This is a genomic window from Nocardioides ferulae, from assembly GCF_003660455.1.
GTDB classification, from domain to species: Bacteria; Actinomycetota; Actinomycetes; order Propionibacteriales; family Nocardioidaceae; genus Nocardioides; species Nocardioides ferulae.
Map to the genome: position 1 here is coordinate 1 of NZ_QZVR01000014.1, position 83,046 is coordinate 83,046.

An 83,046-nucleotide genomic window follows, 5' to 3' on the forward strand; every position below is an offset into this window, starting at 1 on the left:
TTCGAGGGCGAGGATGTCGGCGACCCGGTCGACCAGGGCGTCGAACCAGACCGCGTCGCCGGCGGTCACCTTGGCGATGATGTGGCGGAAGCCGTGTTCGTCGGTCTTCGAGAGCTTGACGTAGCGCTCGTGGCGGGCACGTTCACGCCGTGATGCGTGGGCTTCGGGGTCGGCCTCGATGATCTTCGCGGCGACCAGGTCGAAGACCTTGCCGGGTGCGACCCGGCCGATCGCTTTCGCGACCGCCCGGTCGACCAGCCCCACCTTGTCGGCGGGGAGGTTGCGGGTCATGACCGCGACCCGCCGCGCGATCCACGGCTCCGCAGCCAGGGCTTCCACGACCGCCCACGTCTTCGGGAGGCGGTGTTGGAGGTCGAGGGTGTCGGCGATCAGGGCTCGGGCGGTGGCGGCGTGGGTGTGGCGGGCCATGCCGAGTTCGGCGATGCAGTGCTCGCGGAGCTCGGGGGTGCCGTCGCCGCCGGGTTGGGTCATCGGGTCGACCAGCCCGGCGAGCTCGCCGGCGGCTTCGCGGACCGGTTCACCGTGCAGGGTGGCCCAGTGGGCGGCGAGTCGCATTTCGGTGACTTCGGCGGCGCGGCGGGTGGTCATGGTCTGGGTGGCCGCAGCCAGCGTGGCCCGTGCGTCGAGATCGGTGATCTCGTGCGGTTGGGGGTGCTGGCTGGTGGGCATGGGTCTAGTCTAGTCCGAACAGGTGTTCGAGACAAGGGTTGTGGTTGGGGTTGTGGGTGGGTGTGGGGGTCTCGGCAAGCTCGACCACCGGAGGCTCGACCACCGATCGGGTCCGATCGCCGCAAAGGCCCGGGTGAGTCGGCGTGTGTCGTCGGAGATCACGACCGGAGTCCGGACCGCTCCTGCTGCTCCCCGTCCCGATGGTTCGACCCGGTCCCGATGGCTAGGCTCACAGCGGCATCCCCGGAAGGAGTCGACATGGCAGAGCTGCTGCGCACCCAGGACCCCGCGCTGGTGTCGCTGGTCGAGGGACTGCTCGGCGAGGCGGGCATCGCGGTGCACGTCGCCGACCGCCACATGAGTGCGCTCGAGGGCGGCATCCTGCCCTTCCGGACCCGCCTGCTGGTGCCCGACGAGCAGGCGGCGGCCGCGCGGGAGCTGCTGGTCGACGCCGAGCTCGGCGACCTGCTCAGCTCCTAGCCAGGATCAGACCAGCGGCAGCCGCTTCTGCGAGCGGGGCAGCTGCGCGTAGCCGCGCTCGACCGCCTTCCGCAGGTGCTCCTGGGGCCAGGGCCACTCGGCGGCGTCGAGGGCCTGGTCGAGCTGCACCCCCCGCGACGCGAGGTCGCGGATCGTCTCGGCCACGACGCCGAGCAGACCGCGCTGCTCCTCGACGAAGTCCCGTCCGACCGGGGCGCCGTGGCCCGGCACCACCACGCTGGAGTCGGTGGTGAGCGCCAGCACGACGTCGAGGCTCAGCGGCCAGTCCATCGGGAAGCAGTCGTCGCCGAGGCCCGGCACGGCCACGCCGTCGGTGGCCGTCTCCTCGACCAGGTCGCCGGCCAGCAGCACGTCGGCGTCCGGCACGCGCACGATCAGGTCGCCCTCGGTGTGACCGCGGCCCGGATGCACCAGCTCGACGAACCGGTCGCCGAGGTCGAGGGCGAGCGCGGAGGAGAAGGTGTGGTCGGCGGGGACGATCTCGGTGGCGAACACCTCGTCGTGGTGCGGGTCCGCCGGGTCGCCATAGAGCTGCTCGCGGTCACGCAGCCCCGACGGCACGGTGTTCGCGGCCGCGACCTCGTGGGCGTGGATCGGCACGTCGCCGTACGCCGCCCGGAAGGTGCCGTTGCCGAAGACGTGGTCGAAGTGCTCGTGGGTGTTCACCAGCGCCACCACCTCGCCGGCGCCGAGTCCGCGTACGTCGTCGACCACCCGGCGGGCGGCTGCCGCCGAGGAGTGCGTGTCGACGACCAGCAGGCCGTCGCTGCCCCCGATCGCCGTCACGTTGACGTCCCACCAGGCGTAGCGGGCCACCCAGATCCGGTCGGCGACCTCGTGGAAGCCCGAGTCGGGGGCGGGGGCACGCTGGGACAGGTCGCTGGGGTCAGGCATACGCTCAGGCTAGTAGCATTGGCACTCAGTGCCACTGAGTGCCAGGGCACCCGGCCGGACCGAGGGTGAGGAGGCGAGAAGTGCAGGAAGACCGCAAGCTCGCGGTGCTCCGCGCCATCGTCGAGGACTATGTCTCGACCGAGGAGCCGGTCGGCTCCAAGGCGCTGGTCGAGCGGCACCGGCTGGGGGTCTCCCCGGCCACGGTCCGCAACGACATGGCGGTGCTCGAGGACGAGGGCTACATCACCCAGCCGCACACCAGCGCCGGACGGGTCCCGACCGACAAGGGCTACCGCCTGTTCGTCGACCGGCTCACCACCGTCAAGGCGATGACCACCGCCGAGAAGCGCGCGATCTCGACCTTCCTCGAGGGCGCCGTCGACCTCGACGACGTGGTCAACCGCTCGGTGCGCCTGCTCTCGCAGCTGACCCGGCAGGTCGCCGTCGTGCAGTACCCCACCCTCTCGCGCTCCACGGTGCGCCACATCGAGCTGGTGCTGCTCAGTCCCAACCGGCTGCTCGCCGTGCTCATCCTCAGCACCGGTCGGGTCGAGCAGCGCCTGGTCGAGCTGGCCGGCGAGATCACCGAGGACGAGCTCTCCGACCTGCGCAGCCGGGTCAACCGGGCAGCCATGGGCCAGACCATCGCCGCGGCCGCCCAGGCCCTGCGCGACATCGTGCCACCGGTCGACGGCGACACCATGAGGTCGGTGGTCGAGGTCCTCGTCGACGCGATGGAGGACCACCGCTCCGACGAGCGGATCGCCGTCGGCGGCGCCGCCAACCTGGCGCGCTACGGCGACAGCTTCGACTCCGCGGTGCGGCCGCTGCTCGAGGCGCTCGAGGAGCACGTCGTGCTGCTCAAGCTCCTCGGCGAGGCCCAGACCGGCGGCGCCGTGACCGTGCGGATCGGTCGAGAGGGCCCCTACGAGCAGCTCTCGTCGACCAGCGTCGTGGCCACCGGGTACGGTCCCCGGGACGAGGCGCTGGCCACGCTCGGCATCGTCGGGCCGACCCGCATGGACTACCCCGGCACCATGGCCGCGGTGCGCGCCGTCGCCCGCTACGTCTCGCGCATCCTCGACGAGGGCTGAGTCCCACCCGCTCGCGCCCCACGCGCTCTCCCGCCGATCTCCCCGCACCGACACCGCAGAAGGACCCATTCGTGAGCCAGGACCTGTACGACCTCCTCGGAGTCGCCCGCGACGCGGACGCCGACACGATCAAGAAGGCCTACCGGCGCCTGGCCCGCAAGCTGCACCCCGACGTCAACCCCGACCCGGAGACGCAGGAGAAGTTCAAGGAGGTCACCCGCGCCTACGAGGTGCTCTCCGACCCGCAGAAGCGGGCCGCCTACGACCGCGGCGGCGACCCGTTCGGCGGCGCCGGCGGCTTCGGTCAGGGGGCCGGGTTCTCCTTCACCGACATCATGGACGCCTTCTTCGGTGGCTCGGCCGGCGGCGCGGCGTCCGGACGCGGTCCCCGGCCGAGGGTACGCCGCGGCCAGGACGCCCTGATCCGGCTCGAGGTCGACCTCGCCGAGGCCGCCTTCGGCGTGACCCGCGAGCTCAAGGTCGACACCGCGGTGCTGTGCACCACCTGTCACGGCGAGGGGGCCGCGCCCGGCACTCACCCGGTGCCGTGCGAGACCTGCCGTGGGGCCGGCGAGGTGGCCCAGGTGCAGCGCTCGTTCCTCGGCGAGATCCGCACCCTGCGGCCCTGCCCGGCCTGTCGCGGCTTCGGCTCGGTGATCCCCGAGCCCTGCCGGGAGTGCTCCGGCGACGGCCGGGTGCGCTCACGGCGCAACCTGACGGTCAAGATCCCGGCCGGCGTCGACACCGGCACCCGGGTCCAGCTCGCCGAGCAGGGCGAGGTGGGCCCCGGCGGCGGGCCCGCCGGTGACCTCTACGTGGAGATCCACGTCGCCGAGCACCCCACCTTCACCCGGCAGGGCAACGACCTGCACTGCATGGTGGCGCTGCCGATGTCGGCGGCCGCCCTCGGCACCACGCTGACCATGCCGACGCTCGAGGCCGACGTGGCCGCGGCGACCGCCGAAGGCGGCGGCACGCCCGATGCCGCGCTCGAGACCTCCTTCGAGCTGGAGGTCCGCCCCGGCACCCAGTCCGGCACCCAGCAGGTGCTGCGTGGCCGCGGCGTCCCCGGACTGCGTGGTGGCCGCGGCGACCTGGTGGTCACCATCGCCGTCGAGACCCCGACCCGGCTCGACGCCCGCCAGGAGGAGCTGCTGCGCGAGCTCGCCGCCCTGCGCGGCGAGGAGCAGCCCGACGGTCAGGTCAAGCCGGGCTCGAAGTCGGTGTTCGGCCGGCTGCGCGACGCGCTGAACGGACACTGAGCCGGCAGCCGCCGAGCGGAGCCGCCATGTCCCTGCCCGTGCATCTGGTCCCGTCGCTGGCCGGTGTCGCCGTCGGCGACCCGGTGAGCGTCGAGGGCGACGAGGCCCACCACGCCGTCGCCGTGCGCCGGCTGCGGGTCGGCGAGCAGGTGGTGCTGACCGACGGTGCCGGCACGTCGGCGCGCTGCGAGGTCACCGCCACCGGCAAGCGGGTCTTCACCGGCCGGGCCGTCGAGGTGTCCGTCGACGCCGCCCCGGCGCCGGAGGTCGTGGTCGTCCAGGCCCTGCCCAAGGGCGACCGCGGGGAGCTCGCGGTCGAGGTGCTCACCGAGGTCGGTGTCGCCCGCATCGTGCCGTGGGCCGCGGCCCGGTCGGTCGCGGTGTGGAAGGGAGAGCGCGCGGTGAAGTCGCTGGCCCGCTGGCGCGCGACCGCCCGGGAGGCGGCCAAGCAGGCGCGCCGCTCGTGGCTGCCGGAGGTCGACCCGCTGGCCGGCACCGACGACGTGGTCGCCCTGCTCGCCGGCGCCGACCTCGCCGTCGTGCTGCACGAGGACGCCTCCGGCCCGCTCGCCGCGCTCACGGTCCCGACGGCCGGCCGGATCGTCGTCGTGGTCGGTCCCGAGGGTGGTCTCACCGGCGACGAGGTCGCTGCCTTCGCCGCCGCCGGCGCCCACCCGGTACGCCTGGGCAGCGAGGTGCTGCGTACCTCCACCGCCGGGCTGGCGGCGACCGCCGCCCTGCTCGCCCGCACCACCCGCTGGGGCTGATCAGCCGGGCGCCGTGGTCACTGCACCACGATCGTCTTGGTGTCCTCGGTGGGGCCGCCGCCCTCGCCGCCCGACGGGTCGTCGGTCATCGCCACGAAGGTGTACTCGCCCGGGGCGAGCCCGGAGAGGTCGATCTCGGTCTCCCAGGGGTAGAGCTTGTCCATCCAGCCCTCGGCGGTGCTGAAGCCCTTCTTCACGACCGTGCCGGAGGCGTCGCGGACCTGCCAGGGGACCGTGGCCTCGAAGCTGCTCGCGACGCCGTGGGCGTGGACGGTGCCGCTGACCGTCGCGCCCTCCTCGGGGGCGGTCACGTTCACGAACGCCAGGACGTCGAGCTGCGGCGCCTGCTGCATCCCGCTGCCGCTGTCGACACCGAGCAGCATCGCCGGCTCGCCGTCCAGCACCGTGCGCATCGGCGCGCGTTCCTGCTGGACGCCCTGCAGCGTGTAGACGAGCGCCTGCACGGCCAGCCGGGCCTCCTGGCGGCTCATCCCCGCCGGCCGCTCGGTCCAGGACGCGTCCGGCAGCTCCACGACCAGCTCGCCGCCGTCGTAGGTCACCGCGGCGAGCTCACCGCCGGCGGGGAACGGGCTGCGGTAGTCGGGGTCGATCGGGTCGCCCGACGTCACGACGGCCGCCGCTCGGGCCAGCGGGTCGTCGGCGCCGACCCGGTGGAACTCGCGGAACAGGCGGGGACCGATCGGGGTGTCGCCGAGCAGGTAGACCGGCACGGTCGTCTGTTCCGTGCCCGGGTCGTCCGAGCTCGCGGGGTCGTCGGCCGTGGGGTCCTCGCTCGGGTCGGCGCCCTGGCCCGGGTCGGCGGCGCCGCTGCTGCCGCCGTTCACGGGCGTCGGGTCCTCCGCGCGCGAGTCGTCCTCGCCGCACCCGCTGACTGCGGCGAGCGCCAGCATGGCGGTGAGGGCGAGTGAGACGGTGCGGCTTCTGACGGTCATGGCTCCATCCTTGGGGGATGCGGACGCCGACTCCACCACCCGGCCGCGCGTGTCGGGGAGACAAACGGCGCGTGGGGCAGGTCGCGGGCGTCGGGGCTGGTGCGGTTGCATGGGTCGCACGGTGGGACGTGCGGCGCCCGCGCCCGGTTGAGGCCGGCGCCCGAGCGAGACCGAACCGTGATGCTTGACCTCACCAGGCACACCGACCCGAGGAGACCAGATGCCCCCGACCAGCCCGCCCGGAGCCCGCGAGGACGACTGTCTGTTCTGCAAGATCGTCGCCGGTGAGGTGCCCGCCGACGTGGTGCTCGAGACCGAGCAGGTGCTCGCGTTCCGCGACATCAACCCCCAGGCCCCCACGCACGTCCTCGTGGTGCCGCGGGCCCACCATCCCCACGCCGCCGCCACGGCCGGCGCGGACCCGGCGGCGATGGCGGCGCTGGTCGCCGCGGCCGCGGAGATCGCCCGCCTTGACGGCCACGAGGACTACCGGCTGGTCTTCAACACCGGCGCCGGCGTCGGCCAGACCGTCTTCCACACCCACCTGCACGTGCTGGCCGGTCGGCCGATGACCTGGCCGCCCGGCTGAGCCGGAGCGTTCTGCAGCCTCACCCGCCGAGCACGGCGCCCACGACCCGGGCGAGGTCGCCGAGCACCGGGAGCGCGAAGACCCCGAGCAGCACCCAGGCGGTGAGCCGGTGCAGTCGCTTGCCAGGGTCGAGGGCGCCCGCGAAGTCCAGCAGGGCTCCCTCCTGCGTGTGGTGGGTCAACCCCGACCGGCGGGCGTGCGCCGGCAGGTGCGAGCCGGGGAACCAGGCCGGCTCGAGCCCCGGGTCGTGGAAGTCGCCGTCACGCTCCCAGTCCCAGTCCTCGCCGAAGTCGGGCTCCCGGTCGCCGGGCGGAGTCCCAGGAGGACCGGTCATGGCGACACGGTACGCGGCGCACGGCGGGCGTGCCGCCGGTCCGGAACAACCCGGTGGGAGGCATCGTTGCCAGTGCGTAGCATTGAGAGCCACTCGTCATCAACCGCACCCCACCAGGAAGGGTCGCCCGCCCGGGCCTCCATGACCGACACTCCCCAGGATCAGCCGCAGGCCGCGACCGGCGCCGGCGTCCCTCCCGTGAAGCACACGACCCGCCACACCGTGGTGGTCCCCAACAGCGTCAACATGGTGAGTCTGCTCGGCCCCGGCGACGAGCACCTCGCGATCGTCGAGCGCTCCTTCGGGGCCGACGTGCACGTGCGCGGCAACCGGATCACGCTCTCCGGCGACCCCGGTGAGGTCGCACTGGCCGAGCGGCTGCTCGACGAGCTGGTCGCGATCATCCGCACCGGTCAGGGCGTGACGCCCGAGACCGTCGAGCGGGTGCTGTCGATGCTGCGTGCGGAGACGACCGAGCGCCCCGCCGACGTGCTGAGCCTCAACATCCTGTCCAACCGGGGCCGCTCGATCCGGCCGAAGACGCTGAACCAGAAGCGCTACGTCGACTCCATCGACAAGCACACGATCACCTTCGGCATCGGCCCGGCCGGCACCGGCAAGACCTACCTGGCGATGGCCAAGGCGGTGCAGGCGCTGCAGTCGAAGAACGTCAACCGGATCATCCTGACCCGGCCGGCGGTCGAGGCGGGCGAGCGGCTGGGCTTCCTGCCCGGCACGCTCAGCGAGAAGATCGACCCCTACCTGCGGCCGCTCTACGACGCGCTGCACGACATGATCGACCCCGAGACGATCCCCAAGCTGCTCGCCGCGGGCACGATCGAGGTGGCACCGCTGGCCTACATGCGAGGGCGCACCCTCAACGACGCGTTCATCATCCTCGACGAGGCGCAGAACACCTCGCCGGAGCAGATGAAGATGTTCCTCACCCGGCTCGGCTTCGGCTCCAAGATCGTGGTCACCGGCGACGTCACCCAGGTCGACCTCCCGAACGGCACCAAGTCCGGTCTGCGCGTGGTCGAGGGCATCCTCGACGGCGTCGAGGACGTCGTGTTCAACCGGCTCACCAGCCACGACGTGGTCCGCCACAAGCTGGTCGGCCGGATCGTCGCGGCGTACGACGCGTGGGACGCGGTGACCCAGACCGAGGCGCCCGCTCACCCGGCCCGGGCGCGCTCCCAGCGTCCCCACCAGGGGCAGGGCTCGTGAGCATCGAGATCCTCAACGAGTCGGGCCTCGAGCTCGACGTGCGCCGGCTCGCCGAGCTGAGCCGGTTCGTGATGGACCGGATGCGGGTGCACCCGATGGCCGAGCTGTGCATCAAGGCCGTCGACGAGGCCACCATCGCCGAGCTCAACGAGCAGTGGATGGACAAGGAGGGCCCCACCGACGTGCTGGCCTTCCCGATGGACGAGCTGCGGCCCGGCCTGGTCGACGAGGACCCCGAGGAGGGGGTGCTCGGCGACCTGGTGCTGTGTCCCGAGATCGCCGGCCGTCAGGGCGAGACGGCCGGCCACGGCCGCGAGGCCGAGATCGAGCTGCTGACCGTGCACGGCATCCTGCACCTGCTCGGCTACGACCACGCCGAGCCCGAGGAGCACCGCGAGATGTTCGGCCTGCAGGATCAGCTGCTCACCGCCTGGCGCTCGCGCGCCGGCGACGAGGACGCCGCCGACGCGTCCACGCCGGCACCGTGAGCGCCTTCGAGGTCTGGCTGGTGGCCAGCGTCGCGGCGCTGGTGCTGCTGGCCGGGCTGTTCTCGGCCGCCGAGGCCGCGCTGGCGTCGTTCTCCCATGCGCGGGCCGAAGAGCTGAAGGCCGAGGGACGGGCCGGGTCGACCCGGCTGTTGACCCTGCTCGACGACCCGCCGCGCTACCTCAACACCGCGCTGTTCCTGCGGTTGCTGTGCGAGGTCTCCGCGATCGTGGTCCTCGCGCTCCAGGTCGAGGACTGGTACTCCGACCGTTGGTGGCCCAGCCTGCTCACCACGGTCGGCGCGATGCTGGTGGTCTCGTTCGTCGTGGTCGGGGTCGCGCCGCGCACCCTGGGCCGTCAGCACTCCGAGACGGTGGCGCTCGCCTCGGCGGCGCCGCTGGCCGCGATGACGCGCGTGCTGGGCCCGCTGCCGAAGCTGTTGATCCTGGTCGGCAACGCGATCACGCCGGGGCCGGGATTCCGTGAGGGTCCGTTCTCCACCGAGACCGAGCTGCGCGAGATGGTCGACTTCGCCGAGGCGTCCGCGGTGATCGAGTCCGACGAGCGCCGGATGATCCACTCGGTCTTCGAGCTCGGCGACACCATCGCCCGCGAGGTGATGGTGCCGCGCAACGACGTGGTCTACATCGAGCGCTACAAGAACCTGCGCCAGACGCTCTCGCTGTTCCTGCGCAGTGGCTTCTCCCGGGTGCCGGTGATCGACGACAACCTCGACGACGTGGTCGGCTTCGCCTACCTCAAGGACATCGTGCGCCGTGACTTCGAGGCCCCCGACGTCGAGTTCACCCAGCACATCGACGAGGTCATGCGGCCGGCATACTTCGTGCCCGAGTCCAAGCCGGTCGACGAGCTGCTGCGCGAGATGCAGGCGAAGCGGCAGCACATCGCCGTCGTCGTCGACGAGTACGGCGGCACGGCGGGTTTGGTCACGATCGAGGACGTGCTGGAGGAGATCGTCGGCGAGATCACCGACGAGTACGACGAGGAGCAGGTCGCCGTCGTGCAGATCGACGACGACACCGCTCGGGTCTCGTCGCGCTACCCGATCGACGACCTCGACGAGCTGTTCGGCTTCGACGTCGACGAGGAGGACGTCGACAGCGTCGGCGGCCTGATGGCCAAGCACCTCGGCCGGGTGCCGATCCCCGGCTCGGCGGTCGAGGCGCACGGCCTGCGGTTCGAGGCGGAGGGGCCGTCGGGGCGCCGCAACAAGGTCGGCACCGTCCTGATCCGCCGGGTGGTGGAAGCGGCCGGCACGGATGCCGGCGACGCCGACACCAACCGGTCCGACGCCACCGGACCTGTCGAGGAGCCCGTCCGTGACTGAGTCCGCACCTGCCGCGCCGGCCGAGCTGTCGGCGGAGGACCGCAAGCTGGTCACGCTCGCACGCGCCACCCGGGCCCGCACCGGCACGGCCGAGGGTGCCGCGGTGCGCGACGCCGACGGGCGCACCTATGCCGCGGCCACCGTCGACCTCCCCTCGCTGCAGGTCTCGGCGGTGCAGCTGTGCATCGGCATGGCGTTCGCCTCCGGCGCCAAGGGCCTCGAGGCCGCGGTCGTGCTGGGGGAGCGCTCGGCGCTCACCGATGCCGACCTCGCCGCGCTGCGCGACCTCGGCGGCCCCGGTGTGGTCGTGCACCTCGGTGCCCCCCGGGGCACCGTGACCGGCACCGTCACGACCTGAGTCATTGCCGGGCCGGCCGCGCTACCAGTTCGACGGCACGCGGTCGACGAGTTCCTCGGGGGCCAGTGAGGCGAGCGCGCGTCGGATCGAGGTGACGATGGAGGCGGCGGCGAAGCCGTCACGGCGCGAGCCGGCGTCCTGCTCGCGGATCGCGGTCGCAAGCCGCTGCACCGCGGAGTCAGCGGCGAGCAGCGGCTCCGGCTCGGCGGTCGGTCCGTCCAGCGAGCGGAGCAGTGCCGCGGTCTCCTGCAGGGCGTGCCCCGCCGGCTCCTGGAGGGAGGGCCCGCCCTCCCCGCAGGTGCGCAGCAGGTGGCCGCGCGCCGTCACCAGCGACGAGACGTCCTCGACCAGCAGCGAGAGCTGCTGCAGGGCCCGGGCCTGGGCGTGGTGCTGGTCGGTCTCGTCCTGCCAGCGCTGGACCCGCCAGTTTCCGTGCCGGGACTCGCTCAGCTCTCCGATGACCTCCTCGAGCTTGCGCACGCCGGGCAGCAGGTCGCGGCGCCGCCGAGCCCAGTCGGCGTCGGTGAGCTCCTCCTCGCAGAGCAGGCCGTCGGCCAGTGCGTCGAGCTGCTCGGCGAGCAGCGACCGCATCCGTTGCTCGGTGCGCTCGGTGCGCAGCAGCGGCAGCGGCGGGAAGAGCAGGTTCACCGCCAGCCCGATCGCCCCGCCCAGGGCGGTCAGCCCGAGATAGGCAAGCGGGTAGTGCACCGGGTCGCTGCCCCCGACCAGCAGCACGAACAGCCCCGACACCGGGACCCAGCTGCCCATCGAGCGCAGGAACGGTAGGCCCGCCAGCAGCGTGCCGGCCCCTACGACGACCGCCAGCGACACCACCACCGGCAGGTCGAGCAGCCGCACCGAGAAGGCGAGCGAGGCGCCGAGCAGGATCGCTGTGACCGCCTGACCTCCCTCGCGCAGCGACCGGGCCACGGTGTTGGTCACCGCCACCACGGCGCCCAGCGGGGCGTAGTACGGATAGTCGGCCAGCCAGCCGCCCGCCTGTCGCACCGCGATCCAGGCGATACCTGCCGCGATGGCGGTCTTCGCAGCCAGCGTGACCCGCGGATGCTCCGCCAGCCAGTGCCGCAGGACTTCCCGCCATGCTCCCCGCGGCGCCTCCCTCGGCGCCCCCTTGAACAACGTCTCCGAACTCACCGGTCGATTCGTCCTTCCTCCCCTCCCGGCTCGATTCCCCGAGCCGGGAAGCTCCATGCCCTGGTCGAATGTGGGAGGGCCTCCGAAAATGGTTAACCACACCGACATGCACCGGGAGTAGGTTGAGCGCCGTGACTCGCGAGAGCGCCTGGGCGGAGCATCGCGCAGCCGTGGAGAGGCTGCGCGCGTCGTACGCCGCGCTTCCCGCCGACGTCCCGGTGCGCCTCGCCAAGCGGACCTCCAACCTGTTCCGCCCCCGCGCCTCGGTGGACACCCCCGGGCTCGACGTCTCCGGGCTCGGCGGCGTCATCGAGATCGACCCCGACTCCCGCACCGCCGAGGTGCAGGGCATGTGCACCTACGAGGACCTCGTCGACGCCACGCTGCCGCACGGGCTCGTCCCGCTCGTGGTCCCGCAGCTGCGCACGATCACCCTCGGCGGGGCGGTCGCCGGCCTGGGCATCGAGTCGACCAGCTTCCGCAACGGACTGCCCCACGAGTCGGTGCTCGAGATGGACGTCTTCACCGGTGCCGGTGAGGTGGTCACCTGCCGTCCCGGAGACGACCTGTTCGACGCCTTCCCCAACTCCTACGGCTCCCTGGGCTACGCCACCCGGCTGCGCATCGAGCTCGAGCGGGTGCCGTCGTACGTCGCGCTGCGCCACGTCCGCGTCGAGCCGCACCTGCTGGTCAAGACCGTCGAGGAGATCGTGCGCACCGGGGCGCTCGACGGCGTCCGGGTCGACGGACTCGACGGCGTCGCGTTCGCGCCCGACGAGGTCTATCTGACGCTGGCCGCCTGGCGGCACGACCCGGGCCCGACCAGCGACTACACCGGTGAGCTGATCTACTACCGGAGCATCAGGGAGCGGTCGACCGACCTCCTCACCACCTACGACTACCTGTGGCGATGGGACACCGACTGGTTCTGGTGCTCCGGCGCCTTCGGGGTCCAGCACCCCCTGGTCCGCCGAGCCTGGCCGCGCCGCTGGCGCCGCTCCGACGTCTACCACCGGCTGGTCGGGCTGGACCGCCGGTTCGGCATCGCCGACCGGCTCGACCGCCGCGCCGGCCGGCCCCTGCGCGAGCGCGTGATCCAGGACGTCGAGGTGCCGCTCGACCGGCTGCCGGAGTTCCTCGGCTGGTTCGACGACGAGGTCGGCATGCGACCGGTGTGGCTGTGCCCGCTGGTCGCCCGGCGGCCCTGGCCCGGCTACCCGCTCGCCCCCGGTGAGGTCTATGTGAACGTCGGCTTCTGGGGCACCGTCCACGTCGGCCCCGACGCCGTCGACGCGCCCCGCAACCGGGCCATCGAGCAGCGGGTGCACGAGCTCGGCGGACACAAGTCGCTCTACTCCGAGGCGTTCTACGACCGAGCCACCTTCGACCGGCTCTACGGCGGCGCGCACCTGGCCGCCGTGAAGGCCCGCTACGACCCCGACGACCGGCTGACCAGCCTCTACGACAAGGCGGTGAAGAGACGATGACCATCCTCGAGCGACCCACCATCTCCATCGGTGAGGCCGTCGAGTCGCTGCTGCGCGACGGACTGCCCGTGCGCTTCACGGCGTACGACGGCAGCAGCGCGGGGCCACCGGACGCGAGCATCGGCCTCGAACTGCGCCACCAGCGCGGGCTGGCCTACCTGCTCACCGCGCCGGGCGACCTCGGCATGGCGCGGGCCTACGTCTCCGGTGACCTGGCGGTGCACGGGGTGCACCCCGGCGACCCCTACGACGCGCTGACGCTCCTGATGAGCCACCTGCGGTTCCGCACGCCCTCGGCGACCGAGGCCGTGACGATCCTCCGCGGGCTGGGACTGTCGAACCTGCGGCCCCCGGCACCGCCGCCGCAGGAGCACCTGCCCCGGTGGCGCCGCACCGTCGAGGGGCTGCGCCACTCCCGTCGCCGTGATGCCGGGGTGATCCAGCACCACTACGACGTCTCGAACCGGTTCTACGAGCGGGTGCTGGGCCCCTCGATGACCTACACCTGTGCGGTCTACCCCGAGCGGGACGCCTCGCTGGAGGAGGCGCAGGCCGAGAAGTACGACCTGATCTGCCGCAAGCTCGACCTGCGGCCGGGGCAGCGGCTGCTCGACGTGGGCTGCGGGTGGGGCGGCATGGTCCGGCACGCCGCGAAGCACTACGGGGTCCGGGCGCTCGGGGTCACCCTGTCGCGGGAACAGGCCTCCTGGGCGAAGGAGGCGATCGACGTCGAGGGGCTCGGCAACCTGGCCGAGGTGCGCCACAGCGACTATCGCGAGGTCCTCGAGACCGGTTTCGACGCGATCAGCTCGATCGGTCTCACCGAGCACATCGGTGTGCGGCAGTACCCCGCCTACTTCGGGTTCCTGCGCGACCACCTCAAGCCCGGCGGCCGGTTGCTCAACCACTGCATCACCCGCCCGCACAACCGGCGGCACGAGACCGGCGCCTTCATCGACCGCTACGTCTTCCCCGACGGTGAGCTGATCGGCTCCGGCACGATCGTCACCGCGGCCCAGGACGCCGGTTTCGAGGTCATGCACACCGAGAACCTGCGCCAGCACTACGCGCTGACGCTGGCCGCGTGGTGCCGCAACCTGGTCGAGCACTGGGACGACTGCGTGGCCGAGGTGGGCGAGGGAACGGCACGGGTCTGGGGCCTCTACATGGCCGGGTCGAGGGTGGCCTTCGAACGCAACGAGATCCAGCTGCACCACGTGCTCGCGGTGAACACCACCAGCGACGGGAACGACGGTGACTTCCCGCTGCGTCCCACGTGGTGAGCGAGCGATAGCCTCGGGCCCGTGAGCACCCGCGCCCTGCACTACCCCGCCGAGGTGCTGCGGCGCGAGCAGCTCTCGCCCCACCTGGTCCGGCTGACCCTCGGCGGTGCCGGGCTCGCCGGGTTCGCCTCCACCGGCGTTCCCGACGAGTGGGTCGGCCTCGTGGTGCCGGGGCAGTTCCAGAGCCGCTACTACACCGTGCGCGACTGGTCGGGAGGCGAGCTGCTGCTCGACGTCGTCGTGCACGAGACCGGGCTGGTCACCGAGTGGGCGGCCCGCGGCGACGAGATCGTCGGCGAGCAGGTCACGATCACCGAGCCCAAGGGCTCTTTCGCGATGCCCGACGGGGCCGCCTGGCTGCTGCTGGTCGGCGACCTGACCGCGCTGCCCGCGATGGCCCGGATCGCCGAGACCGTCACGACGGCCTCGCAGGTGCCCGTCCGGGTCTGGGCCGAGGTGCCGGACGCCGACGAGGTCCGCGGCCTCGGCTACCTGCCCGCCGGGGTCGACGTGAACTGGCTGGCGCCTCCCGGCCCCGAAGAGAGCCGGTTGGCCGAGGTGGTCGAGCGGATCGACTGGCCGGACGGTGCCGGCTACTTCTGGATGGCCGGCGAGTCGGCGCAGATGCGGGCGATCCGCAAGCACCTGATGCGGGAGCGGGCGCTGCCCAGCACGGCGTACGACGTGATGGGCTACTGGCGCGGCGGCGCGAAGCGGCAGCCGCGCGCGGTCGACCCCGGTCCGATCTGGCGGGCCGGCAAGGCGGCGGGCAAGAGCGACGAGCAGATCTGGGCCGACTACGACGCCGCGCAGAGCGGGACGGGAGACCGATGAGCGACACCCCCGAGCACCGCAGCGGGTTCGCCTCGTTCGTGGGGCGGCCCAACGCGGGCAAGTCGACGCTGACCAACGCGCTGGTCGGCAGCAAGGTCGTGATCACCTCCGACAAGCCGCAGACCACGCGCACGGTCGTGCGCGGCATCGTGCATCGTCCCGACGCGCAGCTGGTGCTCGTCGACACTCCCGGGCTGCACCGTCCCCGGACCCTGCTGGGCGAGCGGCTCAACGACCTGGTCAAGACGACCTGGGCCGAGGTCGACGTGGTCGCGGTCTGCTTCCCGTGCAACGAGAAGCCGGGCCCCGGAGACCGGTTCCTGCTCACCGAGCTGGCCAAGGTGCGGCGCACCCCGAAGGTCGCGGTGGCCACCAAGACCGACCTGGCCACGCCGGAGCAGATCGCCGACCACCTGCTGGCGATCCAGTCGCTGGGCGCGGAGACCGGCATCAGCTGGGCCGAGATCGTCCCGGTGTCGGCGGTCGCGGGCGACCAGGTCCAGCTGCTCGCCGACCTGCTGGTCGGGATGCTGCCGGAGGGACCGCCGCTCTACCCCGAGGGCGACCTCAGCGACTCGCCCGAGGAGGCGATCGTGGCCGAGCTGATCCGCGAGGCGGCCCTCGAGGGGGTCCGCGACGAGCTCCCGCACTCGATCGCGGTGGTGGTGGAGGAGATGGGCCTGCGTGAGGGACGGCCGGCCGACAAGCCGCTGCTCGACATCCACGCGTTCCTCTATGTCGAGCGCTCCTCGCAGAAGGGGATCGTGATCGGTCACCGGGGCACCCGGCTGCGCCAGGTCGGCTCCACGGCCCGGCAGCAGATCGAGGCGATCCTCGGCACCCCGGTCTACCTCGACCTGCACGTCAAGATCGCCAAGGACTGGCAGCGCGACCCCCGTCAGCTGCGCAAGCTGGGGTTCTAGCCGGGACGCGCCAGCGGACCGGTCAGTCCGGCACCCAGCACAGTCCCCAGGTCTGCCCGGCCGCCCACTGCTCGGCGGTGGGCCACTCGTAGCCCCACCGGAAGTCGAGGGGGTCCTCGGCGGCGGCCCGCCCGGCGTCCTCGCACGGGGTCTCGCCGCGGGCGCTGGCCTCGTCGGGGCCGGGATAGCTCTCGTCCTCGAACGGCACCGTCGCGACGGCCCGCCACGCGTGCTCGGCCGAGCAGATCACCCGCCGGAAGTCGCTGGTGCCGGGCTCGGCGGTGGCACACATGCCGTAGGCCGCCCGCCGCTCGGGGTCGGCGAGCAGCCCCCGCGCGGGCTCGGTCAGGCGGGCCAGGCGTCCGTCGGTCGCGACCGCGATGACGTCGCAGCGGAACCAGTCCGCTCCGGCGTCGGACTCCTCGACGGTCGGGGTGAACCAGACCGCACGCAGCATCGTCAGCCGCAGTTGATCCTGGCTGCCGCCCAGGAACCGCGGCAGCCGCTCGGGGCACCGGCCGGCGACCTGCTCCTGCACGTGGTCGGAGTCGACCGCGAGGAGGTGGCCGTCGACGACGCTGTCGAGCTCGCCCACGGCGTAGGTCTCGGCCGAGTGGGGGCGCGAGCAACCGACCGGCGTGGAGCTCGTGGTCGGCGCGAGCGCCTCATCGAAGCCCAGCCGGTAGCAGGCGCCGGGCTCGGGGGGTGCCGGTGGCTCCGGCACCGGGGCGGGGTCGCCGGCGAGGGCGCTGCTCGATGCCGGATCTCCGGCGCCGGCGCCGTCGTCGCCCCCGCTGCAGCCGGCGAGCGCGAGCGCCGTGGCGACCGCGGCGAGCGTGCGGGCCGGCCGGGTACGCCGGGCGGTGGCGGGCGCGGGCATCAGTCCGGGGTCTTCGCCCAGCAGACGGAGCGGCGGTTGCCGGCCTCCCACTCGGCCTCGTGGAACCAGGTGTAGGCGAACTCGTAGTCGACCGGGTAGCCGAGGATCGCGCCCACCGACTCGGAGCAGAAGTCACGCGTCGTCACCTCGACGACACGGTCGCCGGGGTAGGGCTCGTCGGGCTCGCCCACCTTGATCGTGCTGACCGCTCGCCATTCGTGCGGCTCCGAGCAGGGCACCCGGGTGCCTCCGGCGAGGGTGGGGCCGACCGCGCACACCATCCACTCGTCCTTCGGCTTGCCGGTGAGCAACCCCTTCGCGTCCTCGGGGAGCGGGAGGTACTCCTCGCTGTGCTCGCCGCCGCCGACCACGTCGCAGCGGTACCACCGGGCGCCGTCGTCCCAGGCCTCCACCGACGGGCGGAACCAGGCCCAGGTGAGCAGGGTGCGCATCACGAGGCTCTCGTCGGCGCCGAGGAACTTGGCGAAGGCGTCCGAGCAGGTGCGGTAGGCCCAGGCGCCGACCTTCTCGGAGTCGTGCGCGGCGTCGTCGAACTGCTCGGGAAGCTGGCCGACCGCATAGGTCTGCGCGGTGTGCTCCTCGGCGCAGTCGACGATGCGGGTCGCGTTGCTGGGCTGCGCGACGTCCTCGGGGGCGAGCAACCGGCAGGCGCCGAGCACGGGCGCCTCGACCGCGTCGACCTGCTCGGGGTCGATGTTGCCCCCCTGAGCCGGGTCGTCGGAGCAGGCCCCGAGCAGGGCGAGGACCGGCAGCACGATCAGGATCAGGCGAGCCCGCGAGCCGAGCGCGGGACGGGCCACGAGGCGGGCGTGCGGCACCGGACCTCCCTCGCGACGGCGGCCTCCTGACGGTCGGCTCTCCGCGCGGATCCTACCTGTCCGCCGGGGTGGTCAGCCGGTGGTGCGTCCGCTGGTGAGCACTGCGCCCGAGGTCGCCCAACGGAGGAGGCGCGGCGTGTCGTCGGATCCGGTGCCCGCGACGACGACGAGCGCCGCTGCGGAACGGCCGGCACCCACTCGCCCGAGACCGCAGTGCACGGCAGCTCCCACGGTCCGGCACGCCGAGCCGGGTGATTCGACGAGTCTTGCTCCCACCGGCAGCGTGGTCACCAGCTCGACGCGGTTGGCGGCCGCCGGGCCGTCGTTGGCCACGAACAGGCGCAGTGCCACCTGGTCGGCGGTGGCCGCGATGATCTCGACGTTGCGCTGCACCGACAGGTCGGCCGGACGGCTCACCGCCTGCCCGGACGTCGAGGCCGGGGGCCGAGCCGCGCTGTTCGTGGCTGTGCTCGGGCCGGTGGGCTGCGGCGCTGGGGTGAGCAGCACGAACGCCGCGGCCGCGAGCGCCAGCGGGCCCAGCAGCAGGCCCAGGACCTGGACGGTCAGCCGCACGGGCACCCGGCGTGGCGCTGCTCGTGTCTGGTGTTTCTCGCCCGGCTCGGCCACGGGGTCCCCGGCCCCGACCTCGCCGGGGGCGGGGCGACGCGGAGCTGGGACCACGGCGCCGTCGGGTGGCAGGTCCGGAACCAGGCGCAGCGGCCGGTCGCCCAGGTCGGTCGGCCCACGGGAGCTGTGGGTCATGCCCCCACGATGCCCCGCGCGTGCGCGGCGCGTCCGGTGCTTCGCCGAGTCGTGGCCGAGCTGTGGAACGCCCGACCGCTGCCGGGATCCTCGTCACCGAGCCGTGGGCGTGCCGTGGTCGTGTCGTGCCGTTCGCGTTCCGTGGGGTGGTGCGGCGCCCCGGCGGAGGACGAGGTCAGCCGCGGTTCTTTTTCGCCGTCGCCTCGCCGCCCTTGCGCCCGGCCTCCTTCTTCTGGGCGGTGGTGCCGCCCTGCGAGGGGTCGCCGCCCTTGCCGCTGCTCTGCCCGCCATGCTTGGAGGCGTCCGGTGAGTTCGCGATCCGGGCCGCCCGCTGCTTCGACATGCCCTTGTCCTTCAGGGCCTCGTACTGCTTCTCGTTCTTCACGTTCGCCGACTTGCTGGGCATGACTGCCTCCTGAGCTCTTCGGATTCTCGTGTCCGACTCCGGTACCCGGGTTGCGGGTCCTCATGACCGCCGAGGGCGGCGCCGCATGATCGCCACCGCCACGGGAACCGATCGGGCATGACCGATCTCGCCATCCGGCTGAAGACCCAGGGCTTCCGCGCCGTCGAGACCGACCGTCAGGCGCGCCGCGGCGGTGACAGCTACGAGTCCCGTCTCCTGGGGCGCCGCGCGGTCGTCCTGGGCGGCGAGGCCGGTGCTCGCCTCTTCTACGACGAGCGCCTGGTCTCACGGGCCGGTGCGATCCCGCCGCCGCTGGGCTGGCTGCTGTTCGGCCGGGGAGCCCTGCACGCGCTCGACGACGAGGCACACCGCCGCCGCAAGCTCCCGCTCCTCGACGTGCTCGCGCCCGGTCCGACGGCACCGCTCGTCGGCGCGGTGGCCACCCGGCTGGAGCAGGCGGTGCCTGCATGGGGCCGCCGCGAGGTGCGGCTCTTCCCGGAGCTCGCCAACATCTACGGCACCGCCGCCCTCGGTTGGGCCGGCATCGAGTGCCCCGCCCGCGAGGCCACCCACTGGAGCCTGGAGCTGGCTCGCATCGTCGACGGGTTCGGCTTCGCCGGCTCCGCCTACCCGCGCGCCTGGCTGGCACGTCGCCGCTTCGAGCGCTGGGCGGCCGGCCTGGTCGACCGGACCCGCGCCGGAGAGCTGACCCCTCCCGAGGGGTCGGCGCTCGCCGTGCTGGCCGGGGGCGACCTGGACCGGCACACCGCCGCCGTCGAGCTCGGGAACCTGCTGCGACCGACGGTCGCGGTCGCCTGGTTGGGCACCTTCGCGGCGCTCGCTCTCGACGAGCAGCCGCAGTGGCGGGAGCGGCTGACCGCACCCGACGGCGACCGCGACCGGCTCGCCTTCGCGCACGAGGTGCGGCGCACCACCCCCTTCGCCCCGGCCCTCGCCGGCCGGGCCCGGGCCGCTGCCCGGCACGAGGGCGTCGCCGTGCGCGCCGGTGACCAGCTGATCCTCGACGTGCGGGGCATCAACACCGACCCGCGGCTCTGGAACGCGCCCGAGCGGTTCCGTCCCGAGCGGTTCCTCGACCTCGAGCCCGGTGCGTTCGCGATGGTGCCGCAGGGCGGCGGTCATCCCAGTGGCCACCGGTGCCCGGGCGAGCCGCTGACCCTGCGCCTGCTGGCCGAGACGCTGCGGGTGCTCGCCGCGACCGACTACACCGTGGCCTCCGCTCGCGCGGTCGACCTCTCGCGCATCCCGACGCTGCCGCCCGAGGGGCTGCGCCTCACCGGGGTCCGGCAGCGCGTGCCGGCGCAGTGACGTCGGCCCCCGACCCCCATTTTCCGAGACACCCACCGATCGACGAGGAGCAGATGTGAAGGCAGTCACCTGGCACGGCCGCAAGGACATGCGGGTCGAGGAGGTCCCCGACCCGACGATCCAGGAACCGACCGACGTGATCGTCCGGATCACCTCGACCGCCCTGTGCGGCTCCGACCTGCACCTGTACGACCCCCTGACGCCGTTCATGACCCCCGGCGACGTGGTCGGTCACGAGCCGATGGGCATCGTGGAGGCGGTCGGGGCCGAGGTCACCTCGCTGAAGATCGGTGACCGGGTCGTGGTGCCGTTCAACGTCAGCTGTGGCACCTGCTGGATGTGCGGGCAGGGCCTGCACAGCCAGTGCGAGACCACCCAGAACCGCGAGCACGGCACCGGTGCCAGCCTGTTCGGCTACAGCAAGCTCTACGGCCAGGTCCCCGGCGGCCAGGCCGAGCTGCTGCGGGTACCGTTCGGCGACACCCTGCCGATCAAGGTTCCCGACGGCCCGCCGGACGAGCGGTTCCTGTTCCTCTCCGACGTGCTGCCCACGGCCTGGCAGGCCGTCGAGTACGCCGCCGTCCCCGACGACGGCACGCTGCTGGTGCTCGGCGCCGGGCCGATCGGCGACATGGCCGCCCGGATCGCCAAGCACCGGGGGCTGCGGGTGATCAGCGTCGACCGGGTGCCCGAGCGGCTGGCCCGGGTGGCGAACCGCGGGGCCGAGATCATCGACCTCGAGGAGGCGGGCGGCGACGTCCCGGACCGGGTGCGCGAGCTGACCGGTGGCCGTGGCGCGGACTCGGTCATCGACGCCGTCGGTCTCGAGGCACACGGCTCGCCGCTGGCCGAGGCGGCGATGAAGGCGCTGGCCCTGCTGCCGAAGAAGATGCAGGGAGCGGTGATGACCAACGCCGGCGTCGACCGGCTCGAGGCGCTCTACCTCGCCTTCGAGTCGGTGCGCCGCGGTGGCACGGTCTCGATCTCGGGGGTCTACGGCGGCGCCGCCGACCCCATTCCGATGTTCCAGCTCTTCGACAAGCAGCTGCAGCTGCGCATGGGCCAGGCCAACGTGCGGCGCTGGAGCGACGACATCCTGGCCCTGCTGCAGGAGGACACCGACCACCTCGGCGTCGAGGACTTCGCCACCCACCGACTCCCGCTGGAGGAGGCGCCGAACGCCTACGCGACGTTCCAGGCCAAGGAGGACGGCATGGTCAAGGTGGTCTTCAAGCCCTGAGCGTGAGCCTGCCCCGGTCGTCGCTGCACGACGTCGACACACGAACCCCGCCGCACGCCCTGTGGGTGCGGCGGGGGTTCGTGCTCGTGCTGGCCGCCTTCGTGGCGGCCGGACTGAGCGGCGTCCTGGGCGTTCGCACGGCCACCACGACCGCCACCTCCGAGGACTGGCGGCTGGAGTTGCGTCACGCAGCGGTCGCCCGAGCCGGCCTCGACGTGCCGTGGGAGGTCACGATCGAGCACGTCGGGGGATTCACCGACGACGTCGTCCTGTCCGTCACGGGCGACTACCTCGACATCTACGAGACCCAGGGGTTCGCCCCGGAGCCGGTGGAGATGGTCCGCGACGGCAGCACGCTCTACCTCACCTTCGCGCCGCCGCCCGCCGGCGAGACGTTCGTCGTGTCCTACGACGCCTACATCCAGCCGGCCAGTCAACGAGGGGCGAAGGCCACCCTGAGCGTCCTCGACGGCGACGTTCCCGTGGTCTCCCTCGACTTCGAGACCAGGCTGCTGCCGTGAGCCGCGGTGTGCGGCGGGGAGGTGCGGCCCCATGGAGATCGTGATCCGGGCCCTGGTGATGTTCCTGTTCCTGTGGGCGATCACCCGGGCCGTCGGCCGGTCGACGCTGGGTGAGCTCAGCACCTTCGAGCTGCTGCTCTTCGTGACGATGGGCGACCTCGTGCAGCAGTCGATCACCCAGCAGGACTACTCCGTGACGGCCGGGGTCCTCGCCGTCGGCACCTTCGCGCTGCTCACCGTGGTGCTGTCGTGGACCCAGTGGCGCTTCCCGCGGACCCGGTCGGTGCTCACCGGCCGGCCGGTGCTCGTGCTCCGTGACGGCAGGCCGCTGGAGGAGGCGATGCGGCGGCAGCGGCTCTCCGTGGCCGACCTGCTCGTCGCAGCCCGCGAGCAGGGCATCCGCCGCACCGCCGACATCGAGTACGCCGTGCTCGAGGCCGACGGCCGGATGTCGTTCTTCACCCGCGGCGACGACGCCGACGGCGCGGCCGACAAGCCGCCCGAGGGCGAGTGAGCGGACCGTCGAGCCGCCGCGCGGTCTCGTGACGTCTCACTCCATCAGCAGTGCCGCCAGGGTGCCGCCGAGTTCGTAGGCCGCCTCGCGCTCGGGCTGTCCGACCTCGCCGAGGACCTCCAGCACCGGCGCCGCCTGGCGCCAGGGCAGCGCCTGCACGATCGACTGCACCGAGCGCACCGCGCCGGTCGTGTCGTAGCGGCCGTGGACCCACAGCCCGTAGGGCTTGCGGCCGCCCGTGCCCGAGCCGGCCGACCCGTCGTCGGAGAGCGCCCCGCCGGCGTCGAGGAAGATCGTGTCGAAGAAGTGCTTCAGTGCGCCGGACATGTAGCCGAAGTTGGCAGTAGTGCCCAGCAGATATCCCTCGGCGGCGAGCACGTCGTCCGCGGTCGCCGCCAGGGCGGGACGGACCACGAGGTCGACCCCGCTCACGGCGTCATCGCGGGCCCCGGCGAGCACCGAGTCGGTGAGGGCCTGGACCGAGGCGGTGGGTGAGTGATGGACGCACAGCAGGCGGGGCATGCCACCACCCTAGGTCGGAGTCCGGGGCGTGCCGGCCGTCATCGTGCCCCGAGGGCGGCGTGGTTGCCGGGCCTGCTCCACCGCGCTGTCGGCCTGTTCATCGTCGGCTCCGCCCTCACCGGGGCTGGGCTGCTGTGGTGGGCGGTCTCGGCCAGCACGCCGCAGGCGGTGCAGAGGCCGACCCAGGGGGTGGTCCTGGGGGTGTGGCGGGTGCTCTACGACACCCAGGCGCCCTCGACGCCGGTGCTGCTGGCCGCCGCCGGGCTGGCCCTGATCTTCGCCGCGGGGGTGGCGGGGGCGGAGCGCCGGATCGCGAACCGGGCCCGGCGCAGCGACGACGGGCGGCGGATGCCGCTGGCGCCCAAGGTCGTGATGGCGCAGACCCGCGGTGTCTACGCCGGCCCGGTCACGGTCACCGTGCTGGTCCCGGCCCACAACGAGGAGGCGTGCCTGGCCCAGACCCTCGGGGCGCTGCTGCAGCAGTCGCATCGGCCCGAGCGGGTGGTGGTGGTCGCCGACAACTGCACAGACGCCACCGTGCCGATCGCCCGCGCCATGGGCGTCGAGGTGATCGAGACCGTGCACAACGCCCACAAGAAGGCCGGGGCGCTCAACCAGGCGCTGCGTCAGATCCTGCCCGGCCAGGGCGACAACGACGCGATCATGGTGATGGACGCCGACACGACGCTCGACGACGGGTTCCTCGAGCACGCCGTGGGCTGGATGACGCGGGATCGCGCGCTGATGGCGATCGGGGGCCTCTTCTACGGCGAGCAGGGCTGCGGGCTGCTGGGCCTGTTCCAGCGCAATGAGTACACCCGCTACTCCCGGGACCTGCGCCGGCGGCGCGGGCGGCTCTTCGTGCTCACCGGCACCGCGTCGATGTTCCGGCCGCGCGCGATGCGCACGGTGGCCGCGGAGCGCGGTCGGAGTCTGCCCGGGGTGCCCGGTGACGTGTACGACACCTTGGTGCTGACCGAGGACAACGAACTGACGCTCGCGCTGAAGTGTCTGGGGGCACTGGTGATCTCGCCGCCGGAGTGCACGGTGGTCACCGAGGTGATGCCGACCTGGTCCGCGCTGTGGGCGCAGCGGCTGCGCTGGCAGCGCGGCGCGCTGGAGAACCTCAGCGCCTACGGACTGCGCCCGCAGACGTTCCGCTACTGGGCGCAGCAGTTGGGCATCGGCTACGGCGTGATCGCGCTGTCGACCTACCTGCTGATGATCGGGCTGATGGTGCTCTCGCTGGACACCTGGGTGTGGTTCCCGTTCTGGCTCGGAATCGGTGGGCTGTTCGTCGTCGAGCGGCTGGTCAGCGTCTGGCGCGGGGGGTGGCCGGCGCGGGTGCTGTCGCTGTCGCTGTTCCCCGAGCTGTTCTACGCGCTGTTCCTGAACCTGGTCTTCCTCAAGGGGATCCTGGACATCTCGCTGAACCGCGAGGCCGCGTGGAAGCACGTGGTCGTGTCGGCCACCGGTGTGCGGGTGGGCCAGTGACCGGGCCACGGTGGTCGCCGTGACCTGGTGGGGCATCCTGCTGCCGGAGTCGCTGGTGCAGTCCCGAGGTTTCGCTGTGCTCTCGGCCTTCGTCGCGATCAACACCGTGATGTACGTCGCGCTCGCGGTCGGCAAGACCCTGCCCAAGGTCTATCCGCGTGACTGGCTCCCGCGGCGCTACCGACGGGGGGAGACCCGGAGCATCGATCCCGACGCCCCCGCCTAGGCGCCTCGGTGGCCTGGGCTGGCCTTGCCCTAGCGGTCGACGGAGGTCTCGGACGGCGATCCCTCCGCCTGCTGACGCAGCTCACGGCCCCGGGCGATGTCCTCGGCCTCCTTCTTCTCCGCCTTGGCGATGTTGCGGGTGTCGCGCGGCGGCAGCTGGATGGTCTCCTCGGCCGGCAGCCCCGACTGCAGCTCTCGGCCACGCTCGAGCTCGGCGTCGAGCTCGGCCCCGAACAGGAGCGCGATGTTGGTCAGCCACAGCCACAGCAGGAACGCGATGACACCACCGAGAGCGCCGTAGGTCTTGTCGTAGGAGGAGAAGTTCGAGACGTAGAAGCCGAACCCGGCGGAGAGGAGCACCCAGGTCAGGATCGCCAGCATCGCGCCGAGGCTGATCCAGCGGAACTTGGGCTGCTTGACGTTCGGGGTGGCGTAGTAGAGCAGCGCCACCATCAGCACGACGAGGGCGGCCAGCACCGGCCACTTGGCGATGTTCCAGGCCAGCACCACGCCGTCGCCGAGCTCGAGCGCCTTGCCGACCGACTCGGCGACCGGACCGGACACGACCAGCATCAGCGTCGACACGGCCGCCAGCACCACGAGGAGGGCCGTGAGCAGCAGCATCGCCGGCCGCAGCTTCCAGACGGGGCGGCCCTCCCGGATCTCGTAGACCCGGTTCATCGCACGCCCGAACGCGCCGACGTAGCCGCTGGCCGACCACAGCGCACCGGCGAGACCGAGGATCAGCGCCACCCCGGCGGACTGGTTGCCGGCCAGGTCGAGCAGTGGCCCTTCGATGTCCTCGACCATGCTGCCGCCGCCGAGGTCGCGGACGATGTCGAGCAGCGTCTCCACCGATGTGGTGCCCTGGCCGACCAGTCCGAGCACGGAGGTGAGGGCGATCGCCGCGGGGAAGAGCGCGAGCACGCCGTAGTAGGTGAGCGCGGCGGCCAGGTCGGTGCACTGGTCGTCGCCGAACTCGCGCACGGTCTTGCGCAGCACGTAGCGCCACGACGGCTTCGTCAGGTCGGTCGGTGAGTCGGGCTTGCCCTCGTCGTCGGGGTCGGCGTCGGGATGGGGTCGCCCGGTCAGCGGCTCCTGCGTGTGGCGGCTCATGACGCAGAGGTACCCGCGGCATCGAGCCGGCACGCCTGCGGCGAGCCGGGGCGGGCGGCACGAGCCGACCACACCGGCCGGCGTCACAGATTGGGCTGTCCCCGCGCGGGGTACGGAGCGGTCATGAGTGTGAACCTGGTCCGTGACCTTGCGGCCGTCGGCGAGAACCGGTGCTGACCCCGAAGGCGCGCGGCGCGCTGAGCGCCGCCGTCAACGAGGCCCTGTGCGCCGGCCTCGCCGACGACCGGTGCGACTGGCCCGTCGCCGAGTCCGGCGACGACGCCGCGCTGACCCTGTGGACGCTCTACGAGCTGCACTACCGCGGCTTCGAGGATCTCGCCGACGAGAGCCTCGAGTGGCACCCCGAGCTGCTCCGTCTGCGTCGGCTGCTCGAGCGTGACCTGGAGAGGCGTCTGCGCGAGCGCTACTCGGCGTACGCCCCACATCGCAGCGCCGACTTCGCCGACGACCTGTTCGCCTACGTCAGCTCGCACGACGGTGCGTCGGTGGCCGCGCACGTGCACCGGCACGCCGACCGTGAGCAGGTGCTCGACCTGCTGCGGGTCCGCTCGATCTACCACCTGAAGGAGGCCGACCCCACGGCGTGGGTGGTCCCGCGGCTGCCGGTGGGGCCCAAGGCGGCGCTGGTCGAGCTCCAGTACGACGAGTACGGCGTCGGCGATCCGAACCGGCTGCATGCCCACCTGTGGGCACTCGGCATGGAGGCGGCGGGGCTGCGCGCCGACTACGGCGCCTACCTCGACGAGGTGCCGCTGGAGGTCCTCGAGCAGAACAACGCCATGTCGCTGTTCGGCCTGCACCGGCGGCTGCGCGGCGCTGCGCTGGGACACCTGGCGGCCTTCGAGGCCACCAGCTCGATGCCGTCGCGGCGGATGGCGCAGGGGCTGGAGCGGCTGGGGCTCCCGGCGGAGATCGTCGACTACTACACCGAGCACGTCGAGGCAGACGCCGTGCACGAGCAGCTGGCCGTGCGCAACATCTGCGGCCGGCTGGTCGAGGTCGAGCCGGGCGTGGCCGACGACGTCTTCTTCGGAGCGTTCACCTGCCTGGACCTCGAGGACCGCTTCGCGCGATGGATGCTCGCCCAGTGGGGCGTGAGCGAGGGCCAGGACCCCGACGAGGAGCGCGACGTCGCTCCGGGGAGTGCGGCGTGAGCGAGAGCCGGACCTTCGAGCACCCCGACATCGTGCTGTGTCCCGGCGGGCCGATGCTGCTGCGCGGGGACCACGTGATCCAGGACGCCGACGGCGTCAGTCACCGCACCGAGCGGCCGGTCAGCGCCGTCTGCCGCTGCAGTCGCTCGGCGAGTCTCCCGTGGTGCGACGGCACGCACAAGGTGCTGCCGGAGAAGCTGCGGCCGACCTGAGCCCGAGCCCGGCGACACCCTGGGTCAGCTTGAGGGCCAGACGGGGTTAGAACGCCGCGAGCGCCGTGGTGTCCGGGCAGTCGATGATGAAGTCGGTGAGGCGCAGCATCCTGTGATCTTGCCACGAGCCGGGCAGGCTCAGGGCTGGTCCAGCCGGGCCAGCACCCCTCTCTCGAACCGGCGGATCTCGCCCAGCGTCAACGACCCGAGCCCGGCCAGGCCCTGGCCGATCCGCTCGGCCTGCGCCAGGCTGCCCAGCTGCAGCACCGCGGAGCCGCCGGGAAGCAGGTGGGCGGAGGCGGCGGCCACACAGGCCCAGGCCACGTCGAGGCCGTCGTCGCCGCCGTCGATCGCGAGCAGCGGGTCCTCCGGGAACCGGTTCGTCTCGGTGCGGCGGACCCAGGGCGGGTCGGCGATCACGACCGAGAACCGTTCGCCGGCTGCCAGCACCTCGTCGATGCGCCCCTCGCGCACCTCGACCAGGTCGGCGATGCCTGCGGCCGCCGCGTTGCGGCGGGTGAAGTCGCAGGCCACCGGGTTGAGGTCGACGGCGACCAGTCGCCGGCGGACCAGGGCGGCGGCGAGGAGGCCGATGTGGCCGGCGCCGGTGCACAGCTCCAGCATCGGGCCCTCGGGCGCGCTCCCGGCGAGCTCGGCGGCCCACTCCGACTGGGCCGCGGTCCACGGGCGTGGTCGCAGCACCCGCTCGTCGAAGGCGATGTCGAGCTGTGGGCCGTCACCGGCGAGCGGGCCGAACCTCAGCCGCTCCTCGACCGGGGTGTCGGCGGCGGAGGAGAGGGTCATGGTGCGGTCCTGTCGACTCGGGTGAGCAGGGCCCGGGGGCCGTAGCGGCGCAGCCGGTCGTGCAGCAGCGCGGCCCGGGCGGCGTTCATGCCGGGGGCGCCGTGCACGCCGCCGCCGGGGTGCGCCGAGGCCGAGCCGAGGTAGAGCCCCCGGACCGGTGTCTCGGCGCGACCCAGGCCCGGAATCGGCCGGAAGAAGAGCTCCTGCTGGATCTGGGCGGTGCCGCCGTTGATGGCTCCGCCGACCAGGTTGGCGTCGCGAGCCTCGAGCTCGCGAGGTCCCAGGATGCGGCGCGACAGGATCCGCGACCCGAAGCCCGGAGCCAGCCGTTCGATCCGGGCCTGCATCCGGTCGGCGAACCGTTCGCAGTCGTCGCGGTCCCAGACGCCGCGCACGCTCCCGTCGCCGGCATCGCGCACCGACTGCTGCGGAACGTGGGTGTAGGCCCACAGCGACTCGGTGCCGGCGGGGGAGCGGGTCGGGTCGCTGGTGGTCATCTGCCCGGCGAGCATGAACGGTGCGGCGGGGATGGTGTGCGAGGTGACCTGGTTGAGCGCTTCCGACATCTGCTCGACGGAGTCGGCGACGTGGAAGGTGCCCGGTGCGTGAGCCGGCGACTGGGCCCACGGGATGGGGCCCGAGAGCGCCCAGTCGACCTTGACCGTTCCGGGGTCGAGCTGGAAGTGGCGCATCCCGCGGACGGTGCGGGCCGGAAGGGCCTCGAGCGGCACCAGGCCGCCGTAGAGGTTCGAAGCGACCACGTCGGCGACGACGGCCTTGTCGGCGGCGAACCGTTGGCCGTCGCGGGTGCGGACGGCGACCGCGCGGCCGTCGGCGACCTCGACCGCGGTCACCTCCGCGTCGCACTGGATCTCTCCGCCGAGTGCGCGCACCCGTCGGGCGAGCGCCTGGGTCAACTCACCGGCGCCGCCCTCGGGGACCGGGAAGCCGACCGTCTGGCCGAGCATGGTCATCACGATGCCCATCAGGCCGGACCCCGCGGCGTTGAGCGGGATGTCGGCGTGGCCGGCGTTGCCGGCGAGCAGGATGCTCGGCGCGAAGCCCTCGAACCGCTGACGGCCGATGTCGGCGACCGGGGTGAGCAGCGTCTTCACGAACTCCAGTCCACCGACCCGACGCAGCTTGGCGAGAGCGGAGAGCCCGGGTCGCACCGGCGGGAAGGGGGTGAGCAGCGCCTGCACGAGGTGCTCGCCGATGACGTCCCACTCGGCGCAGAGCTCGAGCCAGGCGTCGCCGTCGCCGGGCTGCTGCTCCTCCATCAGCGCGGCCGTCACCTGCCGGTCGCGGTGCAGCACCGCCCACCGGCCGTCCGGGAGGGGATGACCGAGCACGGCGGGGGCGTGCAACCAGCGCAGGCCATGCTCCTCGAGACCGAAGCCGCGGATCGTGCGCGAGGTGGCGGCCAGCGGATAGAACGCGCTGAACGTGTCGTGCACGAAGTCGGGGTGCACCTCCCGGTCGCTGCGCACCGCGCCGCCGACGTCGGGCTGGGCCTCGAGCACCAGCACCGACCAGCCCTGGTCGATCAGGTGGTTGGCCGCCACCAGGCCGTTCGGACCGGCGCCGACGACGACGGCATCGTAGGAGCGGGTCACCGGCGACTCACTTCGCCCGGCGCTCGACGAGGAACGACAGCCGGCGCAGCGCCTCGACGTTGCGCCAGTGCAGCTGGACGTCGCGCAGCGGCTTGGGCATCAGCCGCCCGGGACCGGAGCAGGCGTCCTCCTCGATGGTCACCTCGGTGTCGGTGCCGACCGGACGCAGCCGGAGCACCACGTCGGCCTCGCCGGCGGGCCACGCCCGCGCTCGGAGCCGCAGCAGGCTCGGCGGCTGGCACTCCACCACCGAGGTGGTGTCGTCGATCAGCAGCGGCCAGCTGCCCACCGAGTGGTGGAGCCGGGCGCCGTGCTCGGGCCAGTGGTCGTCGACCTCACGCATCCGGGAGGCACCGACGACCCACAGTGGGTAGAGCCAGCCGTCGGAGAGCACCTCCCAGACCTGCTCGGGCGTCGCCTTCATGACTCGGGTGTTGGTGCTCATCGAGTGCTCCTCACGCCGCGTGGACCACGGCCGCGGGGCCGCCCAGCCGCCTGGAGTCGGGCTGTTCGGTGGTGTCGTCGGTGTCGTCCCCGGCCAGGAGGCCGATCAGCAGCATGGCGCCCAGGCCGACCACGATCAGGCCGATCACGAGCGCGAACACGATCGTGCGACGCGAGTCCTGCTGTTCGGGCATGGGCGTTCTCCTCTGCTGCGCGGGGGTGTGCAGCCGACCTGTACCCGCCGGGGTTCGCGACAATCGGGACCGGCTCGCCCGGTCTGGTCACACCGGGCCCCGGCGGCGCACCGGGTCCCCGTCGCGGACGCCAGGGGCGCGGGGAGCGGACGTGGGTTACCCTGGTCGTCGTCATGACCTGCCAGCGCCTCCTCCTTCGCTGCCGCAGCGAGGTCTGAAAGCCGGACCCCTCGCTGCGGAGTCCGCTGCTGCCGCCGGCGCCCAGACGAACCCCAGCGAGGACCTCTCATGACCAGCACCGAGCGCCCCGTCGCGCTGAGCAACACCACCAACGTCCAGCAGCCGAGCGGCATGCCGATCGAGCGCTACCGGGCCTTCGTCCCTGTCGACGTGCCCGACCGCACCTGGCCGACGCGAAAGATCACCCGTGCCCCGCGCTGGCTCTCCACCGACCTGCGCGACGGCAACCAGGCCCTGATCGACCCGATGACGCCGCTGCGCAAGCTCACCATGTTCGAGCTGCTCGTGCGGATGGGCTACAAGGAGATCGAGGTCGGCTTCCCCAGTGCCAGCCAGACCGACTTCGACTTCGTGCGCAAGCTGGTCGAGGAGGACCGGATCCCCGACGACGTCCGCATCTCGGTGCTGACCCAGGCCCGTGAGGACCTCATCGAGCGGACCGTGCAGTCGCTGGTCGGCGCCGACCGGGCCACCGTGCACCTCTACAACGCCACCGCGCCGCTGTTCCAGCGTGTGGTCTTCGGGGTGACCCCCGCGGAGTGCAAGAACATCGCCACCCACGGCACCGGCCTGGTGATGAAGTACGCCGAGCAGCTGCTCGGCTCCGCGATCGGGGAGTTCGGCTACCAGTACTCCCCGGAGATCTTCACCCAGTCCGACACCGACTTCGCGCTCGAGGTCTGCGAGGCGGTCTCCGACGTCTGGCAGCCCGAGCCGGGCCGCGAGATCATCTTGAACCTTCCGGCCACCGTGGAGATGTCCACGCCGAACACCTACGCCGACCAGATCGAGTACTTCGGCAGGGGCCTGACCCGCCGGGAGGTCTCCGCGATCAGCCTGCACCCGCACAACGACCGGGGCACCGCGGTCGCCGCCACCGAGCTGGCGCTGATGGCCGGTGCCGACCGCGTCGAGGGCTGCCTGTTCGGCCACGGGGAGCGCACCGGCAACGTCGACCTGGTGACGCTGGGCATGAACCTGTTCAGCCAGGGCATCGACCCGCAGATCGACTTCAGCGACATCGACGAGGTCCGCCGCACCGTCGAGTACTGCACGAACCTGCCGGTCCACCCGCGCCACCCCTACGCGGGCGACCTGGTCTACACGGCGTTCTCCGGCTCCCACCAGGACGCGATCAAGAAGGGCCTGGAGGACCTGGAGCGGCGGGCGGCCGAGCGCGGCATCTCGGTGCGCGAGATCGAGTGGGAGGCGCCCTACCTGCCGATCGATCCCAAGGACGTCGGCCGCACCTACGAGGCCGTGATCCGGGTCAACAGCCAGTCCGGCAAGGGCGGGGTCGCCTACATCCTCAAGGCCGACCACAAGCTCGACCTGCCGCGCCGCGCGCAGATCGAGTTCAGCCGCGTGGTCCAGGAGCGCACCGACACCCAGGGCGGCGAGATGACCCCGGAGGAGATCTGGTCGGTCTTCTCCGCCGAGTACCTCCAGCGGGAGACTCCGCTGAAGCTGAACTCCGTGCACACCTCCTCGGCAGCCGGCGAGAAGGACGCGCTCAGCGTCAACGTCTACGTCGACGGCGAGATCCGCACGCTCGAGGGCAGCGGCAACGGGCCTATCGCGGCGTTCGTCGACGCGCTCAACCGGCTGGTCGCCGACGAGCAGGCCGCCGGCAACCCGGCCTACGCCGAGCGCGGCGACGTCCGGGTGCTGGACTACGCCGAGCACGCCCTCTCCGAGGGCGGCGACGCGATCGCGGCGGCGTACGTCGAGTGCGCGGTCGGCGACCGGGTGCTCTGGGGCGTCGGTCTCGACCCGAACATCGTCACCGCGTCGCTGAAGGCCGTGATCAGCGCGGTCAACCGCGCCTGACCGACTCTGCTGATCGGGGTCAGCGGGCCGCCAGCGGCAGCCGCACGGTCACGGTGGTGCCCCGGCCGGGGTCCGAGGCGACGGCGATCTCGCCGTCGTGCGCCTTGACGATCGCGTCCACGATCGACAGGCCCAGGCCGGTGCCCTGGATCGCCAGCTTCTGGGTGATCGAGGAGCGGAAGAACTTGGTGAACAGCCCCGCCTGCTCCGCCACCGGGATGCCGATGCCGGTGTCGCGCACCTCGAGCACGGCGTGGGTGCGGTCGGCGCCGAGGCGGCAGCTCACCGAGCCGCCGTCCGCGGTGAACTTGACGGCGTTGCTGAGCAGGTTCATCAGGACCCGCTCGAGCTGCACGGGGTCTCCGGTCACCAGCACCGGGTGGGGCACGACCTCGAAGGCGACCTCGAGCCGGCGCCCGGTGAGCAGGGGCTTGAGGGACTCCTCGCTGGCGTGCACGGTGGCGGCCAGGTCGTGGGTCTCCCGCTCCCATCGGGTGTTGCCGCCGTCGAGCCCGCTGAGCACCAGCAGGTCGTTGCACAGCACGATCAGGCGCTGACCGTTGCGGGCGATGGTGCCGAGCATCGACTGCTGTTCGGGCCGCGGCTCGACGATCGAGCCGTCGAGCAGCATCTCGGTGTAGCCCACGATGCTGGTGACCGGCGTGCGCAGCTCGTGGGAGACCGTCGAGACGAACTCGTTCTTGGCCTCGTCCAGCGCGCGCAGCCGATCCACGGCCTCGCGCTCCTTCTCCAGCGCGGTCACGAGGAGCTCCTGGCTGTGCCGCTGCTCGGTCACGTCGCGGCCGACGCACAGGAAGCCGACGTTGACCGCGGAGGAGTCCTCGGCGGCCGACAGCGACATCGACACGATGGAGCGCCGTCCGGTGCGGGACACCCAGGTCCAGTCGCCCGCTCCGCCCTCGCCGGTGACCTGGATCTCCGCGAGCAGGAGGGCCAGCGCCTGGTCAGCGTCGGTGGCGCTGGTGCGCTCGAGGAGCTCGGCGTGGTCGAGGATCCGGTGGAACGGGCTGCCCACCAGCTCCTGCTCCTCGAAACCGAGCAACTGCCGGGCGCCGGTGTTGGCGACCGTGATCCGGCCGTCGGAGCCGATGCCGATCAGCGCGGTGCTGATGGCCGCCTGCATCAGGTGGGTCACCAGGCCGGCCGAGGCGCGTTCGGCGGTGACGTCGACGCCGGTGATCACGACGTACGTCGCGAAGCCGAGCTCGTCGCGGACCACGTTGCTGTTCCAGACGATCCGCATCCGCTCACCGCTGCTGGCGACGGCGTCGCCCTCTCGGACGACGGGCGCGCCGGACCGGTTGGGCCAGAGCAGCAGGGCCTGCAGGTCCGCCGGGGACGTGGCGGCGAGCGGGGTGTCCCAGACCGGGCGTCCGACCAGGTCGTCCGCGGCGTAGCCGGTCAGATCGGTGGTGGCCGCGTTGACCCGCACGATCCTGCCCTCGAGGTCGGTGAGCAGGATGATGCAGGCGGTGGTGTCGAGGGTGGCGCTGGTCAGCTTCTCCGCAGACTCCAGTCGCCGGCGCGCGTCGTACTCCGCGGTGACGTCGAGCAACTGGGCGGAGAACACCGGGTGCCGGCCGCCCGAGAGCAGGGACAGGGCGAGGTTGACCCGGCCGTGACGGCGCTCGGTCACGGCACCGAGGTCGGCCTGGCCGCGCCAGCCGTCCAGGGAGCCCTCGGCGAGCCGGCGGGAGACCCCCAGCAGCTCGTCGTGGCGGAGCACCTCGTCGAGGGCGCAGCCCATCAGGCGTTCGCGACGGCCGCCCAACATCGCGACCGCCGCGTGGTTGAGGTCGACCACCCGCAGCCGGTCGCCGTCGCTGGACAGGAACAGCATCCCCGAGAGCGACTCGGTGAAGTTGCGCCGGAACAGTCGCTCGTCGGCGCTGATCCGGCGCAGCAACGCCGCGCGCTGCTGGACCGCGATCGCCAGCGGCAGGCTGAGCAGCGCGGTGACGAGCATGTAGGCCTGGGTGAGTGAGCCGGCGGCCTGGGCGCCGATGTCGTCGAGCAGCGACGGCACGCCGAACGGTCCGGACTCCCGCGAGCTCAGCAGCGACACCGCCAACCCCAGGAAGGCCAACTGCCAGCTCACCACCCGCACGTCGAACCGGAGCGCCGCCCAGACCGGGAACAGCAGCGGTACGAAGGTCAGCGGGAGGTGCTGCTCGGGGCCGAAGACGAGCAGGGTGGTGAGACCGAGCGCCGCGCACTGGACGGCCAGCTCGGCACCACGTCCCCGCCGGCGCTCCTGACCGAAGGTGAGCGCCACGGGGACCAGCACCAACACCGCGGCGCCGTGGGAGGCCACGATCGACCCGAACGTGGCCAGGACCGCGCCGTCGGACCAGCCGAGCAGCGGCGCGGCGCCGATGAACACGGCGGCGGTCGCGCCGCCGACAACGGAAGCCAGCAGCAGGCGCAGGAAGTCGTCCTGGCCCTCCAGACGTGGGCGGTCCGTGGCCTGGCGCAGCACGTAGCCGGCGACGACCGCCTCGGTCGCGTTGCCGACGCCGTAGAGCACCGCGGCCGGGATCTCGCGTCCGCCCGCCGCGTTCGCGACGACGCTCAGCCCGACGACGAGCAGCCAGAGCAGCGGCCACCGGCGGTGGGGGGAGAAGCAGAACAGCGCGACCGTGATCCCCGCGGCGGGCCAGAAGGTGGCGACCGGAGCGCCCTCGTGGGAGAGGATCACCGAGGTGGTTCCGACCGCGAGGATCGCCAGCAGTACGAGGAGCGTGACCGGCCAGCCGACGGCCCGAGCGGTCACCTTCTCCACCGGTCCAGTGTCGAGCATCAGGGCGTCTACGGTGTGGCTTTTGCCGGACCTGCCCTACACGCCCGTGTGGCCCGGCCCGAAGGCGGCTACGCTGCGCGACATGCTGGTCTCCGAGCGCATCGGTCAGTTCTTCGTCGAGACCGACTCCGGTCGCGACCGGCTCGAGTACACCGAGTACGGCTCCGGAGACGCCTGGGTGGTCCTGCTGCACGGGCAGCTGATGCCACGCCGGATGCACCAGCCCCTGGCCCGGGCGCTGGCCGCCGAAGGGCTGCACGTGGTGACCCTCGACCTGCTGGGACACGGCCGCTCCGACCGTCCCGCCGACCCGCTGCTCTACTCGATGACCGCGTTCGCCGAGCAGGTGGTCGCGCTGCTGGACCACCTCGGCGCGCCGCAGGCGGTGATCGGCGGAACCTCGCTGGGAGCGAACGTGTCGCTGGAGGTGGCGGTGCTCGCACCGGCGCGGGTGCGCGGGCTGATCTTGGAGATGCCGGTCCTCAACAACGCCCTGGAGGCGGGCATCCTCGCGTTCGGACCGTTGCTGTTCGCCGCCCGGTTCCTGCCGTTCACCGTCAACGCGGTGCGTCGGCTGACCCGACCGGTGCCGCGCGGCATCGTGCCGTTCTGGGTCGGCATCGGTCTCGACACCTGCGACCAGCGCCCGGCCGCCCTCGGCGCAGCCGTGCACGGCATCTTCTTCGGCCGGATCGCGCCGTCGGCGAAGGAGCGGCGCGGCATCCGCGCCCCCGCCCTGGTCGTCGGCCATCCGGCCGACCCGATCCATCCCGCCGCCGACGCGGCGATGCTCGCCGACGAGCTGCCGCACGCGACGTTCGTCAAGGCCCGCAGCATCGTGGAGTGGCGCAGCCGCCCCGAGCGGCTCAACCACGAGGCGTCCACCTTCGCGCTCGGGTGCTGGAAGGCGCAGCGCCGCCGCCGCGCCGGCGGTTGAGCCGGAGCCGGCTCCGGCGGTCCGGGGTTGGCACAATGGCCGGGTGCCGCTCTACCGCGACGAGGCGATCGTGCTGCGCACCCACAAGCTGGGCGAGGCCGACCGGATCATCACGCTGCTCACCCGCCAGCACGGCCGGGTGCGTGCGGTCGCGCGCGGAGTCCGGCGGACCACCTCTCGCTTCGGGTCGCGGCTGGAGCCGTTCACCCACGTCGACCTGCAGCTGGCCGAGGGCCGCAGCCTCGACACGATCACCCAGGCCGAGACGCTGAGCCCCTTCTCGGCGGGACTCGGCAGCGAGTACGACCGCTACACCGCCGGCACCGTGATGCTCGAGACCGCCGAGCGGCTGGCCGCCGAGGAGCGGGAGCCATCGGTCCAGCAGTTCCTGCTCCTGGTCGGCGGGCTGCGGGCGATGGCCTCCGGCGAGCGGAAGCCGGGGCAGGTGCTCGACTCCTACCTGCTGCGCTCGCTGGCGGTCGCGGGCTACGCGCCGTCCTTCGCCCACTGCGCGCGCTGCGGCCTGGAGGGCCCCCACCGGTGGTTCAACCCGTCGATGGGCGGCGTGCTGTGCGCGACCTGCCGGGTCCCGGGCTCGGCCAGCCCCGCCAACGAGACCGTCGTGGTCCTCGGCGCGCTGCTGGCCGGTGACTGGCCCGTGGTCGAGGCCGCCGACCCACGGCACCTGAAGGAGGCCAGCACCCTTGTCGCGGCGTACCTCGCCTGGCACCTCGAGCGCGGGCTCCGCTCGATGGCCTACGTCGAGCGCTGAGCCCGGCGCCGTAGGCTGCCGGCCGTGAGACGCGCGGTCCGGCCACCCACCCCCCACCCCTCGGGAGAGACCCCGCCACAGGTGCCCCGTGAGCTGGTCCCGCGGCACGTGGCGATCGTCATGGACGGCAACGGCCGGTGGGCCAAGGAGCGCGGCCTGCCCCGCACCGCTGGGCACGAGCAGGGCGAGAGCTCGCTGTTCGACGTCGTCGAGGGCGCGATCGAGATCGGCGTGAAGGCGATCTCGGCCTACGCGTTCTCCACTGAGAACTGGTCTCGCTCCCCGGAGGAGGTGCGCTTCCTGATGGGCTTCAACCGGGACGTCATCCGGCGCCGACGCGACGAGATGCACGAGCTCGGCGTCCGCGTGCGGTGGGCCGGCCGGGCACCGCGGCTGTGGAAGTCGGTGGTCCGTGAACTGCAGGTCGCCGAGGAGCTGACCCGCGACAACGACGTGCTGACGCTGACGATGTGCGTGAACTACGGGGGCCGGGCGGAGGTCGCCGACGCGGCCCGGTCGATCGCCCGGGCGGTCGCCGAGGGGCGTCTGAACCCGGACAAGGTGGACGAGAAGGTGTTCGCCCGGCACCTCTACGTGCCCGAGCTCCCCGACGCCGACCTGGTGTGGCGCACCTCCGGCGAGCAGCGGCTGTCGAACTTCATGCTGTGGCAGGCGGCGTACAGCGAGTTCGTGTTCTCCGACGTCCTCTGGCCCGACGTCGACCGGCGCCATCTGTGGGCGGCGATCGACACCTACGCCCGTCGGGACCGGAGGTACGGCAGCGCACGCTGAGCGGGCCGGCGTCGCAGAATCCGGTGGGGAGACGTCAGTCACATCACTTCGCTGCGTGGCCTTGGCCGATCTGCGAAGGTGGTCCCTCGCATGGAGGAGCGATTGGGGGGCCGGATGCGCGGACTCGGAGCGCTGCGCCCCGCCGAGGCCGCCCGGGGGTTGCTGCTGACCGGTGAGCCCGATCCACGCCTGCTCCAAGGCAGCCTCGTCATGTTCGTCCTGGTCGACTTCGCGGTCCGTGACGCCTTCACTGCCCAGGTCACCTGGCCGATGACGGGCCTGGCGCTGACCGTCGTCGTGTGGGCGCTGACGTTCGCGCTGCCATGGGCGCGCCTGCCCCTGGCGGCCCATGCGCTCGTGCCGCTCTTCGACATCGCCGCTCTGGGGCTGGTCCGGCTGACCCCGAGCGGCTCCGCGGCGGGAATCCTCGTCGTGGTGCCGGCGCTGTGGTTGGGTCGGCAGTTCGGCCGCCGTGGGGCGCTGCTCGGCGCCCTCGCGGTGCTGGTGCTGGCGTCCGGCCCGGGGCTGGCGGTGCACGGCGTGACGTCGCTGGAGCTCTCCCGGGCGCTGATGATCGCGGTGATCGCCGGCTGGGTCGGGCTGGCGGTCGCCCTGGGCCTGGAGCGGGTGCGCATCGAACGCGATGAGGCCGAGCGACGCCGGGTCGAGCTCGCCGAGGCGCTGGCGGTGATCGAGCACCAGCGCCGGGTCTCCGAGGCGATCCTCGACACCGTCGACGTGGGCCTGGTGCTGCTCGACCGGTCCGGGGGCTACACCGGCATGAACCGGCGGCACCGCGACTTCATGCGGCTGGCGTTCCCCCAGGGGCACGGGGGAGTGGCCGGTCAGCTGGGCATGGTCTTCGGGCCGGACGGCCAGACGCCGTTGACCCGCGAGCAGATGCCGAGCTTCCGAGCCACCCGGGGCGAGGAGTTCGACGACGAGCGGATCTGGGTCGGTGAGGACCCCCGCACCCGTCGGGCACTGTCGGTCTCCTCGCGGAGCGTGCGGGACCCCCACGGCGAGCTGGTCGGGGCGGCGCTCGCCTACAAGGACGTCACCGACTTCATGCAGGCGCTCCAGGTCAAGGACGAGTTCGTGGCGTCGGTGAGCCACGAGCTGCGGACGCCGCTCACCTCGATCGTGGGCTACCTGCAGTTGCTGCTCGAGCGCGAGGACCTCGACCCGCAGGCGCTCGACCAGCTCCACGTGGTCGAGCGCAACGCCGACCGGCTTCGGCGGCTGGTGGGCGACCTCCTGCACACCGCCCAGCTCGACGAGGGGACGGTGAAGCTGGTGCGCGCGCCGCAGGACCTGGCCGAGATCGTCCGGGAGTGTGTGCGCGCGGCTGAGCCGGCGGCGCGCCAGGCAGGGATCGAGCTCACCTGTGCCACCCCAGAGACGCTCACGACCCTGGTCGACGGGGAGCGGTTCGCCCAGGTGGTCGACAACCTGCTCAGCAATGCCGTCAAGTACACCCTGCCCGGCGGCCGAGTGGACGTGGCGCTGACCCAGGACGGCAGCCGGGTCGAGCTGAGCGTCCGCGACTCCGGCATCGGCATCGCCCCGGCCGACCGCAAGCTGCTGTTCCAGCGGTTCTTCCGCTCGCGGGAGGCCGAGGAGCGCTCGATCCAAGGAGTCGGCCTGGGCCTGTCGATCGCCAAGGCGATCGTCGAGGGCCACGGCGGACGGATCGAGGTGGAGAGCGAGCTCGGTCGAGGCAGCGTCTTCCGGATCCGGCTGCCCATCGATCAGCAGCCGGCCCGGGCCGTGCCGAGCGCCTGACCCACTCGGGTCAGGACTCCGCGCAGGTCGGGCAGGTGCCGAAGATCTCCAGGGTGTGGCTCACGTCGGCGAACCCGTGCCGATCGGCGATCGCGCGCGTCCAGCGCTCGACCGCGGGGCCCTCGACCTCCACCGTGGCGCCGCACGAGCGGCACACCAGGTGGTGGTGGTGGCTGCCCGAGCAACGGCGATAGACCGCCTCGCCGTCCTCGGTGCGCAGCATGTCGACCTCCCCGGCGTCCGCGAGCCGCTGGAGGGTGCGGTAGACCGTGGCGAGACCCACCGGGTCTCCGCGACGGCCCAGCAGTTCGTGGATCTCCTGGGCGGAGCGGAAGTCGTCGCACGCGGCCAGGGCCTCCGACACGGCCCGGCGTTGCCGGGTCGGCCGCAGGGGAGCGCTCTCGGCCGGGGGCTCAGTGCTCGTCATAGTGCTCTCCGTGCGGTGCATGGCGATGGCCGTCGTGCACGTAGTCGACGTGGTCGCCGTGGGGGATCGCCGGGTGGCCGCAGTCGGGGCCGTGCACGTGGTCGTGGGCGTCGATGACGAGGTGCTCGTCGGTGGGGAGCGCCGGGAAGGGCCGGCGCCGGCGCTGCCGTCGGCGCAGCAGCACCCCGACCGGCCAGGTCGCCACGAAGCAGGCCAGGGCCAGCAGCACGATCGCCGGGCCGGGGGCCACGGTCAGGTCGTGCTCCTCGGAGAGGTACGCCGCGACCAGCAGGCCGCCGACCCCCGCACCGGCGCCCACCGCGACCGCACCGCCGATCGTGGCGCGGAACGAGCGGGCCAGCTGCTGTGAGGCGGCCACCGGCACGATCATCAGCGCCGAGACCAGGAGCAGCCCGACCGTGCGCATCGCGACCGTCACCGTCACCGCGGCCAGCACCGCGACCAGCAGGTTGTAGCCCCGGACGTTCAGCCCGGCCACCTTGGCGAAGTCCTGGTCCTGCGCCACCGTGAACAGCTGGGGCAGCAGGCCGAGGCCGAGCACCACGATGACCAGGGCCAGGCCCAGCGTGAACCAGATGTCGCTGATCGAGATCGAGGTGATCGAGCCGAAGAGGTAGCGCTGGAGGGTGACGGCGCCCTGCTCGGCCAGACCGGTGATCATCACGCCTCCGGCGAGACCGCCGTAGAAGAGCAGCGCGAGCGCCAGGTCGCCGCTGGTGTGACCGCGGTCGCGGATGGCCTCGATCGCGACGGCGCCGAGCACCGCCACCGCCACCGCCGTCCAGGTCGGGGCGAACCCCGTCCACAGTCCCAGGGCCACGCCGGTGACCGCGACGTGGCCGAGACCGTCGCCGAGCAGCGCGAGCCGGCGCTGCACCAGATAGGTGCCGATCACCGGGGCGGCCAGCCCGGTCACCAGCGCGGCCAGCAGGGCCCGCTGCATGAAGGGTTCGCGCAGCAGCTCGATCACCAGGTCACCTCCTCGTCCCGTCGGTCCATCGGGGCGATCACTCCGGGGTGGTGGTCGTGCCGGCCCGCCTCGGGGTGGTGGTGGCCGTGCGCGTCGTCGACGGCCAGCGGTGGCCCGTCGTAGACCTTGCACCCGTCGCGCAGCACCACGGTGCGGTCGACCAGCGGCGCCAGTGGGCCGAGCTCGTGGGTCACGAGCACGATCGTGCTCCCGGCCTCGGACAGGGCGTGCAGGGCCCCGGCGAGCGCCTGCTGGTTGGGCAGGTCGACCCCGGCGGTCGGCTCGTCGAGGAAGAACAGGTCGGGTCCGCCGGCCAGGGCCCGGGCGATGAGCACCCGCTGCTGCTGACCGCCCGAGAGCGTGGCGACGCTGTCCTTGGCCCGGTCGGCGAGGCCGACGAGCTCGAGGGCCGACTCGACGGCGGCCCGGTCGGCGCGGCTCGCCGGGCGCAGCCCGCGACGGCGGGTCAGCCGGCCCGACGCCACCACCTCGCGCACCGAGGTCGGGACTCCGCTCGCTGCCCCCGCGCGCTGCGGCACGAACCCGAGCCGGTGCCAGTCGCGGAACGACTCCAGGGGGGTGCCGAAGAGCGTGAGGGTGCCGCGGGCCAACGGCCGCAGGCCGGTCAGTGCCCGCACCAGCGTCGACTTGCCGGAGCCGTTGGGGCCGAGCAGCGTGACGAACTCACCTGACCGCACGGTCAGGTCGACGCGCCGCAGCACGGGACGGCCGGCGATGACGACCGCGCCGTCGCGCAGGTCGATGACGGGAGAGTCGGGGACGCTCGGGTCGCTGGGCGAGCTGCTCAACAGCGGTTCGCCTCCCGCAGCGCGGTGAGGTTCTGGCGCATGAGGGAAAGGTAGTCCTCTCCGGAGGTCTCGTCGGAGAGCCCCTCGACGGTGTCGAGCACCCCCGTCTCGACCCCGGCGTCGCGGGCCAGGGTCTCGGCGACGTCGGGGCTGACCAGGGTCTCCGAGAACACCGTGGTGACGCCCTCCTCCTCGATCAGGTCGGCCAGGTCGGCCAGCGCGGCCGGTGTCGGCTCGGAGTTGGGGGAGATGCCGTTGATCGACTCGAGGTGGAGGCCGTACTTGGCCAGGTAGCCGAACGCGTCGTGGTTGGTGACCACCGTGGTCACCTCGCAGCCGGCGAGCGCCTCGGCGAACTCCCGGTCCAGCGCCTCCAGGTCGGCCCGCAACGTCTCCGCGTTCGCCCGGTAGTCCGCGGCGTTGTCGGGGTCGATCTCGGCCAGCTGCTCGGCGACCGCGTCGCCGACCTCGGCCATCCGCAGCGGGTCGTGCCAGAAGTGCGGGTCCTCCTCGCCGTGGTCGTGGTCCTCGTCTTCGGCGTGCTCGTCCTCGTCGTGGTCGCTCTCGGCGAACGGCACCAGGTCCACGACCTCGGCCACGTCGAGCAGCCGGCCCTCGGCGGTCTCCTCGGCGGCCTCGTCGACGCCGGGCTGCAGGCCGCCCACGTAGACCAGCAGTGCGGCGTTCGCGACGTCCGCGGTCTGCCCGATGCCGAGCTCGGCGTCGTGCGGCTCGGCGCCGGGGGCCGTGAGGTTCTCGACGCCGAACCCGTCGCCGGCGACCCGGGAGGCGACGTACTCCAGGGGGTAGAGACCCACGGCGATGGTCCGGGAGTCAGGCGCCGCCGCGTCGTCCTCGGTGAGGGCGCCGCACCCGGTCACGGTGAGGGTCAGCGCGGCTGCGGCAGCGGGGAGGGACAGGCGGGATCGCATGAGAATCATTCTCACACCTGGTGAGAATGATTTTCAAGTCGGGGTCGCCGGTGCGTAGGTCGGGCGTGATGGTGGGCACTAGGCTGCCGGGGTGCTGGTGGTGTCGAGGTTCCGCGTGTCCGATGACGAGGCCGAGGTCTTCCGTGCCGACCTCGAGGCCGCTCGCGCCACGCTGGCCGCCCGGCCCGGGTTCGTGTCGGCCCAGATCGGCCGGAACCTCGACGAGCCCGAGCTGTGGGTGCTCACCACCACCTGGGAGAACGTCGGCGCCTATCGCCGCGCGCTGTCGTCCTACGACGTCAAGCTCGGCGCGGTGCCGCTGCTCAGTCGAGCCCTCGACGAGCCCAGCGCCTACGAGCCGGTCGAGCCCGGCACCTCGTTGAACGTCGATCGCGCGCGCTCGTTAGGCTGAAGGCTTCCCCGTCCGCCCGGGGCCGGCAGCCGGCCGGCCGTGACCGCAGGAGCATCCCCGAAGTGGCCAAGCCGCCCGCATCCACCGTCGACCTCGTCGTCTCCCTCGCCAAGCGTCGGGGCTTCGTCTACCCGTGCGGCGAGATCTACGGCGGCACCCGCTCGGCGTGGGACTACGGCCCGCTCGGCGTCGAGCTCAAGGACAACATCAAGCGCCAGTGGTGGAAGGCGATGGTGCAGGGCCGCGACGACGTCGTCGGCCTGGACTCCAGCGTGATCCTGCCCCGCCAGACCTGGGACGCCAGCGGTCACGTCGAGACGTTCTCCGACCCGTTGACCGAGTGCCAGTCCTGCCACAAGCGGTTCCGCGCCGACCACATCCAGGAGGAGTACGCCGAGCGCAAGGGGCTCGACGACCCCGACGCCGTCGCCTTCGCCGACATCCCCTGCCCCAACTGCGGCACCCGCGGCGCCTGGACCGAGCCGCGGCAGTTCTCCGGCCTCCTGAAGACCTTCCTCGGTCCGGTCGAGGACGAGACCGGCCTGCACTACCTGCGTCCCGAGACCGCTCAGGGCATCTTCCTCAACTTCGCCAACGTGGTGACCAGCAGCCGGTCGAAGCCGCCGTTCGGCATCGCCCAGATCGGCAAGAGCTTCCGCAACGAGATCACGCCGGGCAACTTCATCTTCCGCACCCGCGAGTTCGAGCAGATGGAGATGGAGTTCTTCGTCAAGCCCGGCGAGGACGAGGAGTGGCACCAGTACTGGATCGACGAGCGCACCCGGTGGTACGTCGACCTCGGCATCTCGCCCGACAACCTGCGCCACTACGAGCACCCGAGCGAGAAGCTCTCGCACTACTCCAAGCGCACCGTCGACATCGAGTACCGCTTCCGGTTCGCCGGCTCGGAGTGGGGTGAGCTCGAGGGCATCGCCAACCGCACCGACTTCGACCTCTCCACCCACGCCCAGCACTCCGGCCAGGACCTGAGCTACTACGACCAGGCCACGAACGAGCGCTACGTGCCCTACGTCATCGAGCCGGCGGCCGGGCTCTCGCGCAGCCTGATGACCTTCCTGGTCGAGGCCTACTCCGAGGACGAGGCCCCCAACACCAAGGGCGGCGTCGACAAGCGCACCGTGCTCCGGCTCGACCCCCGGCTCGCGCCGGTGAAGATGGCGGTGCTGCCGCTGAGCCGCAACGCCGACCTCTCGCCGAAGGCCCGCGACCTGGCCGCCGAGCTGCGCCGCAACTGGAGCGTCGACTTCGACGACTCCGGCGCCATCGGCCGGCGCTACCGCCGCCAGGACGAGATCGGCACCCCCTACTGCGTGACCGTCGACTTCGACACCCTCGAGGACCACGCGGTGACCGTGCGCGAGCGCGACAGCATGCAGCAGGAGCGGGTCGGCCTGGACCGGATCACCGCCTACTTCGCCGAGCGGCTCGTCGGTTGCTGAGTCACCGGGGTGTGACCCGGGGCACAATCTCCGCATGAGCGTCCGCACAAGCCGACCCGGCCTCCGGCACCGACTGGCCGTCGCGCTGCTCGCGGCGCTCACGCTGAGCGCGTGCTCGGGCGACGACGACGCCGGCGCCGAGGACACTCCGGCGCCGGTGGCCACACCTGACGGCTCGACGACCAGCACCCCGACCGGCACTCCCACCGCCGAGCCCAGCCCGCCGGCGTACCTCCCGGTGCCCGACGGGGTGGAGCTGACCGAGCCCGGCAGCGAACTCCCGCTCGACGAGTCGGCCGTTGTGGCCTGGCGGCCCCGGCAGAACCTGACGGGCGTCATCGAGGTGAAGGTCGAAGAGCTGCTGCGCACCACGCTGGAGGAGTCGTTCGAGGGGTGGCAGCTCGACGAGCAGGTCACCGAGCCGCGGCCCTACTTCGTCACCGCCAGGATCCGCAACGTCGGCGACTCCGACCTGGGCGGCCAGCGAGTGCCGCTCTACGTCATCGACGACCGGAATCGGCTGATCGAGTCATCCCGATTCGCCGACCGCTTCGCGGCCTGCCCGAGCACTCCGTTCCCGAAGAAGTTCGAGTCCGGCGACCGGATCGACGTCTGCCTGGTCTACCTGGTGCCTGACTCCGGGCGGCTCGAGGGCGTGAGCTTCCGCCCGCACGAGGAGTTCAACCCGATCACCTGGACCGGTCGGATCCAGCCGCTGGCGAAGCGGGGCACGCCGGCGGACGGTGAGAGGTCGAAGGGGCCGAACGGCGGTCGGGGCGGCGCCCGCTGACGCCGACGGTTTGGGGCCCTCACGGGCGTCCGGGAGAATGGCCCCCATGCCCGCTCTGCCCGACTCGCTGACGCTGGGGTCGCTGCGCGTCGAGACCCCGGTGGTGCTGGCGCCGATGGCCGGGGTCACCAACGCCGCCTTCCGGCGGCTGTGCGCGGAACAGGGCGCGGGCCTCTACGTCTGCGAGATGATCACCTCCCGCGGGCTGGTCGAGGGCGACCAGCACACTCGCGACATGCTCGTCTTCGACGAGGCCGAGACCCGGCGCTCGGTGCAGCTCTACGGCACCGACCCGGCCTATGTCGGCAAGGCCGCCGAGATCCTCTGCGCCGAGTACGGCGTCGCCCACATCGACTTGAACTTCGGCTGCCCCGTGCCGAAGGTCACCCGCAAGGGGGGCGGCGGAGCACTCCCGTGGAAGCGCGGCCTGCTGGCCGCGATCCTCGAGCACGCCGTCGCGGCGGCCACACCGTACGACGTCCCGGTGACCATGAAGACCCGCAAGGGCATCGACGAGGCGCACCTGACCTTCCTCGACGCCGGGCGGATCGCCCAGGAGTCCGGCTGCGCGGCGATCGCGCTGCACGGTCGCACCGTGGCGCAGGCCTACTCCGGCACCGCCGACTGGGAGGCGATCGGCGAGCTGGTCGCCCATGTCGACATCCCGGTGCTCGGCAACGGCGACATCTGGGAGGCCGCCGACGCGGTGCGCATGGTCGAGCAGACCGGTGCCGCGGGGGTCGTCGTCGGGCGCGGCTGCCTGGGCCGGCCCTGGCTGTTCCGCGACCTCGCGGCGGCGTTCGCGGGGGAGCGGGTCTCCACCCTGCCCACCCTCGGCGAGGTCGCGGCGATGATGCACCGCCACGCCGAGCTGCTCGCCCAGCACATGGGGGAGGAGCGCGGTTGCAAGGAGTTCCGCAAGCACGTCTCGTGGTACCTCAAGGGGTTCCGGGCCGGTGGCGACCTGCGCCGCTCGCTCGCGTTGGTGCAGACGCTGTCCGAGCTCGACGGGCTGCTGGCCCAGCTCGACCCCGCCGAGCCGTTCCCGGTGCACGAGCTCGGTGCTCCGCGGGGTCGTCAGGGGTCGCCGCGTGAGCGGGTGGCGCTGCCCGAGGGCTGGCTGGACGACGCGGACGGTGCCGGATGTGCCGTGCCGGAGGACGCCGCTGCCGGTTCGGGCGGCTGACGGCCCGCCCCGGCGTGAGCAGCGACACGGATGTTTTAACGCTCAAGGATTGGGCTCGCCTGCCGACCTGTGGTTTGGTGAGTCCCGCGCCGGACCACCGTGACCATCTCGTGACCTCGGCGCCGCCCCCGTTCGCAACAGCAAAGGACCCAACGCTGTGGCAGAGCATCGCCACAAGCGGGAGACCAATGCCCGCCGCAAGCCCCGTGCCGTGCTGGTCGCCGGCCCCGTCGCGCTCCTGGCCACCGCCTCCGTCGTGAGTCTCGGCGTGCTCGGTGCCGACCCGGTGCCGGGCGACCTGCTCGCGCAGGACGTCGCCGCCAGCGCGGGCGGACAGATCGACCCGCCCGCCGTCCCGGAGCGACAGGTCGTGCTCTCGCGTGCCGGCTCGCGCATCGAGCGGGTCGAGAAGCCGACCCAGGTCGAGTTGCTCACCGCGCCTGCGGCCACCCGGGCCGCCATCGGCAAGGCCGAGACCCGGCTGTGGACCACCGCCGCGCTCAACCTGTGGACCACCCCCGCCGAGAGCGCCACCAAGGTCGGCGTCCTCGACGAGGGCGAGAAGGTCCTGGTCACCGGCCGCAGCCTGTTGGGCCGCGAGGAGATCGTGCTGGACGGCGTGGCCCGCTGGGTCACCGCCGGCTACCTCAGCGACGAGGAGCCGGTCGCCGGCCTCGGCGCCGACTGCACCAACGGCACCTCGGTCCCGAGCGGCGTCAGCCCCAACATCGTCAAGGTCCACCAGGCCGTCTGCGCCGCGTTCCCCACCATCACCACCTACGGCACGTTCCGCAGCGACGGTGAGCACGGGCAGGGCATCGCGGTCGACATCATGGTCAGCGGCGCCCTCGGCTGGGAGGTCGCGGAGTTCATCCGCGCCCACTACGCCGAGCTCGGGGTCAGCTACCTCATCTACTCCCAGAAGATCTGGTCGGTGGAGCGCTCCGGCGAGGGGTGGCGGGGCATGTCGGACCGGGGGTCCGCGACCGCCAACCACTACGACCACGTCCACGTCACGACGTACTGAGAGGCCGACGGGCCTCGGGTTTGGGCGGGCCGGCGGCCGGTCATGATGTGCGTGTCCTGCGCATCGAAGGAGACGCACATGCCTACCCTGCGCCCGTCTCGGGGGCCCCGACCGGTCGCCGGCCGTCTTCGGCCGACCCTGGTGCTTGTCCTGGCTCTGCTCGTGGCTCCGGCCATGGCCGGTTGCACGACCGAGGTCTCGGCCGGGCCCAACCGCTTCATCAGCGAGGAGCGGCTCGAGGAGGCGCTGATTGAGCAGATCACCGCCGAGGCCGGTCAGGCCCCCGACGACATCGACTGCCCCGAGGGGCTCGAGGACGAGGTGGGTGACAAGGTGACCTGCCTGCTGACCGCCGGAGTCGACGAGCTCGACGTGTGGGTCGAGGTCACCTCGGTCGACGGCGAGATCATCAACTTCGAGTCCGAGATCGGCCAGGTCAAGGCCCCGGAGGGTGGTGCCTCGTGACGACGGCGCTCGCCCAGGAGTTCGCAGCGGCGGTGGCTCGGGCTGCGGAGGGCACGCCGTACGTCGTGCGGCCGGACGACGAGGGCTTCTCGGTCGCCCTGGACGTCGTGGACGCACGATGGATCGGCCTGCTGAACGCGGCGGGCCTGCAGAAGGCCTACGTCCATCATGTGCGGGTGCGCGATGACCGCAGCTACACGATCACCGACGACGCCCGCACCGTGGAGTGGGTGGCCGGCACCCCGCGGATCGCCGCGTCGGCCGAGCGCCAGGTCGGGCGGGTCATCGAGTTCGGACACCAGACGGTGTGGGCCTTCGACGAGCACGGACGCTTCGGCGTCCAGGCGGACTTCCAGTTCGACTCCGAGGAAGGTCGTGACCTCATCAACGGCGTCGCCGGCCAGCTCGGCCTCCAGCTCCGACGCGGCGGCATCGAGAAGGGTGCCATCGCGATCGCGGCGCTGACGCTGGGCGGCCTGCTCGTGGGCGGCGTCGTGGCCGTCGTGCTCCTGCTGCTCGGCTACCGCTGATCGCCTGACCCGGCGTCGTCCCAGGTGACGTCGTCGTCGGGAACCACTCGGATGCTGGCGACGAATCGCTGGAACTCGGGCCCCATCGCCGGCAGCTGCTGGTAGGTGCAGCTGAGCGTGTAGATGACCACGACCCGCTTCGTCGGGTCGTCGACGTCGATCAGGCCGGCGACCACCTGCGCCTGCCGGACGTCGAAGCGTCGGCCGTCGACCACGACCGTGGCGCCGATCGACTGCGCGACGCTGGGGGTGTGCTCGCCGCCGGTCACCCGTCGCTTGATCAGCTCCACGTCGGTGGCCCCCTCGGCGCGGAGCTTGGCGAGAGACTCGTCGGCGATCGCCTCGATCGGTGTGCCGTCGTTGCGCCAGTCGCCCGAGACGGCGATGGTCGGCACGTAGTCGCCGTCCAGGCCCCCGCGGACGGCGAGCAGTGCGGCGTTGCTGACGCCCCAGGCGGCCGGGTCGACCGCTCGCCACTCGGGGCCCGGGAGCTGGAGCCGCAGCGGGACGGGCAGTGCGGCGTCGGTCGTCATCCGAGGACTCCTCCGATTGCGTCGATCAGGTCTCCGCCGGTCTCCCAGATCTCGGGGAAGTCGAGGGTGATGCTGCCCTCGATCTTGCCGCCCAGGCCCAAGGCGACACCGCCGGAGCCGCCCAGAGTGAGCTTGCCGTCGTCGAACCCGACGTCGGCGTGGCCGCTGACCCCCACGCCGTACCACCCCTCCGCCTCCACCTCGCTGCCGACCCCGGCCACCTCCGCGGCGAGTCCCCCCTCGATCTTGCCGCCGGCGAAGGCCTCACCGCCCGTATGCACCCCGGTCGAGTCGATGGTGGCGTGTCCGCCGGCGGTCGCCTCGACGGACGCCGCGCCGGACAGCGTCACCTCGCCGGGCCCGTACTCGCCCTTGACCTCTCCCTCGGCGCCGACCAGGGTCGCGGTGCCGTCGAGGTTGAGGAAGAGGCCCTCGCTGTTGATGGTCGCCTCCGCCGAGCCGTCCGCACCGAGGACGGTGACCGTGCCTTCGCCGGTGACGTGCACGTCGCCGTAGTAGTCCTCGAACTCTCCCTCCGCCTGGTAGACCCAGGCCTCACCCTCGAGCGAGCCGAGGCTGAGCTCGAACGGGCTCTCGTGCGGGTCGTCGTACTTGCCGTCCTCGCCCTTGCGGGGGTCCTTGCCGAAGGTGTCCTCCCACCAGGGCCAGTTGAAGCTGGGGCCCTCCGCCGAGCCGTCGGCGCCGAGCAGGTCGTCGGAGCCCTCGGTGCGCCCGCCCTCCAGGATGCCGAGCTCCTTGAGGGCGGCGGCGCCCGCCTCGTCGAGCGCCGTGCGGGCGTCGTCGAGGATCTGCTGTGCCTCCTCGCGCAGCGCCTCACCCGGGTCGACGAAGGTGCCGGGGTGAGCGGGGCCGATCGTGGGCACGACGGTGGTGCCGCCGCCGATGCTGGGCACCGTGAGCGGGGGCCGGCACTGGCTCGCGTTGTAGGCCTCGACGGCGGCGTTGTAGGCCGCGACCGCGTCGGCGGTGGCCTGCTCGCCCTCCTCCCACTTGGCGATGGCGTCGGCGGCCCGGGCCTGCGCCGTGGTCAGTGCCCCGGCATAGGTCGAGATGGAGGTGCCGGCGGCCTCGAGGAGCTCGACGTAGGCACGCCACTTGGCCTGCTCGTCGGCGAACGACGCGGCGTACGCCGGCTGGCCGAGGCCGCCCTCCCAGCCCGGCGTCGTGATCGCGTCGACGTCGTCGGCGAGGCCCGACACCCGTCGTGCCTCGTCGGACAGGAGGGTGGCTGCCGCCTCGACCTTGGTGGGCTCTCCGACGATGAGCTTCTTCGGGTCGGTGGTGGAGCCGAGCGCGGCCCCGGCGGGGAGGCTCATCTCTCGGCTCCCGGCGTGGGCGACCCGGACGAGTTCCCCATGCTGGGGAACAGGGGCTCACCGGTGAACGGGCTGAGGAAGTCCAGGCCGACCGCCTCGTCGGTGGACTCGTAGTCCGCGGCGGCGGTCTCCAGGCCGTCCGCCAGCGAGGTCTGCCCGTCGGTGAGCGCCTGGTGCGCCTTCTCGCACTGGTCGGCGACGGCCGTGAGCCAGGCGGCCAGCTCGACGTGGCCGAGGACGGTGGGGTCGTTGCCCGACAGGTCGACGGCCTGTGACCCCAGGCCGTCGATGACCCCCTGGTGAAGCGCAGCCGCTGCGCGCAGCTCGCCGACGAGAACGTCATAGCTCATGTGCGGCCCCCCTGGTCCCGAGTGTGGTCGCGGGTGTCCTTCCCCACATCGCCGAGGACCAAACGCCCCTGGAGCGACGTCCGGAGGGGGTGCCGCCCAGTAGTCTCGCGCCGAGATGGAGTCACTGGAGCTGTACGACGAGGCCGCCCGCGAGCGACTGGTGCCCGAGCCGCCCAAGCGCGTGGCTGCTCCCGAGCGCACGCCCTTCGAGCGTGACCGGGCCCGCGTCGTCCACGCCGCGGCCTCGCGGCGTTTGGCTGCCAAGACCCAGGTCGTCGGCCCCCAGACCGACGACTTCGTGCGCAACCGGCTCACCCACAGCCTCGAGGTGGCCCAGGTGGCCCGCGATCTCTCCCGGGCGTTGGGCAGCCAGCCCGACATCGCCGAGACCGCGGCGCTCGCCCACGACCTCGGCCACCCGCCGTTCGGCCACAACGGCGAGCGGGTGCTGGCCCAGTTAAGTGAGCCCTGCGGCGGCTTCGAGGGCAACGCGCAGACCCTGCGGCTGTTGACCAGGCTGGAGGCGAAGACGTTCGACGCCGACGGTGTCTCGGTGGGCCTGAACCTCACACGCGCCACTCTCGACGCCTGCACGAAGTACCCCTGGCCGCGGTCGGCCGCCGAGACCCCCCGTGGCGTGCACGCCGACGGGTCGCCGCGCACCGTGCTCAAGTTCGGCGTCTACGACGACGACCGTCCCGTCTTCGACTGGCTGCGCGCCCCCGCCCCCGCCGACGGGTCGGGCAGCCGTCGCTGCCTCGAGGCGCAGGTGATGGACCTCGCCGACGACGTCGCCTACTCCGTGCACGACGTCGAGGACGGCATCGTCGCCGGCCGCGTCGACCTGACCACCGTCGACTGGCCGGCGGTCTGGGAGACCGTCCGTGCGTGGTACGTCCCCGGAGCCGACGACGCACTCCTCGACACGGTCCTCGCCGGCCTGCAGCAGCAGGACAGCTGGCCGCGCTCGGCGTACGACGGCAGCCGACGCAGCCTGGCGGCCCTGAAGAACCTCACCAGCGACCTGATCGGCCGCTTCTGCGGCGACGTGCAGCACGCCACCTTCGCGGCCGCCGAGGGCCCGTTCGTGCGCTACCGGGCCGACCTGGTCGTTCCCGAGGCCACCCGGCTGGAGATCGCCGTGCTCAAGGGGGTGGCGGCCCGCTACGTCATGCAGGCCGAGGACAGAGTCGCGCTCATGGGGCGCCAGCGTGAGCTGCTCGCCGAGCTGGTGACCGAACTGGCACGCCGCGCTCCCGACGGGCTCCAGCGTCCGTTCGCCGACGACTGGCGCGAGGCCGCCGACGACGCCGGCCGGCTCCGGGTGGTCGTCGACCAGGTCGCCTCGCTCACCGACGCGAGTGCGGTCGCCTGGCATCGGCGGCTCTGCGGCTCACTAGGGTCGGTGCCATGAGCGCCCCACTGGTCTGGTTGCCGTTCGAGCCTGCCGAGCTCGGTGATCCGCCCACCGGCTTGCGCTACGAGGTGGTCGACCCCGCCCGCGCGGTGCCGGCGAGCGTCGGGGAGGTGGCGTTCTACGTCACCCCCTACCGGATGAGCCCCGACGTGGGCGAGGTGCTGCCGCGGATGACCGGGCTGCAGGTGGTGCAGACGCTCTCCGCCGGGGTCGACAACGTGCGGGCGATGGTGCCGGAGGAGGTCAGCCTCTGCAACGGTCGCGGCATCCACGACACCTCGACCGCCGAGCTGACCCTGACGCTGGTGCTGGCCGCCCTCCGTGGCATCCCCGAGTTCGTGCGCGGCCAGGACCGGCGCGAGTGGTCGCCCCAGTGGCGCCCGGCGCTGGCCGACCGCCGGGTGCTGCTGGTCGGCCATGGAGCGATCGGCGCCGCGATCGAGGCTCGGCTGCTGCCCTTCGAGGTCGAGGTGGTGCGGGTGGCCCGGAGCGCCCGCGAGGGGGTGCACGCCTGGTCGGAGCTGCCGGACCTGCTGCCACTGGCCGACGTGGTGATCCTCATCGTGCCGCTCACCGACGAGACGCGGGGCCTGGTCGACGCGGCGTTCCTGGCCCGGATGAAGGACGACGCCCTGCTGGTCAACGTGGCCCGCGGCGCCGTCGTCGACACCGCCGCCCTGGTGGCCACGTTGCGGTCCGGCCGGCTGCGTGCCGCGATCGACGTGGCCGACACCGAGCCGCTGCCGGCGGAGAGCCCGCTGTGGTCGGCGCCGAACCTGTTGATCTCGCCGCACGTGGGTGGTGCGAGCAGCGCGATGTGGCCGCGGGCCTACCGGCTCGTGCGCGACCAGCTGCACCGCTTCGCGGCGGGGGAGCCGCTCGCGAACGTGATGCGCGGGGCCTACTGACCGACCCGGTGGGAGCGGCGGACCGTAGGATCGCCACCGTGGCCGGCCGGATCCGTGAGGAGAGCATCACCGAGGTGCGCGAGAAGGCGCGCATCGACGACGTCGTCTCCTCCTACGTGACGCTGCGCAACGCCGGCGGCGGCTCGCAGAAGGGCCTGTGCCCCTTCCACGACGAGAAGTCCCCGTCCTTCCACGTCACGCCCAGCCGCGGCTTCTACCACTGCTTCGGCTGTGGCGAGGGCGGCGACGTGATCAGCTTCGTGATGAAGATCGACGGGCTCACGTTCGGCGAGGCCGTCGAGCGGCTGGCCGACAAGTACGGCGTGCAGCTGCGCCGCGAGGAGGGTCTGCCCGGCCAGGGGCGGGAGGAGCGCCCGAAGGGACCGCCGCGGACCCGGCTGATCGAGGCGCACCGGGTGGCGCAGGAGTTCTACGCCGACCAGCTCACCTCGCCCGACGCGATGGTCGCCCGCCAGTTCCTGCACGAGCGCGGCTTCGACCAGGACGCCGCCGCCACGTTCGGCATCGGCTTCGCTCCCCGCGACGGCGAGGCGCTGCTGGGCCACCTGCGGCAGAAGGGCTTCACCCAGGAGGAGATGGTCGTCGGGGGACTCGTGGCGCTCGGCCGCTCGCCCTACGACCGGTTCCGGGGGCGGCTGCTGTGGCCGATCCGCGATGCGAGCGGCGACACGATCGGTTTCGGCGCGCGGCGCATCTTCGACGACGACCGGATCGACGCGAAGTACCTCAACACCGCCGAGACGCCGATCTACAAGAAGAGCCAGGTGCTCTACGGCCTCGACCTGGCGCGGCGCGACATCGCCCGCAGCTCGCAGGCGGTGGTGGTCGAGGGCTACACCGACGTGATGGCCTGCCACCTGGCGGGCGTGCCCACCGCGGTGGCCACCTGTGGCACCGCCTTCGGCGACGACCACGCCCGGGTGCTGCGCCGTTTCCTCAACGACCACGAGGAGTTCCGCGGCGAGGTCATCTTCACCTTCGACGGCGACGCCGCCGGGCAGAAGGCGGCGTTGCGTGCCTTCGACGGCGACCAGAACTTCGTCTCCCAGACCTACGTTGCCGTCGAGCCCGACGGCCTCGACCCGTGCGACCTGCGGCTGAAGAAGGGCGACGGCGCGGTCCGGGAGCTGGTCGCCCGCCGGGTGCCGCTCTACCGGTTCGTGCTCTCGAACGTCGTCAAGAAGTACGATCTCGACCGCGCTGATGGGCGGGTCGATGCTGTGCGTGAAGGGGCTCGTCTCGTCGCTTCGATTCGAGACACGTCCAAGGTCAACAACTTCGCCCGCGAGCTCGCCGGAATGGTCGGGTACGACAACGACGAGGCTTCAGTTCTCGCTGAGGTACGCCGGGCCGCCGCGCGGGGTGGCCGCGACGCGCGGGGCCCCGAACGCCACGCACGGCCGGGGCAGCAGGCTGCCGGACGGGACGCGGCGCCCGTGCCGGCGGCCCCGGAGGCGCCGCGTCGGCCGCTGCCCGACCTGCGGGACCCCCGGTTCAAGATCGAGCGCGAGACGCTGAAGCTGGTGCTGCAGCACCCGATGGCGATCGGCCGCACCACCGCCGAGGTCGGCTCCGACGACTTCACCCACCCCACCTACCGCGCGGTCTGGGAGCTGGTCGCCGCGGCCGGCGGGCCCAGCGTGGGCTCCGGCGACGCCGGCTGGGCGCCGCGCATCCGCGACGCCGCGGGCGACCCGCGGCTGGCCTCGCTGGTGACCGAGCTCGCCGTCGAGCCGCTGCCGACCGCCAAGGAGCCCGACGCGGCGTACGTCGCCGTGCACGTCTTCCGGCTGCTCGAGCTCACCGCCCTGCGCCGGATCGCCGAGGTGAAGTCGCGCCTGCAGCGCACCAACCCCGTCGACGACGCCGCCGACTACAACCGGATGTTCGGCGAGCTCGCCGCCCTGGAGCAGCACCGGCGGATGCTGCGCGAGCGCACCGTGGGAGACCAGTGAGCGCACGGTCCGGCGACAGGACGCGAGGAGGAGGAGCGGGATGAGGGTGCTGCCGAAGCGAGAGCGACCGCCCATCGAGGTGCGGCGTGGGGAGCGGGTGCTCGCGTGGGCCCGGGCCACCGACGGCGCGGTGGCCGGCACCCGCGAGGCGCTCTACCTGGCCAGCGACGGCGGCGACGCCGACCGGATCCCCTGGGAGCAGGTGCAGGCCGCCGACTGGGACCGTGACTCGGCCGAGCTGAGGGTCAGCGAGGTCGGCACCTGGGGCGCTCCCCGGCCCGAGCACCTGCTGAGCATCGAGGAGCCGGGCCGGCTCCTGGAGCTGTTGCGCGAGCGGGTCACCACCACCGTGCTGCTGCAGCGGCACGTGCCGATCCACGGTCGCCGGGGCGTGCGGGTGGTCGCGCGCCGCGCGCCGACCGGGGCGCGCGAGGTGACCTGGGTCTACGAGTTCGACGAGGGCGTCGACCCCGACGACCCCGAGGTGCGGGACGCCGCCGAGGCGGCGCTGGCCCAGGCCGTGCGCGACGTGGGCATCGACTGACCCCGGTCTCCCGGGTCGAGCCGTCCCCGATTTTTCTCGGCCTCGCCGCCTTGCTAACCTGTGCGCGCTGCACCGCGATCCCCTGTAGCTCAACTGGCAGAGCATTCGGCTGTTAACCGGAGGGTTGTTGGTTCGAGTCCAACCGGGGGAGCCAGAAGAGGGCCTCTGACCTGGATAAACGTCCAGGCAGGGGCCCTCTGAGATTTGAATCTGATGACGAAACTGTCCAGAAACAGGCCAGTAACGCTCGCGGCCAAGACCTCGAGAACGCTCTGCGCGGGGCAGAGTGCACGCCGGGTATCGAGCGCTCCCGTGCGGGGGGACTTCGTGGGGCGACGGTCAGGTAGAGGGCCGGAACTTCTCGAGATGGACGGTCAGATCGGGCGCGACCGTGGCCTTGTGAACGTAGAAGTCGCGGGTGATGTCGCTGTCTTCGTGACCGAGCTGGGCCTGGGCAGCGTCGATTCCCACTTCACGGTCAATGAGGGTGGCCACCGACCTGCGGAAGGTGTGGAAGGTGACCCAGTCGTAGGCGGTGTCGTCGACCACCTGGTTCCACATCCGTTCCCAGTTTGAGATCTGCCGCCAGGTTCCGCGGCGGGTCGGGAACACAGCGCCGTGCGGGTTGGCGTGGTTCTCAACCTGGCGCCGTAGCAGGATCCCGACGGCGAACGGTGGTAGGAACAGGGTGCGGTAGCCGGCGCTGGACTTGGTCCACGGTTGCCGGAAGGTGCCCACACCGGTCTCGGTGATGATGGTTCCGGACACGGTAAGTGTGGGATGTGTGGCTGCCAGATCGATCTCGGAGTAGATAAGCGCGCCGATCTCGCCGATGCGACAGCCGGTACCCAGGATGAGGTCGACAGCGTCCATGAGATCGGTGGTCGGCCGTGGGCCCGGTCGCTTGCTGCTGGTCGACTCTGCGACGAGGCTGCGGATGTCCTGGATCTGGTCCATGTCGAGGTACTCGATCTCGCGTCGCGGTTTCGATATACGCGCAACGTCCCGCACCGGGTTCGAGGCCATGACGTCGTGACGGACGGCCACGGCGAACATTCCGTGGAGGACCTTGCGGAGCATGGTGGGGCTGAAGCCAAGGGCGGCTCGATCTTTGACGACGCGGTCAAGGGTGCTCGTCCGGCAATCGCGCAGCCGTCGCTCTCCGATCACGGGCACGATCTGGTTGTTCACCGTGCTGCGGTATGCCTTGAGGGAGTTCGTAGCCACTTGCTGCGCCTCTTTCTCTCGCAGCCAGAAGACTGCGAGTTCAGCCACCGTGGTCAGCGGAGTGAGTTCGTTCTCGCTGGCCTCGGCGCCGTTGAGCTCTTGGAGCTTCCGGATCAGAGCGGTGCGAGCAGCCTGGGCGCTGTCAGCGCGGGCGCGGACGCGTGCCACTCGGCCACTGAAGTACACATAGTTAGCGGAGGCCTCATGGGTGCCGGCGGCGGTCTTGGAGACGCCGATCGTGCCCCAGGTGCCTGGCGGCATCGGCGGGCGCGGCATCAGCCGGCCTCACTCGATGCGGGCTGGTCGATCCCGAACGGGTACTTGCCGATCATGCGGGCCTTCCGGATGGCGCGTTGCGCGGTCGTTCGCTAGAGGGTATGCGTGCTAGGCAGTTCGGGGATCTGTGTGTTGGTCCAGGTAGGTGTCCACCTCGGTGCGTCGGTAGCGAAGAGCTCCGCCGACTTTGATGGCCCGAGGGCCCTGCTTGCGGGTGCGCCACTGGTAGAGCGTGCCTCTGGGAATCCCGAGCCACTCTGAGACCTCTTCGATGGTCAGGAGCGGGTCGTAGCCCGCCGTCACCGGCGACAACGCCGGGGTTTCTACCTGTCGGTCGGCGCTTGTATCGCGGGCTTTGCGAGCGCGTTCTGCCGCTTCACGTGCTTGTTTCTGTGCTGCTGTCGGTCGTGCCATCGTGCATCCACTCCGTTGTCTCGCCGGTGACTGCTTACGGTCACCTAGGGGAAGGAAGGCGGCCGCAGCGATCAACGCAGAAGGAACGGGTCCGAAGTGACCCTGGGCAGCGGTTGTGCGATGCCGCTGGACGGATCGCCCGGCGCCTCCGCGTGGAGTGGTAGCCGTGGCAAGGGTGGTCTTGGACATAGGTTCCTCATCGTGATTGGGCACCGCCGAACCGTTGTGGGGGTGTAAAGGCCGGCTCGAGCAGCGAGCGTCGACGCGTGGGCAGCGGGTTCAGGGCCGGGGAAGTTGCCGCGACATCGAGCGATCGATCGGGGCCGTTGGCGATGGTCAGGTCAGCAGTTGCTGCAGCCGTTGCACTGGCGGATACCGTCGTTGCACTCGCTGTACGCAGGGACTCCCGCACTGGTCGCGGTATCGGTACGTTGCGGCGGGCAAGGATGTCGGCCGGACTGACCCAGACGACGTCGCCTTCCGGCGGATTAACGACCAAGCCGGCTTCGATGTCGTTGTGGGCGCGGATCGAGAGTGCCCGTGCAGGCCCGGTGAGACCTGCCGTGTTGCCTTTCTCGGCGACGACGTGCGCGAGCTCGGCGCCGGCCCTGATCGCACGGAGGGTCGCAAGGGCGGCTTGGGGGAGTCCTGGCCGGGTGGCGATGACTTCCGGCGCCGGGAGCGTGGTGGTGTTGTGGGTGATCTGGCGGTACGCGGCGCGGACCTCCGCGGCCGCGCGCGCCAACGGCTCCTCGAGGCGAGCGCCCGGGGGAGCAAGGTCGCCCCAGCGGCCGGCTAGGTTGCTCCAGGAGCGGCCTGCTTCGACGATCGCGGGGACCAGGCGGTCCGAGGTCTCGAGGATGCCGGCGGTGGCGGCCGCGTCGACGAGCACCATGCTGGCGCCGGCGACGAGTCCTTGGGTGCGGGTGATGAGCAGGAGGTTGGCCGGCGCGAGGTCGCGGGCCAGCGCGCGGTGGGACTGGATGTCCCAGTTGGCCAGGGCCTGTGCCAGGCGGCCGGGGTCGTCGACGGGCCGGATCGCCTCGCCGGCGAGTGTCTGGGCGAACCGGTCGGTCAGGTAGCTGCGCGCAGTGTTCTCGCACGCAGACATCCGGTCTACCCAGACCCCGGTGGGTGCGATCGCGTAGGGGGAGTGGTGCTGGGCCAGCTGGACCCGGCGGCCCGAGCCGCGGGCGTCGTTGACGCGGTCGCGGCCGTTTTCGTGCAGGGCGACGATGACGGCGTGGGCGGTCAGGTAGAGACCGTGCATGACTCTGGTCCGGGCTGCCTCGAGGTCGCGGTGGGCCTCGGTCTGCTCGTGCGGGACCTCGGCGCTGTAGCGGCGCACCAGAGCCGCGGCGTTGAGGAGATTCTGGGTCATCTGGTCGACGCGGGGGTTGGTCGGGCCCGGACCTGGCCAGGCCTTCCGGCCGGACAGGCTGGACGCGATGGTCGAGGCTTGCGCCGACAGGCTGGTGATGGGCCGATCGCACTCGTCGACGCCAGGTCGGCGACCCGGTAGCGAGGCCCACAGGTCCTCCGCGGCCGCGACTATCGTCGGCCAGCTCCGCAGGAGCGTGCCGGCGTCATCGCCGTCGACGTCCATGAGCAGCTGGCGGGCCAGGTAGTCGACGTCGAAGAGCATCTCGCCGACGGTGCGTACGTCACGCGAGGTCATCGGGATCTGGTCGACGTCGAAGAGCTCCTCGTCGATGTCGGCGTACGCCAGGCGCAGGTCAGTAGCCAAGGCCGCGGGCTTCCCGGATGAGGTCGCACAGGTCGACGACCAGCTGCGAGCCGTGGACCATGTCCGGCTGGTGCAGCGGTAGCGGGCGGGTCAGCTCCTCGGCCTCGGTGAGCAGCTGCAGGGGCGTTCGTTCCTCGAGGTCGGGGAGCGGGTCGACGTCGGGTAGCTCGTAGTCGTCGGGCAGCAGGGCGCTGGCCTGGGAGTGCGCGAGGTAGACACCTAGCCCGAGGTCGTGGAGCGGGGAGTCGGGGGCGGCCTCGCCGGCGTCGCTCCACACCTGGGCAGCGGCCTGGTGCAGCAGCTGAGCGATCGAGCCGAGGCGGTCCCAGGTGGCGTCAGCGTTGAGGGTGTCCACGGGTGTTCCTTTCGGTCGGAGGTCGGTCTGGCCCATGAACCCACGTCCCGGCCGCGCGCCCGCAGCGCCGAGCAGCGGGCTGTGGATAACTCGGGGTGCTGTCGGCACCTGGGCACAAACTGGTCTCGTTCGCCTATGTCGTTCGGCGGTTGCCGGACGATCACCGCGAGCAAAGTCAAGAGATCCGCACTAGTGCTGCAAGATGGAGGAGGGTCGAGATGAGGTTCCCGATGACCGTGCTGAGACCCGTGACGCTGGCGTCGGCACTGCTGGTGAGCTTCGTCCTCACCGTGGTGGTGTGCGCCCTGCTCCCGCCGGCGCTGGGCCTGGTGGCGTTCATGGCTGCGTGCGGCGTGCTGGTCGCGCTGGCGCTGGGGCAGCTGCACGAGCCTGCGGTCGCGGCGTTGACCAGGTCGCGGCCGGCGACGGAGGCCGAGTTCCGGGTGATGGCGCCGGTGCTGGCCGAGCTCGGCGGCCGCGGCGTCGACGTGGCCTCGCTGTTGGTGCGCCGGGTACAGCGGCCGAGCACCCCGGTGGCGGTGGCGATCGGCCGGCGCACCGTGGTGGTCAGCCCTGGGCTGGTCGAGGCGACGTACCGCGGCGATGTGACCGACACGGAGGCGGCCGCCGCGCTGGCTCATGCGGTCGGCCGGCGCCAGGCGATCCGGCCGAGACTGGAGTTGGCCGTCCTCGCGGCGACGACGCCGTGGCGGGTGATGGTGGCGACGTTCCGCGGCGTCGGCCGGGCCTTCGCCTGGCTTCCGTTCATGCGGCTGGCCTGGACGCTGCGCGGCGCCGTGGGAGCTATCTGCGTGCTGCAGTCGGTCGTCGAGGACCGGGCCTGGGCCGGTCTGCTCGGGGGCGCCGTCATCGCGCTGACCTATCTGGTGCCGGCGGCCGGCCGGCGGATCGAGCTCCATACGGAGGCCGAGGCCGACCAGTTCGTGCTCTCGCTCGGCCTCGGTCCCGTGCTGGCAGGTCTGCTGCGGCGCTACGGGCACCCGATGACGCTCGAGCGGATGCAGCGCTTGGAGACGGCCGTCGAGCAGCCTCAGCGGCCGCGGCTGCACCTGGTGCACGGCTGAGGCTGTTCTCTGGCGGTGCGGCGGCCGGCGGCGGGTTACTCGTCGTCCTGGAAGCCGGACGTGGAGTGGTGCACGCAGCCGCGGCCGTCGCCCTCGTGCGGCTTGTGGTTCATGCAGGGCAGCGATCCCAGCTTGTGTGAGCAGTCGACCCAGCGGACGGTCGAGGGTCCGGTTGTCGGCGCGAGTGCGGTAGCCATCGGGGCCTCCTATCGGCGTGGGCCGCGGCGGCGGCCGAGCTGGGGCCGCTGGTAGGCGGCGGTGTCGGTGTGGTCGTGCTGGCGGCCGGACCGGTGGACCTGTGCGATCTCGGCGTCGGGGGAGAGGCTGGTGTCGGCGGCCGCGGCCTGGGCGGCTGCCTCCTCGCTGGCCCTGATCTCCTCGGCGCGTTGTCGCGCCTCTTCCTCGAGCGCGGCTTCCTCGCGAGCGGCGTCACTCACGTGAACTCCCATGGATCCCGTGGACCGGCACCGGCTGCGCCGGTCCTCCTGCTCACCTATGTGCGGACCGAGTGCCCGGGCGATCACCGCGGTCTGACTGGATTGAAAGCCGTGGGGCACTGGCTTAGGCCGGCTGGGCCAGCAGCGTCGCCGCCCAGCATCTGTGCCGTGTGTTCGAGGACGCCGTGGAAACCGGTCCCGCTCGGGTGATCGCAGCACGGGTGGGTGTCGAAGCCCTCGTCGACGACGATGCGGTGCAGTGGCCACCGCAGGCACGACAGCGCCGGTCGGCGTGGGTGGGGCACCCCTCGACCGCCACGGCGCAGGGCAGGCACGCCGCGGTCGGCCGGGGAGTCACCTGGTGGTCGCGGTCCCAGTCGTGCCGCTGGCGCAGCAGCGTGGCGGTCTGTTGCCACAGCGCCTGCTCGACGTGCGTCGGCGCCGGTCGTCCGAGCGCCTGGTCGACCGCGGCTTTGAGCAGCTGTTCACCGCGGCCGAGGACGCGCTCGTCGACGCCCCGGCGGTAGCACCAGCGGGCCAGCGTCTTCGCGGCCGTTGCTCGTCCATGCCTGGCCGTCCCTCAGCAGGTGCCCCACAGGCCGCTGTCGGCGTCCTGGGCATCGTCGGCGGCCGCGGAGTACGACTCTTCGCGGGCGAGGTCCTCGGCAGCCTCGTAGCGGCGTGCGGCGCCGCGCGCCAGGAGCTCTTGGGCTACGTCGACGCCGGCGTGGTCGACGTAGCGCAGCAGCCGGTCGTACCGGTCGCGGTCGGGCTGGCCGCTGTCGGTGACAAGCTGGACGGTGCTGCCGACCGGCGCGAGCTCCTCGAGCAGGTCGGTTGCCTGGTCGGCGTAGCACTCCGCCGGCGCCGGCGGGTGGGCGACTTCGGGGGCGTCGATGCCGAGCAGGCGGACTCGGCCGAGCTCGCGGCCGCCGAGGTCCTCGATTCGCAGCGTGTCCCCGTCGACCACGGCGGTCACCCGGACCTGGGTGGCCTTGCCCTCGGACGGGTCGGGGCCCGTGGAAGCGCCGGGGAGGGCGGCCTGGATGCCACCGGCGGTGAGCACGGCGATCGCCGCGGCCGCGAGGCCGATGACGGCCTTCACCGGGCGACCCTCGGCTGCGGACGCTCGCCGGCGACCGGAACCGCGCGCTCCTGCGCCCGAGCGCCGGGGGAGCGGTAGCCGGGCTCGGGGACCTGCTCGACGACATCTGCCCCGCTCGTGCCGGCGCCGGCCGGCTCCTCGGGGAGCTCGGCCGCAATCTTATCGGCCAAGTCGCGCAGCGGTGGGGTCTTCTCGATGCGCCGGGTCGCGTGGAGCACGGTCGTGTGGTCGCGGTCGAAGAGACGCGCGATCGTCGGCAGACTGTGCCCGTGGATGCGGGCCGCCGTCATCGCCACCGCACGGGCGTCCGCTGCCGCCCGGCTGCGGTCGGTACCCAGGAGGACCTCGGGCGTGGTGCCGAAGGCCTCCGCGGCCGCCACGACGGCATGCTCGACCGGGCCATCAGGCTCGAAGGTCGACGCCGGCGGATCCTGGTGGAGGCTGACCACCGTGGCCTCGGGGTGGGGGAGCCGGGCGGTGTAGCGGTCGTTGACGTGCTCACTGACCCGGGCCGCGGCGTCGGCCAGCGGGGGTCGCTCGGCGGTGCGGCGCACGGCGTGGATCACCGAACCGTGGTCCTTGTTGAAGTGCTCGGCGATCGCCGGCAGGGACAGGCCGACCTCGCGGGCGGCGGTCATGGCCACGGCGCGGGCATCGCTGACCGGACGGCTGCGCTCGGCGCTCAGAACCGCCTCCGGGGTGGTGCCAAACATCGGCGCAGCCGCGTTGATGGCCAGCTCGCACACCGCAGCCGGGCCGGTTGCCGGCGCCGCCGGCATGGTCTGGTCGACCTGGACGGCCAGGACGCCCACCAGCGACCGCAGCTGTTCGGCGTCCAGCGGCGCGATCAGGCCGGTGACCTGGTCGTGCTGCCCGCGGCCGGCGGCATCGAGGACGAGGCCAGCCAGCTGGCGGCCACCCTGATCGAGGTCCATGCACGTACTCCCGCCTACCGCGCCGGCGACCCGCTGGCCGGGGCCACCTGACGAGGCACCTGATCGCGGCCCTGCTCGGCCATCCGCTGGCGAGCGTTGTCGGTGATCTCGCTAGCGATGCCGACCGACTGCCGGGCGTTGGCCGCGGCGTGGTCGACGACGTTCTCAAGCAGGCGCACGTCCTCGTCGGCGCGGCCGAGCTCCTTGCCGGCCGTCGCGATGCTCCGCTCGAGGGTGACCGGCTCCAGTAGCGATGCCGGCGTTGCCTGGCGCGCCGCGGCGCGGGCGCTCTCGACGTGCCGAACCGCTGCGCGCGCAACTGGCTTGGCGAGGATGACCATCTCGCTGACCACCGCGATTCTCGGTCTAAGGTCAGCCAGATCGGCGACGACCGCGGAATCGAGCCCGTCGGCAGCGGAGAGCAGATCGCCCAGCGCAGCAAGAGCTTGGACGGCAAGGTCCAGATGGCCGTAGACACCGTGGATGAGGTGCTTGGCATCTTCACACCGCGTCTGCAGCCCGTCCAGGTGCTCGCCGGCTGCCTCGAGGTAGTGGTCGCCACGGTCACTGAGGCGGGCCCTGGCCGAGTCGAGCTCAGCGTCATCCAGAACCCGGAGCGCGGAGTTGATCGTGGTGTGCAGCTCGTCGACGACCCGGCGGGCGCGTCCCACGGCCTGCTCGGCCGTGAAGACTGCGTCTGCGGCTTGCAGAGCGATGTCGGTGGTCATGTCGGCTCACCGCCTCCCGTGTCTTGCGGGGGCCTGCTGCTCGACGGGGGCAGGACCTCGCGGAGGCGGTCGAGCGCGGCCCGGGCCTGCTCGAGGTGGTTGCGGGCCTCCTGAACCGGGTCACGGTCGGCCGCGGAGGAGGGAGAATCGGTGGGCGTGCTCATGGGCAGCTCCTTGGTTGACCGGGGTCATGTCTCGGTCACCAAAGGAAGGTCGACCCGCTTGGGCGATCACCGAGTGCGAAGAGATATTGCGGGCCTCAGGCGCCGCGGTTCACCCAGGGCAGGGGACCACCAGGTCAGGGCTGGTCCCAAGGCATCGACTCCTGTCCGACGTCGACGCCCTGGCTGATGATGTGCGCGGTGGCGTTGCGGGCGGCGTTCAGGTGCTTGTGGAGGTCGACCGCGAGTCCGCGGGCCTCCTCCAGGTGAGACGCGCGACGCCGATCGCCATGGCTGGGTCGGATTCGTCGTCATCGCGTCCATGCTGAGGACCTGGTCGGTCAAGGCCTGCTCGGGCATGCTGGTCAACTGTGAGACCGCCTGGGGTGGGCGCCGCGGCGAGGTCGGCAAACTCCGCGAGCTGGCGAGGCGTGGAACGGAGGCTCCGGAAGGGAGATTCTCGCTGCGAGTTCTTGGCTGTCGACCGCTCTGAGTCCGCTCCCTCCACGGAGGGTCGCCGGCATGATCAGGTGCCCGTCGGGTACATGTTAGACGTGGATACGGATACAGAAGGGCGACGGCGTCCGCGGATGCCTTCGAAGGTCTCGGGTCTGCTCTACGGTCTAGGATTCGGCGGCTTCATAGACGGCATCGTTCTGCACCAGATACTTCAGTGGCATCACATGGTCAGCCACGTGGAGGAATATCCGGCGGACACCGTGGCGGGCCTGGAAGTGAACACCTTGGCTGACGGCTTCTTCCATATGGCGACGTGGGTCTTGGTCCTGGCTGGATCGATCGCGGCGATCAAGGCTTGGCGTGAAGGCCGTTTCGCTCCGAGTTGGTCCTTCCACTTCGGCCTCGTTCTGGCGGGGTGGGGGATGTTCAACCTGGTTGAGGGAATCGTGGATCATCACCTCCTCGGTGTGCACCACGTGCGCGACGACGTCGGTTCCCCGCTGTCGTGGGACCTCGGGTTCCTGGCGTTCGGTGCGCTACTGCTCGTCGGCGGGTGGCTGCTGCACAAACGAGGTATAGCGGCGATGGAGCGTCGAGCACGAGGAGGTGAAGAGCGGGCGTCGGTGGGCCGCTGACGGGCGGGCTGCCGCCCGCACCTGATCTGGCGCGGACCTGAGCTATCCCAAGGGCAGGGACACATAGCCGCGGATGGGGCCGGAGCGGAGTCGAACGGCCGAGTCCAGGTCGACATCCCAGTCCGGCTGGCGGGCCAGGAGCGTCTGCAGGGCGATGCGCGCTTCGAGACGTGCCAGCGCCGCGCCGAGGCAGAAGTGGATCCCGCGTCCGAACGCGACCTGCCGTTCTGGTGCGCGATGCAGGTCGAACTGATCCGCCTTGGCGAAGACTTGGTCGTCGCGGTTGGCGGATCCGAACAGAAGCAGCACGGTCTGGCCAGTCGCCATGTCTTGTCCGTGCAGGTCGACCGGGCGGGTCAGGGTGCGCGAGAGGCCCTGGACGGGGGAGTCGTAGCGCAGCAGCTCTTCGACGGCGCCGGGGACGAGGTCTGGGCGGTCCGCCAGCTGCCGGCGGCTATCGGCATGCTGAGCGAGCACGACCGCGCTGTTGGAGAGCAGGTTCGTGGTGGTCTCGTGTCCGGCCACGAGCAGCAGCAGGCAGAACCCGAGGAGTTCCTCCTCGGTGAGGCGTTCGCCGTCGGCGTCGGCCTGGACCAGCGCGCTCATGAGGTCGTCCTGCGGGCGCGCGCGTCGTTCCGCGAGAAACCCTGAGAAGTACTCGTACAGCGATGCGGCGGCGTCGAGTCCGGGGCCGAACTCGCCACGGGTGGGGTTGGACTGGATGAGGGTGGTGGACCAGATGCGGAACCGGTCGCGGTCGGCCCGTGGTACGCCGAGCATGTCGGCGATCACGATGGCGGGGAGGGGGCCGGCGAATCTGGAGACGAAGTCCCATCCGCCCGAATCTGGGGACTCGTTTAGAAGGTCGTCGACGATGGTGTGGATGTGCGGCTCCAGTGCGTTGATCCGCCGGGGGGTGAACGCCTTGCTGACGATCTTGCGCAGCGCGGTGTGCCGCGGCGGGTCCGTCATGATGAGCATGGGCAGGAACAACTGGGTCATGTCCACCCCGGGAGGGGTCGGGAAGATCCCCGACGCCGAGGAGTACGTCGCCGGGTCGGCGAGAGCTGCGCAGACGTCGTTGTAGCGGCTGAGCACCCAGGTGTTCGCCTGCACCGACCAGTAGGCGGGGGCTTCATTGCGGAGCTCTCGATAGATGGGATAGGGGTCGACGATGATGTCGGGATCGAACGGGCTGTAGGTCAGTTGCTGACTGCTCATCGGCACTCTCCAGGTGGTGTTCATCGTGTGCCTTCTGCGGAGGCGCCCGTCCACGCCGCTGCACTCCTGTCGGGGACTGGCGCAACTCGCCTGAGGCTTGCTGCGAAGGTGGTGATTCCCATCAGGCCAAGGACCCCAGAGGCAAACTCTCGTTTGCAACGGCGCGTTTGTACTGCGAGTACAACACACCCAACCGCTCAGGTCGAGACCCCTGTCGGAGTCGAGGGTCGTCCGCGGCTTGGCTCAGAGCGGCCACCGAGCAGGTTGGCGGTCGTCGGCGGCCGCCGACGGTGGGCCGTCACGTTCGCCGCGCGGCTCGTCTCATGATGAGACCGAGAGCTGCTGTGACGGCGATCAGATCCTGGCTCATCAGCGCGGCCGGCATTCCCAGGATCCGCTGGGGGATGCGGTGCTGATCGTAGGGTGAGGTGTCGGGTATGAACAGGGTCAGGTTGAAAGGTGCCCAGCGGGCGATCGGCAGTAGTGCGGCGGCGGTGATGAGTCGTTCAGAGGAGGGGTCGTGCGGCCGGCGGCTATGCAGCAGCCAGAGCGCCACGAGTCCTTCCGTTGTCGCGCTGACGACCTCCGACGTGCCGTGCCAGCGGGCGTGTGGCCCGTACTCGGGGCCGAAGGTATGGCGGCGGTTCCAGTCTGCGAGCCACGGAAGCGTGGCCGAGGCGACAATGGATCCAGCAATCAAACGCAGGCCAAAGCTGGCCACCCCAGCGTGGGCCCCAGGGACCGGCCAGCCCTCGTTCACAACGAGCTCCTTCTGTCGTCGGAATGCCCCCTTGGCTCAGCTCGAGACTCGGCTGGGGCCGCTACTGCGCCGACGCCAGTCGGCAGCCATGCGACTCATGGTGCCCAGAAGCGTCGGCCTCATGCCGCCGACCGTCGGTGCGTTCGTCGCCCGGGACCCACTTCCGTGACTCGCGTTGGCCGGTCGGCTGCCGCGACTAGGAGGGGTGAATGTGCGCGATGGGCAATCTTGCCTGTTCGGCAATCGCCTGGGAGGCTGGTGCCGTGATCGAAGGCCTGAGGGGGAGGAAGCGCGCGGCGACCGCGCAGGCGCTTGCCGAGGCTGCCTTCCACCTGGCGAAGGAACGCGGCCTGGGCGGGTTCGTGATAGACGAGGTCGCGGAGATGGCTGGGTACTCGCGCCGTACGTTCGCGAATCACTATCCCTGCAAGGAGGCGGCGGTGGCAGCAGTCGCCTACGCCGGTATCGAGGCTGCCGCCGACGCACTCGAGGACGTGTCGGAGGGCCGACCGTTGCTGGATGCGGTCGAGGTCGTGCTGCGGCTGCAGCTGACGACGACGGGGCTGTCCCGGATGCGGGAGGTCTTGACGTTGGCGCGGGCGTATCCCTCATTGGAGCCCCACGTGTACCACGTCCAGCACCGGATGCGGTTGGAGGTCGAGGAGCGGATGGTCTCCGTGGCGGCGGGACGCTATCCGGCTTCCTATCTCACTCTGCTCGTCGGCGCCGTCTACGGCATGGTCTCCTCCGCGCTCGAGGGGCTCGTCGACGTCCGCCTTCCTGGCGATCTGCCGAGTCGCGACGCCGTGGAGTTCGACGAGTTCTTGACCGAGGTCTTCATGCATCTCCGTACGGGCTTCTGACCCGCACGCACATCAATCCCGAGGAGCAGCCCCAATGTCCACGTTCTTGTACCGCCTCGGCCGCGGCTGCTACGGCAGGCCCTGGCCATTCATCGTGGGGTGGGTGTTGGTGCTGGCTACAGTGGTGGCTGCGTTGGTGTTCAACGGGGTGAAGGTGACCTCGGAGATGAAGATCGACAACACGGAGGCCCAACAGGTCCTGGACCGCGTCGCCGCGGAGCTACCGCAGGCTTCGGGCGGCCAGGCCAGCGTGGTGTTCACCGTCCCGGACGGTGAACGGTTGGAGACACCGGAGAGGATGACCGCGCTCGCCGAGACCGTGCGGAAGGTCTACGAGTTGGAGCAGGTCGTCAACCCGGCTGACTTGAGCCAGGGCCAGGGTCAGCCGTCGGCCGGACCGGAAGCCGCCCCACCGGGGAACGCGCAGGGTGCTGCTGACTCGCAGCCTCAGCAAGCCGATGGGCCAGACCCGGCACCGCCGCCGTATCGGCCGCTGGTCCTGGATGGGGCGCCGGTGCCGGGTGTGCTGGTCTCGACCCGGGCGCCGGTGGCGCTGTTCCAGTTCCAGTTCACCGTGCCGTCCACGTCCCTGACAAACGAGCAGGTCTCTGCGGTGTTGGAGGTGGTCGAGGATGCCGAGCAGGGAACCGGTCTGCAGGTACTGCCCAGCGACTCGTTGAAGGCGATCGAGATCCCAGTCGGCGCCGCCGAGGTGGTCGGGCTCGCGGTCGCGGCCGTGGTCCTCGTCCTCACACTCGGCTCGCTCATCGCCGCCGGCCTCCCCTTGGTCACCGCCTTGGTCGGCGTCGGGGTGGGCGTGGGGACGGCCTTCGCCTTGTCGACGTCGGTGGAGATGAACACCGCCACCCCGGTCCTGGCGTTGATGATCGGCCTCGCCGTGGGTATCGACTATGCGTTGTTCGTGGTCAACCGGCAGCGGCGACTGATCATCGACCGCGGCCTGGACGCCCGCGAGGCAGCTGGCCGGGCCGTTGGGACCGCGGGCAGCGCCGTGCTGTTCGCCGGTCTCACTGTGCTCGTGGCGCTGGTCGCGCTCACCGTCATCGGCATCTCGATGCTCACCACCATGGCCCTGGTCGCCGCGGCCACGGTCCTGCTCGCCGTCCTCATCGCCCTTAGCCTGTTGCCAGCCCTACTTGGGCTGATCGGAGAGCGGATCGTCTCCGCCAAGACTCGGGCCAAGGGACACAGCCAACGAGGGGATGGCCAGGGCGCCCACTCTGTGGCGGACCGGTGGGTCAAAGCGGTGCTGCGGTTCCGCTGGCCGGTGATCCTCGGTGTGGTCGCGGTCCTGGGCATGGGAGCTGCCCCCGCAGCAAGCATGGACCTGGGATTGCCGACGGGCGCGACCGCGAACACCGACACGGCCGCCCGGCAGAGCTACGAGCTGGTCACCCTGGGGTTCGGAGAGGGGTTCAACGGGCCGTTGCTGGTGACCGTGGAGTCCTCCAAGGGCGCTGCCGTGGACGCCCAGACCCTGGGGGCGGTCACGCAGCGATTACAGCAGCGCGATGAGGTGGTGGCCGCGGTACCTGTGGGAACCAGTCAGGACGGGCAGATGGCGGTGCTCAGCGTCATCCCCACCTCGGGCCCCGATGACGAGGCCACCGCCGACCTCGTCAAGGCCCTTCGTTCACCCAGCTCGGCTGTCGCGCAGGAGTATGACGTCGAGGTGGGTGTCACCGGCTTCACCGCGATTGGCATCGACATGTCCGACCGACTCGCCGAAATCGTCCCGCTCTACCTGGCCATAATCGTCGGCCTGTCGCTGCTGATTCTGCTGGTGGTCTTCCGGTCACTCGTCGTACCGATCCAAGCCACGCTCGGTTTCCTACTCAGTATCCTGGCCACCTTTGGGGTGACCACCGCGGTGTTCTCTTGGGGGTGGCTCGGCTGGCTGGTGGGGATCGACACCGGCGGGCCGTTGTTCAGCTTCATCCCGGTCATCGTTACCGGGATCCTCTACGGGTTGGCGATGGACTACCAGGTCTTTCTGGTCTCCTCGATGCGCGAGTCCCACGTTCATGGCCACCACGGCGAAGCCGGCGTGGTGCACGGCTTCGACCAGGCCAGCCGAGTCGTCGTCGCCGCCGCGGTCATCATGGTCTCAGTGTTCGCCGGTTTCATCTTCAGCCACGACGTCATGATCAAGCAGATCGGGTTCGCGCTCGCGGCCGGCATCCTTATCGACGCCTTCTTGGTGCGCATCACGTTGACTCCGGCGCTGATGGCACTGTTCGGCGACAAGGCTTGGTGGCTACCGCGCTGGCTGGACCGGCTCCTGCCCGACCTCGATGTCGAGGGTGACCGGCTCCTGCGCATGCTCACCGACCATCAGGACAGCGAGGCGACGCCACGTAACGAGTCCATCGGCAAGTAGTGGGCCCGCGCCCCCAGCCAGCACGAGAGTGCACTCAGGGCGCGCGCACGAGGGGCTGGTTAGCACCACCGTCAGCCGTCAGCCGTCAGCGGTACCAGCGGCCAACCTCACCATGTGTGGATGCATGTCCACTCCCCGCCGTCAGGGAGAGCGCTCGCCGACCGCGTTAGGCAGACGCTCGCTGTGGGACGTCATCTCCGCCCGCTCGCACGCTTATCGAGGCGGCCGCGGTCGGCGGTGGCCCCGGGGCACCCTCGGCCGCCTGCCCCGGTGAAGTTCGTTCACCGGGGCAGGGCACTGAAGTCGCAGGAACTCCTCGACCTCGCGCAGGCCGCGCGCGACATCTCTGTCGACCCGGCTCGCTCGTCGTTGCTCTCGCCGCGCAATCCAGTCACGATCCCATTGCTGCCAGGCGCGGTAGCCCCCGCACCCGATCAGCCAGCAACTCCCAAAGGCGACCATTCCGCCATAGATCCACCACACCGTATGCCACACGGCGTCCGAGAGCAGGTCCGCCAATGGCCGCCAGACAGGCCCGAAGTACATGGGTCACCCCCGCCGGACGCGGACGGGTCGAGAGGAGCGCCCGGATCCCCGTAAGCCTACATGCAGGCGCGCATGCATGTAAGCCCCCGACGGGTGAGGCGGCCCCTCGCCTAGGTGGGGCTATCCCAGGGTGCCCGCCGGCGAGTTCCTCCGCGCAGGCAGAGCGCGGCGGGCTGGCTCGGGTGGAACGCTGGGCCAGGCTGGGCCGGGCTGGGCGGCCCGGCCGGGAGGCGCCGGCTCCCTTGCGATTCCCTGAGGGGCCGGGCCTCTTGTCGAGATTCTGGGCGCCTGCGGCCGGCGCGGATAACGATGCCGTGGAGTCGGTCGACTATCCGGGTTGGTGCTTGGGCCGGTGGTGCTCTGGTTGTCGCGACCGGGCGCTCGGGAAGAGACCGGTGTTGCTGCGATCTGCAGCGGACGCCAAACCAAGATGATTGACTCGAGAAGTCGCGAGCGAGGGCAGTCAGGTGACCACCGACGTCGCGGCAGACCTGGCGACGGTTCTTCAAGGCGCCGGAAGGGCACGGGGCTGGGGATCAGTGTGAACGTACGCCGTCGAGGACCAGGGTCGTCACCGCGCTCGCGAGGCGCTCCTGGTCCAGGTCCTGGGCGCTCACGAGGTAGGACAGGGCGCTGATGGTGACCGCACCGAAGACCGCCATCGCGACCGACCCCGGGTCGGGCACCTGACGCAGCGAGCCGTCAACTACGCCGTCTTCGATCAGCGACTGCACTGGCTGGTAGTAAGCCGAATGGATCATTGCTGCGATCTCAGGAATCCGGCCGGCCCGACCGAGCTCGCCCACCAAGGCCCGGCAGACCGCCGGTTGCTCGGCCATCACCCGCAGCTGGGCCCGGATAACCTCGGCTAGCCGGGCCGCTGCGGATCCCTCCGACTCAACCGCGATGGCCACTTCGTCGGCGACGCGATCCAGGGCGTCGCGGAACAAGAACGCGAGGATCTGCTCCTTGCCAGCGAAGTAGTAGTACAGCGTCGCCTTGGGGATGGTGGTGGCAGCCGCGATGTCTTCCATCTTCGTCTGGTCGACACCGTGCTCGGCGAACAGCTCGGCCGCAGCACTCAACTTGACGGCAGTGTGACTGGGAACAGTTCGCATCGAAGCCCTCCAGAGTGATTGGACTGAGAGACTAGATCGGCTGCGGCAACCTCCGGTTGCGACGGTGCACGGTGAGCCCTGGGAGGCGGGCGAGGCGCAGGTTCTGTTGGCGCGATTGTGCCTCGCATCGGAGCTGGGGCTTAGTCACTAGGCTGCGTCGTGGTGCCCTGAGCAAAATGCTCCGCGCCGACTTTGACGAAGACAGCCGTCGAAGAGACGACAGCGCTACCGCCCGGCCCGATCCCGCTGGCGGTGAGGAACAGCTTGCGTCCGTCTCGGCGGGCCACGTCGGCTCTCAGGTGGTACGTCGTTCCGATGAGTACCGGCGCCAGGTATTCGATCGTCAGCTGGCGGGTGACCGCCGGCCCGCCCTCGAGGAACAGCAAGCAGCCGTAAAGGTCGTCGACAACGGTAGCGACCGCGCCGCCATGGACAATGCCGGGCGCACCTACGTGGCGGGCGTCGAACTCATGCCATGCCTCGACGCCGTCGCCCTCTCGAACGGCCCGGAGATGATGCCCGTGGGGGTTGTGCGGCCCGCACCCCAGGCAGTGGTCGTGGTGGACCGGCAGTTCGGCGCCGTCGGGGTAGCCAACGAACTTCTCCGACCACATAGCCAGCAGCGTATGCATGTCAGCCACGCGGGGCTCCCTGCAGACGCAGTGCCCAGGCAGTGAGAGCCTCCGCCTGCCGAGGGCCTGGATGGGGAGTCAACAGTCCGCTGACTCCTCTTCCGAGGAGGAGGTCGAGGGTGAGCCGGATCTCTGTGGGGTCCGCGGTGACGTAGGTGCGGCAGATCTTGGCCAACTCGGCGTTGACGCGGTCTTCGGCCGGAACGAGATGGTCCCGCAGGGCCTGATGCGCCCGAGCGGCAACCCACAACTCCAGGCTCGCGGCGTACAGGGGCCCAGAGAGCGCCTCCGCCAGCAACCGTAGAGCCGTCTCGCGCTGCTCTGCGCCCCCTACACCTTGGGCTCCGGTGGAAGGGGGCCCAAGCAGCTCCATCTGCTCTCGGACGCGGCGTAGGCGCTCCTGCGCCAAGTGCTCGACGGCGGAGACGACCAACTGGTCGCGGGTTCCGAAGTGGTGCAACTGTGCACCACGTGAGAGGCCCGCCCGGGCCGCGACCGCGGCACTGGTGGTTCCCGCATATCCGAGTTCCGCGAGGCATGACACGGTGGCATCGAGCAGCGCTCGCCGTGTTGACGCCGAGCGCTCCTCTTGCCTTCTCACGTGGACGGGCATGCTCAGAGACTACATGCGTGCACGAACGCACGTAGCTGCGCGGTACTTGGGCCGGCGGGTAGCGGGTGGATGTGGCACGCCTGTCAGTTCTGCAAGGTCGATGGCCGATGCGGCTGTCGGGCGGTGTCTTGGCGGGCGCCGCGTGTCCGGGCGTCCACCTCCACAGCGGCCCCGACTGTGCGCAGAGTGTGCTTCCGCCCCTCGGCGAAAACCTCCGCGTGGTCTGCCCATGGAGGGCCTCAGATGTCACACTCGCTGGGTGGTCACAAGGAATCAGGCGGTGTGGGTGGCCCCCGAGGGGGACGGCGATTGGCTCGAAGCCACAGTCCTAGAACTGGGCACAACGGTTGCACTCGTGCGACTTGCCGACGCCTTACATAGTGAGTGGGTGCCGCTCACCCGTGTCGTCGACAGCCCACCCGGCCCATGAGTGGTCCAACGAGCTGGCCGCATTGCGGGGAGGCGGGGCACGCTCAACTCGACCGCCGAAAGGTGCTCGGTGTTGCCCAGACCCGTGCCAGGGCGCCCCTGCATCGCCGACTCCCCAGGCCCGGCTTTGCAGGCCAAACTCGGTTGAGGTGAGCTGCGCGATGCAGACGCGGTCAGCAGGATAGAGGTCAGCTCGGCGGATGGGGCTCGAAGCGGAGGCCCCTGCTGCGGATCGTCGTGATCAGGTGCGGGTGACGAGGATCGTCACCCAGCTTGCGGCGCAGCCAGCCCAGGTGGACATCGATGGTCTTGGAGGAGGTCCAAAACGTGGTGCCCCAGACATCGCGCATGAGCTCCTCGCGGGTGACGATGTCCCCGGCGCGAGAGATGGAGCTTGTCAAGATTTCTGTGTAAGCGATCGGTCTCGTTGGTTGTGGGTCTTAGAGGTAGGGGTTGATGCGGTCGGGGTAGGCGATCGCGAGTTGGGCCAGGGCCTGCTTCCAGTTCGTCACGACCTGGCCCTCTACGAGGCGGCCCTTGGCCTTGCGGTCGGCGGCGGGCTTGCCGCGGTCCTTGGCGCGTTCGCGGGCCCGCTTGTCTTCGATGTTGCAGATCGCCAGCCACAGCAGTTTCACGACGGCCTCGTCGTTGGGGAAGTGTCCGCGGTTCTTGGTGACCTTGCGCAGCTGGTAGTTCAGCGACTCGATGCTGTTGGTCGTGTAGATCACCCGCCTCAGCTCGGGCGGGAACGCCAGGAACGGGATGAACCGCTCCCAGGCTGCGTCCCAGGTCGCCACGGCGTGGGGGTACTTCTTGCCCCAGACCGAGTCCTGGAACGCCGCGAACGAGTCTCGGGCGGTCTTGTCGTTGGTGGCGGTGTAGATCGGCCTCAACGCCTTCGCCACCGCCTTGCGGTCGCTGTAGGAAACGAACCGCATCGAGGCACGGATCAGGTGCACCACGCAGGTCTGCACGGTCGCCTGAGCCCAGGTCGCCTCGATCGCCTCGGGCAGGCCGGTGAGGCCGTCGCAGCACACGATGAGCACGTCCCTCACGCCGCGGTTGGCGAGCTCGGCGCACACCCCGGCCCAGAACTTCGCCCCTTCAGCGGTCTGGATCCAGATGCCCAGGACGTGCTTGACGCCGTCCATGTCGACACCGACCGCGATGTGAGCGGATTTGTTGATCACGTGCGCGCCGTCGCGGACCTTGACCACGATCGCGTCGAGGTAGACCACGGGGTAGAACGCCTCGAGCGGCCGGGCTTGCCACTCCAAGATCTCCTCGGCGATCGCGTCGGTGATGTTCGAGATCGTCTCGTGCGACAGCTCGGTCCCGATCGTGGAGGACAGGTGGTGGGCGATGTCGCGCACCGTCATCCCGCCGGCGTAGAGGCTGATGATCATGTCGTCGAGCCCGGAGAGCCGTCGGCTGCCCTTGGGGACCAGCACCGGGGTGAACGTGCCGTCGCGGTCACGCGGGATCGCCAGATCCACCTCACCGGTCTGGGTCGCGACTGTCTTCGGCGTCGTGCCGTTGCGTGAGTTCGCTACCGCCGACGCCTCCGGTGCGCCCTTCTCATAGCCCAGGTGGCTGGTGAGCTCGGCCTGCAAACCGCGTTCGAGGGTGGCCTTGATCAGCCCGGGGATGAACCCACCATCGCCAGTCAGCTCGATCTCGCCGGAATCGATCTTCGCGAACAGCTCATCGAAAGCACCCGACGCGGCGAGCTCAGCCGCAGCCCTCGCACCCGGCCGGTCCGCCCGTTCAGCCCGTGCCGCCGCAGCAGCCTTCTTGTAGTCCGGTCGCCCGGTCCCTTCGGTCACAGCACTCATCATCAATCCTTCGCTGGGACCGACCGCTTACACAGACCATCTGACACCCCCGAGAGATGAGCGCGTGAAGAAGGTCGAACTCCTTGCGGGAGAGTTCTACCTCCTCGCGACCGCGCCACACGCGTCGGCTCTCGGGGTCCAGCCGGAGGTCCTGCACCTCGATCACGACTCCATGGTAGGGCAGCCGTCGACCCGTCTGGTCGGAGAAAGCGAGAACCGCTGGTGGCAACACGCTGCCACCAGTCCCGTGCCCCCAGGTGTGTCGCCGCTCTTTGGCTTCTAGCGGCCAGCGGCCCGTCTGACCCTCGACAGCATGCGGCTGGCTCGATTCCCGAAGGACCGTGGGGAGTCATCGGAAGCCTGCCCTCCGGCAGACGTCCCTACGCGGCCGGTCAGCCGCCAGATGTCGGGGCGGAGTCGACGTCGTCGATCCACCCCAGCCCGGCGACCGCGGTGGGGAACCCACAGGTCGTCACCGCCAGCATCGCCACCGCCCGCAACTCATCCGCGCTGGCGCCCAGTGCGAGGGCCTTGCGGGTGTTCGACCTGACGGCCCCCTCCGACTGGGCTCCCACAGCAAGGGCGAGCTTCAGTAGTCGGACAGTTCGATCGTCGAAAGGTGTCGCACTTGCCATCTCTTGCGCCAGCGTGTCCTGGGCGCTCGCCACACCCGGGTAGCGCTCTCTGAACTCCTGATAGATGCCGGGCAAGTACTCCGCATGGTCCACCAAGACGCTCGCCTCTCCTCGTTGCCACTTGTTGCGTTCTTCCTGTGCAGCCGACAGAGCCACCAGGGGGGCGTCGCCCCTCACGCGCATCCGTTCCGCAACGCAGACTACTCGGGGCCGGTGTCGAAGGGCGGGCACTTCGGAGGGCGACTCGGGACCAAGGTCCATATCGCCGGCGCCCTCCTGCGCGGACTGTGGGATGGAGTGCCGGCGAGGCCGGCCACGGCGGACCGGAGGCGGGTATGGCAAAACCGACGTTGATCGAACGGGAGCGGACCTACGACCGGTTCGCACCACACCTTGTCCCACAGCCACACTGGCGGGGACCGCATGCGCTGTGGTTCTGGGCCATGGGGCTGGGGGCGGGCACCTTCATGGTGCGTCACGCGTTCTCGCTCACCGACACCGGAACCGTGCTGGGACTGTCCCTGCTCGACGTCGTGGGCCTGGTCCTGGTTGGGATCGGCGGACTGATCTTGATCCTGGACCTGGGCAGGCCGGAACGGGTGCTAAAGGCGTTGAAACGCCCTGACCGGTCGTGGATCGCGCGGGGGGCGCTCGCTGACTTCGTCTTCCTGATCATCGGCGCGCTCTATCTGCTCCCCGGCTGGTTCGGGGCGTTGCCCTGGACGGACGAACCATTCCTGGAAGCAAACCTGACGGCTCAGGTGATGATCGCCATCTCCTTCGCCGCAGCGGCCGTGATCATAGCCTATCCCGGCATGGTGCTCTATGAGTCGATCTCGATCCGCCTGTGGCACTCGGCGCTGGTGCCGGCGCAGTTCATCGCTCATGCGCTGACCTCTTCACTGGGGTTGACGCTGTTCGTCCTCGCCGTCAACGGACGGCTGGAGGACGTGCGGACCGAGCTCGGTGTCGGCTTCCTTGTCGGCCTGGTGGCCACGCTGGGGATCACCCACATGTACGTCCTCGATCGTGCGCACGAGCACACTCCTGCGGCTCGGGCCGGACTGCACCGCTTGCTGCGGGGTGGGATGGCCGCCCACTTCTGGACCAGCGTGCTGATTGGGTTCGGCGTGCCTGTCGTCCTCACCCTCATCGCTTTCGCCGCTACGGCAGCAGGTCCTGCCCTGCTTGCCATCGGTGGCGCCCTCAGCGTGGCCGGCAGCCTGCAGTTCCGCTATGCCCAGCTGTGCGCTGGCGTCAAGGTCAGCCCTCTCGGCTGAACCGGCATCCCTCGATCCCCCCACAACATCGGAGTTGTTCCCATGGCACTGACAGCACCTCTGCCGCTGTTGCCCGCAGAAGGCGAGCAGGTCTTCGCCTCCGCGTGCACCCCCAACTGCTGGATGAACTGCCGCCTCTACGCGCACGTGCGAGACGGCAAGCTCGTCGAGACCACCGCGGCACCGTTCCCCGACTCCCGCTACAACCGTATTTGCCTGCGCGGGCTGAGCCACCCGCAGCGGGTATACGGCACCGACCGCATCACGACGCCGCTGCGCCGGGCCGGGAAGCGTGGGGAGAACCTGTGGGAGGAGATCTCTTGGGAGGAGGCGCTCGACGAGATCGCGGCCAAGCTCACCGGCGTGCGCGAGCGCTATGGTGACAAGGCGGTCTGCTTCGCGCCGCTGTCCGGGAGTTATGCACTCATCAACGGGGCGCTTGCCGGTGCGGCGCACCGCATGGCCAACGTGCTGGGGGCGACCCTCGCGGCCGACTCGATCGACCTCGGCCTAGCCACCGGCGAGACTCAGGTGGCGGCCAACCTGGCCAGCGGCATGGCCGCCTGGATGCTAGCCCATCAGCCCGAGGACATCGCCAATGCCCGGACCATCATCGCGTGGGGCACCAACGTCACCGAGTCCCAGGTGCACAACTGGCACTTCTTCGCCGACGCCCTCGACAACGGTGCCAAGCTCATCGTGATCGATCCACGGTTCTCCGAGGCAGCCAGCAAGGCCCACATCTGGGTGCGGCCTCGACCGGGGTCGGACAGCGCCCTGGCCATGTCGATGGTCAACACCGTCATCGAGGAACGGCTCTACGATGAGACCTACCTGCGCGCGCACACGGTGGCGACCTACCTGGTGCGTGAGGACAACGGGCTGTTCCTGCGGGCCAGCGACTTGGACCCGACCGCGGAACCCGTTGTGCTCGCCCTTGACCCGAGCACCGGTGTGCCCGTCCCGGCCGACCCCAACACGGCGACGACGGCGATCTTCGGCACCTACCAGGTACAGACGCCCCAGGGGGCGGTCACGGTTCGGCCCGCCTTCCAGCTCCTTGCCGACGCCGCAGCCGAGCACAGCCCGGAGGCGATGTGGGACGTCACCGACGTCGAGCCCGCGCTTGTGCGTGAGGTCGCCCGCCGCTACGCCACCGCCGGGCCGTCGTTCATCTACTCCGGCATGGGTATCGACCGCTGGGACAACGCCGACCTAGTCGGCCGCGGCATCGCCACGCTGGGTGTCATCAGCGGGCAGATCGGCAAGCCGGGGGCCACACCGTTCGGCTCGCTGATGGGCGGAACCGCGATTAGCATCATCTTCACCCCCGGGGTGCTCGATGAGTGGACCATGCCGACCGGCAACCACACGGCCAAGCTCAACTACCTGTTGCTCTACGACGCCGTCGCCAAGGGGGTAACCCAGCAGTGGGTCCCCGCCGACCCCAGCAACCCCTTCGCCGGGCCACGGTCGAGCACACCTGAACCGGTGGACTGGCCCGTCAAGGCGCTCATTTTCAACTGCTCGAACTTCGTGAGCAACTTCCCCAACCAGAACCGCATCCGAAACGAGATGCTCTCGGAGGAGAACGTCGAGCTGGTCGTCAGCATGGAGATGGTCATGAACGACACGGCGCGGATGGCCGACATCGTGCTGCCGGTGACGAGCTGGTTCGAGAACGACGACCTCTGCGCAGGCATGCACCCCTTCCTCATGCGTCAGCAGAAGGCCATCGCCAACGTCGGACAGGCCCGCTCGGACTACGAGATCTTCGGCGCGCTGGCCCAGCGGCTCGGCGTCGGTCAATACTTCTCCGAGAGCCCGACGGTGTGGATCGACCGGATCGTCGACAACATTGCCACGGCTCTGCAGCGGCCCGAGGTCGCCGAAGAGTTCCGCCGCGACGGCGTCGCCCGGCTCTTTGACTCTGGCTACATCCCGTTGAGCGACGGCGGGTTCATGACTCCCTCGGGGAAGGCGGAGTTCTACGCCGAGGGAGTCATCGTCAACTACCCCGAGTCCATGCCCTCATTGCGGATCCCGGTGACCCACGGCGTCGACCCGCTGCCGCACTTCGAGCCGCCTTTCGAAGCGTGGCGGGACAACCCGAAGTTCGCCAAGTACCCGTTGGTGCTCAATCAGCGACACTCTCGGTTCCGGGTACACAGCACCTACTACGAGGTGCCCGTCCTGCGCGAGATGGACCCCGAGCCGTTGGTCGAGCTCAACGATCGCGAGATGGCCGCCCGGGGCCTGGTCGACGGCGACGTGGTCAAGGTGTTCAACGACCGGGGCGAGGCTTACCTCAAGGTGCGCACCAACAACGCGTTCCCCGACTCCACGTGCAACATCAACAAGGGCTGGCAACGTCACCAATTCCTCGCCGGCGGTTACCAGGAGCTGACCCACGAACAGGCCAACGTCCGCCACTACAGCTGCTCGTTCTTCGATGTCCTGGTCGAGGCGGTCAAGGCCGACGCGGCCGCCATCCCGGTCATGCCAGAAGCCCAGCGGCGCGGCGCCCCGACCCTCGTGAAGGAGAAGTGACGATGTCCAAGGCGAAGACCCAGAATGGGGCACGGCCCCGCCGGTGGGGCATGGTGATCGACCTCAACCGCTGCATCGGATGCCAGACGTGTTCGGTGGCCTGCAAGATAAAGAACAACCTCCCCGAAGGGACCTGGTGGAACCGGGTGCTCACGGTCGAGGGAGACGAGATCGACCAGGTCGGAGGCACCGTCGAGCACCCCACCCTGTCGTTCCTGCCCATGGCATGTCAGCACTGTGAGGACCCGGCGTGCCTGCCGGTGTGTCCTACCGGCGCTACCTACAAGCGCGAAGACGGCATTGTCGCGATCCACACTGAGGACTGCATCGGTTGCCGCTCGTGCATCCAAGCCTGTCCCTACGGGGTTCGTGTCTTCAACGAGAAGCCGGCCAAACGCCCCACCGACCATGCGCTCGGCTCCTCGGCGGTCACCTCGGGAGTGCGCGGCACAGTCGAGAAGTGTGACTTCTGCATGGACCGCATCGACGCCGGCGCCCTTCCGATGTGCATCGAGACGTGCCCTGCGCGGGCACGCTTCGTCGGTGATCTCAACGACCCCGACTCGGAGGTCTCCCGGCTCATCCGCGAGCAGGGCGCCCAACAGCTGCAGCCGGAGATGGGCACCAACCCCAGCGTCTACTACATCCCCGTCCAGCGGCGCAACGTGCACCGGACAGGGCTCGACTCGATCGCCGTCGAGCCCAGCACGGTGGCTGTGGGGCCCTCCTAGTGCCGCACCGCCGGGGGGGCAGCTACGGAGTTCTCAGGCGTAAGTCACCTGCCTGTCTGGGGTCGGCGGCAGGTTCGATACGGCAAGGGCCGGGCGTCCACGCCGTCAGGACCGTTCCCGCCCCTCATCGCTCCGTCCTCCCGTGAAGGGGGACACCGTTCGGCCGATCCAGGCGGGACACGACGACGCCGCCGACCGGAGGACGGTCGCCGAGGCGCTCGTCCGCCGGCCATGGACAATGCCCGCGGAGGTGACAGTCGGCGGGGCGCGGGCCGCTTTCGCCGACGAGCATGTTCACATGCTCCTCCTCACCCGAGGGCCCAGTCTGCTGGGCACGCTGGTGCGCGAGGACCTCGAGGCGGACGTTGACGACGGCGCGCTGGCGCTGCCGCTTGCGACCCTGACCAACCGCACCGTCGCCCCAGACGTCCCGCTTGAGGACGTGCGCCGGTGGCTGGTAGCCAGAGGCGAGCGGCGGCTCGCTGTCGTAGAGGAGGACCGGACGCTGCTGGGCTTGTTGTGCCTCAAGCGTCGGCAGACCGGCTTCTGTTCCGACGGGGACGTGGCCGCCAGGGCCGCTGAACGGCATGCGACCGGCACTCTGTCGCGTGCCGCGCTCCCTCAGGACGCCCTCGCCTGAACGTGCTCATCGCCGGCGAACAGCCGGCGGGTGGTTGGTCCACTCACCAGGTCGCGGAGAGGCCGCCGTCGACCACGAGGGTCTGTCCGGTCATGAACGCCGACCCGGGACCCGACAGGAAGACGGCGGCGGCCGTCATATCGGCCGGGACCCCCCAACGTCGGACAGGGGTACGCCGCACGACGCGCTGCTGGAACCGCTCGTCGGAGTGCAGGTCGCTGACCAGGTCGGTTTCCACCCAACCCGGGCACAAGGTGTTGACGGTGACCCCGCTGCGACCGAGCTCAGCCGCCAGTGAGCTCGAACGCGGGATTCGATCTCATTCTCGGCGCCCCGGGTGCGTGGTCGAGCCCGCGGCTGCCGGACGTGCCCACACTCGCCGCGCAGTACGAAGCCGCAGGCGGCGTCACCATCGCCCACTGGGACTTCCACATGGCGCTGGCGTACTACAAGATCGCCGTCGTCTCCGCGGGCATCGACCACCGGTTGCGTGCCGCGGGCGACCCTGGCCAGGCTCACGACTCGCCGGGGGACGCGGTGGAACGGTACCTGGAGCTTGCCCGCCGAGCACTCGGGCGCCCGTGAGCATCGACATACCGGCGCGCGACCTGACGCTGTTCGCGCCAGCCAGGCTCAGCGTTGCGCGGTCTGAGCCGTCGCTTGACGAGCTCCGTCCCCGTCACCTCAACGTTAGAGATGGTTTCACATGAACAAGTCCACCACCATGGAACGGGTGGCGATCGTGACCGGTGCGGACATCGCCCGCCGACTGGCCTCCGACGGACTCGCTGTCGCGGTGGCCGACCGCGACGAGCCGGCGTGTCAGGCCGTGGTCGAGGAGATCGAGGCGGCAGGCGGTCGGGGCCTGGCGGTCCGCGTCGACGTCAGCGACGAGCAGGCCGTCCAGGACGGCGTCGAGCAGATCGTCACGCAGTTGGGGGAGCCGACGGTCCTGGTGAACAACGCCGGGATCATCCGAGACAACCTGCTCTTCCGCATGACCGTGAATCGCCCCGGGTCTGGTGGAGGCTCTCAATCCATGGAGGATGAGAGTCATGGCAGCACCCAGGAAGTACCCCGACGAGCTGCGTGAGCGTGCCACCCGGATGGCCGTGGAGCTCCGGGCGGACCCGGCGACGAAGCAGGGCGCGATCGCGCGGGTGGCCGAGCAGCTCGGCATGCACCCGGAGACGCTGCGCAACTGGGTCCGCCAAGCCGAGGTCGACGGAGGTGTCCGTCCGGGCACCACGACCGCCGAGGCGGAGCGGATCGCCAAGCTCGAGCAGGAGAACCGCGAGCTGCGGCGAGCAAATCACATTTTGCGCACCTCGGCGGCTTTCTTCGCGGCGGAGCTCGACCGCCCCACCAGCAGGTAGTGGCCTACATCGATGCCCATCGCCACGACGTGGTCGATGGGCGGGAGGTCGGGGTCGAGCCGATCTGCGCGGTGCTGAAGCGCGCCGGCGTGCAGATCGCCCC

At 71.1% G+C, this 83,046-nt stretch carries 90 protein-coding genes and 1 tRNA gene; 49 read left to right on the forward strand and 42 right to left on the reverse strand.

Features of this window, described 5'->3' with window-relative positions:
* On the reverse strand, positions 1 to 690 hold a 690-nt coding region (locus D6B71_RS14945; protein ID WP_240641435.1), incomplete at its 3' end, for a DUF222 domain-containing protein.
* A 258-nt stretch (positions 691 to 948) separates the two neighbouring features.
* Between D6B71_RS14945 and D6B71_RS14950 the strand changes: the two genes are divergently transcribed.
* Entirely contained in the window at positions 949 to 1,170 is a 222-nt protein-coding gene (locus tag D6B71_RS14950; RefSeq protein WP_121256445.1) for a putative signal transducing protein, read from the forward strand.
* 6 nt (positions 1,171 to 1,176) lie between these two features.
* Here the strand turns inward: D6B71_RS14950 and D6B71_RS14955 are convergent, their stop codons facing one another.
* Entirely contained in the window at positions 1,177 to 2,085 is a 909-nt protein-coding gene (locus D6B71_RS14955; protein ID WP_121256447.1) for an MBL fold metallo-hydrolase, read from the reverse strand.
* Positions 2,086 to 2,165: 80 nt separating this feature from the next.
* On the opposite strand from D6B71_RS14955, the gene hrcA reads away from it, so the two are divergent.
* The 3 genes from hrcA (at position 2,166) to D6B71_RS14970 (ending at position 5,208) form a co-directional block, all read left to right on the forward strand.
* A complete protein-coding gene (gene hrcA, locus D6B71_RS14960; protein WP_121256449.1) occupies positions 2,166 to 3,179 on the forward strand; it encodes a heat-inducible transcriptional repressor HrcA in 1,014 nt (337 codons plus the stop codon).
* A 71-nt stretch (positions 3,180 to 3,250) separates the two neighbouring features.
* Entirely contained in the window at positions 3,251 to 4,441 is a 1,191-nt protein-coding gene (gene dnaJ, locus D6B71_RS14965; protein WP_121256451.1) for a molecular chaperone DnaJ, read from the forward strand.
* Positions 4,442 to 4,467: 26 nt separating this feature from the next.
* A complete protein-coding gene (locus D6B71_RS14970; RefSeq protein WP_121256453.1) occupies positions 4,468 to 5,208 on the forward strand; it encodes a 16S rRNA (uracil(1498)-N(3))-methyltransferase in 741 nt (246 codons plus the stop codon).
* 17 nt (positions 5,209 to 5,225) lie between these two features.
* On the opposite strand, the gene D6B71_RS14975 is transcribed toward D6B71_RS14970, so the two are convergent.
* Positions 5,226 to 6,161, reverse strand: coding sequence for a Gmad2 immunoglobulin-like domain-containing protein (locus D6B71_RS14975; RefSeq protein WP_164519689.1), 936 nt, complete (start codon positions 6,159 to 6,161; stop codon positions 5,226 to 5,228).
* A 220-nt stretch (positions 6,162 to 6,381) separates the two neighbouring features.
* Between D6B71_RS14975 and D6B71_RS14980 the strand changes: the two genes are divergently transcribed.
* Positions 6,382 to 6,750, forward strand: a complete 369-nt coding sequence (locus tag D6B71_RS14980; RefSeq protein ID WP_121256589.1) for an HIT domain-containing protein — start codon at positions 6,382 to 6,384, stop codon at positions 6,748 to 6,750.
* A gap of 19 nt (positions 6,751 to 6,769) precedes the next feature.
* Here the strand turns inward: D6B71_RS14980 and D6B71_RS14985 are convergent, their stop codons facing one another.
* The gene (locus D6B71_RS14985) at positions 6,770 to 7,084 is read right to left on the reverse strand and encodes a hypothetical protein (RefSeq protein ID WP_121256457.1); all 315 of its coding nucleotides are present in this window, start codon (positions 7,082 to 7,084) and stop codon (positions 6,770 to 6,772) included.
* Positions 7,085 to 7,225: 141 nt separating this feature from the next.
* On the opposite strand from D6B71_RS14985, the gene D6B71_RS14990 reads away from it, so the two are divergent.
* Genes D6B71_RS14990 through D6B71_RS15005 form a run of 4 tightly spaced genes read left to right on the forward strand, consistent with a single transcriptional unit; the run spans position 7,226 to position 10,503 of the window.
* Positions 7,226 to 8,311: a PhoH family protein gene (locus D6B71_RS14990; RefSeq protein ID WP_121256459.1), complete on the forward strand. Its 1,086-nt coding sequence runs from the start codon at positions 7,226 to 7,228 to the stop codon at positions 8,309 to 8,311.
* Entirely contained in the window at positions 8,308 to 8,799 is a 492-nt protein-coding gene (ybeY, locus tag D6B71_RS14995) for an rRNA maturation RNase YbeY (RefSeq protein WP_121256461.1), read from the forward strand. The genes D6B71_RS14990 and ybeY overlap by 4 nt, the downstream gene beginning before the upstream one ends.
* Positions 8,796 to 10,145, forward strand: a complete 1,350-nt coding sequence (locus tag D6B71_RS15000) for a hemolysin family protein (RefSeq protein WP_121256463.1) — start codon at positions 8,796 to 8,798, stop codon at positions 10,143 to 10,145. The genes ybeY and D6B71_RS15000 overlap by 4 nt, the downstream gene beginning before the upstream one ends.
* Entirely contained in the window at positions 10,138 to 10,503 is a 366-nt protein-coding gene (locus tag D6B71_RS15005; protein WP_206051789.1) for a cytidine/deoxycytidylate deaminase family protein, read from the forward strand. Before D6B71_RS15000 ends, D6B71_RS15005 begins: the two co-directional genes overlap by 8 nt.
* A gap of 21 nt (positions 10,504 to 10,524) precedes the next feature.
* Here D6B71_RS15005 and D6B71_RS15010 read toward each other — a convergent pair whose 3' ends face one another.
* Positions 10,525 to 11,658: an aromatic acid exporter family protein gene (locus tag D6B71_RS15010; RefSeq protein ID WP_126688288.1), complete on the reverse strand. Its 1,134-nt coding sequence runs from the start codon at positions 11,656 to 11,658 to the stop codon at positions 10,525 to 10,527.
* Positions 11,659 to 11,789: 131 nt separating this feature from the next.
* On the opposite strand from D6B71_RS15010, the gene D6B71_RS15015 reads away from it, so the two are divergent.
* The 4 genes from D6B71_RS15015 to era are packed head-to-tail and all read left to right on the forward strand — an operon-like array spanning position 11,790 to position 16,185.
* On the forward strand, positions 11,790 to 13,145 hold the full coding sequence (locus D6B71_RS15015; RefSeq protein WP_240641436.1) for an FAD-binding oxidoreductase: 1,356 nt from the start codon (positions 11,790 to 11,792) through the stop codon (positions 13,143 to 13,145).
* On the forward strand, positions 13,142 to 14,428 hold the full coding sequence (locus D6B71_RS15020; protein ID WP_121256469.1) for a class I SAM-dependent methyltransferase: 1,287 nt from the start codon (positions 13,142 to 13,144) through the stop codon (positions 14,426 to 14,428). The genes D6B71_RS15015 and D6B71_RS15020 overlap by 4 nt, the downstream gene beginning before the upstream one ends.
* Before the next feature lie 21 nt (positions 14,429 to 14,449).
* The gene (locus D6B71_RS15025) at positions 14,450 to 15,262 is read left to right on the forward strand and encodes a siderophore-interacting protein (RefSeq protein WP_121256471.1); all 813 of its coding nucleotides are present in this window, start codon (positions 14,450 to 14,452) and stop codon (positions 15,260 to 15,262) included.
* On the forward strand, positions 15,259 to 16,185 hold the full coding sequence (gene era / locus D6B71_RS15030; protein ID WP_121256472.1) for a GTPase Era: 927 nt from the start codon (positions 15,259 to 15,261) through the stop codon (positions 16,183 to 16,185). Before D6B71_RS15025 ends, era begins: the two co-directional genes overlap by 4 nt.
* 22 nt (positions 16,186 to 16,207) lie before the next feature.
* On the opposite strand, the gene D6B71_RS15035 is transcribed toward era, so the two are convergent.
* The 4 genes from D6B71_RS15035 to D6B71_RS15050 form a co-directional block, all read right to left on the reverse strand.
* On the reverse strand, positions 16,208 to 17,065 hold the full coding sequence (locus D6B71_RS15035; RefSeq protein WP_121256593.1) for a septum formation family protein: 858 nt from the start codon (positions 17,063 to 17,065) through the stop codon (positions 16,208 to 16,210).
* Positions 17,065 to 17,904 (reverse strand): septum formation family protein, encoded by an 840-nt coding sequence (locus tag D6B71_RS15040; protein ID WP_240641437.1) that lies wholly within the window; start codon positions 17,902 to 17,904, stop codon positions 17,065 to 17,067. Before D6B71_RS15040 ends, D6B71_RS15035 begins: the two co-directional genes overlap by 1 nt.
* A gap of 72 nt (positions 17,905 to 17,976) precedes the next feature.
* The gene (locus tag D6B71_RS15045) at positions 17,977 to 18,666 is read right to left on the reverse strand and encodes a hypothetical protein (protein WP_121256474.1); all 690 of its coding nucleotides are present in this window, start codon (positions 18,664 to 18,666) and stop codon (positions 17,977 to 17,979) included.
* A 175-nt stretch (positions 18,667 to 18,841) separates the two neighbouring features.
* Positions 18,842 to 19,072, reverse strand: a complete 231-nt coding sequence (locus tag D6B71_RS15050; protein WP_121256476.1) for a DUF7218 family protein — start codon at positions 19,070 to 19,072, stop codon at positions 18,842 to 18,844.
* A gap of 117 nt (positions 19,073 to 19,189) precedes the next feature.
* On the opposite strand from D6B71_RS15050, the gene D6B71_RS15055 reads away from it, so the two are divergent.
* From D6B71_RS15055 to D6B71_RS15070, 4 genes are read left to right on the forward strand one after another with little or no spacing between them, the layout of a single operon-like run.
* A complete protein-coding gene (locus D6B71_RS15055; RefSeq protein WP_121256478.1) occupies positions 19,190 to 20,401 on the forward strand; it encodes a cytochrome P450 in 1,212 nt (403 codons plus the stop codon).
* A gap of 55 nt (positions 20,402 to 20,456) precedes the next feature.
* Positions 20,457 to 21,641 (forward strand): zinc-dependent alcohol dehydrogenase, encoded by a 1,185-nt coding sequence (locus D6B71_RS15060; protein ID WP_121256480.1) that lies wholly within the window; start codon positions 20,457 to 20,459, stop codon positions 21,639 to 21,641.
* Between the two features lie 2 nt (positions 21,642 to 21,643).
* A complete protein-coding gene (locus D6B71_RS15065; protein WP_121256482.1) occupies positions 21,644 to 22,162 on the forward strand; it encodes a hypothetical protein in 519 nt (172 codons plus the stop codon).
* Between the two features lie 31 nt (positions 22,163 to 22,193).
* A complete protein-coding gene (locus D6B71_RS15070; protein ID WP_121256484.1) occupies positions 22,194 to 22,676 on the forward strand; it encodes a DUF421 domain-containing protein in 483 nt (160 codons plus the stop codon).
* Between the two features lie 36 nt (positions 22,677 to 22,712).
* Here D6B71_RS15070 and D6B71_RS15075 read toward each other — a convergent pair whose 3' ends face one another.
* The gene (locus D6B71_RS15075; protein WP_121256485.1) at positions 22,713 to 23,198 is read right to left on the reverse strand and encodes a flavodoxin family protein; all 486 of its coding nucleotides are present in this window, start codon (positions 23,196 to 23,198) and stop codon (positions 22,713 to 22,715) included.
* Between the two features lie 63 nt (positions 23,199 to 23,261).
* On the opposite strand from D6B71_RS15075, the gene D6B71_RS15080 reads away from it, so the two are divergent.
* Together D6B71_RS15080 and D6B71_RS15085 are read left to right on the forward strand one after the other, a co-directional pair.
* Positions 23,262 to 24,692, forward strand: a complete 1,431-nt coding sequence (locus D6B71_RS15080; RefSeq protein ID WP_206051790.1) for a glycosyltransferase family 2 protein — start codon at positions 23,262 to 23,264, stop codon at positions 24,690 to 24,692.
* 19 nt (positions 24,693 to 24,711) lie between these two features.
* On the forward strand, positions 24,712 to 24,918 hold the full coding sequence (locus tag D6B71_RS15085) for a hypothetical protein (protein ID WP_206051791.1): 207 nt from the start codon (positions 24,712 to 24,714) through the stop codon (positions 24,916 to 24,918).
* 29 nt (positions 24,919 to 24,947) lie between these two features.
* On the opposite strand, the gene D6B71_RS15090 is transcribed toward D6B71_RS15085, so the two are convergent.
* Complete coding sequence (locus D6B71_RS15090; protein WP_121256489.1) at positions 24,948 to 26,033, reverse strand: YihY/virulence factor BrkB family protein; 1,086 nt, start codon at positions 26,031 to 26,033, stop codon at positions 24,948 to 24,950.
* Between the two features lie 170 nt (positions 26,034 to 26,203).
* Here D6B71_RS15090 and D6B71_RS15095 point away from each other — a divergent pair, with 170 nt between their 5' ends.
* Entirely contained in the window at positions 26,204 to 27,208 is a 1,005-nt protein-coding gene (locus D6B71_RS15095; protein WP_121256491.1) for an iron-containing redox enzyme family protein, read from the forward strand.
* On the forward strand, positions 27,205 to 27,420 hold the full coding sequence (locus D6B71_RS15100) for a CDGSH iron-sulfur domain-containing protein (protein WP_240641438.1): 216 nt from the start codon (positions 27,205 to 27,207) through the stop codon (positions 27,418 to 27,420). The genes D6B71_RS15095 and D6B71_RS15100 overlap by 4 nt, the downstream gene beginning before the upstream one ends.
* Before the next feature lie 138 nt (positions 27,421 to 27,558).
* Here the strand turns inward: D6B71_RS15100 and D6B71_RS15105 are convergent, their stop codons facing one another.
* From D6B71_RS15105 to D6B71_RS15120, 4 genes are read right to left on the reverse strand one after another with little or no spacing between them, the layout of a single operon-like run.
* Complete coding sequence (locus tag D6B71_RS15105) at positions 27,559 to 28,224, reverse strand: methyltransferase (RefSeq protein ID WP_121256493.1); 666 nt, start codon at positions 28,222 to 28,224, stop codon at positions 27,559 to 27,561.
* Positions 28,221 to 29,840 carry a phytoene desaturase family protein gene (locus tag D6B71_RS15110; protein ID WP_121256495.1) on the reverse strand — a complete coding sequence of 540 codons (1,620 nt, stop codon included), beginning with the start codon at positions 29,838 to 29,840 and terminating at the stop codon, positions 28,221 to 28,223. The genes D6B71_RS15105 and D6B71_RS15110 overlap by 4 nt, the downstream gene beginning before the upstream one ends.
* Positions 29,841 to 29,847: 7 nt before the next feature.
* Positions 29,848 to 30,285 carry an SRPBCC family protein gene (locus D6B71_RS15115; RefSeq protein ID WP_121256497.1) on the reverse strand — a complete coding sequence of 146 codons (438 nt, stop codon included), beginning with the start codon at positions 30,283 to 30,285 and terminating at the stop codon, positions 29,848 to 29,850.
* 10 nt (positions 30,286 to 30,295) lie between these two features.
* Positions 30,296 to 30,478, reverse strand: coding sequence for a hypothetical protein (locus D6B71_RS15120; protein ID WP_121256499.1), 183 nt, complete (start codon positions 30,476 to 30,478; stop codon positions 30,296 to 30,298).
* Between the two features lie 288 nt (positions 30,479 to 30,766).
* Between D6B71_RS15120 and leuA the strand changes: the two genes are divergently transcribed.
* Positions 30,767 to 32,548: a 2-isopropylmalate synthase gene (gene leuA, locus D6B71_RS15125; RefSeq protein ID WP_121256501.1), complete on the forward strand. Its 1,782-nt coding sequence runs from the start codon at positions 30,767 to 30,769 to the stop codon at positions 32,546 to 32,548.
* 19 nt (positions 32,549 to 32,567) lie between these two features.
* Here leuA and D6B71_RS15130 read toward each other — a convergent pair whose 3' ends face one another.
* The gene (locus D6B71_RS15130; RefSeq protein WP_164519690.1) at positions 32,568 to 35,351 is read right to left on the reverse strand and encodes a PAS domain S-box protein; all 2,784 of its coding nucleotides are present in this window, start codon (positions 35,349 to 35,351) and stop codon (positions 32,568 to 32,570) included.
* Between the two features lie 100 nt (positions 35,352 to 35,451).
* Between D6B71_RS15130 and D6B71_RS15135 the strand changes: the two genes are divergently transcribed.
* The 4 genes from D6B71_RS15135 (at position 35,452) to D6B71_RS15150 (ending at position 39,655) form a co-directional block, all read left to right on the forward strand.
* A complete protein-coding gene (locus D6B71_RS15135; protein WP_121256603.1) occupies positions 35,452 to 36,306 on the forward strand; it encodes an alpha/beta fold hydrolase in 855 nt (284 codons plus the stop codon).
* Between the two features lie 43 nt (positions 36,307 to 36,349).
* Entirely contained in the window at positions 36,350 to 37,078 is a 729-nt protein-coding gene (recO, locus tag D6B71_RS15140) for a DNA repair protein RecO (protein ID WP_121256505.1), read from the forward strand.
* Positions 37,079 to 37,102: 24 nt separating this feature from the next.
* The gene (locus D6B71_RS15145) at positions 37,103 to 37,870 is read left to right on the forward strand and encodes an isoprenyl transferase (RefSeq protein ID WP_121256507.1); all 768 of its coding nucleotides are present in this window, start codon (positions 37,103 to 37,105) and stop codon (positions 37,868 to 37,870) included.
* 90 nt (positions 37,871 to 37,960) lie between these two features.
* Complete coding sequence (locus D6B71_RS15150; protein WP_126688289.1) at positions 37,961 to 39,655, forward strand: sensor histidine kinase; 1,695 nt, start codon at positions 37,961 to 37,963, stop codon at positions 39,653 to 39,655.
* A 10-nt stretch (positions 39,656 to 39,665) separates the two neighbouring features.
* On the opposite strand, the gene D6B71_RS15155 is transcribed toward D6B71_RS15150, so the two are convergent.
* From D6B71_RS15155 to D6B71_RS15170, 4 genes are read right to left on the reverse strand one after another with little or no spacing between them, the layout of a single operon-like run.
* Positions 39,666 to 40,082, reverse strand: coding sequence for a Fur family transcriptional regulator (locus D6B71_RS15155; RefSeq protein WP_121256510.1), 417 nt, complete (start codon positions 40,080 to 40,082; stop codon positions 39,666 to 39,668).
* Positions 40,069 to 41,073 carry a metal ABC transporter permease gene (locus D6B71_RS15160; protein ID WP_338036800.1) on the reverse strand — a complete coding sequence of 335 codons (1,005 nt, stop codon included), beginning with the start codon at positions 41,071 to 41,073 and terminating at the stop codon, positions 40,069 to 40,071. Before D6B71_RS15160 ends, D6B71_RS15155 begins: the two co-directional genes overlap by 14 nt.
* Entirely contained in the window at positions 41,070 to 41,882 is an 813-nt protein-coding gene (locus tag D6B71_RS15165; protein WP_121256512.1) for a metal ABC transporter ATP-binding protein, read from the reverse strand. The genes D6B71_RS15160 and D6B71_RS15165 overlap by 4 nt, the downstream gene beginning before the upstream one ends.
* A complete protein-coding gene (locus tag D6B71_RS15170) occupies positions 41,879 to 42,814 on the reverse strand; it encodes a metal ABC transporter substrate-binding protein (RefSeq protein ID WP_121256514.1) in 936 nt (311 codons plus the stop codon). The genes D6B71_RS15165 and D6B71_RS15170 overlap by 4 nt, the downstream gene beginning before the upstream one ends.
* A gap of 100 nt (positions 42,815 to 42,914) precedes the next feature.
* Here D6B71_RS15170 and D6B71_RS15175 point away from each other — a divergent pair, with 100 nt between their 5' ends.
* From D6B71_RS15175 to D6B71_RS15205, 7 genes are all read left to right on the forward strand, one after another.
* On the forward strand, positions 42,915 to 43,226 hold the full coding sequence (locus D6B71_RS15175; RefSeq protein WP_276311008.1) for an antibiotic biosynthesis monooxygenase family protein: 312 nt from the start codon (positions 42,915 to 42,917) through the stop codon (positions 43,224 to 43,226).
* Positions 43,227 to 43,288: 62 nt separating this feature from the next.
* Positions 43,289 to 44,686 (forward strand): glycine--tRNA ligase, encoded by a 1,398-nt coding sequence (locus D6B71_RS15180; RefSeq protein ID WP_121256518.1) that lies wholly within the window; start codon positions 43,289 to 43,291, stop codon positions 44,684 to 44,686.
* Positions 44,687 to 44,720: 34 nt separating this feature from the next.
* Positions 44,721 to 45,476 (forward strand): hypothetical protein, encoded by a 756-nt coding sequence (locus D6B71_RS15185; RefSeq protein ID WP_121256520.1) that lies wholly within the window; start codon positions 44,721 to 44,723, stop codon positions 45,474 to 45,476.
* Positions 45,477 to 45,522: 46 nt separating this feature from the next.
* A complete protein-coding gene (dusB, locus tag D6B71_RS15190; RefSeq protein ID WP_420846333.1) occupies positions 45,523 to 46,662 on the forward strand; it encodes a tRNA dihydrouridine synthase DusB in 1,140 nt (379 codons plus the stop codon).
* A 157-nt stretch (positions 46,663 to 46,819) separates the two neighbouring features.
* A complete protein-coding gene (locus D6B71_RS23940) occupies positions 46,820 to 47,689 on the forward strand; it encodes a VldE C-terminal domain-containing protein (RefSeq protein ID WP_121256524.1) in 870 nt (289 codons plus the stop codon).
* A 174-nt stretch (positions 47,690 to 47,863) separates the two neighbouring features.
* The gene (locus D6B71_RS15200; protein WP_164519691.1) at positions 47,864 to 48,154 is read left to right on the forward strand and encodes a DUF4333 domain-containing protein; all 291 of its coding nucleotides are present in this window, start codon (positions 47,864 to 47,866) and stop codon (positions 48,152 to 48,154) included.
* Entirely contained in the window at positions 48,151 to 48,684 is a 534-nt protein-coding gene (locus D6B71_RS15205; RefSeq protein ID WP_121256528.1) for a hypothetical protein, read from the forward strand. Before D6B71_RS15200 ends, D6B71_RS15205 begins: the two co-directional genes overlap by 4 nt.
* Here D6B71_RS15205 and D6B71_RS15210 read toward each other — a convergent pair.
* The 3 genes from D6B71_RS15210 to D6B71_RS15220 are packed head-to-tail and all read right to left on the reverse strand — an operon-like array spanning position 48,675 to position 50,904.
* Positions 48,675 to 49,217, reverse strand: a complete 543-nt coding sequence (locus D6B71_RS15210; protein ID WP_121256530.1) for a hypothetical protein — start codon at positions 49,215 to 49,217, stop codon at positions 48,675 to 48,677. The genes D6B71_RS15205 and D6B71_RS15210 overlap by 10 nt on opposite strands.
* Entirely contained in the window at positions 49,214 to 50,554 is a 1,341-nt protein-coding gene (locus tag D6B71_RS15215; RefSeq protein WP_121256532.1) for a putative T7SS-secreted protein, read from the reverse strand. The genes D6B71_RS15210 and D6B71_RS15215 overlap by 4 nt, the downstream gene beginning before the upstream one ends.
* Entirely contained in the window at positions 50,551 to 50,904 is a 354-nt protein-coding gene (locus tag D6B71_RS15220; protein ID WP_121256534.1) for a type VII secretion target, read from the reverse strand. Before D6B71_RS15220 ends, D6B71_RS15215 begins: the two co-directional genes overlap by 4 nt.
* Before the next feature lie 115 nt (positions 50,905 to 51,019).
* Here D6B71_RS15220 and D6B71_RS15225 point away from each other — a divergent pair, with 115 nt between their 5' ends.
* The 5 genes from D6B71_RS15225 (at position 51,020) to D6B71_RS15245 (ending at position 55,903) form a co-directional block, all read left to right on the forward strand.
* Positions 51,020 to 52,318: a deoxyguanosinetriphosphate triphosphohydrolase gene (locus D6B71_RS15225; protein WP_121256536.1), complete on the forward strand. Its 1,299-nt coding sequence runs from the start codon at positions 51,020 to 51,022 to the stop codon at positions 52,316 to 52,318.
* On the forward strand, positions 52,315 to 53,229 hold the full coding sequence (locus tag D6B71_RS15230) for a 2-hydroxyacid dehydrogenase (protein WP_121256538.1): 915 nt from the start codon (positions 52,315 to 52,317) through the stop codon (positions 53,227 to 53,229). Before D6B71_RS15225 ends, D6B71_RS15230 begins: the two co-directional genes overlap by 4 nt.
* 38 nt (positions 53,230 to 53,267) lie before the next feature.
* A complete protein-coding gene (gene dnaG / locus D6B71_RS15235; RefSeq protein ID WP_121256540.1) occupies positions 53,268 to 55,205 on the forward strand; it encodes a DNA primase in 1,938 nt (645 codons plus the stop codon).
* A 40-nt stretch (positions 55,206 to 55,245) separates the two neighbouring features.
* The gene (locus tag D6B71_RS15240) at positions 55,246 to 55,749 is read left to right on the forward strand and encodes a hypothetical protein (RefSeq protein WP_206051792.1); all 504 of its coding nucleotides are present in this window, start codon (positions 55,246 to 55,248) and stop codon (positions 55,747 to 55,749) included.
* 78 nt (positions 55,750 to 55,827) lie between these two features.
* Positions 55,828 to 55,903 (forward strand) — tRNA-Asn (locus tag D6B71_RS15245).
* A 185-nt stretch (positions 55,904 to 56,088) separates the two neighbouring features.
* Here D6B71_RS15245 and D6B71_RS15250 read toward each other — a convergent pair.
* The 4 genes from D6B71_RS15250 to D6B71_RS15265 form a co-directional block, all read right to left on the reverse strand.
* Positions 56,089 to 57,252 (reverse strand): site-specific integrase, encoded by a 1,164-nt coding sequence (locus tag D6B71_RS15250; protein ID WP_121256542.1) that lies wholly within the window; start codon positions 57,250 to 57,252, stop codon positions 56,089 to 56,091.
* A gap of 108 nt (positions 57,253 to 57,360) precedes the next feature.
* Complete coding sequence (locus D6B71_RS23875; protein ID WP_338036801.1) at positions 57,361 to 57,855, reverse strand: helix-turn-helix transcriptional regulator; 495 nt, start codon at positions 57,853 to 57,855, stop codon at positions 57,361 to 57,363.
* A gap of 7 nt (positions 57,856 to 57,862) precedes the next feature.
* Entirely contained in the window at positions 57,863 to 59,311 is a 1,449-nt protein-coding gene (locus D6B71_RS15260) for a hypothetical protein (RefSeq protein ID WP_126688290.1), read from the reverse strand.
* A gap of 91 nt (positions 59,312 to 59,402) precedes the next feature.
* Complete coding sequence (locus tag D6B71_RS15265; protein WP_121256548.1) at positions 59,403 to 59,768, reverse strand: hypothetical protein; 366 nt, start codon at positions 59,766 to 59,768, stop codon at positions 59,403 to 59,405.
* A 218-nt stretch (positions 59,769 to 59,986) separates the two neighbouring features.
* On the opposite strand from D6B71_RS15265, the gene D6B71_RS15270 reads away from it, so the two are divergent.
* Positions 59,987 to 60,853 carry a hypothetical protein gene (locus tag D6B71_RS15270; RefSeq protein ID WP_121256550.1) on the forward strand — a complete coding sequence of 289 codons (867 nt, stop codon included), beginning with the start codon at positions 59,987 to 59,989 and terminating at the stop codon, positions 60,851 to 60,853.
* Between the two features lie 35 nt (positions 60,854 to 60,888).
* Here the strand turns inward: D6B71_RS15270 and D6B71_RS22860 are convergent, their stop codons facing one another.
* From D6B71_RS22860 to D6B71_RS22865, 6 genes are all read right to left on the reverse strand, one after another.
* Entirely contained in the window at positions 60,889 to 61,050 is a 162-nt protein-coding gene (locus D6B71_RS22860) for a hypothetical protein (RefSeq protein ID WP_164519692.1), read from the reverse strand.
* 9 nt (positions 61,051 to 61,059) lie between these two features.
* Positions 61,060 to 61,290: a hypothetical protein gene (locus tag D6B71_RS15275; RefSeq protein ID WP_121256552.1), complete on the reverse strand. Its 231-nt coding sequence runs from the start codon at positions 61,288 to 61,290 to the stop codon at positions 61,060 to 61,062.
* Positions 61,291 to 61,870: 580 nt separating this feature from the next.
* Positions 61,871 to 62,395, reverse strand: a complete 525-nt coding sequence (locus D6B71_RS15280) for a thermonuclease family protein (protein ID WP_121256554.1) — start codon at positions 62,393 to 62,395, stop codon at positions 61,871 to 61,873.
* Positions 62,392 to 63,330, reverse strand: a complete 939-nt coding sequence (locus tag D6B71_RS15285) for a helix-turn-helix domain-containing protein (protein ID WP_121256556.1) — start codon at positions 63,328 to 63,330, stop codon at positions 62,392 to 62,394. The genes D6B71_RS15280 and D6B71_RS15285 overlap by 4 nt, the downstream gene beginning before the upstream one ends.
* A gap of 14 nt (positions 63,331 to 63,344) precedes the next feature.
* Positions 63,345 to 64,058 carry a hypothetical protein gene (locus D6B71_RS15290; protein ID WP_121256558.1) on the reverse strand — a complete coding sequence of 238 codons (714 nt, stop codon included), beginning with the start codon at positions 64,056 to 64,058 and terminating at the stop codon, positions 63,345 to 63,347.
* The gene (locus D6B71_RS22865) at positions 64,055 to 64,222 is read right to left on the reverse strand and encodes a hypothetical protein (RefSeq protein WP_164519693.1); all 168 of its coding nucleotides are present in this window, start codon (positions 64,220 to 64,222) and stop codon (positions 64,055 to 64,057) included. Before D6B71_RS22865 ends, D6B71_RS15290 begins: the two co-directional genes overlap by 4 nt.
* Before the next feature lie 587 nt (positions 64,223 to 64,809).
* Here D6B71_RS22865 and D6B71_RS15295 point away from each other — a divergent pair.
* Positions 64,810 to 65,313 (forward strand): DUF2243 domain-containing protein, encoded by a 504-nt coding sequence (locus D6B71_RS15295; RefSeq protein ID WP_206051793.1) that lies wholly within the window; start codon positions 64,810 to 64,812, stop codon positions 65,311 to 65,313.
* 42 nt (positions 65,314 to 65,355) lie between these two features.
* On the opposite strand, the gene D6B71_RS15300 is transcribed toward D6B71_RS15295, so the two are convergent.
* Positions 65,356 to 66,558, reverse strand: a complete 1,203-nt coding sequence (locus D6B71_RS15300; protein ID WP_240641440.1) for a cytochrome P450 — start codon at positions 66,556 to 66,558, stop codon at positions 65,356 to 65,358.
* A 274-nt stretch (positions 66,559 to 66,832) separates the two neighbouring features.
* Positions 66,833 to 67,294 carry a hypothetical protein gene (locus D6B71_RS15305; RefSeq protein ID WP_121256560.1) on the reverse strand — a complete coding sequence of 154 codons (462 nt, stop codon included), beginning with the start codon at positions 67,292 to 67,294 and terminating at the stop codon, positions 66,833 to 66,835.
* Between the two features lie 209 nt (positions 67,295 to 67,503).
* Between D6B71_RS15305 and D6B71_RS15310 the strand changes: the two genes are divergently transcribed.
* Complete coding sequence (locus D6B71_RS15310) at positions 67,504 to 68,157, forward strand: TetR/AcrR family transcriptional regulator (protein WP_121256562.1); 654 nt, start codon at positions 67,504 to 67,506, stop codon at positions 68,155 to 68,157.
* Between the two features lie 34 nt (positions 68,158 to 68,191).
* Positions 68,192 to 70,558, forward strand: a complete 2,367-nt coding sequence (locus D6B71_RS15315; RefSeq protein ID WP_121256564.1) for an MMPL family transporter — start codon at positions 68,192 to 68,194, stop codon at positions 70,556 to 70,558.
* A gap of 1,082 nt (positions 70,559 to 71,640) precedes the next feature.
* Here the strand turns inward: D6B71_RS15315 and D6B71_RS15320 are convergent.
* The 6 genes from D6B71_RS15320 to D6B71_RS15350 all read right to left on the reverse strand — a co-directional run bounded on the left by D6B71_RS15320 (position 71,641) and on the right by D6B71_RS15350 (position 76,543).
* Entirely contained in the window at positions 71,641 to 72,189 is a 549-nt protein-coding gene (locus D6B71_RS15320) for a TetR/AcrR family transcriptional regulator (protein ID WP_240641441.1), read from the reverse strand.
* 173 nt (positions 72,190 to 72,362) lie between these two features.
* Positions 72,363 to 72,854, reverse strand: a complete 492-nt coding sequence (locus D6B71_RS15325) for a PaaI family thioesterase (protein WP_121256614.1) — start codon at positions 72,852 to 72,854, stop codon at positions 72,363 to 72,365.
* 1 nt (position 72,855) lies between these two features.
* Entirely contained in the window at positions 72,856 to 73,467 is a 612-nt protein-coding gene (locus tag D6B71_RS15330; protein ID WP_121256568.1) for a TetR/AcrR family transcriptional regulator, read from the reverse strand.
* A gap of 617 nt (positions 73,468 to 74,084) precedes the next feature.
* Positions 74,085 to 74,297, reverse strand: coding sequence for a winged helix-turn-helix domain-containing protein (locus D6B71_RS15335; RefSeq protein ID WP_240641442.1), 213 nt, complete (start codon positions 74,295 to 74,297; stop codon positions 74,085 to 74,087).
* Between the two features lie 39 nt (positions 74,298 to 74,336).
* Positions 74,337 to 75,731, reverse strand: a complete 1,395-nt coding sequence (locus tag D6B71_RS15340) for an IS256 family transposase (RefSeq protein ID WP_121256572.1) — start codon at positions 75,729 to 75,731, stop codon at positions 74,337 to 74,339.
* Positions 75,732 to 76,123: 392 nt separating this feature from the next.
* The gene (locus D6B71_RS15350; protein WP_206051794.1) at positions 76,124 to 76,543 is read right to left on the reverse strand and encodes a carboxymuconolactone decarboxylase family protein; all 420 of its coding nucleotides are present in this window, start codon (positions 76,541 to 76,543) and stop codon (positions 76,124 to 76,126) included.
* A gap of 158 nt (positions 76,544 to 76,701) precedes the next feature.
* Between D6B71_RS15350 and D6B71_RS15355 the strand changes: the two genes are divergently transcribed.
* The 4 genes from D6B71_RS15355 (at position 76,702) to D6B71_RS15370 (ending at position 81,567) form a co-directional block, all read left to right on the forward strand.
* Positions 76,702 to 77,646: a DmsC/YnfH family molybdoenzyme membrane anchor subunit gene (locus D6B71_RS15355; RefSeq protein WP_121256576.1), complete on the forward strand. Its 945-nt coding sequence runs from the start codon at positions 76,702 to 76,704 to the stop codon at positions 77,644 to 77,646.
* 42 nt (positions 77,647 to 77,688) lie between these two features.
* Positions 77,689 to 80,196, forward strand: coding sequence for a molybdopterin-containing oxidoreductase family protein (locus tag D6B71_RS15360; RefSeq protein ID WP_121256578.1), 2,508 nt, complete (start codon positions 77,689 to 77,691; stop codon positions 80,194 to 80,196).
* Positions 80,197 to 80,198: 2 nt separating this feature from the next.
* Positions 80,199 to 80,927, forward strand: a complete 729-nt coding sequence (gene dsrO, locus D6B71_RS15365; RefSeq protein ID WP_121256580.1) for a sulfate reduction electron transfer complex DsrMKJOP subunit DsrO — start codon at positions 80,199 to 80,201, stop codon at positions 80,925 to 80,927.
* A 142-nt stretch (positions 80,928 to 81,069) separates the two neighbouring features.
* Positions 81,070 to 81,567: a CBS domain-containing protein gene (locus D6B71_RS15370; protein ID WP_121256582.1), complete on the forward strand. Its 498-nt coding sequence runs from the start codon at positions 81,070 to 81,072 to the stop codon at positions 81,565 to 81,567.
* Positions 81,568 to 81,610: 43 nt separating this feature from the next.
* On the opposite strand, the gene D6B71_RS15375 is transcribed toward D6B71_RS15370, so the two are convergent.
* Complete coding sequence (locus D6B71_RS15375) at positions 81,611 to 81,880, reverse strand: SDR family oxidoreductase (RefSeq protein WP_121256584.1); 270 nt, start codon at positions 81,878 to 81,880, stop codon at positions 81,611 to 81,613.
* A 53-nt stretch (positions 81,881 to 81,933) separates the two neighbouring features.
* Here D6B71_RS15375 and D6B71_RS23170 point away from each other — a divergent pair, with 53 nt between their 5' ends.
* The 3 genes from D6B71_RS23170 (at position 81,934) to D6B71_RS15390 (ending at position 82,943) form a co-directional block, all read left to right on the forward strand.
* On the forward strand, positions 81,934 to 82,152 hold the full coding sequence (locus D6B71_RS23170; RefSeq protein ID WP_206051795.1) for a hypothetical protein: 219 nt from the start codon (positions 81,934 to 81,936) through the stop codon (positions 82,150 to 82,152).
* Between the two features lie 148 nt (positions 82,153 to 82,300).
* Entirely contained in the window at positions 82,301 to 82,660 is a 360-nt protein-coding gene (locus D6B71_RS15385; protein WP_240641445.1) for an SDR family NAD(P)-dependent oxidoreductase, read from the forward strand.
* The gene (locus D6B71_RS15390) at positions 82,623 to 82,943 is read left to right on the forward strand and encodes a transposase (RefSeq protein ID WP_164519694.1); all 321 of its coding nucleotides are present in this window, start codon (positions 82,623 to 82,625) and stop codon (positions 82,941 to 82,943) included. The genes D6B71_RS15385 and D6B71_RS15390 overlap by 38 nt, the downstream gene beginning before the upstream one ends.
* Positions 82,944 to 83,046 lie beyond the last annotated feature (103 nt).

Bases quoted from the DNA above. Each gene is read 5' to 3' on its own strand.
- D6B71_RS23875 (WP_338036801.1), bottom strand. From the start codon at position 57,855: ATGTCCAAGACCACCCTTGCCACGGCTACCACTCCACGCGGAGGCGCC.
- dsrO (WP_121256580.1), top strand. From the start codon at position 80,199: ATGTCCAAGGCGAAGACCCAGAATGGGGCACGGCCCCGCCGGTGGGGC.
- D6B71_RS22865 (WP_164519693.1), bottom strand. From the start codon at position 64,222: ATGAGCACGCCCACCGATTCTCCCTCCTCCGCGGCCGACCGTGACCCG.
- D6B71_RS15295 (WP_206051793.1), top strand. From the start codon at position 64,810: ATGCCTTCGAAGGTCTCGGGTCTGCTCTACGGTCTAGGATTCGGCGGC.
- D6B71_RS22860 (WP_164519692.1), bottom strand. From the start codon at position 61,050: ATGGCTACCGCACTCGCGCCGACAACCGGACCCTCGACCGTCCGCTGG.
- D6B71_RS14950 (WP_121256445.1), top strand. From the start codon at position 949: ATGGCAGAGCTGCTGCGCACCCAGGACCCCGCGCTGGTGTCGCTGGTC.
- D6B71_RS15315 (WP_121256564.1), top strand. From the start codon at position 68,192: ATGTCCACGTTCTTGTACCGCCTCGGCCGCGGCTGCTACGGCAGGCCC.
- D6B71_RS15225 (WP_121256536.1), top strand. From the start codon at position 51,020: ATGGAGTCACTGGAGCTGTACGACGAGGCCGCCCGCGAGCGACTGGTG.
- D6B71_RS15045 (WP_121256474.1), bottom strand. From the start codon at position 18,666: ATGACCCACAGCTCCCGTGGGCCGACCGACCTGGGCGACCGGCCGCTG.
- D6B71_RS15230 (WP_121256538.1), top strand. From the start codon at position 52,315: ATGAGCGCCCCACTGGTCTGGTTGCCGTTCGAGCCTGCCGAGCTCGGT.
- D6B71_RS15355 (WP_121256576.1), top strand. From the start codon at position 76,702: ATGGCAAAACCGACGTTGATCGAACGGGAGCGGACCTACGACCGGTTC.
- D6B71_RS15155 (WP_121256510.1), bottom strand. From the start codon at position 40,082: ATGACGAGCACTGAGCCCCCGGCCGAGAGCGCTCCCCTGCGGCCGACC.
- D6B71_RS15090 (WP_121256489.1), bottom strand. From the start codon at position 26,033: ATGAGCCGCCACACGCAGGAGCCGCTGACCGGGCGACCCCATCCCGAC.
- D6B71_RS15105 (WP_121256493.1), bottom strand. From the start codon at position 28,224: ATGACCCTCTCCTCCGCCGCCGACACCCCGGTCGAGGAGCGGCTGAGG.
- D6B71_RS15250 (WP_121256542.1), bottom strand. From the start codon at position 57,252: ATGCCGCGCCCGCCGATGCCGCCAGGCACCTGGGGCACGATCGGCGTC.
- D6B71_RS15115 (WP_121256497.1), bottom strand. From the start codon at position 30,285: ATGAGCACCAACACCCGAGTCATGAAGGCGACGCCCGAGCAGGTCTGG.
- D6B71_RS14980 (WP_121256589.1), top strand. From the start codon at position 6,382: ATGCCCCCGACCAGCCCGCCCGGAGCCCGCGAGGACGACTGTCTGTTC.
- D6B71_RS15310 (WP_121256562.1), top strand. From the start codon at position 67,504: ATGTGCGCGATGGGCAATCTTGCCTGTTCGGCAATCGCCTGGGAGGCT.
- D6B71_RS15220 (WP_121256534.1), bottom strand. From the start codon at position 50,904: ATGAGCTATGACGTTCTCGTCGGCGAGCTGCGCGCAGCGGCTGCGCTT.
- D6B71_RS15185 (WP_121256520.1), top strand. From the start codon at position 44,721: ATGAGCGTCCGCACAAGCCGACCCGGCCTCCGGCACCGACTGGCCGTC.
- D6B71_RS15270 (WP_121256550.1), top strand. From the start codon at position 59,987: ATGAGGTTCCCGATGACCGTGCTGAGACCCGTGACGCTGGCGTCGGCA.
- D6B71_RS15360 (WP_121256578.1), top strand. From the start codon at position 77,689: ATGGCACTGACAGCACCTCTGCCGCTGTTGCCCGCAGAAGGCGAGCAG.
- D6B71_RS15170 (WP_121256514.1), bottom strand. From the start codon at position 42,814: ATGCGATCCCGCCTGTCCCTCCCCGCTGCCGCAGCCGCGCTGACCCTC.
- D6B71_RS14955 (WP_121256447.1), bottom strand. From the start codon at position 2,085: ATGCCTGACCCCAGCGACCTGTCCCAGCGTGCCCCCGCCCCCGACTCG.
- D6B71_RS15020 (WP_121256469.1), top strand. From the start codon at position 13,142: ATGACCATCCTCGAGCGACCCACCATCTCCATCGGTGAGGCCGTCGAG.
- D6B71_RS15135 (WP_121256603.1), top strand. From the start codon at position 35,452: ATGCTGGTCTCCGAGCGCATCGGTCAGTTCTTCGTCGAGACCGACTCC.
- D6B71_RS15200 (WP_164519691.1), top strand. From the start codon at position 47,864: ATGGCCGGTTGCACGACCGAGGTCTCGGCCGGGCCCAACCGCTTCATC.
- D6B71_RS15340 (WP_121256572.1), bottom strand. From the start codon at position 75,731: ATGAGTGCTGTGACCGAAGGGACCGGGCGACCGGACTACAAGAAGGCT.
- D6B71_RS14985 (WP_121256457.1), bottom strand. From the start codon at position 7,084: ATGACCGGTCCTCCTGGGACTCCGCCCGGCGACCGGGAGCCCGACTTC.
- D6B71_RS15330 (WP_121256568.1), bottom strand. From the start codon at position 73,467: ATGCCCGTCCACGTGAGAAGGCAAGAGGAGCGCTCGGCGTCAACACGG.
- D6B71_RS15070 (WP_121256484.1), top strand. From the start codon at position 22,194: ATGGAGATCGTGATCCGGGCCCTGGTGATGTTCCTGTTCCTGTGGGCG.
- D6B71_RS15075 (WP_121256485.1), bottom strand. From the start codon at position 23,198: ATGCCCCGCCTGCTGTGCGTCCATCACTCACCCACCGCCTCGGTCCAG.
- D6B71_RS15215 (WP_121256532.1), bottom strand. From the start codon at position 50,554: ATGAGCCTCCCCGCCGGGGCCGCGCTCGGCTCCACCACCGACCCGAAG.
- D6B71_RS14970 (WP_121256453.1), top strand. From the start codon at position 4,468: ATGTCCCTGCCCGTGCATCTGGTCCCGTCGCTGGCCGGTGTCGCCGTC.
- D6B71_RS15035 (WP_121256593.1), bottom strand. From the start codon at position 17,065: ATGCCCGCGCCCGCCACCGCCCGGCGTACCCGGCCGGCCCGCACGCTC.
- D6B71_RS15050 (WP_121256476.1), bottom strand. From the start codon at position 19,072: ATGCCCAGCAAGTCGGCGAACGTGAAGAACGAGAAGCAGTACGAGGCC.
- D6B71_RS15240 (WP_206051792.1), top strand. From the start codon at position 55,246: ATGAGGGTGCTGCCGAAGCGAGAGCGACCGCCCATCGAGGTGCGGCGT.
- D6B71_RS15290 (WP_121256558.1), bottom strand. From the start codon at position 64,058: ATGACCACCGACATCGCTCTGCAAGCCGCAGACGCAGTCTTCACGGCC.
- D6B71_RS15260 (WP_126688290.1), bottom strand. From the start codon at position 59,311: ATGCTCTTCGACGTCGACTACCTGGCCCGCCAGCTGCTCATGGACGTC.
- dusB (WP_420846333.1), top strand. From the start codon at position 45,523: ATGCCCGCTCTGCCCGACTCGCTGACGCTGGGGTCGCTGCGCGTCGAG.
- D6B71_RS15210 (WP_121256530.1), bottom strand. From the start codon at position 49,217: ATGACGACCGACGCCGCACTGCCCGTCCCGCTGCGGCTCCAGCTCCCG.
- D6B71_RS15300 (WP_240641440.1), bottom strand. From the start codon at position 66,558: ATGAACACCACCTGGAGAGTGCCGATGAGCAGTCAGCAACTGACCTAC.
- D6B71_RS14990 (WP_121256459.1), top strand. From the start codon at position 7,226: ATGACCGACACTCCCCAGGATCAGCCGCAGGCCGCGACCGGCGCCGGC.
- D6B71_RS15285 (WP_121256556.1), bottom strand. From the start codon at position 63,330: ATGGACCTCGATCAGGGTGGCCGCCAGCTGGCTGGCCTCGTCCTCGAT.
- D6B71_RS15055 (WP_121256478.1), top strand. From the start codon at position 19,190: ATGACCGATCTCGCCATCCGGCTGAAGACCCAGGGCTTCCGCGCCGTC.
- leuA (WP_121256501.1), top strand. From the start codon at position 30,767: ATGACCAGCACCGAGCGCCCCGTCGCGCTGAGCAACACCACCAACGTC.
- D6B71_RS15120 (WP_121256499.1), bottom strand. From the start codon at position 30,478: ATGCCCGAACAGCAGGACTCGCGTCGCACGATCGTGTTCGCGCTCGTG.
- D6B71_RS15390 (WP_164519694.1), top strand. From the start codon at position 82,623: ATGGCAGCACCCAGGAAGTACCCCGACGAGCTGCGTGAGCGTGCCACC.
- D6B71_RS15325 (WP_121256614.1), bottom strand. From the start codon at position 72,854: ATGCATACGCTGCTGGCTATGTGGTCGGAGAAGTTCGTTGGCTACCCC.
- D6B71_RS14975 (WP_164519689.1), bottom strand. From the start codon at position 6,161: ATGACCGTCAGAAGCCGCACCGTCTCACTCGCCCTCACCGCCATGCTG.
- D6B71_RS15150 (WP_126688289.1), top strand. From the start codon at position 37,961: ATGGAGGAGCGATTGGGGGGCCGGATGCGCGGACTCGGAGCGCTGCGC.
- era (WP_121256472.1), top strand. From the start codon at position 15,259: ATGAGCGACACCCCCGAGCACCGCAGCGGGTTCGCCTCGTTCGTGGGG.